Raw genomic sequence first — 115,343 nt, 5'->3', positions numbered from 1 at the left:
ACGACGCTCCATCTCAGCCACACACCATGATAAGGCGCTGGCCGCTTCGGTCATATCAGTGACGACTGGCGTGAGCAAATGCGGTATGTCGTTATAATTAGCCAGCTCAAGCTGCTTAGGATCAATCAAGATCAGTCGTAGCTCATTTGGTGTGTATTTAAGCAACATCGATAGCAACATAGAGTTAACCAAGACTGATTTACCTGAGCCTGTCGTACCTGCGACTAGCATATGCGGCGCTCGTGCTAAATCGGTGATAATCGCTTTACCACCAATGTCTTTACCCATCGCCATACTGATCTGCGCTTTGGGATCTTTAAATTTATCGGTGTCGAGCAGCTCAATCAAGCGTACCATTTCACGCTGTTTATTAGGCACCTCAATACCGATATAAGGTTTGCCTGGGATGACTTCGACCACCCGCAATGACGCCATCGATAGGGAACGTGCTAAATCACGCGAGATACCCGTGACTTTGCTGGCTTTTATCCCAGCAGCCAGTTCTACTTCAAAACGGGTAACGACTGGACCTGGAATGGCGTTCACAACACTGGCTTTGACATTAAACTCTTGCAATTTAATCTCAAGCAACTCTGATAATTGCTCAAGCTCAGCAACAGTATAGCTTGGCTCACGATTAGGATCAGGCTTATCCAACATTGACACTTCAGGTATCGGCGTCAGTTGTGCTCGATATTGAGCAGTTTGCATCGATCTTGATTTACTACTGAACGCCGCATCATCATGGATTTCTGGCATCGTTGGCGCTGGCGAATCATCTTCCTCAGGTATCATATCTTCGATATGATTGCTAGAGTCGCCATCAGGTACCGCGAAGCTCATTGTTGGCTTAGCAGTAGCAGTCGGTGCAGCCTTTGGATCGGCAGGTGGCGTATTAGTCGGGGTCATATCAGTGACGAGCGCCTGCTCTTTAGTGACCGAAGCAGGTTGCTGTGAAGTTGGCTCAGGCTTAGTATCCAGTTCAGGCGCTTCTTGTATTTGCGATGTGGCTACTGGTGCTACGCTCTCAGCTGCTACAGTCTCAGATTTAGTAGGCTGCTCTATCGTCTGCCCAGCGCTTGTCTCAGCTGCATTATCAATAGCAGTAGGCTCTATCTCTACTAGGTTCGATTCATGCTCTGCTAACCATGAGTCTGCCAGCTTATCAACAGTCGTCGCTTGAGATTGTTCGCTTTGAGGCTGTGGTTCGTCAGTATCGGCGCTGATATTGGTTTCAGCACTGGTTTCGGTTTCGATTCCAATATGAGCTGGCACTGGAGCTGACTCACTATAGGCGCTTTCATTATTGTTGGGCTGATCGTAGTGATTAGCTTGATCAACCCGATGACTAGGCGCTACTAATGCTTTATTAATAGACTCAGTAGCAGGAGTAGTAGAGTCAGGCATAGGCGACTGAGGTGCAAACTCATTATTAGCTAATAAGTCATCGACCATACCTGAATCATTCCAAGCAAAACTTGGCTCAACTTTACGGATAGAAGCGTTAGGCTCAGTTATTGTAGTTACTTTTGTTACTTTCGTTACTGGGACATCTAATTGGTAAGTATTGTTTGCTCCGTTATTACTTGGCATAGCAGTAGCAGGTCGTAGATTATCACTTATCAGTTTGCTGGTCGCCGCCGCCTCTGTAGCCGCAAGCATCGAAGCTTTGACACTAGCACCCAGCCCTGATTTACTTAAAAAGTCTGTTAACACATGACCGAAGCGAGAATGACTATCGTCAGCTTCTAGAGCTGTATCAGATGGTTGCGGTTGCAATTCAAGCGGTAGCTGACCGAGATCCGTTTTATTTCGAGCAAGCGTACTGGTTACTAGGTCTTTATCATCTGTACGTCGTGGCAATGAGTCATCTTGCAGCTGCTCGTCGCTATCTTCTATTGTCTTTTGAGTGCTGAGCTGCTCTTGAGCTTGCACGCCAGAGCCAAATTTGGTCAAACGAGTCAGCTTATGATATAGCGCCTGCCAATGGATATTAAAGGCAAAAGTTGCAGTAATAATGACAAATACCGTCAAGAATGCCACATTGCCCCATTTAGTCAGTAGCTGCGCCAAGCGCGCTTGTAGCTCTAGACCGACGATACCACCTGCCACCCCATGCAAGCCGACTGTTAAAGGATCGGTGACGTGCTGAATGAGTGCGACCACTTGCGCAAATAAGGCGCTGGCACTCAATAGCAAAAACACATAAGCCACCAGACGTAAAACCCAAAACGTCGGCTTACTATCCCACCAAATCAGTATAGATTCATAAATCAAAAATGCCAGTAACCACCAAGCGCCAAAGCCAAAAAAGCTATACAATAAGTCAGATAACCAAGCGCCCATAGCGCCGCCCATATTATTTATGGTCGTCATATCGCTACTAATATGCGACCAGCTAGGATCGTTACCTGTAAAGGTGAGCAAAATGACAAACAGATAGGTAGCTACTATAATCCCCAAAATAGTAAAAATACCTTTTTTTAAATAGTCGATAGTCGCTGCTGATATCACGTAAGGTCTGCCTCTATATAATCAATACTAAATATAATCGATACTGATGAGTAATTAGTTTTAAAATTTTGAATCCGAACTTAGACTGGGCTTAACTGCCTATAATAACAAATACCTACGCTAAGTGGCGACTGTGTTTGCGATATAATTAGTGTTGTTTTTAAGAACTAGATTAAGTTATAACAATACCCACGTTTATTTTAGCAAACTTGCACTTTTGGCTCTCAGCCCTTATGTTAGTGCTGGCCTATAATAATTCAAAATATAAGTAGAAACCATAAATAACCAGTACAAAAATACATAGTAAAAAAGTGACAATGAACCTCTATAACTGTTAAAAATTCTAATCTAAATAAGGAATCTCTATGAGCACTGATAAAACCTCCGACAACCAAGACCCACGTCACGAAAAACTCATCATCTTAGGCTCAGGCCCAGCAGGTTATGCTGCTGCTGTCTACGCGGCGCGCGCGAATCTAAAGCCCGTTATGGTGACAGGTTTAGAAGTCGGTGGACAGCTAACCACCACCACTGAGGTCGATAACTGGCCGGGCGATGCTTATGACTTGACGGGCCCTGCGCTTATGGAGCGTATGAAATCCCATGCCGAGCGTTTTGGTACGGTGCTGGTTTATGACCATATCAACGCGGTTGATTTTAGCTCTCGTCCTTTTAAGTTAACCGGTGAAAATGGTCGCTATACTTGTGATGCACTGATTATCTCAACGGGTGCTTCTGCACAGTACTTAGGTCTTGAGTCTGAAGAAAAATTCAAAGGTCTAGGCGTATCGGCTTGTGCAACTTGTGATGGCTTCTTTTATAAAGATCAAAAAGTCGCGGTCATCGGTGGCGGTAATACAGCTGTCGAAGAAGCGCTTTATTTATCCAATATCGCAGCTGAGGTGACACTAGTCCATCGCCGTGACAGCTTACGCTCAGAGAAAATACTACAAGATAAACTGTTCGAAAAAGCCAAAAATGGTAATGTCAAAATTGAATGGAACCATAGCGTCGAAGAAGTGGTCGGCGATGATATGGGCGTTAATGGGGTGATAATTAAATCTACCGTTGATGGCAGCACTAAGCAATTAGATGTGTTTGGCATGTTTGTCGCCATTGGTCACAAGCCAAATACTGATCTTTTTAAAGACCAATTAAAAATGAAAGATGGCTATATCATCGTCAATAGTGGTCTTAACGGTAATGCCACTCAGACTAGTGTCGAAGGCGTATTTGCCGCCGGAGACGTGGCCGATCATGTCTATCGTCAAGCCATTACTTCCTCAGGTACAGGATGTATGGCTGCCCTTGATGCCGAAAAATATTTAGACGCTATAGGCGAAACCGTTGCTCGCGATCATACTTATGCCTCCACTTTGACTGCTGATAACCAAGCGACTGATAAAGCGTCAGAGGTCTAATCAGTGAGTGACTCTGCATTTGGTAAGATGACTGATGCTAGCTATGCTGATGATACTGCTAATGATATAACGCCTGAGATTTATGGTCGAACCATTCGCAGTCTTGGGCATTATGACTTTCCCGATCCTATAAACGTTGATCCTGATGGTATGGGACTAGTCGCTATGGGCGCTGACTTGGCGTCTGAGACTATCTTATCTGCCTATGCGCAAGGGCTATTTCCGTGGTTCAATGAAGACGAACCTATCGCTTGGTGGTGTCCTGATCCACGTTGTATCATTATGCCAACAAACTATAAGCCTAGTAAATCGCTACGCAAACAAGCCAAAAACTCACGCTGGCAGCTGACGCTCAATCAAGCTTTTGATGAGGTAATAACGGCTTGTAGTTTACCGCGTTGTGATGGCCTTGATGAGGGCGCGCACACTTGGATTCACGATGAGATGATTGACGCCTATACTGAGCTACACCGCTACGGTTTTGCTCATAGTGTTGAGGTCTGGGATGAAGACGGTCCTGAGCATGGACAGCTTATCGGTGGCTTATATGGTCTCAAGATAGGCAGTATCTACTTTGGTGAGTCGATGTTTCATACCGCTTCTAACGCCTCCAAACTAGCCTTTTGGGGACTGATGCGCTTATGTGAACAAAGCAATGTCGAGCTAGTAGATTGCCAATTACCTAATGACCATCTAATGAGCTTAGGCGCTACGACTTTGGCTCGTCCTGAGTTTTTGACGCAACTAGAGACTCTTATCAATAGCCGTTCTGTCCGATGGCAAGCCAATTCCCATAGACCCTTAGCCGTGTCTCAATTAGCGACTGTCACACCTTGGCAGCTCGCGCTATAAATAGGTGAGCTATGAGTAAAGATAGTACATTTCTACTAATCGGTACATTAGCTGCTCAAGCCAATACCACCAAAGATACAGTCCGCCATTATGATGAGCTAGGGCTGCTCAAATCACGTAAGCGCCAAGCAGGATCACGTCTGTATACTGAGTTTCATCCTGAATGTATTGAGCGTATTGAGCTAATAAAAAGTGCGCAAGCGATTGGCTTTACCTTGATAGAAATCAAAGATAGCCTGAATGACTATTATGACGGCAATCTTGATCTAGATGAACAGCTAATACTTACTGAGCAAAAGCTTGAGCAAGTCAAAAAACAACAAGCCAATATCAATCTAATGGTCGAGCTATTAGCTCAGCGCATTGCTACGCTTGAGCAGATGAAGAGTGATGACGGCTTAAATAATAAAAAAGATTTTAGAACTTCTACCCTGCCCTAGTTTCCATCCTCATAACCCTTAGCTTTTACAAGGTGAGCTGCATAATTAAAGCATCAATCGCAGACTGGTTTGGTTGGCTATAATACCCTTTACGCTGATGAATAACTTTAAACCCTTGGCGCTCGTACAAAGCTATCGCTGGTATGTTATCCGCTCTAACTTCCAATAATAAACTCTCTACCTTGTTATCTTGCAGCTCTTTATTTAATACCTTAAATAATCGCGAAGCGATGCCTTGCCTCTGATAATCAGGATGAGTACCTATGCGCAAGATTTCCGCTTGCTCAAATAGGGCTTGATATAAGCAATAGCCGACGATTTTATCGTTTTGATAGACTATTAAAAGATTAATACTATCTTGTACAAGTAACTCACTCAATGTTTTATAAGACCAAGTATCTTGTAGCTGTATCAAAGCTTCAATATTAGCAACAGCTTGGATAGTAGTTTGAGCGTTAGATGATTTTTTATTGAGTAATTCGATAGTTTGCATTATTTCTCATGGTATCTACGGGCTATTATTATCTTACTAAACTATTTGTATGTGCTGCTTGCGCTCTATATGCTCTTTGGTGGATGCTCGAAAGCAGACTCTGATTAACATAAATACCTAAAATAGTCTGTCATACGTGGTTCAATTACACCAGTCTATTTTAAGTGGTCTGTTAATAGATTTAAAGGTTAAAATAAGTGGTTCCTTTGGGATATATTCGGCAGTCTTTCTAATTTTTGGAAATGATATAGAATGGTTGAATAATTTTTTTAATTGAGAGAGATATTGTCTTGTATAAACGTCTATTTTTGATTGTCACTACACTTTCGCTGTTTGCATGTTCAAACGACAGTACAGTAGAAACTGATTTAAACACTACTTCTACTAAGCCCAGTGAAGCAATAGAAGCTAAACCCATAATGTTATCTAAGCCAGTAATGGCAGCTAAGCCAAAAACAACAGCTGAAGAAGTTCTAAGTGAAAATCAAATAAAGAAGCTAAAACAAGAAGCTCCTACTTTAGCTTCTGCTATTGCTCTCTACAATAACGAAGATTCAGTAGGTGTAGATTTCAACGACGACAACCCACCTGAATTATTAAGGAACTTATTACTTTGGGAGGGGATAGTTGGCATGACTTGGAAAGGTCTGAATAGTATTCCTGAAACTAACTACGACAAGATAGAAAAAGACGTTGTTGCTGAAGCTGGTAAACGCTTTTGTTTTGAAGGAACAGTACACAAAATTCAAGTTGATCGTTCTATAAAGCCACTAATAACTAATGCAGTGATGTATGTTCCATATCGTAGCTATGCATACGCGATAGCAGTAAGGTCTTCTGGTGATATTCTGCCTAACTCAGTTGCGAGGTTCTGTGGCATAGTAGTTGGAATGAATTCTGCTCCTTATCTAATTGGTATGTTTGACTTGCCAGAGAATAAGGGAGAATAAGGATACTATTTTTTAGACCTTTAATCTTTTAGAAAATATTGCTCTATATAAGAGACCATCCCGAATTCTGTGTAATTGCCCTTTAGCTTGTAGCAGTACTTACACGAAATTTAGGATGGTCTCGAAGCGTCCAATTAGAGATTATTTAAAGTATTAAGGCTAGCGGTCTATTTTAAGTGGTCTATTAATATGTTTAAAAAGTGAAATAACTGATTCCCTTGGAGTATAGCTGTTTTACGATTTTACAGTAGGTTGAGGATTATTCACTATAGGGCTAACATCTGTTTGCATCTGCCATACGAACCACACCCAAAGAACTATAACAGCTAGAAAGCAAAGTAGACTAAGATTTTTAGAGGTTTCAGTGAACCATAACTTTCTAGAATATATCGCATTTGCTTCGTATCTTTTTTTACCTTTTAATAGCAAATGGTTTCTTTGCACCTGTAGTTGATAGCCCAAATCTTTAGCATTGATTACGTCTGTATATAGATAAATAGCACCAAACACGATACCCAGTGCGTTTGCGGATATAGCGATTTTTAATAAAAGTAGCTGATCTAATGATAGTGACGACATTTTAGCTACTTGAGTAACAATAACCGAAAAAACACCAGCTGCTATCACAATAAGCCATTTCATCCACTCATTGTCTTTCTCTTTTGCCAAATTACTTTGCTTAACAATTTCGCGTTCGAGTACGTCAATTTGAGGCTTTAACTCTTGACATTGATCATAAAACTCCTCGCCAGGATCACTGTAAAGTTTACGGCATAACGCATCTTGCAAAACCTTTGATTCTTGCTTACTCGTTAACTGTTTTTGACTCATAACTCTTTCTCATCAGCTGCTGAATTTACATAGCTATTAGTCTCTGAAGTTGTCTCTTTTTTCTTTGGTTCGCTACCCGAGCTCACTATGAAATCCTTCATTAAATCTTTATCTGCCTGTCTATTCAAAAAACCTAATAAACTATCAGCCGTGTATTCCTTTAAACCATCTACCAGAACAGCACCATCATAACCCATAAAAAAGCCGCCCTCAATAAAGAGAGCGGCTTTTGACTAGCGGTTTAGCTTAAGCTACAGATTGCTCTGTGAATTAAAACTTAAACATTAACACTAGCAACAACACCAGCGCCTACAGTACGGCCGCCTTCACGAATAGCGAAGCGAAGACCTTTGTCCATAGCGATTGGGTGGATAAGCTCTACGCCCATCTCAACGTTATCACCAGGCATAACCATTTCAGTACCGTCTTGTAATTGGATTGCGCCAGTGACGTCAGTAGTACGGAAGTAGAACTGTGGACGATAGCCGTTTAGGAATGGTGTGTGACGACCACCCTCTTCTTTTGATAGTACGTATACTTCAGCGTCAAACTTGGTGTGAGGAGTGATTGAACCTGGCTTAGCTAGTACTTGGCCACGTTGAACGTCTTCACGCTTAGTACCACGTAGTAGTACGCCACAGTTTTCGCCTGCACGACCTTCGTCAAGCAGTTTACGGAACATCTCAACACCGGTACAGGTGGTTTTTTGAGTGTCACGGATACCGACGATTTCGATCTCGTCACCAACTTTTACGATACCAGATTCAACACGGCCGGTTACTACGGTACCACGACCTGAGATTGAGAAGACGTCTTCGATTGGCATTAGGAATGCTTTGTCGATGTCACGCTCAGGCTCTGGGATGTAGGTGTCAAGAATGTTTAGTAGTTCAACTACGGCTGGTTGGCCATATTTTTCTTGTGAGCCTTTTAGGGCTTCAGTCGCAGAACCATGGATGATTGGGGTGTCATCACCTGGGAAGTCGTAATCAGAAAGTAATTCACGTACTTCCATTTCGACTAGCTCAAGTAGTTCTTCGTCATCTACTACGTCACATTTGTTCATGAATACGACGATGTACGGTACGCCAACCTGACGTGATAACAAGATGTGTTCACGAGTCTGTGGCATTGGGCCATCAGTCGCTGATACGACTAAGATAGCGCCATCCATCTGTGCAGCACCGGTGATCATGTTTTTAACATAATCGGCGTGACCTGGGCAATCAACATGAGCGTAATGACGAGCGTCAGTGTCATACTCTACGTGTGAGGTGTTGATGGTGATGCCACGTGCTTTTTCTTCTGGGGCTGAGTCAATAGACGCGTAGTCTTTGGCTTCGCCACCTGAGGTAATAGCAGCAACCGTTGCAATAGCTGCTGTCAATGTGGTTTTACCGTGATCAACGTGTCCGATAGTTCCGACGTTGACGTGTGGCTTTTTGCGTTCAAACTTGGCCTTTGCCATGGGTGTTTCCTCTTTTATTGGTGAATCTTTATGCTTAAAAAATAATAAACAGTAAGATTAATAAATAGCGGTTTGACGGCTTATGACACAATGAAAACATCGCACCGTTGACGCTATGGCTTATCTACTAAATACAGTATATTAACTTAGCTACTATATATGGGTATTAGACTGAATTTTTCAATCTTAATATTAATTCTGGTAACGATTTTTATTTACTAATGACCGTATTATTAATATAGTACGGTCAACAGATATTATTTAATCAGCTGTAGACAGCGCAAAAAGGCAACACCTCAGTGTCGCCTTCAATCTATCACTACCGAGTTAACTTTATCATTTTCAATATTAGCATAAAACTTTATATAGTGATTGTAGCCGCTTTAAAAAATGGAGCTCATATTGAGAATTGAACTCAAGACCTCTCCCTTACCAAGGGAGTGCTCTACCGCTGAGCTATATGAGCATGCTTTTTATAACTAAGCTATAACTGATAACTTATCGTATCACTTATAAAAAAATATCACGAAACAGCCAAAATAACTGATTGTCGTGATTGATCGTACATTGTCTAAGACTAGTGCTGTATATGGAGCGGGTGGCGGGAATCGAACCCGCGTCATTAGCTTGGAAGGCTAAGGTGTTACCATTATACCACACCCGCAATACTCTAATTTAAATCAAACGATGTTGCTTAGAGTGTGCTTGGCGCTATGATGTCTTACAATACTTTTTGCAAAAACGATTGCAAAACTAAAAAAATATGGTGGTGGGAGAAGGATTCGAACCTTCGAAGCTTTCGCGACAGATTTACAGTCTGTTGGGTTTGACCGCTCCCCAATCCCACCTTAGTTTGCTTTTATAAAATGACTTTGAATAATATTCAACTGCCTTTAATAAAAGCGTCTTTGAAAGAGATGGTGCCGACTGCCGGGATCGAACTGGCGACCTACTGATTACAAGTCAGTTGCTCTACCAACTGAGCTAAGTCGGCTTGTTCTCTCAAAGAGGGGTGTATTCTATCAAATATTTGCTGGAACGCAAGCCCTTTTTCTTCTTTTTTATTAACTTTTTAAAATTAAATTTTAATACTTTGATTATATTACTAATTTTCGCATGCAAATATTTCTACTCTAGTTTTTATACATGGAAATATTATTAATATGTCAGTTCTAGCGAATACGCAAACCATCACAAGCCATCTTTACCGCTTTAACCAACGCCAAGGCCTTTTTGTTAGTTTCATCCCATTCTGCCTCTGGCACGGAATCCGCTACTACCCCAGCACCTGCTTGAATATGAATCTTACCTCGGCGCATTACCGCTGTGCGAATAGCAATAGCCGTGTCCATATTGCCATGCCAGCCTAAATAGCCCACTGAGCCACCAAAGACAGTGCGGCGTACTGGCTCAACCTCATCGATAATTTGCATCGCGCGGATCTTAGGCGCACCTGATAACGTACCTGCTGGAAAAGTCGCACAAAACACATCTAATGCGTCTTTGTCAGGCAATACGGTGCCCTCGACATTAGAGGCGATATGCATCACTTGTGAGTAACGCTCAATAAACATCTTTTCGGTGACTTTAACGCTACCATATTCACAAACACGACCAATATCATTACGACCTAAGTCAATCAGCATTAGATGTTCGGCAATTTCTTTGGTATCTGAGAGCAGCTCTTGCTCAAGCGCTAAATCCTCCGCTTCATCGCGACCACGCATCCGTGTGCCTGCTAATGGACGCACGGTTACCTTACCATCCTCAACCCGCGATAGAATTTCAGGCGATGCACCAATAATATCGAAGCGTTTATGATCATCCAAAGTATAACCATGCACCAAAAACAGATAAGGCGATGGATTTAAGAATCGTAGCGCTCGATAAACAGCTAAAGAGTCACCGCTATAGTCAGCGGTTAAGCGTTGCGCTGGCACTACCTGCATCACATCCCCTGCCATGATGTAATCTTTTATCTTATTCACGTCGGCGCAGTATTTCTCTTTACCTGTTTGCGAGATAAACTTGGGCGTCGGCATAATAGGCGCATGCAGATCTGGCATCTCCGCCAGCTTATCTTCGATTTTCTCAAGCTCACGGATAGCAGTACCATAGCCATCCTCATTACTGCAATCTGCATAGACGATAATCGATAAGGTGTTTTCTAGGTTATCAAAGACAATGACACTCATCGACAGCATCAACCACATATCAGGTAGCGACATCGTATTTGGCGCATCAGACTCACCAACGCTTGGCTCAATGACACGTACCATATCGTAGCCAAAATAACCGACCAGCCCACCACTAAAGCTAGGTAAGCCTGCTACATCATCCGCAGTTGGCATTTTGTACTGCGCCATCAGCTTACGAATATAATTGAACGGCTCATCTACCGCATCGCTATCTATTTGATCATCTTTTTTTACAGTCATTATACCGTTGGCGTATTGCAAAATTAAATCGCTACCTAAGCCAATCATCGAATACCGTGCCCAACGCTCGCCGCCTACTACTGACTCAAACAGATAAGCAGAACCGCTTAAATCGCGTACTTTAGAGAACACCGAAACGGGAGTCTGCGCATCCATAAGACGCTTTTTGACTAAAGGGACATGGCTAAAACCTTCGTCTTTAAGGGCTTGATACTCTTTAAAGGTCATCATAATAAACGATCTCTTAATGCTAAAGTAATTAATGCTAAAGTAATTAGGTATGAATTGGCAAATCTTAAGGTAATAAAGAGTAAGACTCTAATACGCAATATAAAAAATGCAGATTAAAAGATGGGAATAAGCGTAGTAATAATTGAATGCTATATAGATAAGACAAAATAGCGTTAAAGTATAAATACTAACTATAGCTTAGCCCGCCAGTATAGCAAAACTGGCAAGCTTTATAGGCCTAAATGACGGTCTTAGAACTAAACTGTTAGCCAATACGTAAATAGTAGCCGCTCATAAATGAACGACTACTTTGTATTAATTAATAAAGACTATTCACTTAATAGCTATTTAACTGACCGCTATGCACCGCCCATATTGAATAGCCACATCGCTATAGCGATAATAACAATGGCTAAAAACACCCAAATAAACCAGCCGCCACTAGGCTTTTTATCAGGGTGTCCCGCATTGGCAGGATTATCGATAGCCTGATCCATTGCGTTGTTACCTTCAGTGCCCAAGTCACGACCTGCACCTAAGTTTGCCGTTCCTGAGAACTGTGACGTTGCTGCTTGTTTGGCGCGCAATACATCAGGATCTGCTTCCTCTTGAAGCTCAGTAGTCGTCGTTTTGTCGTGTTCAGGACTGACTACTGACTCCTGATGACTGGCGTTATTATGCATTAATGGCTCGTCGGTTACTGGCGCTGTGGTCAATGGCTCTGGCGAGACTGGCTCTTTGGTTGGCAGCTCTTCAACTAAAGGCTGTGTAGGTATCTCATTGGAGGTCGCTGTCTCTTTCTCAGCTACTGTCTCAGTTACCGTATTTGGCTTAGATGTTGTTGATTCTGTCGCTAGAGCTGCAGCTATAGGCATCGCCGCTGCAATGTTATTATTTGTGCTGTCACTGACCGAGCTTTCATTATTAATAGCGTCACTAGACTGCAAAACATCTTCTATAATTGTTTTTTTCACAACAGGCGGCTCGGCTTCATTACTAACCAGTTCAGAGACATCGTTCTGCACTAATTCTGCTACTGGATCAGCTGAGGTATTAGGGCTAAAGTCGGATGCAGGATCTGTCGTTATGTCGCTTTCAACGCCAGCTGACAGCGCTTCGATCTCACTCTGTGTGTCAATACTAGCATCAGCATCAGCATCCGTCACAGGAGCTGCGGTTATATCATTTGCAACGCTAGTATCAATATCAATATCAGCATTAGCATCAGCATCAGCATCAGTAATGACGTCAGGCTGGAGCACGGTAAAGTTAAAGCTGGCAAAACCCAAAGTATCATTTAGCTCTAATAGCTTTGACTGATTGCTCTCAATACGTTCATTATTGACGAAAGTACCATTCGATGAGGTCAAGTCTTTGACGTATAGCTGACCATTTAATACGCTAAGTAACGCATGATTACGCGAAACCTCTTTGCTGCCTAACACCACGTCATTGTCACTACCGCGACCTATCGATAAGCTATCACTGACGGTCACTTTTAAATCACCTAACGCCTCTGTCAGTGCATTTAGCTGCCAGCTCGCTTGCTTATCTGTATTATCCACATCCAATTCGCTCAAATGATCGCTCATACCCTACTCCTTGTTTTAATTTATTTAATCATTAATTTATTTGATACTTAACTGAGTGGTTACTTAATCGCTCTAACTACCCTGTTATTAATTAATCTAAGACTGATAACTTTTTGACGGTTCTATTGTTTTAGCAAAAACTATTTTGGCAAAAAATTTGGTTTGATAATACCGTTTAACTTGTTATAAGAAATACTCAATACTGGCATTCCATAAGCATAAGGACCGATAGCATAATGCTGGTAGCGAATATCAATGCCTTTATCGGTCAAAGTAATATTATCACTTAACATGAATGGCCAACTTTCCTCATAGCTGCTAATGTCGTCGTCAACTGTCTTGACCCACTCTTTATAGGCGTTATAAGCCAAAGCTTCAAAGTAAGGCTTTTTATCTTCTTGTAGCATATCAGCAAGCTTGATTTGCGTCTTAGTATTAGGATCAAATATTAAGTATTCGCTAGTAGGCATGCCATGAGCACCGCCAGTAAATACGTAAGAGTTAATCTCAAATAACTCTAAGTCCTCGCTCTGTCTTAACTTCACATGACCAAGGTAATCAGGCTTTATGATCAATTCATAAGACCACGGCACATCATCTGGTAAATCAGCAAATTGCGACTTGGCAAAGTCATCGATAGCCATCTTGACCAAACTGCTATTCGTAGTCATATCAATAGGCGCTTGTCTTGATTGATCATACACAATTATATTGTTGATACGCGCATTGACGATGCTATTTATCCAATCGTGATTAGTATTAAGATATTTGACTTCAATCTTTGGACAGTTGCTGCGCTCGTAACACTCATCTTGAATACTCTGTGGTAACTCATACTCTAGATAATCGGTACTGCTAATCAGAGTGCTGGCGCTTGCATGAATCGTAAACGCGCTACTGACCATAACGGCTAAAAAAGGTTTTATTAATATTTTAGTGTTGATTTTTACTGGATTGAGTAGCATAACAAATCCTAGTTTTTAATAATGTAAACGACAGCTTGCTGTAATTTTTATAATCATAGCTTATCTCTCGATAAATCATTGTTTAAGATGTGTTGGTAGTAATCAAATATAGCTAGGGTGTTGAGCTATTTAAGTAATTATAAATAAAATTAAAAAGAAGATAGATATAGTCAATAAAAAAGACACGGCGGGCGTGTCTTTTGATGCTGTTTTCAGTAGTCTAATAATAATGTTTCCTTTATATTAGTCTACTTTAAGTGGTCTACTTACACTATTGAGCACCTGATTCACTACCTTTTTTGAGGTATACCTTTTTTTAATATGTCAGTGTAGATTCTAAAGCAGCGCAACGATTACTATAGAGTAGTAGAACGCAAATAAAAGAACGATACTGATATTACTGATGAATGAGTTTGTATGACTTTTTTTATTTCTTTCGTTTTTATCATAGTAATACTAAATTTAATTTTCGATAGGGATGCAAGTTATGGTTGTCTAGGATTTGTAGTCATTATTCTAATTGGTGTAATGGTTATAAGTTGTAGCCAAAAAAAAGCACAGGAAAGGCACGAGGAATGGCGAGATGAAGTATACATGGATGGAGTAACTAATGGAGAGTACGCCGATTGTGTAGCCAAAGAAAAGAGAATTAGAGCACATTTATATTGTGATCCATAACGTTATTGAGCAGGCTAAAGCTTGAGCTTACTTTCAGTTGAAACTTCAAATGTTTAACAGACTCTAGTAATTAAGAGTTTTCTGGTAACCATAACCTTTGTCATCAAACATACGAATTACAGGTTTTTATTTTTTTAGGCTCCCTGTAAGGGCAAGGGCAAAATAACGATTCTAACTGTTCCTATAAACCCTGCTTATTAGGTAAGTTCAGCTATATTCACATAAAAGTAATTGTGATAGATATTAACCCAAAAAAAGACACGCCAAGCGTGTCTTTTCTAGTTACAGCAGGATAAGCAAATTAGCTATTAATGCTCACGCGTATTGCTAAAAGTCACTTCAGGATAGCGCTCTTGCATCAGTTGTAGATTGACTCTAGACGGTGCTAGATAAGTTAAATAACCACCGCCATCAAGCGATAACTGGTCATGGGCTTTTTTCTTAAATTTTGCTAAGGCTACTTCATCATCACAATGAATCCAGCGCACGGTGGCAATCGATACAGGTTCAAAGGTACACTGAACTTTATATTCTTCTTTTAAGCGATGGGCAACTACTTCAAACTGAAGCACCCCAACCGCGCCTAGCACTAAATCATTATTAATCTGCGGCATAAAGACCTGTGTTGCGCCCTCTTCACTTAGCTGCTGTAGACCTTTTTGCAGTGCTTTAGACTTAAGTGGATCACGTAAGACTACCCGACGAAATAATTCAGGAGCAAAATGTGGAATACCCGTAAAATTGAGCATCTCGCCTTCGGTAAAGCTATCACCAATGGAGATAGTGCCGTGATTATGTAGACCGATAATATCACCTGGATAAGCTTCTTCTAACGCTTCACGATCACCCGCTAAAAAGGTTAGCGCATCAGCAATACGCACGTCTTTACCCAGACGCACATGCTTCATTTTCATGCCTTTTTCGTATTTGCCAGAGCAGACACGCATAAAGGCAATACGGTCACGATGGCGCGGATCCATATTGGCCTGAATTTTGAACACAAAGCCACTAAATTCCGTCTCAGTCGCCGCAACTTCACGTTCTTCTGTTGGATGCGCTTTGGGCGGCGGGGCGTACTTGACTAGCGTATCGAGCACCATGTTGACGCCAAAGTTACCTAGCGCTGTACCGAATAACACAGGCGTCATCTCACCTGCCAAAAACTCTTCGACTGTAAAGTCCTCAAGCGCCATCTGTACTAGCTCTAGCGACTCCTCAAACGAGGCAAACATCAGTGCACCTAAGCGCTCACGGATGTCAGGATAGTCATAACCGTCACGAGTTTCGATCGCTACAATTTCGGTACCGTGACCTTTTTGATAAAGATAGGTTTTGTTTTCGGTCAAATGATACACCCCAACGAAATCCTGCCCCATACCGATAGGCCAAGTCAGCGGAATGCATTTGATCTTAAGTACCGCTTCGATTTCACTGAGCAATTCTAATGGCTCACGAATCTGCCGATCGAGCTTATTGACAAAAGAGATAATCGGCGTATCACGCATCCGACACACTTCCATCAGTTTGATGGTACGCTCTTCGACGCCTTTTGCGCCATCGACCATCATTAGCGCACTGTCGACAGCGGTGAGAGTACGATAGGTATCTTCACTGAAATCAGCATGACCTGGGGTGTCGAGCAGATTGACGATGCTGTCGCTATAAGGGAATTGCATAACCGAGGTGGTGATAGAGATACCGCGCTCTTGCTCCATGCTCATCCAGTCGGAGGTGGCATGGCGATCGGTTTTACGGCCTTTGACCTCACCTGCTTTTTGAATGGCTTGACCCCACAATAATAGCTTTTCGGTCATCGTGGTTTTACCCGCATCAGGATGCGAGATAATGGCAAAGGTGCGGCGTTTGGCGACTTCTTTATTTAGAGTTTTTGAATCTACGCTCATAGTTTTTAGCTTCGATAATAATAATTTAGGGTATGCTTCGTATAAATAATTATATAAACATAATAGTGCGCGTATTGTAGCTGATTTCGCTGCAAGGTGCAGAACTCACGCAAAAAAACACTCCCTATTAAAAATAGAAAGTGTTCATGGTTTTTACTATTAATAGGCTGTTCTGATTTCTCTTTCTAAAAAGTCTGCTGCTGTATCGTTAACTAAAGTGCAATCAATTACACCACGAAAACTATCTTCATTAGGACTCGTTTTATCTTTGGCTACAAAATCGGCATCAAATATATTCCGCTCAAACTCAGTCCCATAGTAGTTGTATTCGATGCGCTGATTAGTAGTAAAAAACTTCACTTGTGCAGCGCGATCGTTATTATTTACACCAATATTTACTATGTCTGTACGCGATGATTGATTGCTGCCAAAGCGCTTTTCATTCGCCTCAATCCAATCATTAAGGGTTGAATAGCCTGTTTTATTTTTATCGTTAAAGACAAAAAACGAGAGATCACTGTCAGTCACAGGGACATAGCACACCGAGCCACTAGGAAAGCTAATATTACTAGGAATATTGCTATAGTTATTTAGGTCCGTTTTGATGCCGCGATCATCAATAGGACGATTACCCTTCTGATAACTACTTGCATCTTTGTTTGATAAATCGAGCGTTCGATAAGTAACCTGATAGTCAAAACGCTCATTGCTATTTTTAGCATAAATAGGTCGCGTGACTGTCCGATTATTGACCTCAATGTAGCGATCTTCGAGCGTACCTTCGAAGTTATTGGCTAACACCGTTGAGACAGATAAGTTATTGATACTTGCAAGATCAAAACTGCCTATAATGCTAGTCACATCAATATCGCGCTCGCCATCGCTGTACTCAGTTTCAATACGCGCAATATTATTATTTACGCGCTCAAAACTATTGATTTCAAGCTCATTATTACTAGAGCCAAAAATAGCATCCTCGCCCTCGCCGCAACCGATCAAAGCCGTTGCTAGCGCAGTCAACACAAAGGGTATCAATAATTTATTATTCATCACAAAACATCCTATTTAAAATATCTTATTCTTTTATAGATACTGATATAGATACTGATATAGATACTGATTTTACCTTACTAGGTCTAAGGTTTATATAGACAGCTTGTACTTATGATATCTTCCGTCCTAATTGATTCAAAGCCAATGCGACACTTACAAATCACTAGCATAGATTTACTCCGCTTATATAAAGTCAGCACCAAGATTTGTTATGCTGACTGAGTCATTTAATTATTCATTCATTAATATATTTACGTTCATCCAAAAAAGGACATTTTATGAAATCATTATATTCAACCAAAGCTACCGTTACTGGCGGTCGTACAGGTAATGCTTCACTAAGCGACAGTGATTTAACAGTAAAAATGGCACCTCCAGGCGGTAATGTAGAGGGTAACAATCCCGAGCAATTATTAGCGATGGGTTATGCCGCTTGTTTTGACAGTGCCTTAGGTGTGGTCAAAAAGATGGAAAGCGCAAGTTTTGGTTCGACCACAGAGACTACCGTTGACTTGATGCAAGGCGGCGATCATGAGTACAAACTAGCAGTAAAAATCCATGTGACTGCCGACAGTACTGATATCTCGAGCGATGACTTCCAAAAGCTAGTCGAAAAAGCTAACGATGTCTGTCCTTATTCAAAAGCCACTAAAGGCAATATCGACATCGAAGTGACTTCTGAGGTCAAGTAACAAGACAGTTCTACAATTATAGTGTCACAATTGCTATTATAATTATGAGAATCCAGTCAGCACTGGGTTCTTTTTTTATGTCTGTATCCTTTAGCTAGTCTATTCAATATAAACTATATAGTGAGACTGGTATAAATTTTGCGTAGCATCGAGCTGCGCAGGCACAGCAAGCAAGTAAAAACTATATCAGTCTCACGCTCTAACTATGAAAATCTTGTTTAGTATTGACTATCATATCGAATTAACGACGCGTACACATCGTAACGCACAAGCCGTTCGGCAAGCACTTATTTTATCGTTATAATAGAAGTAATTTTTGCCCATATTGCTCTTACATAAACCAGATTTTTGCCTAAACTATAAGTGACCTTTTATGAGTGACCCTATTAAAGACAGTGACCATAACTCACACTCACCTGTTGATCCGAATACTTTGCCAAGCTTTGCGACGATGCCCAATGTGGCGACTATGGATACCAGTCAAGTGGATAAAGACAAGCCGCCATTTATCTTAGTCGACGGCTCTTATTATCTATTTCGTACCTTTCACGCGCTGCCTGAAATGACTACCACTCAAGGCCAGCATACCAATGCTATTCGCGGTACTCTAAACGCTTTGCTAAAGCTGATGCGCCGCTATCACCCGACTCATATGGCCGTGACTTTTGATACTAAGTCTCCTACTTTTCGTCATCAATTATCGACAGATTATAAGGCAGCGCGTCCGCCGATGGATATCGAGCTGGTGCAGCAGATCCCTTTTATTCATCGCTTAGTGACGGCTTTAGGTATTCCGCTACTCCGTATTGAAGGCGCTGAGGCCGATGATATTATCGGTACTCTCGCCCATCGCGCGGTGTTCGAGGGCCATCACGTTGTCATCTCGACAGGTGATAAAGACATGATGCAGCTGGTCAATGACGCGGTGATACTCGAAGATAGCTTTACCGGTAAGATCACCGATACTCAAGGGGTGATAGATAAGCTGGGTATCGAACCTAAGCAAATGATCGACTATCTAACCCTGATGGGTGACTCCTCTGATGGTATCAAAGGCGTGCCTGGTATCGGTAAAAAGACCGCTAAAGACTTGCTCAATGAGTATGGCGATATCGATAACATGCTCAAAAACATCGGCTATATAAAAGGGCGCGGTGCAAAAGGCTTAATCGAACACGCGGATGAGATTCCACTTAACGCGCAGCTGGCAACTATCGTGACGGACTTGGATATTGGGCAGGACTGGGAAGACCTGCGTATCAATACCGACCCGAGCGCTCATATCGACGAATTACGCGCTTTGTACACTGAGCTTGAGTTCAAAAACGAGCTGGCCTCGTTAGATCATCCCAACCACCCCGCCAATAATGGTGCGGGTAGTGTTGCCAATAGCCAAGCCAGCACTGAATCGCAAGCGCAAATCGCCAAAGCGATGCAATCGACTAAGATTGAAAATATTAAAAGTAGCAAATCTCAAGATAAAGCTTGGCACACCGTATTGGACATGCCAGCTTTTGATAGCTTAGTGGCACAATTAGCGGCCGCGACGCATTTCGTCATCGACACTGAGACTACGAGCATCTATTGGCGTCAAGCTGAAATCGTCGGCTTATCTTTTGCCCTACAAGCACACGAAGCTTATTATATCCCGTTGACCCATAGCTTAGAAGGTGATGAATTAATAGCTAAGCAGCTGGATCGTGATACGGTACTTGCGCGATTAAAGCCGATTTTGGAAAATGCCGATATCGGCAAGATCGGTCAACATCTAAAGTATGACGCGCATATCTTAAGTCATTATGATATTGATCTGATTGGTAGCATTCATAGCAATGCCGAGCATTCAAAAAACAACTGGGCGATGGATACTATGCTCGCCAGCTATGTCATCAATGCAGCTATTACCCGCCACGGTATGGATGATCTAGCGCGGCACTATCTGCAAACCCAAACCATCAGCTATGAAGACGTCGCTGGCAAAGGCGCGAAACAAGTGACCTTCGATCAAGTCGCCATTGATATCGCCAGCGACTACGCTTGTGAGGATGCCGATATTACTTATCAGCTATTTGACGTCTTTAATGAAAAGCTCATTGATGACGCTAATAACATTAAATTGCTACACGAGTTAGAGATTCCAGTCGCCCAAATCCTCTGCCAGATGGAGGCGCACGGCATTTTAATTAAGCGCCCCTTCTTAAACGAGCTATCCAAGCGTTTTGATGAAGAGATTATTGCACTTGAAGCGCAAGCTTATGAAGTCGCTGGCGAAGAATTTAATCTCGGTTCGCCCAAACAATTAGGCGAGATGTTATTTGATAAGCTCGGTGTCCCTGGTGGCAAAAAGACTAAATCGGGGCAGTACTCAACAGGTGAAGCCGTATTATCAAAGGTTGATCATCCGCTGGTTGATATCGTGCTGGAGTATCGTAGCTTATCTAAGCTTAAGAGCACCTATACCGATGCGCTAGATGCGGTTGCCGATAGTGAAACGGATCGCGTACATACTAGCTATCATCAAGCCTTAACGAGTACAGGTCGCTTGTCATCCACTGATCCTAACTTACAAAATATCCCTATCCGTACGGCGACAGGTCGTCTGATTCGTCAAGCTTTTATCGCGCCAGAAGGCCGTGTGCTATTAGCAGCGGATTATTCACAAATTGAGCTACGACTGATGGCGCATTTTTCAGGGGATGCCAACTTAACCCGTGCCTTTAATGAAGGACTAGATATTCATAGCGCAACCGCTGCTGAAGTATTAGGCAAAGCGGTAACTGAGGTCAGTGCAACCGAGCGCCGTAATGCAAAAGCCATTAACTTTGGTCTGCTCTACGGTATGAGCGCTTTTGGACTGGCTAAGCAGTTACAGATGAGTCGCGGTGAGGCACAAGACTATATCGATATGTATTTTGAGCGCTATCCTAGCGTCAAGCAATACATGATAGATACTCGCGCCAGCGCTCATGAGCGTGGCTATATTGAGACCATATTAGGCCGCAAACTCTACACCCCTGATATCACTCATAGCAATCAGATGGTACGCCGAGGCGCTGAACGCGCGGCTATCAACGCACCACTGCAAGGCTCAGCGGCTGATCTAATCAAGCTGGCGATGGTGGCGGTGGATAAAGTATTGCCTAAAGAGCAAGCCAAAATGCTACTGCAAGTCCATGATGAGCTAGTGTTCGAAGTTGATAGCGACAAAGTGGCTGAGATCAGTCAGTTGATCAAAGACGCGATGCAGAATGTATTGTCAGAGACCGCAAAAGATATGGGCTGGGAGGTAGACTTTGTCGTGCCGTTATTGGTTGAGACCGATAGTGGTGCTAATTGGGATGAGGCGCATTAAAAACAGTCGTATTAAAAATAGACGCGTCAGTAGAAAAAATCGTTCAATCTACAAGTTTCCATGCTAGCCAACGATTAAATCTAGTACTATAATATATCATTATCAAAACATCCTTTTTGCATAGGATATTTTGACCTTTAAAGTGAGCCTTCGGGTTCACTTTTTTGTTTTATAGCTTTATTTCTCATACTTTAGGAGCTAACTATCTTTATTGAAAGTGGCATCGTTGAAATTATTAGCATCTTTATCTTACTAGCCTGTTTGCTACGTTGTGCGCAATATATGGTAAAGAGCAGTATCAAACGCGGCCATCATTTTTGGCTTGCCTCAGTATTGGTGTTCTTTACTGTTATTCGGCGTGAATTGAACTATCTACCCGACTTACTTATTGCGCCAGACTTTTCCTTATTAGGATATGTTTACGACTGGTGGGAAGACTTAGTCCTTACTATTATTTATATCATTACTATTGGCCTGTTAATTTATTCATGGCGTTATTGCTGGGCACTATTGAAGCACACCGCTGTAGCCTTATATATAGCAGTAGCCGTATTAGCACTGTTTCAATATATGGGAGAGCATGCCATTGTCTTCCCTACTACTTTTGGCATGATAGTTGAGGAGCTGTCTGAGTTGATTATCTACAGTATTGCTCTAGTTTATTTGTGGCACCTCAAATTAGCTGGCTTTGAAGGACAATCAACGAGTAAACTGCGCTTTGAGGTGGCAAATCAATGATAGCTAGTCGTTTGCTTAGTTATATTCAGTGGCAGTTTGCTATACTAAAGTAATGGTTGAAGACAACTAACTTTTTATTAATTACTATTGAGTAAACTACTATGAACATTCTAATCACAGGTGCATCACGCGGTATCGGTCTAGCAACTGCCAAACGTCTAGCTGCCAAAGGGCATAGCGTCGGTCTATTCGATATCGATACTGCTGAGCTAAAACGCGTCGTTACCGACAAAGCCTTTAAAAAAGCCAATAAAAAACAGCGTATTATCACAGGTAATCTAGATGTGACTAAGCCTGAAGATTGGGATAAAGCGATTGAGCAAATGACCGATAACTTCGGTGGTATCGATACGCTTATTAATAATGCTGGCGTACTGGTCAGTGGCGTATTGCCGACGACTGATTTGGACAAGCAACTATCATTAATCGATATTAACTGTAAAGGCGTGTTGATCGGCTGTCATAAGCTAGCGCCGCATTTAGCAGAGAGTAAAGAAGGTAAAATCATTAATCTATCTTCTGCTTCTGCTATTTATGGGCAGTCAGAAGTTGCGCCTTATGCGGCCAGTAAGTTCTTTGTACGTGGTCTGACCGAAGGGCTAAACATCGAATATAGCGAGATGGGCGTTAAGGTTATCGATGTCATGCCGTTATGGGTCAAGTCTGATATGACCAAAGACATCACCGTCACTAGTATTGACCGTTTAGGCATCAATCTAACCGTTGATGATGTCGCCAAAAAGCTCGCTAAGCTAAGCACTTGCCCTAACCGTAAACTGACTGCTACTCACTACCCTATTGGCTTGCCAGCGAAAGTATTGCAAAAGGCCTCACAAGTAGCACCCGATCCAATCATGCGCTTTGTAAATAGTAGAATCGGTACTAAGTAGATTATCTAGCAGATACTATTAATGATTATAATCTTGAACAAACAAAACGGCTATCAAATATTGGTAGCCGTTTTGCTTTTTAGGTTTACTTCTTAAAAGCATCGTTAAATTTGTCATTAAAAATAATAGCTGCCTTACATTTTTTGCACATCTTTTCACAGCTTACTACTAGCGGTGAGCGGCATATCCTTGCACACTAGTAAACGGATAATTACTAATATCAAATAAGAACTAAGGAATAAATTATGGATAATTCAAAACAGCCACTACCTGATGAGATGAATGAAATTGCTAGTCACAAGAGCACCGATATGGATCGCGATGATCAGCTGGTCGATCTAGACAATGACATGCTGCACACTATCAATGATGACGAGGTGATTGATAACAGCGCAGGGTTTGACAACTCACAAGCAGGCAGCGGCGCTACTCAAGGTCTCACACCAATGCACCGTCAAAATATAGACGAATCGACTATCGACAATGTCTTGGTACAAGATAATCTAGATGATAGCGACTATCCTGATATTGTCGATATCGCCGATAGAGAAGCCGCTGAACATAGCAATAATGATAATGATCTATAGATAAGTTTTTAACTTAAAGCCGTTATTTTAAATAAAAAGCACGCCCAACTTTATTGAGCGTGCTTTTTGTGATTTATGACCTATTACTTTTTATAATTTAACTAAAGCCGTTATACCCAACCGTCCAGCGTGCCCGCCCAGCCTTTCACTAGGGGCGCACTCATCGCCTCTAATAGATCGATATGCGCCTCATCGAAGTTAAGGGCAGGAATGTAATGATACTCCTCACCGCCCGCCTCTAAAAAGTTCTCACGGTTCTCAATCGCTAATTCTTCTAGAGTCTCAAGACAATCGGCTGAGAATGCTGGGCTAAGAATCTGTACCGACTTCACTCCTGACTTCGCCCATTCATCTAGCACGACATCAGTATAAGGCTTGACCCATTCTTGCTTACCAAAGCGTGATTGGAAACTGATAATCCATTCATCATCAGAGAGTCCTAGCTCATGAGCAACCTGCGCGGCAGTACATTTGCAACGGCGCGGATAAGGATCGCCTTTATCCATATACGGCTGCGGAATACCATGGAAGCTAAACATCAACTTTTCAGGCTTACCATGCTCAGCTTGAAAGCGACGAATGCTATCGGCTAAAGCTTTGATATAAAGCGGATGGGCAAAGTAGTCTTTGACTATAGTAATATTGGGCAAGTTACGCTGTTTGAGTGACCATTTGGTGATCGCATCGTAGACCGCACCTGTTGAGGTCGCTGAATACTGCGGAAATACGGGCAACATCACAAAATGATCGACACCCTCAAGACGCAATTTATCCATAACATCAGGTAAGCCTGGATTACCATAGCTCATCGCTGCATGAGTAGTCACTCGAAAAGGAGCGACAGTATCGACCAAACGCGATTCAAGCTTCTCTACTTGCGTATTCAAAATATTACGCATCGGTGAGTCCCCATCCCAAATACTGGCATAAGCTTCGGCCACGCGCTTTGGTCGGCTCGGCAATACAAATAAGTTTAGGATAATCGCCCACAAAAACTTAGGAATTTCGATGACTCTAGGGTCTGACAAAAACTGCTTTAAGTAGCGTCTAACCGCAGGAGCAGTCGGCTCATCAGGCGTCCCTAGATTGATCAATAACACAGCAATACGCGGGGGTAGTTCAGGTTTCATAGCGGTATATCTTGTAATGAGTTAAAGGGTCTGTTGAACATTCACAAATGAGCACTGCTGATAGCTAAAATTGGTCTAGTCTAAATGAAAATCGCAGGTAATGCAGATGCCTTGGCTAGATTTTTACAACGAATAGAGCAGTTTTAGCATCAGCTCGTAGAGACAGGACTCTTTTTTGCCGATTCGTCATTAAAAAGATCCGCTTAGAATAACTAAACTAGATATTTTTAATCTAGAATCGCCTAAAAAATAGTCTCTGTCAGTGCCACGGTTGAATGTTCAATAGACCCTATAGAATATAAGAGTAAAACAGACCCGACAATAATAGCAAAAAGGTATTCCCCATAGCATGGTAAAATAGCTGCAAGTCATAGCGGATAGTTTAGCATTTTATGGCACGGATAAACGCCAAATAATAGCGACTATACAATTCGATACGCAATAGCGGTCTAATCTTTGAGAATCAGCCGCTAGCATGGTTGTACTCATAACCGCATCGCCCTACAATAGCTATACTTGCTCTTTTGATCGCAATTGCATTGCCGCACTGCCATATTATCAAATAGCACCACATCACTATTAACTGTCGTCTGCGAGGTAGCTTTGATAGCCCGTCCTAATCTTGTTAATGAGTCCAAGCCCAATGATCGCTCTACTGACTATCCTGAGTTTTTTGCAGGTATGCAAGGCTCAGTCGGTATAGTGACTCCGCAGACCCTACACTTCGCTGAGCCACTCACCTTAGAGTGCAATCGCACCTTGCCTTATTTTGACTTGGTCTATGAAACCTATGGCGTCCTCAATGAGGATAAGTCCAACGCAGTTTTGATTTGTCATGCCCTATCTAGCAATCATCATGCGGCAGGGGTGCATAGCCCTGATGATAAAAAAAGCGGCTGGTGGGACAATATGATTGGCCCTGGCAAAGCTATCGATACTGACAAGTTTTTTGTGCTATGTGTCAATAATATCGGTAGTTGCTTTGGCTCAACGGGTCCAACTTCGATCAACCCTGACAGTATTCATGGTGATAACGCTAATAACAATGACGTCAATAATAATAAGAATAACGCTCAGGTCTATGGCCCCGACTTCCCACTGATCACCATAAAGGACTGGGTCAAGACCCAAGCGATGCTCTCGGATCGCTTGCAAATCGACTGCTGGCATGCCATCGTTGGCGGATCTATGGGTGGCATGCAAGCGCTACAGTGGTCTGTCGACTATCCTGAACGTCTCAAGCGCTGCGTGGTGATTGCTAGTACGCCTAAGCTATCGGCACAGAATATCGGCTTTAATGAGGTCGCTCGCCAGTCGATACTCTCAGACCCTGACTTTAAAGACGGCCACTATCTACAAGCGGGTACTTACCCGCGGCGCGGACTTATCTTGGCGCGCATGGTCGGACATATCACTTATCTGACTGAAGACGCGATGAAAGCTAAATTCGGTCGTGACCTCAAAGCGGGCAAATTCACTTACGGCTACGATGTCGAGTTTCAGGTAGAGAGCTATCTGCGTTATCAAGGCGAGCGCTTTAGCGAAAACTTCGATGCCAATACCTACCTATTGATGACCAAAGCGCTCGATTATTTTGACCCGACTCGTGGACGGGTCAGAAGAGCCACAGCGCCAGTAGCAGAGCCGTCGCTGAAAACGACTATAGAAGAGGACACGCTCGATAGCGCTGACGTTTATCAAGAACATCAGCATGAGCACGATGATCTAAAAGTTGCCCTTGCCCATACCCAATGCCAGTATCTCGTTGTGTCGTTCACTAGTGATTGGCGCTTTGCTCCTGAGCGCTCGCAGGAGATCGTCAATGCGCTGATGGCGACAGGTAAACCCGTCAGTTATGTCGATATCGACGCGCCACACGGTCACGATTCATTCCTTTTTGATATTCCGCGCTATATGGATGCTGTTAAAGGATTTTTGACAGCGCCTTTTATTACGACACCGTCTAACACTGATGCTAATAGCAATGAATACGATGCGCAAAATACAGCCACTATAGGAGCGCGTACATGAGAATGGATCATCAATTAGCTGAGCGCTGGATTGCACCGCGCTCGCATGTATTAGACTTGGGCTGCGGTAATGGCGAGCTACTCGCACACTTACAACATAAGCTGAGCGTTAGCGGTTATGGTCTTGAGATTGACGAAGAAAAAATCAACGAAGCGATCGCCAAAGGCCTATCTATCGTTGAGCAAGATCTTAATGACGGCTTAGCACGCTTCGCTGACAATAGCTTTGATACCGTGGTTATGGCACGAGCCCTACAAGCGGTCAAAGCGCCTGATACCCTGCTACTTGATATGCTACGGGTTGGGCGCGAAGCCATTATCACCTTTCCTAACTTTGCTCATTGGCAAAACCGTATTCATTTGGGACTCAAGGGCATGATGCCTGTCTCAGAGGCGCTGCCCTATGAGTGGTATGACACCCCTAACATTCATCTTTGTACTTTTAAGGACTTTGAGCAGCTATGTGCTCAGCATGATATTCATATTATCAACCGCTTTGCAGTCAGTGATTCGGATAAAGGCCATTCGCCACTTATGAGTGCACTTATTCGTCAAGCGCCAAACTTACTTGCCGATGTGGCTATCTATAGAGTCACTAAACGCTGATATAAAATTTTGTTTGTAGGGCGAAACACCTTGTCTATTTTATGGCCATAGCCTTGATATTTTGTAACCAATTGATTTTATTGAGTACTAATACTCTAAAACGAGCTTGATGTACATAATTAGTATTTGAGTTTGGTAACTTTGGGTGTTAAGCTAGTTAATTATTGTCAACAACCTCATATTGACTGCTACTTATTTTTTTACGACTAGTTCGTTTTTTAGCGACTACTACTAGTCCACTCATAAAATGATAAGTCCAAATTATAAAGAGTAATCAGTTATCACCATATCTATTTATGGTATAGCTTTATTTTTTTCTGATTTTAATTTATGACTCACTTTCGGAGCCGCTATGAAACTATTAAAAGCCGCCTTGTTCACTGCTCTATTCTCTTGTGCAGGTCTTGCTAATGCTGAACTAATCTCAAACGTACCGCTTGATACTTCACGTTTTGAGCTGATGAGCATGGCCGATCTCTCTGCTCGTGCCGCACAAGGTAACGATCATGCGCAGTTTTATTTAGCCAAGCGTCTACAAAAAGGTGAAGGCATAGCACAAAACACCCAGCAAGCGATTCAATGGTATACGCGCGCGGCCGAACAAGGCGTTGCTCCTGCTCAGCTTAATCTAGCGATTATGTATCTACGCGGTGAAGGGGTACAGCCTAATCTACAACAAGCCAAAGTATGGTTAGAAAAAGCCGCTATGCGTGGCGATAACCGTGCCAGCTATACGCTAGCCTTACTCGATGAGAAGCAAAAGAATTTAGTTGATGCCTATAAATGGTATGATTTAGCGGCTCGTGATGGAATGCTTGATGAGAAGGTACGTACTAAAGCCCGTGGCAAAATCGGTCAATTAGCTTTGAACCTTTCAAGCTCAGATATCGCTAGTGCTCGCAGCAAAGCCGATACTTGGTTTCAAAGTAAATAAATAGCTAAGCAAGTCTTTAATAGTTTAGAGCATAAAAAATCCAGCCTTTGCGCTGGATTTTTTGTTTGTGGGGTTTTAACAGTTGATTAGCTTTTGTAGGGTGAGTTTGACTTTGTGAACAACATAAAAGCAAATTAACTGGCTTCGATAATGGCAATCTCATCGTCAGTTAACTCGTATAGTTTATAGACCATTTGGTCTATCTCACTATCGGTAGTTTCTATCTGTAGCATGAGCTGTTGGGCTTTGCTATGTTCGGCTAAAAAGTACTCTTCCCATTCGGCCTCATCACTCAAGCCCATTTTTATTTTCTTTTTTGCCAGCTCTTTGATAAATTCTGCATAAGTTAGCTCATACCAGTTTTCTAACTTTTTACTTAGCTTATCTATCTCAAATTTACGCTGCAGAGTACGAATAAATTTACTGGTTAGCGTTTGCAACTGCTCATTTAGCGATAACATAAGATCGGCTTTTTCAGCTAGATTCTTGTCTAAAGTTACACTAGGTATTGGCAATACTTTGATTTCTCCAGATTTAATCTTAGGGAACAAAGTATCAAACTCGTTATTCTGATTTCTATAGTACCAAAAAATTAATTTAGAGTTCAGAATACACTCTAAAGAACGAAAGTTTTCTAAATCATCCGATTTTGGTTTAATAATATAAGCCGATTGATCGACAATATAATCATCTTCTGTATACGCACAATATAAATTTTCTTTCCCTGGAATTTGTCTTATAAATATTCTAGGCCCTGTAAAAAACTTAGGATTTCTAGGTTCTGCCAACCATGAGCCGTATGAGACATATTCATTTTCCCATTTTAAAATAAATGGAAAAACATGCTTACCTCGTACTTCTTTTACGAAAGTATCGTCTTTCTTCATATCAGAGTTAAAAACTCTATCTTCCTTCATTGAAATATTTTGGGGTGGCTTGCCCTTTCCAACCTGATACTCTTTGATTCCGCCCATCACATCAACGAAACCATTTAATTCATCTGAGTTATCACGAACCTTTTGGAAGATACTTAACTGTTCTGGCGAAAGGGTTACCGTAAAATTATAGCCTTCATTTTCATAAAAAGAGTTTTGATCAAAAAAGTTTTTAAAAACTATTTCACGATTGGCAAGTCGATAAAACTGACTGACCTCTTTTTCAGTATCGGATATGTAAATCAAGACATCAACAGACGCATCGCTAAACACTGAATCGCCGCATTCAATAATTTTACTAAAATGGACATTATCTAATAAAAACTTTCTTAACATCATAGAATTTTTATTAGCTAAAAATGCATTTGGTAGAATGAATGAAACAGTACCTTTTGAGTTTCTTATTTCCTCAGCTTTTTCAATAAACAAATGATACAAATCAAACTGATTTTCAGCACCTTTGAATCTATCTAAAAGCCACATAATTTCTTTCTCTGATTGAAATCTTGGTCGTACATAAGGCGGATTACCAATAACGACATCAAATCCACCTTTAGCAAAGACTTGTGGGAAGGCCGTTTGCCAATTGAATGCTTTATCTCCTGCGACCTCTATATCATCAATCAGTGAATTGCCACATTGGATATTATCATTTAGATTATTGAGCTTACGTCTAGGCTGCGCGGTACGTAGCCATAATGACAGCTTGGCAATCTCAACGCTCTCCTCATTAATATCAACGCCAAATAGATTATTCTCAAGAATACTGTTTTCGATATCAGGAAATATCATACTATCGCCGTACAGCTTGGCGTGTAGCTCATCGATATAACTGTGCTCAGCGATTAAGAAATTCAGCGCCTCATTTAAGAACGCCCCACTGCCGCAGGCAGGATCACACACCGTAATTTGTAATAGCCAGTTGCGATAGCTCTCAAGAGCTGAGTCTTGAGATTGCAGCGTCTCTTTAGCTTTACCAGTCAGCTTTTTGGGCTTAATAAAATCCTCATCAATAATAGCCAACTCAGACTTTTTATCTGCACATAACTTACCAATCGTGTTTTCGACAATATATTTGGTGATGTATTTGGGCGTATAAAACACCCCATCTTTTTTGCGCTTAGTCTGCGACTTATCGACCACCTCGCCTGCCAGCTGCGCCTTGACCTCATCCAGCTCCGATAGTGAATTCTCAAAGATATGGCCTAAAATATTGACATCAACCTCACTGGCAAAGTCGTATTCAGACAAAATGAGAATATGAGTGCGTAGTAGCTCATCACTAATCACCATGCTATCGAGCAACGTATCAGGACGGAATAGCCCACCATTATAGGCAAATATCTCGCTATGCTCGTCTTTATGCCCTTGATCCAAATAGCCAAAATAGGCTTTGACCCTATCGTACAAAGGCACTGTCATTTTTAGCGCTTTGAGCTGCTGCCACTCATTAATCATACCTTTGGCAAAGTTAGCAGGGAGTAGATGACTGTCCTCAGCGAAGAAAATAAATAGCAATCTATCCAGTAGCTTTTGTGACTTTTGAAATAATAGTAATGCATCGATATCAGCATTATTAGCGGTTAAGTCAGCGAATAGCTCACGCTTGAATACTGAGTAATCCTTGTACAGCTGCTTGGTGATCGCCTCCTCTTGTGATATCGACTCCGACTTAATCTTAGCTGGCAAATCCGCTATCATGCTGGTCTGACGTAATAGTAAATACAATAGCGCAAACCTATCTTGCGTCATCGCAAATAGATCAAACTCTTCATACTCAACGGCATTATCGATATACAGCCGTAGCTTTTGGAAGTTAGACGTAATGACATAACGACATTTTGGCTGGTTATTCTTATAACCAAACGCTTGCGCCTCGATTTTTCCCATATCGGTAGTATTCATGCCTTTTAGCTCAATGACTCCGATAGCATCGCCATCTTTGAGTATCGCCCCATCGGCCTTTTTACTACTGGTTTGATTTTTAAACTCAGTGGTCAGGTCATAATTAGGATTAGGATTGAGCGTATAGTCAAAGACATCAACGAACAGATCACGCAAAAAGCCTTCTTGATATTGCTCCTCTTTACTTAAGCGAATATTGTCTTGCTTGATCGGATCCAAAAAGCAATCAGCGTAACTTTGCCATGCTTTACTCAGTAGCTGAGCATCTAGTTCTTTGACATATCTATTGACTACTACTGACTGAAACAGAGACATACGAGCGCCTTAAAGTAAATTCGGTAAACCGCAAAGTGAAACAAGAGTGTCGTGCAAGAGAGAATAAAACTAGCCTGCATGAGTTTACTATAATCGAGCGCTAACAGGGAAGAGATGGCCATTAATGATTGCTTAATAACTTGTAGAACAAATATCAATAACCTCCCAAAATCCAGCCAAAATTTGCTACACTACGCCCGCATTTATCAATTCCACAATCTGATAGATGCTATCACTTTTTTTAATAAAAATTTAATCCATCATTGCACTAGGTTTACGACTTAGCCAGCAGGAGAATCATATGAGCACTACCCTAAACAACACCCCTGATAATTCTAAAAAAGCCCCTAAATACGATAGCGAAGTAAATAATATCGTCGTCGCCGCGCTTTATAAGTTCACTCGCTTTACTGACTTCGAGAATTATCGCCAGCCTATTTTAGATATGATGTTAGATAATGACGTCAAAGGCACCTTGCTCATCGCAAGCGAAGGCATTAACGGCACGATATCAGGCAGTCGTCAGGGCATCGATAATGTCTTAGAATACTTACGTAGCATCGACGCTATCGGTAGCTTTACTTTTAAAGAGTCTTATACCAGCGAGCAGCCGTTTTATCGCACCAAGGTCAAACTCAAAAAAGAAATCGTTACCATGGGCGTAGAAGATATCGATCCATTACAGTCCGTCGGCCGCTACGTCAAGCCTAAAGATTGGAACGCGCTGATATCTGACCCTGACGTTGTCTTAATCGACACTCGTAACGATTATGAAGTGCAAATCGGTACTTTTCAAAATGCGCTAAACCCCAATACTGAGACTTTTCGTGATTTCCCAGAATACGTCGCTAAAGAGATGGATCCTGCTAAACATAAAAAAGTCGCGATGTTCTGCACGGGCGGTATCCGCTGTGAGAAATCGACCGCTTATATGCGTCAACAAGGCTTTGATGAGGTCTATCACTTAGAAGGCGGTATCTTAAAATATCTGGAAGAAGTGCCGCAAGATCAGTCGATGTGGCAAGGCGACTGCTTTGTGTTTGATAACCGCGTCTCGGTCAATCATAATCTTGAAAAGGGCGATTATGAGCAGTGTTTTGCTTGCCGTATGCCGATCACCGCAGCTGATATGCAATCTAGCGCTTATATCAAAGGCGAATCTTGCCCGCATTGTATCGATAAGGCTACTGACGAGCAAAAAGTACGCTTTCGTGAGCGTGAACATCAGATGCAATTGGCATTAAAGCGCGGAGAAGTCCATATCGGTAGCGATGTAATTGACGTTATAGAAAAGCGCAAGGCAGCTAAGATTGAAGCTCGCCGTAAAGCTGACGCGGCGAATAAAGCCAAATAGTTTTCGCTTAAAACATAGGCAAAAGAGTCGCGTAGGGTGCTCTCCATCGCACCATCTATGATTTACAACTTCATTAATGGTGCTTAAAAAGCACCCTACGACAAAACATCATTTTAATTAAGTCGTTAAGTTTTCCATAAAAAAGAGAGGCGCTATAAATAATAGCGCCTCTCTTTTTTTATATCTCTTCTATGAGGACTATGAATCTAGTCCGCTCACGATTTAGCTACCACGGTAAGTGCTAAATCCATAAGCAGATAAAGTAATAGGTACATGATAATGATTGTCGTCATCGATGTTGAAGTTCACTTCGACATAAGGATAAAAAGACTCTAAACCTTTATTTCGAAAGTACGGTGAAGTCTCAAAAATTAATTTATAAGTACCATCGTGGTCAGCATTATCTGCATTCGATAAAAAAGTACCGATACGGCCATTACTATCCGTTTTTTGCTCGTTAAGCAGTTTCCACTCACCGTTTTCTTGCATCATCAATTTTACATTAACATCTGGCGCAGGCATACCCGTGCTTATGTCTAAAATGTGGCTTGATAACTGATAATCGTCTTGACTAGCGGCTTGGCTGGCAGTTGCAGTCATAGCTAATACGCCACCCAAAGCAGCAGCTTTTAATATATTCATTTTCATAAAAATCCTATTAATCGTTCAAATTATTTTATTATTGATCACTTATTGTTCTAACGCTAATTTCTGATACTAATTTTTTTGAAATTAACTTTGTGAAGCTCATAAAAATAGTAAACACTAGAGCTCATCAGTTGTGTAGTATAAGTTGTCAAAATTAATTCATCGTCAAGAAAATGTTAATTAATATAATAATGAGTAAGCTAATCTTAATCTCTGAGAAACATAAGCTATAGCATAAAAAATGGCAGACAATCTCATAGATTATCTGCCATTAGTTAAAAGTGCATTAACTTTAGAACAAGATACGTACGCGAATGGTTTCTTCAACGTCTTTTAATTGATCAAGCGCGGCATCAGAGTCTTGATAATCGACATCCATGATCAGATAACCGACATCGCCTTCAGTCATGAGGCTTTGCGCTAAGATATTGATATGCGCTTCGGCGAACAGACGGTTGATTTGTGACAACACACCTGGGACGTTTTTGTGGATATGTAATAGACGATGAGTGCCTTCTTTGAACGGAATAGAAACCTCTGGGAAGTTCACTGCTGTTACCGTATCACCTTTGTCTGAATAGCTGACAAACTTCTCAGCGACTTCAAGGCCGATATTCGCCTGTGCTTCTTGCGTTGAGCCACCGATATGCGGCGTCAAGATCACGTTATCGAACTTACGCAGTGGCGATTCAAACTCTTGATCCGCAGACTTTGGCTCTTTTGGGAACACATCGATTGCCGCGCCCAATATCTTGCCAGATTCTAATGCCGCTGCCAAATCATCAATCTCAACACAAGTACCGCGAGCAGCATTAATAAAATGACTACCGTCTTTCATCTGCGCAAATTGCTTAGCGCCCATCATATAGCGTGTGCTTGGTAGATCAGGCACATGCAAGGTAACGATATCCGCCTTGCCTAATAATTCCTCCAAGCTGGCTACTTGCTCAGCATTACCGAGTGGCAGTTTGGTCACCACATCTTGGTAGATAACTTTCATACCGAAGCTCTCTGCCAGTACAGACAGCTGCGAGCCGATAGAACCATAACCGACGATACCGATAGTCTTGCCGCGCACTTCATGCGAATTAGTAGCTGACTTACCCCAGCCGCCGCGATGGACGGTCGCATTCTTTTCAGGTATGCCACGATAGAGCATAATAGCTTCAGCTAATACCAATTCTGCAACTGAGCGGGTGTTAGAGTATGGCGCGTTAAAGACAGGAATACCTAGCTCGCGAGCCGCTTCCAAGTCAACTTGGTTCGTACCGATACAAAAGCAACCAATACCGATAAGCTTTTCGGCATGCTCAAGTACTTCACGAGTTAACTGAGTACGCGAACGAATACCAACAAAATGGGCGTCTTTTATTTTTTCGATCAGCTCATCTTGATCAAGCGCATGGCTTAGATATTCGATATTGCTATAACCAGCGCCTTCTAATACCTTTAAGGCGTTCTCGTGCAGGCCTTCGAGTAATAAAAAACGGATCTTATCTTTTTGTAGTGATAGCGCCATATGAAAACTGTCCTATAATTAACTAAGGTGAGTTGCACGAATGCAAAGAAAAATGATGCAATCATCTTACACAAATTAACCCCATGATGTTAGAGACAAGCTTAAATAAATAGTTACTATTTTTTACCTGAGTTTTTACTTAAGTTTTTTCCTGAATTTATACGTAAATTTATCCAATCAAGTTAATGAGCTTTTGTGTTCTCTCTATATAGGCTAGCGGTCTGTTATTATTCACGGTAAACTACAACACGCTCTATAATATACAAAATAATGCTAGCTCAAACTTGGTAACTATACATTGAGACCCTTATGACTGTATCACCGACCATGCACAACCGCCCTGCTCACGAACGTACTCATGCCGCAGATCAAGCTGATAATCAAGACAATAGCAATGAGACGATAATCAGTACGTCTGCTGCGAATACTATTGCTGTACAGGCTATCCTAGATACACTCGTTTATAACCATCAATTTGATGAGAGTCAGATCAAAACCGATAGCGAGAGTTTAGAGCATTGGGGTAAAGACTGGACCAAGCATTTCGCGCCAGCGGCCGCTGCAATTGTGTTTCCAAAGTCGACCGAGCAAGTGCAGGCTATCGTTTTATTGGCTAATGAGCATCAAGTCGTATTGACGCCAAGTGGCGGTCGCACGGGGCTATCCGCAGGCGCAGTCGCAGCTAATGGTGAGATTGTCGTCAGCATGGATAAGATGAATAGAATCGGTCAGTTTTATGCCGCCGATCGCTTAGTTGAGATTGAAGCAGGCGTGGTCACTCAGCAATTGCAACAGTTTGCGGAGTCAAAGGACTTATACTATCCTGTCGATTTTGCCTCCGCAGGTTCGAGCCAAATGGGCGGTAATATCGGCACCAATGCAGGCGGCATCAAGGTGATTCGTTATGGTATGACCCGTCAGTGGATTATGGGTCTGACCGTAGTCACAGGTAAAGGCGATATCTTAGAGTTGAATCGCGGTATGGTCAAAAACGCTACAGGTTACGATTTGCGCCAATTGTTTATCGGTAGTGAAGGCACGCTAGGCTTGGTCACTCATGCGCAGATTAAGCTTGAGCGCTTGCCACAAGACTTGAGCGTCATGGTGCTCGGCATGGATAACTTTACTGACGTGATGAATGTGCTCTCCGCTTTTCAAGCCAAAATTGATCTGACTGCTTTTGAGTTCTTTGATGATACGGCTATCGATAAGCTGATGGCGCATGGGCAAGTCCAAGAGCCGTTTGAGTCGCGGACTAAGTTTTATACTTTGCTTGAGTTTGAAGCGCCTTATGAGCCAATTATGGATAAGGCTATGGCGATATTTGAGCACTGTATGGAGCAAGGCTGGGTCGTTGATGGCGTGATGAGTCAGAGTATGGCGCAAGCTGAGGAGCTGTGGAAGTTGCGTGAATATATCTCTGAGACTATCTCAGTATTTACCCCTTACAAGAATGATGTCTCCGTACTTATTAGCCATGTGCCCAACTTTATTGCCGATATCGATCATATCGTCAGTAGTAATTATCCTGACTTTGAAGTCTGCTGGTTCGGTCATATTGGCGATGGTAATCTGCATTTAAACATCCTCAAGCCCGACGCTATGAGTAAAGATGAATTCTTTGAGGAATGTCAAATCGTCAATAAATACGTCTTTGAGACGGTACAAAAATATGGCGGCTCAGTGTCTGCGGAGCATGGTGTCGGCATGACCAAAAAGCCTTATCTACAATACAGTCGTAGCGCAACAGAGATTGAATATTTAAGAGAAGTCAAAAAAGTATTCGACCCTAATAATATTATGAACCGTGGTAAGATTTTTGATATGTAGTTCGTATTAAGCCACAAAAAAGACGCTAAACCCTGAAGGCTAGCGTCTTTTTTATGGCTTAAATATTCTATCTTGCAACGAGTCGTTCAGAGGAGAAGATGACTACGCTAAATCAAAAGTTTATTAGATATAAAGCTAGAATGAGTAGTATGGCCAAAAACCCTTGGACCACTAAAAAGGCTTGATGTGGGCTAGCAATATGGCGGAACATATTGACTAAAGCATTATAAGTAATACCTGCAGCATGGATACTTGGTGAAGCCGCAAAAGTTTTAATCGTTTCTAAAAACTGCTCATGACGCTCAGCTGACCAATTGTGAGGTGTGAATGGTAAATAGGGTGATAAACTGTTGGCTTGACTCTTAGTACTTGCCGACCATGACCAGCGCTCTAGAAACAATAAGCGCATTCGCCAGTCATCGAACATACGCTGATCTATAGGCTGTAATAGAGGTATTTCGATATCGTCGTGGCGTTTGTCAGCACGAATCTTTTGCATCAGCGCTACTATCTCAACTTTACTGCCTTCTATACATTGCAAAAATTGGCCATTGCCATAACATAAAATACCAGTAATACCGTGCTGCTTATTATAAACAACGGCATGGCTTTCTATATGTTCCGCTATATACCTATCTAGACGAGTTTTTAGAGTAGCACTACTCACGTAGACTAGACGAACTAGCGCCGTATCTGATAATTTTTGTAGTGTTTTTTCTATATTATTCTTATCTGAATCATTCTTATCTAAGTTACTGCTGTCTAAGTCACTGCTATCTAAATTCATGATGAATAATCCCAAAATTAGCTTTTTAATAGAGATAATAAGCTTATGATTATTATCTGCGATTACCGTTAAGCAAATTAGAATTCATAATGAGGGTAGATTATAAATCTTAACAATTAGCTATAATAAATAATATAGCTAATACAAAGCAATTACAATAGATGAGCCGTCCATAATATACATGTTAAACGCTTGATAAATTCTCTGAACTAAAAGTAAGGTTTATTTAGAAGACGCTTTTAACCTTGGGGTTTGTTACATACTTTATAAAAATAGAATAAATATGCCTATCATAAGCAGCAAGGTTAAAAACCCTTGAACGACCAAAAAAGCCTGATGAGGCGCTGCTATATGACGAACCATATTACCCAAGGCATTATAAGTTATACCAGCAGCATTGATATGTGGTGGTTTTTCAAACGTTCTTATAATTTGTAAAAACTGCTCTGTATGTATAGATGTCCAGCTATACGGAGCAAAAGGCAAAAAAGGTGCTAATTGTACAGCCTGTCTTTTGGTGGCAGGTGACCATAACCAACGCTCTAAAAACAGCAAACGCATACGCCAATCAATGAAGATACGCTGATCGATGGCTTGTACTAGCAATATCTCTATATCTTTATGCCGCTTGTCAGAGAATATACGTTGCTGCAATGCCAATACCTTGGTCTTTTCGCCTTCTAAACATTGTAAAAAGTGTCCGTTGCCATAACATAAAGTACCAGTGATACCTTGTTGCTCATTATAATTACGAGCATGCGCTTCTACTTCATCAAATATTGAGGCTCTTAGTCGTGAGCTTAGCGTCAGACTACTGACATAGACCAACTGAATCAACGCTGAATCTGCTATATGATCCAAAGTATTCAGCTTGCTACTGTTATCCAAAGACATAAAAATAATTCCAAAATTCGCCCTATCCATTGAGCGATAAATAAAAGCCAGCAAATGTACTAACAACGACTACAAGTCATAGACTCACAAGAAGGCAGCAAATGATTACTACGTTAAACTATCCTATATTTTTAGACTTGTTATGATAGCAGCTTGGCGAAAAGCAATGACGAATAGCCGTTGTAAAATAAAAATCTTGAGTGCTTATGTTATCTTTACAGCACAGCAATGACTAATGTAGCAGTGAGTTAGCAATGAGCGGCGGCTTGAGTTAAATCTTATAACTCATTGTAATTGCATGGATAATTTATTGTAACGATTCTAACTATTTATTGGTATGTTTTTATCTATACGGTTACAAGAAACTTTGAGCATAATCCTTTGAGAACAGTCCTTTGAGCATGATCAAAAACAAAGACAAATATGACGGCCCCAATGACAACAAAAGCGACAACAAGAGCAACGAAAGGAACATTATGAGTAAAATAGAAAAGTTAGACGATCTGCACTTAACCATTGCTGAGATTAAAAAGAAAGATTATCCGCAACTAAAAGCCCTAATGGATCGAGTCTATGCCAATTTAGGTGGCTCTTGGTCAAAGACTACGATTAATAGCTTGATTGATGCTTTTCCTGAGGGTCAAATTGCTTTATTCGATCATGATCAACTGATCGGTATCGTTTTATCAGTAAGGGTTGACTACGCTAGATTTTCAAACCCGCATACTTATGAGGACTTGATCGGTCTCAAAGAGATTATCAAAGACGATCCTACTGGCGATGCTATCTATGGCTTGGACGCGCTTATCGATCCTGACTATCGGGGCTATCGCTTAGGTCGCAGGCTCTATGATGCCCGTAAAGAGCTATGTCGTCAGCTCAATCTGCGCTCTATTCTCGCAGGGGGCCGTATTCCTAATTATCACAATCATCAAGATTTGACCCCAGGCGAATATATAGATGCCGTCGAGTCACGTGAGATTCATGACTCAGCGCTATCGTTTCAGCTATCCAATGGCTTTATTGTTAAGCGTATTTTGACCGGCTATTTACCTGATGATAAGCAGTCAAAAGGCTTTGCGACCTTGCTTGAGTGGGCAAATATTTATTATGAGCCGCGAGACTATAAGCCTAATACTCGCAAGTCTGAGGTGCGTATCGGCGGCATTCAATGGCAGATGCGCGAGGTTGAGTCACCTGAAGAATTGCTACAACAAGTTGAGTTCTTTGTCGATATTATGGCCGACTATAACTCTGACTTTGCCTGTCTGCCTGAGTTCTTTAATGCGCCACTTATGGGTCTGTGTGAATCGACCGATCAAAATGTCGCGATACGGTTCTTAGCAGGATATACCGAATGGTTTAAGAATGAAATATCTCATCTAGCGGTCAGCTATAACGTCAACGTTATTTGCGGGTCAATGCCGCTACTCGATGAAAACGATGTGCTGTATAACGTCAGCTATCTGTGTCGCCGCGATGGAACGGTTGAGGAACAACGCAAGATCCATATTACTCCGCATGAGCGTAGTGCATGGGTGATCGAAGGTGGTGATAAAGTCCAAGTGTTCGACACAGATTCTGGTCGCATTGGTATTTTAGTTTGCTACGATGTTGAGTTCCCAGAGCTGGCACGACTGATGGCGCTTGATGATATGGACATCTTGTTTGTGCCTTTTTGGACCGACACCAAAAACGGCTATTTGCGTGTACGTATCTGTGCCCAAGCTCGTGCGGTCGAAAATGAGTGCTATGTGATGATCTGTGGCTCAGTGGGTAACTTACCGCAGGTTGAGAGTCTCGATATTCAGTATGCGCAGTCGTCTATCTTTTCGCCATCGGACTTTGCCTTTACCCATGATGCTATTATGGCCGAGACTACACCTAATACTGAAATGGTATTCTTCTCCGATGTCAATTTGGACAAGCTCATTCATGTCCGTAATGAGGGCTCAGTCCATAACTTGCTGGATCGCCGTGATGATTTGTTTAGCCTAAAGTGGAAACGTAAAGTAGCGGTTTCTGCCAGCAAATTGAGCGATGAGGAACGTCGTGAGAACTCAGGTAGCGTACTGTTAGGTGACCCACTGCAAGGTCGTGCACAAAAATTTTAGCGTCTTGAATATATTTAAACTTTAAACAAACGGCTGACGATTCAGCCGTTTATTTTTATCTACTTGATGCCTCATTTAAAAGGGTACTGTTATGTCTACCGACACTATAGAATCTAATCCAAAGCCTGTTAAAAGCCCAAAGCAAAAGGCATGGTCAATAGTCAAAAACGTGCTCTTATATGGCTTTATATTTTTGTTTATTTATACTGCTGTTAACTGGTGGCGCCAGCCTATCATGCCAGCTGATCCACAATTGCAGTTGACGGACTATCAAGGCCAAGCTGTCGATTTGGCAATTCTAAGTGCCGACGAACCAACACTGATATACTTTTGGGGAACTTGGTGTTCGATCTGTAGTGTAACTTCCCCAACTATCAATAAGCTGGCTATAGCAGATAACTATCCCGTAGTGACAGTGGCCATACAATCTGGTAGTGATCGAGATCTGCAAGCTTACCTAAATGAGCATAACTATAGCTTTACGACTATTAACGATGCAGAAGGTGAAATATTTGATGATTGGCAAGGACAAGTGACGCCCTCTTATGTGATCTTAAAAGATGGCAAAATGACACAAGGATTGACGGGTATTCAGCCGTTATGGTCGCTTAAACTGCGGCTGTGGTTAAGCTCATTTTAAAAGATAAAAGACCTACCAATTTAATAAACTAGCAGGTCTTTATTGTCGATATTATGATGGCACAAGTTATTAGCTATTAACCAAGCAACTCATCCAACGCTTTATACTCGTACTCTAACGCCTCAGCTACCGCCTGATAAGTGACATGACCTTGCAGTGTATTAACGCCTTTGGCAAACGCTGGATTATCGAGACAAGCTTGCTTCACGCCTTTTTTGGCCAGTGCTAGTATATACGGCAATGTCACATTGGATAGCGCGAGAGTCGATGTTCGCGGCACTGCACCTGGCATATTAGCCACCGCATAATGAATGATGCCGTGCTTGGTGTAAGTCGGATTATCATGAGTCGTAATCCGATCAGTAGTCGCAAACAATCCGCCTTGGTCAATAGCGATATCGACAACGACGCCGCCATCATTCATCGATTCAATCATCTCTTCACTGACGAGCTTAGGTGCTGCTGCCCCTGGTATCAGTACGGCTCCGATAACTAAATCGCTATTTTTGACAGCCTTAGCAATGTTCAGCTTAGTTGACATCAATGTCTGCACGTCATTGCCGAACAGCTCAGATAGCTGTTTGAGACGTTTCGGATCAAGATCTAAGATCGTCACATCAGCGCCAAGACCGATCGCCATTTTGGCCGCTTCAGTACCTGAGACGCCGCCACCAATGATCGCCACCTTACCTTTTTGTACACCTGGAACGCCGCCGAGCAATATGCCCTTGCCGCCATAAAACGACTGCAAAAATTGTGCGCCGATCTGCGTACTCATACGCCCTGCGATCTCACTCATAGGCGTAAGCAGCGGCAGTGAATTATCCGCTAACTGTACAGTTTCATAGGCAATACCCGTAACTTTTTTATCGACTAATGCTTTAGTCAGCTCAGATTCTGCTGCTAGGTGTAGATAAGTAAAAAGCGTTAAATCTTCTCTAAAATATTGGTACTCTGATGACTGTGGCTCTTTAACCTTAATAACCAGTTCAGCCTGCCAAGCTTCTGCCGCACTATCAACGATAGTAGCACCGACATTCTTATAATCTTCATCTGTGAATTGCGAGCCCATTCCCGCATTGGTCTCAACATAGACATCATGACCACTATCAACTAAGGCACTAACGCCATTCGGTGGTAGGCCGACACGGTTCTCATTGTTTTTGACTTCTCTTGGAATTCCTATCTTCATGGTTGCTCCTTGCAGTATTGTTTTGAGAGTTATTTGTGTATCAATTCATTTATCTTAATCGTAACACTTATTTTAACTTGCGAATGCTTTTCTTATTGTTTGTCTAAAATATGCTTAAGCTCTGCTATTACTACTGTAGAATCGAAGCACTCTAGAAGTAGTGTGATACTACTGAAATGCAGCACACTCCAAACAAAAAATCCTCACAATAGCATGGGCTGTCATAAGGACTTTTTACTAATTAGCGTTTATTAAGTCAAAAACTTATGGCATAAAGCGCTGTGCAGAAGGCATCTTTTTCATCAGTATCCAGTAGATAGCACCGGCTGGAACTAAGCTGGCATACCAAGAGATGCTCGAGAAAATTAAGGCAACCACGATACCGACAACCATGGCGATAATCGCTGCCATATTGACGCCTTTATAGGGGCCATTCTCGTCATATAACTTATCAATATCGAGTTTTTGCTTGCGAATGATGTAGTAATCGACTACTAAAATAGCAAAGATAGGCCCTAAGAATGCTGAGTAGGTCTGAATAAATAAGTTCAAACCTGCCGCTGACTCATCTTTGACTAGCTCCCATGGGAAGGTACAAAAAGCAAGCAAACCAACCAATATGGCCGCGGTCTTGAACTTAATTTTGAAGATATCCATTAACGCATAAGCAGGTGGTACCACGTTATTTAGAATGTTGGTTGTGACCTGTGCGAAGGCAATGAACAGCATGGTGATAATCAACAGAGGCTTATTGTCAACGGCGCTTGAGAACACTTTGATAGGATCGACTTCTCCAGTAGCACTCGTGACCATCAGACCGATCAAACCCATAAATAAAGTTGCTGGTAGGATTGAGTTGGCATAGATGGCGACTTGACGAAACAGCCCAACCTCTTTTTTTAATTCACGCGAGTAGTCTGAAACGTTGAGCATCATGGTGCTATAGACACCTAGGAATAACATGGTCGCACCCCAAAACGGCGCACCCCATGTCCCCTCAACATTGACTAGGTTGGTCGATATCGCATCTCCATACTTATTAATAACACTAATAAACATGTAGATCAGTGAACCGATAATAAAAACGGAACCAATATTTTCCAGCCATTTGATACCGTGAAAGCCTAATACGGATAGTGCAATCTGCAAAAACTGAAAGCCAATAAAGAAAACAACGATATTGTTATAATCGAATAAGGCATCAGAGACCAAGTTCAGCGCGCCAGCGCCAATCCAACTTTGGAAACCGTACCAGACGATTGCCGGTATCGAACGCACTAACGCTGGAATACGGTTACCTGTAAAGCCGAATGACGATCGGCACTGCACCATAAATGGAATACCATACTTATGGCCTGCACGACCATTAATCATTAGGGCTGCGCCGATGACACTACAACCAATGGCAATCGCCAGTACAACCTGTAGTAGATTTAGAGTCCCGACCAAACCAGAGCCCACAGTGAAGGTTGCGATAGAGACACAGCCACCGAGCCATGCGAAAAGATACGACCAAGGATCCATGATACGTGTGGTTTGTGGAGCTAGACTCTCCTCTCCGATAGTTTTATGATCAATTATCTCTACCCCTGCTGTGGTGGCAGCTTTTGAATTTTCCATTTTGCTCTCCTTCCTTGAGAAAGTACTAGGGTCCGTCAGTGACTGTATTTAGTCATCAAACACCCTAAATATCTTTGGATGACTTCTTATTTAATAGGTGCCGCATAAGCGCCTATTTTGCTGGTTTTGAGACCGCAACCGACTAAGGCTTCGACCATACGTGTTGCGACTGTAACCCCATCAATAACGGGAACGCCCGTCTCCTCGGTCAACCATTCAGTCAAATCTGCCATGCCAGCACAGCCTAGTACTACGGCTTCGCAATTATCTTCTTTTACAGCGCGCAATATCTCATCACGTACCTTTTCCCGAGCGCCTGACCCTTCTTCCTCTAACGCTAATACCGGTATTTCAGCTGAGCGCACACGACGACAGCGATGCGATAAGCCATAGCCATGAATGAGCTCTTCAATCACAGGCACTGAACGTGGCAAGGTTGTGACGACACTAAAAGAAGTCGAAATCATGCTAGCCGCTTTAACCGCCGCTTCACAAATACCTAGCACTGGTCCTGAAAATACTTCACGACATGCACCAATACCTGGATCATCGAAGCAGGCGACAACCACGCCATCAACGCCATCAGCTTCCGCTTGTTTTAAGCGCGCCAGTAAGCCTGGTACTGACATTGCTTCATCATAATGACCTTGTATAGATGCAGGAGCGTCTATGCCTGATGCGCCAATAATTTGGGTTCCTGCACTGGCTCTTTGACGGGCGCTCTCTACAATTTTATCGGTCATCGAAACAGTTGAATTTGGATTCATGACTAAAATTTTCATACAGATTCCCTGCCTTGTATCATCATTAACTTTAAAAAAATAGTTGTATTGTTAACAATCATTGTTAACTATTATTGTTAACAATACAACTATTTTTTTATTTTTGTTGTATGCGTAGATACAGCGCACTATAATCGCTGCTATGACTAAACCAAAAATCAAAAAACAGATCCTTGAAGATGAAGCCATCCCAGAGCAAATCATCATCAACTCAATAGTAGCCGCTGTTTCAGAACAACGGTTACCTGCTGGTACCAAGCTAGGTGAGCAGGTATTGAGTGACTTATTTCAGTGCAATAGAGCTAATGTAAGACGTGCGCTCTCAACTCTTGCTACTATGCATGTCGTACAATTACAGCCCAATCGAGGGGCTTTTATTTCGACACCATCGCCGAAAGAAGCCGAAGATGTCTTTTCAGCTCGTCGTATCATAGAACGTACGCTAGCGTGTCAAGTAATAAATAATGCTACTGTACAAGATATGGTCGACATGCGAGCGATTATCAAATCTGAAGCTGAAGCACGGGCGCAAGGTAATAAGCCTGCCGAACTACGGTTGTCGCGCGAGTTTCACATGCATCTAGCGACTATCGCTGATAACCGAGTACTTGAACACTTTTTGAATGAGCTGACGTTACGTACGACACTGATCATAGGGCTATATAATGAAGCTGGCTCCTCTAACTGTGCTGAAGATGAGCATTTGAGCATCGTACAGGCTATCGAAGCCAAAGATGAGACGCTTCTTATAACCTTGATTGATGAGCATTTGCAGCATCTAGAGTCTGGGCTTAATTTTAAAAGCACGACAAAATCATTATTCGACTTAGCGGAGCAGCTTGTTATTTCTCCAAATTAAAACGCGCCTATAATAAAGCTTCTGATCAGCCACTACTTTCTTTGTCTATATAATCTGTGCCACTTCTTTTTCTAAACCCTTTCCTTATATATTAATTCGCAACATTGGCAGGCTTATCAGAGTTTTATCTCCCCTATTTTTAGTCACTTATTTATCCTATAATAGGTGGCTTTACTTTTGCTGATCATAACTGTTTACCTGTGAATGATCTGTTAAGCTATTAGCTGCACTGCTCTAAATTATCAGCCCCAAATTGCCACCCCTCCACTATATGAATAGAGATAAACACTAAGACTATGACTGAATCTATCGACTATAAAGACACTTTAAACCTAGCGGACACACCCTTTGCTATGCGCGCGAATTTGGCTAAACGCGAGCCTGATTGGTTGGCTGCGTGGGAGGCCGACGATGTCTACGGTAAAATTCGTCAAGCGCGTATAGGTGCACCTAAGTATATTTTGCATGATGGCCCTCCCTATGCGAATGGTCAGATTCACTTAGGTCATGCAGTCAATAAGGTACTCAAAGACATTATTGTTAAGTCAAAGACGCTTTCAGGATTCGATGCGCCTTATGTGCCAGGCTGGGATTGTCATGGTTTACCTATCGAACAAAAAGTCGAGGCAAAAGTAGGTAAAGTCGGCAAAAAGGTATCAGCGACTGAGTTTCGTGGTCTGTGCCGTGAGTATGCGACTACCCAGATTGAGCTGCAAAAGATAGATTTTAAGCGCCTAGGTATCTTTGGTGATTGGGACAATCCTTATCTCACCATGAACTTTACGCAAGAGGCTAATATCGTCCGTGCATTGGCTAAAATCCATCAGAACGGTCATGTGACGCGCGGTATGAAGCCAGTTAATTGGTGCTTGGACTGTACCTCTGCATTGGCTGAAGCAGAAGTGGAATATCAAGATAAAGCCTCTGATGCTATTTATGTCAGTTTTGATGTATTGGGGACGGACAAGGTTGCTGCGTTTGCTGATATTGAAGACACTATTGAAGCGGTTATTTGGACGACTACACCTTGGACGTTGCCTGCTAACCAAGCTATCTCGGTACATCCTGAGCATGAATATAGTGTCGTGGCTACCCAAAAGAGTAATCTGCTATTAGCCACCGAGCTTATCGACACCGCGATGGAAGCGCTGAAATTGACCAATCAAGGTTTGCTTGCTACCGTTGCTGGTCGTGAGCTTGAAGGCTTGCTCGCCCAACATCCGCTTATCAAAGATCGTCAAGTGCCAGTTATCTTAGGGGATCATGTGACCGTCGATAGTGGTACGGGTCTAGTGCATACTGCGCCCGGTCATGGTCTTGACGATTATAATGTCGGTCTAAAATATGGTCTGCCCGTCGAAAACCCCGTCGGTGGTAATGGTGTCTATTTAGAGAGCGCAGCGGTATTTGCCGGCGAGCATATCTATAAAGCCAATCCAAAGATTATCGCCACTTTACAAGAAAACGGTCATTTGGTTAGCCATACCAAGATTGAGCACAGCTATCCGCATTGCTGGCGTCATAAGTCGCCGATTATCTTTCGCGCAACACCGCAGTGGTTTATAAGCATGGAGGCTAAAGGTTTGCGTGAGCAAGCGCTTGCTGATATTCCAACGGTAAATTGGACCCCAGCTTGGGGTCAGAATCGCATTGAGTCGATGATGAATGGTCGTCCAGACTGGTGTATCTCACGCCAGCGTACGTGGGGCGTGCCGATTGCTTTTTTTACTCATAAAGAGACGGGTGAGCTGCATCCTAATACGCTAGAGCTGATGGAAGTTGCGGCGCAAAAAATTGCTGCTGGTGGCGTCGAAGCATGGTTCGATGCCAGCTGTGAGGATTTCTTAGGTAGTGAGGCTGCTGATTATGATAAAGCGACTGATACTTTAGACGTTTGGTTTGACTCAGGAACCACCCATTTTGCTGTCCTTGAGCAGCGCGATGAACTAACCAATCCTGCAGACATGTATTTAGAAGGCTCAGATCAGCATCGCGGCTGGTTTCAGACCTCACTGCTTACATCAGAAGCCATGTATCAGCGCCCGCCATTCAAACAAGTATTAACCCATGGCTTTGTGGTCGACGAAAATGGCCGCAAGATGAGTAAGTCTTTGGGTAATATCATCACCCCGCAAGAAGAGATCAACAAAACGGGCGCGGATATGCTACGGCTTTGGATTGCCTCTAGCGACTATCGTTATGAGATGTCTGCGGGTAAAGCCTCATTTAAAGGCGCAATCGACATGTATCGTCGCATCCGTAACACCCTGCGCTTCTTACTTGCCAATACTGATGATTTTGATGTTGCAACCAATAGCATAGATATCAATGAGTTAGTCAGTCTCGATAAGTTTATGATTGAGCGTACACAAACGGTACAAGCGCAGATTATCAGCGCTTATGATGCGATGGACTTTCACCAAGTCACTCAGCATATCACTGCATTTTGCTCGCAGGATTTGGGCAGCTTTTATCTTGATATTATCAAGGATCGTCAGTACACCACCCAAACCGATGGTCAACCGCGCAGATCAGCACAGACGGCGATTTATCATATCGCCCAAGCCTTAATCCGTTGGATTACCCCTATCTTGTCGTTTACCGCACAAGAAGCATGGGAAGTACTAAACGGTACAGCTGTCAATGCAGAAAGCTCAGATAGCTATGTGTTCACTCAAGCTTGGTATGAGTTCCCAGCGCTTGAGTTAAGCGCTATCAGCACAGATGATTGGCACAACATTATGCGCGCCAAAGATATGGTCAACAAGAACATCGAAACTGCGCGTGGCAATAAGATTATCAATGCTAACTTATCAGCTGACGCTACTCTCTACGCTGATGGCGCGATGTATGACAGCTTAGCCAAGCTTGGCGCGGAGCTACGCTTTGTATTGATTACCAGTAGTGCGGACTTGCAACCAATAGATAAAGCACCTGCTGATATTAGTACGTTAAGCGCTGATGACAGCAACGAAGCTTCTGCTGATTTAAGAGTCGTTATCACTGCCGCTAAGGGCACCAAATGCGTACGCTGCTGGCACATCCGTGATGATATCGGCGTCGATAGCGCACATCCTGAGCTATGCGCGCGCTGCGTCACCAACGTAGCAGGCTCAGGCGAGGTGCGTCACTATGCATAATAGGCCTAACTCATCTGAGCACGATAGGACTAACGATGATCTAGATAGTGTCAAACTAGACAGTGACATTGACATTGATAGTGTTGAGCTTGATAGCACGCCATTGGATGACACGTCAGCGCTTAGTACGAGTCATCTCAGTGATGATACGGCTGATCGCGTTACTAATGACGGACAGCCTTTCGCTACCCCTGAACCCGCTATTGCATCCGCCGGTCATGCACCCAAAGCGGCTCATGTGACTACGGGCAATTCGATGACGCCTATCAGTCGGCTCACAAAAACGCCAAAGATGATTGCCAACGGCAGCCGCGCTTTTGCTTGGTATGCGCTATCGCTATTGGTGCTCGCACTTGACCAATTCACTAAGTGGCTTGCCGAAACCAATTTGACCTTTAATGAGCCTATACCAATCATTGAGCCGTTCCTTAACTGGACACTAGCTTATAACTATGGTGCAGCGTTTAGTTTCCTGGCGGATGCTGGCGGCTGGCAAAAGTGGTTTTTTTCGGGATTAGCGCTCGTCATGTCTATCTTTTTGACCGTGTATTTAACCCGAGCGCCACGACAAGCTAAGCTATTATCATTAGGGTTGGCTCTAGTGCTTGGCGGTGCCGTTGGGAATTTAATAGATCGCTTACGCCTTGGTAAAGTCGTTGATTTTATTCATGTGCATTACGCCGATGTTTGGCATTATCCTATCTTTAATATCGCGGATATGGCTATTATGATCGGTGTGGCGATGATTGTGATTGATATGATATTTTTGGAAAAGAAGCGTCAAAGCTAATTTGAGTTGATACAGTTGCTTTAAATAAACCCTGTTATAGTTTGCTATAGCAGGGTTTGTTTTTCTGTAGGCTGATGCTTTTAGCCCAGCACAGTCTCTGCTCGACTTGGATGAGTATATTTATATAGAGTAACCATACGGGTACACCTGTTATATTCAATGAGGAGTTTGAACAAATTAAAATGAATTAACCTTTTGCAATACACTATAACCAATCTAGTTTTAGATGAAGAAATGATCTAAATACAAGAACAAAAGATTTACGGTAATTTATCCCAATCACCACCCGTCATAATAAATAACAGCCCTGCCAAATTAATCACTACAGTCAGATAATAAGCCACACGAAATTCTGGCTTTTGCGACTTATGTCTTAAGTAAGTCTGCGCCACCAGTGCCCCGACCCAACCGCCAAGCGCACTTAGGATATGCAAAGTCATCTCAGGGGTACGCCATTCGTTATTTTGCGCAGCGGCTTTGTCTTTGGCATACATAATATAAGTGATAATCCCTATCGCGACATACCAGCCAACGACTAGCCAGCTAAGCTCCTCTGTAAATGCGAGTAATATCAGCACGCCATAAAAGCCTATACCAAGAAAGGCACGTTTTTTCTGCCCATCTGCAAACTCTGCTTGCTGGCTTTTTTGTGAATTACGCTTACGAATCTGCTTATTCTTTTGTGCCATTTGTTGTTGTACAAAGCTCAGCTCTTGAACGTGTCTAGCTTGCAAACGCCCTTGATTATCTTGTCCAACCGTATATATCACGCTATCGCCGATGCTAGGTCTGCGCGGCGCTTTGAACTCACTAATGTGAAAAAACACCGACTCGCCCGCATCGGTTTTAATAAAACCAAAACCTTTGTCCTCTTGCCATTTTTCAACTTGGCCTTGATGTCTTTGCTGTTGTCTGTCCGCCATACTTACTCACTTATCTCATCAACCTTTAATTCTGACGGTCATTATATACTTTTCAGTAGCTCATAAAAAAAGCTAAGAGTCATCTCTTAGCTTTTTTGTACGTTAACACATTAACTATATGTCGCTATCTTATTAAGATTAGCTGCATTTTTTCTGTCCGTACAAATTAGTTAGATTAGTACGACGTTCTTTTGCAGCATTAATAGCTTCTTCTGTATTAGAGTAAGTGCCAATTAGTGCAGGCCAGAATAGTAATGCTGCTGCTACGTTTTTACCAGTAGCTTTACGCTCAGCGCGTGCTTCACTCTCAAATCTTTCAGCTTCTTCTATCTCGCTTAAGATTTGTTGGCAAGATAAATTAACATCGCTTACCTTTTTAGTTTGTACCACATGTGGTGTCGCACAACCTTGTACTAACAATGCCAATACGCCAACCACTACAAGAGCTTTCTTCATAATCATTCCAAAAGTAATTTAAGTTTAACAACTAAATAATAAATTGAATGCTTAACAATTCGATAACATTTATATAGATTTATGAAACATAAGTCAACTTAAATTTACTTATTGCATAAAAAAATATTTACATTTATCTAATTCATAATCTAATGAGCAGCAAATATTACTCAACATAGTGTAATGGGTATAGTGTGCTAAAATATTTGAGACTATTCATTCCACCAGCTAACGGCATCCTAATTATGACTAAAGAAACCAAACCCGACTTTGAGAACTCGCCACAGTTTATTAACCCTAATGAAGACACTCGTATCGCTTATGGCAGCTTAGTTAAGCTGCATTTTGAAGTGTCACTTGAAAATGGCACAATGATTGACTCGACCTTTAGCCGTGATGCGCCTGTAACTTTGACTATCGGTGATGAGAGTCTGTTACCTGGCTTTGAGCAAGTACTGATGAACTTGCGAGCGGGCGATACTCGTAGCGCTCACCTCGATCCTGAACAAGCTTTTGGTGAGTGGAATCCTGATAATATCCAAACCTTTAGCCGTACTCAGTTCGCTCTAGTCGCTGACAACCCAGAGATTGGCATGATGATTGAGTTTGAGGATAAAGGTAAAAATACTTTGCCCGGCACCATTAGCGCTATGAATGAGGACGAAATTGAGGTTGATTTCAATCACCCATTAGCGGGTCAAGCGGTACTGTTCAAAGTTAAAGTCTTTAAAGTCACTCCAGCTGGGGTCACTGGTATTAAACTAATGTAATCACTATTCAAAAATCTACAACAATTTCTATATTAAAAGATAAAAGGAATGTTTATGCAGTACGAAATATTGCCGCAAATCGATGAAAAGGTCTCTAAGATCTGTCTTGGCACGATGACTTGGGGTCAACAGAATGATGAGCACCAAGCACATGAACAGATGGATTTTGCCTTGAGCGAAGGGGTGAATTTTTGGGATACCGCTGAGATGTACCCTTCTCCGCCTGATAAAGATAAGCAAGGCGATACTGAACGGCACATGGGCACTTGGTTTGCCAAAACGGGACAGCGTGACAAAGTCATACTCGCCAGTAAAATATCCCCAATGAGCTTTTTACGTGATGGTGAAACGCGCTTTAGGGCGCAGCATATTAGTAGCGCCATCGATGGCAATCTTGAGCGTCTGCAAACGGATTATATCGATGTCTATCAGCTGCATTGGCCTGAGCGTCAAGCCAACTTTTTTGGTCAGCGCGGTTACTCTGAGGAGATGGCAGCGCAGTCGTTGGAGGATTTAACGCCATTTCTGGAAACGATTCAAGCGCTCAATGATGAGATTAAAAAAGGTCGTATTCGCGCTTATGGACTGTCTAACGACACTGCTTGGGGACTGATGCGATATTTATGGGAAGCGGATAAAAACGGCTTGATTGCGCCTATTACTGTGCAAAATCCGTATAGTCTATTAAACCGTCTTTATGAGGTCAATATGGCAGAGGTTGCCCATCGTGAAAACGTCGGCTTATTGGCTTACTCGCCCCTTGGCTTTGGCGTATTATCAGGTAAATATCTCAATGGCCAACGCCCTGCTGGTGCGAGGCTGACTAAGTATGATCGCTTTGAGCGTTATACTAACGAGCAGGCGATATCGGCAACGGAGCAGTATGCCAAAATCGCAAGCGACGCAGGTTTGGACATGGCGCAGATGGCCTTAGCTTTTGTCAATACGCGCTCGTTTGTGACTAGCAATATCATTGGCGCGACTAGTATAGAGCAGCTCAAGTCCAATATCGATAGCGTCGATGTGCATTTAAGCGATGAGGTATTAGCAGCTATCGAAGCGGTGCATACGCGTCAGCCAAATCCATCGCCATAGTTTATTTGTATAGAAGCTTGTGCATAGTAAAAAGCGCAAATCATTATCAATAATGATTTGCGCTTTTTTAATAACTTCTAAGTTAGCTGAAATTTTGTACTTTTTTACTTTAAAGCACAGATGCAGCAGTATTATTAGCATCCGTCAATACTCGCGCATGTAGCTCTTTTAGACCTTCATTCATGCGCTGCTGCAATAGATTGGTCAATTGGCTCTTATTATGGCCATTTGGATCTAGAGGCTCAAGCGGCAGCACGTATGCAGTAACCTGCCGGCTATCAAGCACTTTTTTTATGCTATCTTTCATCGTCAGCTTGCCATAGTACGGTAGCTCTTTGCTCAGCGCCCCGTCTTTATCAACATAAGCGATCACTATAGGCTGTACAGGTACATCAGAATCTATGGCCGCCTGCAAAAGTGTGCCATGGATACGTTTGACCTTAGTACCATCGGTGGTGGTCGCCTCCGGGAAAAAAATAACCGAATAGCCTTTGCTCAAAAAGCTAGCCATTTGTGTGGCGACTGATCCAACATCACCAGAGCCACGCTCAATAAAGACCGTACCGGCTGCTTGTGCAAGTTTGCCGAATACGGGCCATTCGCCAATCTCAGCTTTGGATAAAAAGAACGCTGGACTCACGCTACCAACTACGGGAATATCCATCCAAGACACGTGGTTGGATACCCACAATCCATGATGCTGTGGTACTGGCTCAACTTGGACGATCTTAACACCAAAAGAGCTTGCCATCTTACGACAGAATACTTGAATATAACGTGGCAGAGTCTCGCGTGGTGGCTCTCGAAAGGCACCAATACGCTGTGCTGTGCGCAAACCACCAGCGATCGTCGTCGTCATGCCCGCTATTTGCTTACCACGACCCAACTGTTTTCTGAGCGAAAACTTTGACTTAGATTGACCCATCTGTGCCTCTCATTATTAGATGATTTTATTCTATATAGATCATTCGATAGCAGCAATTTAGATGCTACTGATCTAAAGCACTGCGAAAACCGAAATTAGTATAACAAACTTTTATAAGTCAGTGATGATTTGTTCACTCAAATACGCACCGCTGTTTAACAGTTTTTATCAGCGGTCTAGGGTTAGAATAGCTGCAACAAAATGACAGATAATTAACCTTATAACCTTTAATATCAATTGATAAGACCCTATATAGTAGGATATCAAAACGCTAGTTGTCGTGAATCTTTTTATTATAAAAATTTACAATAATAATAGCGACTCATTTTAAATTAATCATATAGGTGATATTTTTTGGAATATTTTGGAAGATATGAAGGTGGCGAGCGTGCCATTTTAGTTCATTTAGACATCCGTCAAATTCAAGATCCTGATGACTTGGGTGAGTTTGAGCTGCTCGTAGACTCCGCTGGTGCACAGCGCGTAGAGCTAGTAACGGGTACACGCCAACGTCCCGACGCCAAATACTTTGTGGGTTCAGGTAAGGCGCAAGAAATTGCGGAATTGGTTAGCCAGCACGATGCTGACATCGTCATATTCAATCATAGTCTTTCGCCCTCACAAGAGCGTAACCTTGAGGCGATCGCTAAGTGCCGAGTGCTCGATCGTACTGGCTTAATTCTCGATATCTTTGCCCAGCGCGCGCGTACTTACGAAGGTAAGCTACAAGTTGAGCTGGCGCAGCTGAATCATCTATCGACGCGCTTAGTACGAGGTTGGACGCATTTGGAGCGTCAAAAAGGCGGTATCGGTCTACGTGGACCAGGTGAAACTCAGCTTGAGACCGATCGTCGTCTATTGCAAACGCGAGTGACTCAGCTCAAAACCAAGCTCGATAAGGTCCGTCAAACTCGGGCACAAGGGCGTGCGCGTCGACAAAAATCTGATGTCCCTACTATTTCACTGGTGGGTTATACCAATGCGGGCAAGTCAACGCTGTTCAATCGTTTGGTCGATGAGAATATTTATGCCGCTGATAAGCTGTTTGCCACGCTTGATCCCACGCTACGCCGCTTAGATTGGCAAGGAGTTGGTCGCGTCGTATTGGTCGATACCGTCGGTTTTGTACGCCATCTGCCACATGAGTTGGTTGAATCTTTCCATGCCACTTTAGAAGAAACGTTAGAGGCTGATTTACTATTGCATGTGATTGACTCTTCTAGCGAAGATATGCATGAGCAAATTCAAGCAGTCAAAGCGGTATTGGCTGAGATTGATAATGATGTACCTGTGCTCAATGTTTATAACAAGATCGACCTAACGGGTGAGTCTGCACATATCGGCTATGCGAATGAGGACGAGCCAAACCGCGTTTATGTCTCATCCAAAAACAACTTAGGCATGGAAGAGTTATCGCTAGCTGTACAACAGCTGATGATAGGTACCCTGACAACTTTTGACTTAACTTTACCTTATGATGCAGGTCATTTCAAAAACACCCTGTATGAGCTTGGTGTTATTCTGGAGGAGAGCTATGACGATAGCGGTCATGAATGCTTGACGGTGCGCTTGCCAAGCGAGCGCCTAACTCAGCTGCTAGGTCAGGCTAATATATTACCTAAAGATGTATTGCCTCTTGCGCAAGCCACTTTACTGATGCCCGTGCTCGAACCCTTTGAGATAGAGGATAACGAGGATGACGTCGAGCTAGATATCGGTGAAGATCTGACTTATGAGCAAATATTTGAGAGTGACTATGACTCAAATAGTAGTGTTAATGACGATGCTAATAACAATGTCGATGCTGACCTTAAAAGTCAGTAGCTTAGCTTATAGCAATATTAATAGCGCATAGGGTATATTGATTGGTTCAATATACCCATTTTTTATAGCTCAAAAAGTAAGCAAAAATGTAGCGGCATTTATTAATAATCCTTTTGGGTATATAATCAACCGCGTTAAAATTGCAAAACCAGTCGATTATTATTGGCGGATAACGCCAACTGATTGCACGCCATCTCACCTTCTATGGTCAAGGAATTTTAAAATTGCTACAAGACGACCGACCGCAGATAGTACAACCAGTACATTTAGGGTGGGCAACACCGTAGCGGTTTAAAAGTGCTCCGACTATATAACTCTTGCTATCGCAAGGATTTATTATGCCTTCCTCCTTTAAGCTACCTCCATGGTTAGCGATATTAGTGACATTGATCATGGTCGTTGCTGTGCGCGAATCGGCCGTTATCATCTGTCGCTCGTTCGGTATTGAGCAGGCGTCTAATGTCGTGGCTATGGTGGCGATGTTCTTGATATTAGTTATTTGGAGAATGACAAAAGGCTTACCTAAATGGTTGACCCGTGCCAGCAACGTGCTATTAGTCGATAGTGGCTTTGCCTTTTTGCCTGTATCAGCAGGGGCTGGCATTTTATTATTTGGGCTTGGTGATGAGCTGTGGGGCGTCATGCTAACGATGGCAATAAGTACTTTGATTCCCTTATGGGGACTTGCCATACTCGCCAATCGCTGGCTCAATAATGCAAAAAAAGGCAGCAATAAGCATGGATAATATTGTTGTAGCAACGGTTGCCGCTATTTTATTGACTTTGATAGCTCATGCTAGCTCGCGCATACTCGCCAGAAAACTAGCATGGATACCGATGGTCGTCACTGCCATGGGATTGGTCATTATATTTCTCTATATCGTGCGCTGGGATTATAATGATTACTATGACGTTGCAAAACCTGTGTTCGACCATCTACTAGGTTATGTCACGGTACTCCTCGCCATACCGCTTGCCGCGATGAGCTTTAAGGGCTTGCCTGTTAAAAAGCTCACCCTTATCGTACTGATGGCCAGCGTAATTGGTGCCCTACTGCCTATGGGCTTAGCTTATCTATTCTCTCTTAGCCATGATACGCTACTTGCTTTTGCTACGCGCTCAGTGACTACACCAATTGGCTTGAGCGTTGCCGACTTAATCAAAGCGCCACCAATTATGGTGAACTTAATCATTGTGGTTTCAGGTATTATGGGTGCCACTATGGCGCGCTTCTTATTTCGCGGTATCGAAGATGATCGCGCTAAAGGCCTAGCTTTAGGACTGGCGGCACACGCTTTTGGTACAGTAGAAGCTTGGCAGATTAGTCATACCGCAGGACGCTATGCTGCTTTTGGCCTAGCAGTAAATGGTTTAGTGACTGCTGTTTGGGTACCCCTGTTTATCAGTGCGCTCACTATTTCATAACCAGCAGTTATTAAATAGTTGATTATGGTTTGTGACAAATGGTTATAAATCATAAGGATAAGTCTGTAATCGAATGTAGCTAAAAGTAAATTTATGTTATAGTAACTATTGTCCACGTACGTTCAATATTTATAATTTTATTAAAAGTGACTTTTTATGACAAAAATTAAGCGTTCATTTAGCCGCTCTTTGTTATCAATATTAACTGCCAGCATAGTAATAGTTACTTTGAGTGCTAGCGCTCATGCAGGCGAGATGTATATCTATAAAAGCAAAACGGGACAAGCGCTGCTCACCAACGTTAGTAAGCCGAGCGGCAGCTTTGAGCAGTTTAATAAAAAAGTTAAAACGACTTATTATAAAAGCAGCAACGACTACGATACTAATAGCAACAGCAACTATGGCAGCAATAACTACGGTAGTAGCGCTGCTAGTAAGAGTGGTACTCGCAACGCCTATGATAGCTATATTACTGCCTCAGCAGCACGTCACGGTGTTGATCCTGCCCTTATGAAAGCGATGATGCACACTGAATCCGCGTTCAATCCCAATGCCCGTTCGCCCGTTGGCGCCCAAGGATTAATGCAGCTTATGCCAGCTACGGCTAGACGATTTAAAGTCAGTAATGCTTGGAATCCAGCAGAAAACATCGAAGGCTCTGCAAAATACATCGCCTGGCTTATGAAACGCTTTAATAATAATGTTGAGTTTGCTATTGCAGGTTACAATGCGGGTGAAGGTAACGTTGATAAATACAACGGTATCCCTCCCTTTAAAGAAACACGCAACTACGTCAAAAGTGTCATGAGTCGTTACCACAGTCTCTATAAAAATGATTCTGGACTATTCGCGAGCAATACCAGCTCAAATAACAGCTTCAACAATGCCAGCATGCAAAACATCAGTTATGGTACTAGTAATAATAGCAATAGTGCCAGCTATATCAATTCAGCTTACGACGCGCTACGCTAGAACGCTTTTAACTTGAAATAAATCTTACAGACAAAAAAAGCCCGTTAGTTAACTAACGGGCTTTTCATTGACTAAAATTAATGCAAAATTCGAACTTACTTATTAGCTAACGCTTGCGTTGCAGCAACTTCAGCAGCAAAATCTTCTTGCTTTTTCTCAATGCCTTCGCCAACTTCTAAACGTTTAAAGCCAAGCACTTTTACGCCTTCAGCTTTTAGTACGTCGCCGACTTTTTTGTCATTGTCCATAACGTATGGCTGACGTAATAAAGTCACTTCGTCTAGGTATTTGCGCAAGCCACCTTCGATCATTTTTTCAACGATATTATCAGGCTTGCCAGACTCTTTTGCTTTCGCTTCGATGATGTCTTTTTCACGCGCTAATACGTCAGCGGCGACATCTTCATCATCTACCGCTACAGGGTTGAACGCTGCGATATGCATGGCAAGGTTTTTGCCAGTATCTGCACTGCCGCCTTCAAAAGATACGACTACACCGATACGTAAACCATGACGGTATGCAGCAATGTTGTCACCTTCTAGAGTTTCAACACGGCGGATCTGAATGTTTTCACCGATTTTTTGTACCAAAGATACACGAGCTTCTTCAACGCTTTGACCATCGCCATAAGCCAATGCAGAGATAGCCGCAACATCAGTGGTGTTATTCTCTAGCGCTATGTTAGCTACTTTCTCAGCAAAAGCGGTAAAGCTATCGTCTTTGGCTACAAAGTCAGTTTGGCAATTAATTTCTACTAAGAATGCTTTTTTGTCGCCTTGAGCGATAATGATAGCGCCATCAGCTGCGATATTACCTGCTTTTTTAGCGGCTTTCGCTTGACCTGATTTACGTAGATTATCAATGGCCGTTTCGACATCGCCATTTGACTCTTCTAAAGCTTTTTTACATTCCATCATGCCAAGACCAGTACGGTCACGCAATTCTTTTACCATTTTGGCGGATACTTTTACTTCTGTCATAAGAGATACCTTATTAGTTGGTGTGAGGTACTACAAATTCTTTTAAGCTTAGCAGCAACAAGGCATGACGAGTAAAACTACATCATGCCTTTTATACTTATCATTAATAATATAGGGATGACAGTGAATAATTATCAAAGCATCCCTTTATAGCGCTAAATATTATTCAGCTTTTGCTTCTGGTGCTGCTACAACTGGCGTTTCTACCGCTGAGGTGTCAACTTGAGCTGGTGCTTCTTCAGTAGCAGGTGCTTCTTGCTCAGCTGCTTGATCTGCTTTATTACCAGCTTGAGTCTGTGCGTACTCTTTACCTGCAATGATAGCATCAGCCATAGCCGTTACGTATAAAGTCACTGCGCGAATAGCATCATCGTTTGCTGGGATAACATAATCAACGTTATCAGGGTTTGAGTTAGTATCAACGATACCGATAACTGGAATACCAAGGTTTTTGGCTTCTTTAATAGCGATAGCTTCGTGATCAACGTCAACAACAAAGATTGCGTCTGGTAAACCGCCCATATCCTTGATACCGCCTAACGAGCGTTCAAGTTTTTCCATATCGCGAGTACGCTCTAGCGCTTCACGTTTGGTAAGCTTAGCAAAGGTGCCGTCTTCTGCTTGTTTTTCAAGCTCTTTTAGACGAGTGATCGACTGGCGTAGTGTTTTCCAGTTAGTCAACATACCACCTAACCAGCGATGGTCAACATATGGCATGCCAGCACGAGCTGCTTGCTCACGAATGACGCCACTTGCCGCGCGCTTAGTACCAACAAATAATACTTTGTTTTTCTTAGCGGCTAAGCCGTTTACATAGTTGAGCGCTTCGTTAAAAGCTTTTACAGTGTGCTCTAAGTTAATGATGTGAATTTTGTTACGCGCACCAAAGATGTAAGGACCCATTTTTGGGTTCCAAAAGCGAGTTTGGTGACCAAAGTGAGCGCCAGCTTGTAATAAGTCGCGCATTGGCATTTTGGTTGGGTTTTCTGTAGCCATGATAAATATCCTAGTGGTTGGGTTATGCCTCCACATCACAAAAACTGCCTATCTAGCAACACGCATTTGCTGACAGTGTGAGCATAAATTATGCCAGACTGTACCGCTGCAAATTAATCAAGTCGCCAAACACCCAGCAATTTTTTGCCATGATGTGTGTGTCATTGGTTGGTTTATAAAAATGAGTCATTATTTATGCTAATAACTCAAAGTAATAGCGCTAAAAATTAGCTGCGCTGTATTTTATCATAAAACATGCTTGCACTACTAGCCTTATTACCATGCTTGTAAGCCGCTATTCGATGCTGAGCTTTTGTGCTTAGTATTCATTTTTGCGCTAATTTTACTCATTATCATTTGAGTTATTCGGCATCATCCAAATTTAAGTTACGATCAATCTGCCAGATCAGATAGCAGCCAAGGCTCATTAAGACAAACATCGCAGTGCCAATCTTGAGTACGGGATTCACTGGGAATATATTCAACAACAGCCCACCAAATATACCTACTGAGAACATCAGTGAGCCTTGCAAGGCGCTTGCCATACCCGCTCGACGCTTTTGAAAAGCTAGTGCAATAGCCGATGCATTCGGCTGAGTAAGGCCAAGACCTGCAATACAGAAGAAAATACAGGCTAATACTACGGGTAGCCAAGCATCTACCCCAAAGATAAGCCCAATGGTAAAAAGTGCCCCAGCAGAGATAACCTGCATCATCGCACCAAAACGCAAAATACTAAGAATGCGAAAACGGTTGGTCAGCCATTGATTAAGCTGAGTCAAACCCACAAATCCCGCCGCATTCAGACCAAATATCCAGCCAAAATGGGTTGCCGATATGCCATAGGTATCCATGATCAGCTCAGAGGCGGCGCTAATATAAACGAACATCGCACCCATCAATAAACCGCCACCGATCGCAGGATAATTAAAGGTTGGGTCTTTAAGTAGATCCCAGTATTGGCTCAATACTTCTTTGGCAGGGCGAATATTGCGATTTTCTTCTGTTAGCGTTTCAAAGAAAAAGAACTTAGTCAGTAATAGATTAAGGGCGCCAAAAGCGGCTAAGAACCAAAAGATAGAGTGCCAATCAAAGAAACGTAAAAATACTGCGCCAAGCGAGGGCGCGAGTATCGGCGCTAAACCCATCACTAAAATCATAATAGAAAAGGCTTTAGCGGTTTGCCGAGCGGTTAAACGATCTCGGATCGCCGCTCGAGTCACGACGGCACCAACACAAGCCCCTAACGCTTGCACTGTACGTCCTGCAAATAACACATACTCATTGTTGGTAGTGGCGCATACTATCGAGGCGATGATATATAAAGTCATGCCAAAATATAAAGGCTTAACGCGACCTACCCGATCACTAAACGGGCCATAAAACAGCTGACCAAACACTAGCCCGATGAAGTAGGCAGGTACTGAGTTTGCCATAAAAGCGGTTGAGACCCCAAAGCTATCCGCCATTGCAGGAAGTGCAGGCAGATACATATCAATGGATAATGGCCCGACGGCGACAATCAGCCCGAGCATCATAATCCAAGCAACAGGCAGCTCCGCTGAGCGTACTCTGGTTGGTGTAGCCGTTTGAGAAGATAGATTGAATTTTGGAGCAGACATAACAGAACCGTTTAATATAAGAATATTATTTGGGCGCAAACCAGTAAGTTTTGCGCATAAACAACTAGACTCTGTTATATCGTACTGTCTATCGTTATTTCAATAGGTTTAAGAGATTAAAGAAACAACCCCTCAACAATAATAAGTTTTAAGACCTTATTTTGAGAACCTATTTTAAGACTCTATTTTAAGAAATTATCATAAAACTTACACTTAGCGAAATTGACGCTTCGCAAATTCAGTTGTAGCGATTTTGGCTTTTTTAAGCGCCAGCTTGCGATTGCGCCCTAGCATCAGCTTCATCTGCCATACCTTCTCTCTATAGAGCGTCAGTGCTGACTGCTGGTACATAGCGTTGACGATACGTTTACTAGCTAATACCGCATCAGGTGAGCGCTGCACTAATTCTTGCGCTAAGGCTTGCGCTTGAATCAGTGGCGTATCATGACAATGGCTGACTAATCCTAACGCACAAGCTTGCTCCCCATCAAGCATACGTGCCGTCATTGCCAATTCTTTTAATACATCGGCAGGTACGACGCCCAATGCCGATTGAGTCAACCCCATATCGGGCACCAGTCCCCACTTAGCCTCCATAATAGACAGCTGACAATCAGGATGACTGATACGGATATCACAAGCCAGCGCCAGCTGCATCCCTGCGCCAATACAATGCCCTTCTAGTACGGCAATGACAGGAATGGGTAGCTCACGCCAGACTAGGCACACGCGCTGAAACGAGCTTTGCCAAGGTTTTATAAGCTCCCATAACGCGTAAGCTTGGTTCGATGGATTATTCAAATCACCCAAATCTATTCCTGCACAAAAAGTGCCTCCAACGCCATTGAGGATAACGGCGCGTAAGGTTTTATCTTTGCTGATATGTCCAGCTACCGCGATAAGCTCTTTGACGACTTCAAAGCTCATGGCGTTTTTTTTGTGCGGACGATTTAGGGTAACCGTCAAGATGTTTGCGCTTACAGCGACTTGTAGAGTCCGATATTCATAAGAGGCGACTGCGTGCATAGTAATCCTTAGCTTTATAATAAATAATTAACAACACTTTCAAAGTGCTACAAAAACTGTCGTCAATCATAACAGGCAGTCGGCTCATCAGTCCTAGCAATAACTGACCCTGCATTCAACTTTCAAAAATGATTTTGGTACCAGTTATCAATTATAGATACTAAATCATTTTCCAATTCATATCATTCTCATTTAATCGGTGATAATTCAGCTGTTCATAAGAAGATAAATCTAAGGTTTGCAGAGTTATCAGCGCTTGTAGTAACACTTCATAATAGGGTTTTAGCATGGCAAACTGAGCGGGTGTCGTATGTTGTAAATTAAGCAAGCACTTATCCTCTAAGTCTTGGCTGGTCTGCCGTAGCTGTGGCACACCTGTATAACGACTAGCACCTAAAATACGATGCGCAATTTGTGCCAGCTCCTGACGATCACGCATCTGCCATGCTTGCGATAAAGCCTCTTTTTCATCAGCGATAGTATCAAGCATCATAATAATCAGTTTAGCCGCAAGATCAGGCTTATTTGCGGCACGGACTAACGCATCATCCCAATTCAAAATATCTAATTGGTTCTCTAGTCCTGCTTCTGTACTATCGAAGGTATTAGCTATTACTTCATCTTCTAGCCCATCTATTGAATCAATATTTTGTAATAGTGGTTCCTGATTTTCCACTATTTGCATGTCTAACGAATGGTCTTGATTGTCATACAACTGACTATTGTTAGACTGGCTATTCTTTAATTGGCTATCTTTTAACTGATTGTCCTTTGAGCTGTCTTTTAAGTTGCTTTTTAAATAGTCATCACGTATTTTTTTTAATGATAGTGGCCGAACCATTCGTTTATTAGCCTGTATTACCGTATCTTTGGCACTGGTCGCCATGCTGGTATCGCTACTTTTTTTATCGACAATCCTTCTACTGAGCCCACTCCTATTGGCATAAGCATCATCACCCCTAGAATCACTATCAGTATCACTATCTATAGCTAAGCTGTGCTCAAGTGCTTGAGCAGGTGGTGCGATATCAGTAGCATTTATTATTGTCGAAGGTGTATTATCAGCACGACCCAGCCACTTTTGCAGCACTTGTAGCAACTGCGGCTGACTAATAGGCTTGCCTACGTAATCATCAATACCACTGGCAAGGAGCTTGTCACGTTCATCAGCGAGCCCGTGCGCTGTCAAAGCGATGATAGGAACATGGTCATCAGCATGCTCTATTTTGCGGATTTGCTCGGCTGCTGCGCGACCTGACATACGTGGCATTTGGATATCCATAAATATTAGCTTAATCTGCGCTTTATCTTCTGTATCAATTGCTTGCGTATTTAGCTTGTCTTTATTCACTTTGGCACGCGTTTCGGCTTTGGCTATTTGCGTTTTGTTGGATAAGCTTTGTGGCTTAGGTTGCAATTGAGACTGGGATTTTGCGCTCTTCTCTCTTTTACTTTGCTGCTGAGTGATGATTTCAATCGCTTCAAAACCACTACTGGCAGTGATTACAGTGATACCCAGCTCACTTAGTAGCGCATCTAATACAAGTAGATTCGGCAGGTGGTCATCCACTGCTAGCACTGTGACACCCTGCCATATAGGCAGCTGCTCTTTGACAGATACTGTCTTTTTCTGAGTATCTAGCATCGCGTAAAGCTGGCGTTTATCGAGTGGCTCATACAATATATTGGCGTGATAGCGATTCAACAAAGCTTGATCGGCGGCGACTTGATAGCCAAATACGGCCAATTTGCCTTGATAATGCAAGCGAATCTGTTTGAGGAGCGCCATCATGTCATCTTGGGTATCATTATCGACGATCACCCAATCCCAATGGTTGCCATGCTCTTTTAGTGATTCGAGCACCCCTGGCAATGAATTGGCTTGAGTCAGCTTGATAGGTAGATTTTGCAAACTGGCTTTGAGCACTTGTCTAGAGGCATTATGATTGATCCAAACCAATACATGGAACTCATCTTTTGCGCCCGCTAAGGGTTGCAAGATAGGTGGCGCAATTGTCTGCCCTGTTATTGCAGTCGATACCTCAATATGAGCTGGCATCCGAAACCAAAACGTCGCGCCCTGCTTAGCGATATTCTCTTGGGCGTTATCATAAAAACCTATGTCACCGCCCATCAATCGGGTTAACTGCTTGGAGATGACTAACCCTAGACCCGTACCGCCATACTGCCGAGTAATCGAAGGGTCGCCCTGACTAAAGCTTTGAAATAGCATTTTTTGATCGGCAAGCGAGATACCTTTACCGCTATCTTGTACGCTTATCATCAGGTAATTATCCTGATGGTCATCTAAGCTTACTCTTACCACCACGCCACCACTATCTGTGAACTTGATTGCGTTACCGACGATATTGGTCAGAATTTGTTTGAGCCGTAATGCATCACCATTAATTCGCATGGGCACATCGTTGTAAAATAATACTGCGGTACGCAAACCCTTCTCGGCAGAAACTGGTGAGAGCATATCGACCACATCATAAATAGTGTCATATAGATCGAACTCATGACGATCAAGGAGCAGTTTCCCCGCTTCAATTTTGGAAAAATCTAACACATCATTGACGAGCGCTAATAGATGCGCTGAAGATTTACGGATGGTTTGGACGTATAAGTCTTGCTCGGAGCTCAGCTCACCATGACGCGCCAGCAAATTAATAAAGCCATCGATACTGTTCAAAGGTGTACGTAGCTCATGACTGATATTGGCTAAGAATGCTGACTTGGCTTGACTGGTTGAGATTGCGGCATCGCGTGCATTACGAATAGAGATGTTCTGCATCTCCATTTCATCAAAAGCTAAGCGCAAGTCATCTTCGGTCTGCTCAGCGTGATTTTGAAGCTCTTGAAAGCTTGAGTGCAAGCGGCGAAGGGTTTTGACGAGATCTTGTTGTAATAGATTGAGCTCACCATTAGACTCAACAGGGATAGGCTTGTATAAATTATCAACATGGGTACGCTGTAGCTGCAAGCGCAGCTCATAAATAGGGGCAATCCAGCGTTTGGCATATATATTAAGGCTGAGCAACAAAATCAAAATAGTAAACAAGCCAGTAATCGCGAGCGCCATAGCGATACGGTAGCGAGCGATATATAGCGGCTCATTATCCATGTCGATCAGCAGCCATAGTCGCTGACCGTCAAACTCGCCTAATATACTGCCATAAGCACTACCGATAGGCGTCGGCTGTTTGGATAAAAACCCTTGCGTAGTATCTATGATAGGCCAGCTCTCATCAACGCCAAAACCGACCGTTGCTAGCACCTGATTATTTTCATTAATGATCGCGATACGCTGAATATGCTGCTCAGACTGCATTCGGCTAAGTTTATCGCGAATGGTAACTAAAGTAGTCATCGCGCCTTGAGTCGCTGCCTCATTATCGCTCCCAGAAGCAGCGCTTGTAATACTTGATTGTAGCGATGGCGAGTCAATTACCTCTAAATTTTTCTCTGAGAGTATAGGAGACTTAGAAAAGCTACTTTGCTTAACAGGTGCTAATAGGCTTGGCTGTTGATTAACAGGAATACTAGACTCAAGCGCCGCTCTTTTTGCTGATTCAATAGCATTAATCATACTTTGAACGTTTTGAGTGTTATCGATTGACTGATGGCTTTCTTGCTCAAGTAGCGTTGGTATCAGCTCTGTTACCATAGGCTTATAACGTATCAATACCGCCTCTGCTAACGCCTTTTGCTCAGAATTACTGGCACGCATAGTCTCATAGAAGACTAAGATACCGCCTACTGCTGCCAGCAGACATATCGGCACAAACACCAATATAATCAGTTGACCATAAGCACTACTGGTATCAAAACGTTTTTTATATGCCATGCTAAGCTGAATCCTTATTCACAATGGAGCTATTAGCGTTAGAAAATGAACGCTGGAGTTATTTTACCAGTAAGCTGGTGCTGGAGGGTGTCGAATAAGTATTATATATCTCAATACATGTCACTCATTATGGTTACGAATCGTTGCTGTAGAGCTGGGCGCAGCCAAAAACAAGATGATATAATAAATCTTTATGTTTTAGGCTCTACTAGCTTAAGCTCTACAACCTTGAGCTTGTATTTGCTACTTATCTTTTAATATTCGCTATTCTATAATAATTAAGGATGCCTTATGTCGTCTACGGCTATATCAAACGCTAACTTTATCACCCAAACCACAAGCCTTGCCGACGTTATTGGTCAGACGCCTTTAGTCAAGCTACATCGTTTACCTGAGCAGGAAAATGTCAATAATGGCGCGCAGCTGTTAGCTAAGCTTGAAGGCAATAATCCCGCAGGATCAGTCAAAGATCGCCCTGCTTTTAATATGATCTATCAGGCCGAGCAGCGCGGTGATATCGCCCCTGGTGATACTTTGATTGAAGCGACTAGTGGTAATACGGGTATTGCTTTGGCGATGGTTGCCGCGATGCGTGGTTATCCGATAATACTGCTGATGCCGACCAACTCCACTCAAGAGCGTAAAGATGCCATGCTAGCTTACGGCGCCACTTTGATTGAAGTTGATGAAGGCATGGAAGTGGCGCGCGATATGGCACTACAGATGCAGGCGGACGGCAAAGGTATCGTGCTCGATCAGTTCAATAACCCTGATAACAGCCAAGCGCATTATCTCACCACAGGTCCTGAGCTGTGGCAACAAACGGACGGTAAAATCACTCACTTCATCAGCTCTATGGGCACCACAGGTACGATCACTGGGGTCTCGCGATATCTTAAAGAGCAAAACCCAGCGGTGCAGATTATTGGTCTACAACCCGATGAAGAGGCTTCTATCGCGGGCATTCGTCGCTGGCCTGCCGCTTATATGCCTGGCATTTTTGAGGCAGATTTAGTTGATGAGACCATGGATATTGATCAAACTATTGCAGAGGTCTATATGCGTAAACTGGCAAAGTCTGAAGGTATCTTTGCAGGAGTCTCCTCAGGCGCAGCGACTTGGGCAGCTATTGAGATTGCTAAAGCTAACCCTGACGCGGTTATTGCCTTTATTGTCTGTGATCGTGGTGATCGTTATCTATCGACAGGGCTTTATAATATCGATGACGACAATGTCAGCTAGACAATAGAGTCTGTTGAAAAGTTAAAAGTGTTTCAGTCATCATAATGAGAGCTACTTATGCCCCATGCACTACCTACTAGTCCTGTTTTAGTTTTTGATATAGAAACCATTGCCGATATCGATGGCGCGCGGCGTATTTATCCGCAATTGGCCAAGCTCAATGATGCCGATACGTTGAGCGCTTTGACTGCTATTCGTACGCAAGAGGCAGGCCATGACTTCATGCGTTTGCCGCTACAGCGTATCGTCTGTATATCAGCGCTCTACATCAAAGATGGTCAGTTTTCACTGTTTTCTTTGACCGCTGATAAATTTAGTGAGAAAGAAATTCTAGCTAAATTTTTCCGTGCCTTTAGCGATGTCGAAAAACTACCACAATTGGTCAGCTGGAACGGTTCAGGTTTTGATATTCCCGTGTTGATCTATCGGGCTATGCAGTATGATTTAGCCGCGCCATGGCTATTCGAAGAAGGCGAGCGTATAAAAAACATGCGTTTTGATAATTATGTCAATCGTTTTCAGACTCGTCATCTTGATCTAATGGATAGGTTTAGCCAATACGGTGCCAGTCGCCGTGAGGCGATGGATGTCGTCGCTAGCCTCTATGGCTTACCTGGCAAAACGGATGTCGATGGTAGTATGGTCGGTGCCTTGGTTGCCGATGATGATTGGCAAACGCTATCGATATATTGTGAATCTGATGTGATGAATACTTGGCTGATCTATCTGCGCTGGCTGCGTCTGACTGGTAAGTTATCCTCACCTTCGTTTGATCATTGGCAACAGCAAAGTATAGATTATCTAAAGAGCTTTACCCAAGCCGATGGTAATGTCCGTCATCAAGACTTTTTAGCGGATTGGTCATCAAAACCAGCGCTGTAAGTGCAGATAAAACTATAGCCGACATTTCAATGGCAACTATACTTACTATGGTTGCCATTTTTTAGTTGATAGCAACTCATACGTTACTAGCTTTATATGTTAAAATTGCACTCATTCTAATTCCTTTATATTATTCATTTTATAGGCAGGTTTATGCAACCCACCGACTCAGACTCTAACGTGACTATTAACGCAACGACTGATGCTATTGCGCAAACCAATAGTAGCCAAATTACCGTAGCACCTAGTAAGAAAAAGTCAAAACCTTCATCTAAAGTACGCCGTCGCCTCAAGGATGCTGAGCCACTACCCTTCAAAATTGACAAGCTATCTCATGATGGTCGAGGGGTGGCAAATTATGGTGACGGCTTTGGTATTGATGATGGTCATGCTGAGGACAAACACGGTAAAAAAGTATTCGTTAGCTTTGCACTACCAGGTGAGAGCGTCGAAGTAAAAATTACCAATAGCCGTGCCAGCTTTGAAGAAGGCGATGCGATAAAAATCATGGCCGACCCCAACCCCGAACGCACCACACCGCCTTGCCCACACTTTGGCATTTGTGGCGGCTGTAACTTACAGCATTGGCAACCAGAGGCGCAAATCAGCTTTAAGCAGTCAGTGCTCGCTGAAATGTTGTTACATCAAGCCAATATCGCACCTGAGACTTGGCTTACTCCTGTAGTCGGTGATCGTCTCGGCTATCGCACTAAGGCTCGACTGGGTGTCCGTTATGTCGCCAAGAAGCAGACAGCGTTAGTTGGCTTTCGTGAGCGTTCAAGTAACTTTTTGGCAGCGCTTAACGAGTGTCATATTTTAGATCCGCGCATAGGTTTTGAGATTGAAAACCTAAAAGCATTAATTAGCACGCTCGATGCTCGTGATAAAATCGCTCAACTTGAGCTGGCGATGGGTGAATATATCCCAGAGTTGCCCGATGGCGATCAGCCTGTGGCATTGATTGTGCGTAACTTAGAACCTTTATCTGATGCTGACTTAGATAAACTCAAAGTCTTTTTTGCCGCGCGTCATTGGCAGTTGTATCTACAATCAAAAGGTGTCGATAGTATTGAGCGCATTGCTCTACAGCCTAATGACGATATGAGCCAACAATTTGGTCGTCTATATTATCAGCTGCCAGAGTACGACTTAACCTTTGAATTTATCCCAACTGACTTCACCCAAGTCAATTTATCGGTAAATCGACAAATGACCAAGTTGGCTTGTGACTTATTAGACCTAAAGCCAGGTGAGCGAGTTCTAGATTTATTCAGTGGACTAGGTAACTTTAGTTTGCCATTAGCACGGTTGGTTGGCGCAACAGGAAAAGTTATTGGGGTTGAAGGTAGCGAAGCGATGACGCTGAGAGCGGCTGACAATGCCCGCCGTAATGGCATTCACAATACTGAATTTTATAGCCAAGATTTAACGCAAGATTGCACAGATAAGCCATGGGCTAATCAAGGCTTTGATGCGCTATTAATTGATCCGCCGCGCTCTGGTGCTTGGGATATTATGCAGTATCTACCAAAATTTAATGCCCAGCGCATTGTTTATGTCTCTTGTAATCCAGCAACCCTAGCCCGCGATACTAAAGCTCTACTTGAGCAAGGCTATCGCTTAACGCATGCAGGGGTTATGGATATGTTCTGTCATACAGGCCATGTGGAGTCTATAGCTCGCTTTGAAAAAGTATAAGCTCAAAAATAGCAGAAAATAGATAATCCGTGTTCTAAGTCATACCTTCAATTTAATCATGAGCATAAAAAGCCAGCTACTTGCTAATTAAAGTGAATTTTACAGGTAATAGATTCCTATTGTCTGTAAAACTCACAACAGTAATAAAGTGTAGCTGTTTTAACATTAAGAATTATCAGGACTGTTGGACGATTTCGAAATACTGTTAAAGATTATAATAAAGATCTATTAAAAACGATTAATGTTTATTAATATTTTTAAAGTTACTATTATAACGCCAATTATTACAGATCCTTGCTTGTACTGAGATTATGAGATGACATAATGTTAGAGATAAGAATTATTAAATTAAACTGTATATCTTGATACTAATAGTTTTGGTAAATACAATATTGATAAACGCTTTGCGAGTTGTTGGGTTTATATAGCTATAAATATTTAATAGGAGTCAACTATGGTAAAGATCCGTGAGGGATTGCCATTAATGGATGGGCAAACCACTGAGACTGATAGCGCCTCACTAGCAGCGCAGCTGGTTGCCAGTCAACGTTCTCACAAGTCCGCCAATAGTTATGCCCAAATCCCACTAGATATCAAAAAGCAACTGACCACTCATAAGTTGCATACCACTTTTGATCGCTCAGAGCGTCATGCTTATCATAGTCATAACCCTAAACTTAACGAGAAATATGTCAATAATAATCTAGATAACCTAGCCTCGCCTACAGATATTTTCGAAGATATTGACTTAGATCATGCCAATATTGATGTGCCGATGTGGCTGGATAATGTGGCTAGACGCATTGGACAAGAGTCGGTTCCTAACTTGACAATCGCTTGTGAATTTATTCGCAATCGTATGAACACTAGTGAATCTGAGCGCTCTGGTGCTTATGTCACAGGTATCGGTATGACTGACATTTTGACATATCTGTATCAAGACGAAGATGCGCTAGTCGCCGCTATGATCTATCGTAGCGCTCGTGAGTCGCTCATTAGCTTAGCCGATATCCAAAAAAACTTTGGCACTGATATAAGCAACTTGGTCAAAGACGCTTTGGCTATGGGTAAGTTGTCCGCTATTATAGAGAGCAATAAGCGCTTAGAGGATCACTTTGCCAATAATCAACGTGATCAGTTATCAAATATTTATAGCATGCTTATATCTGTCACTAACGATGTCCGTGTGGTATTGATCAAGATGGCTGATCGTACCTTTGCCATGCGTGAGCTGTCGTTTTCTAATGAAGAGCGCCAGCAGCGCGTAGCCCGTGAAGTGATGACGATTTATGCGCCCCTTGCTCATCGCTTGGGTATTGCACAACTCAAATGGGAACTAGAGGATTTAGCCTTTCGCCACTTGGCTCCTGATCGCTATAAGGAAATAGCCAAATTACTATCAGAAAAGCGTAGCGAGCGTGAGGACTATATTCAGCGCGTCGAGCATCAGCTGAGTACAGCTTTGGCGGCTGCTGACATTGTCGCTGAAGTCTCTGGACGTGTTAAACATATTTATTCTATCTATCGCAAGATGAAGCTAAAAGGTCTATCTTTTGATCAGCTTTACGATATTAGGGCGCTACGCGTATTAGTGGACGATCCTTCAGAGTGCTATCACGCATTAGGGTTAGTACATGGTCTATGGCGTTATATTCCTGAGCAGTTCGATGATTATATTACTAACCCTAAAGCCAATGGTTACCGCTCACTACATACCGCTGTTATCGCTGAAAAAAAGTCGCTTGAGGTGCAAATACGTACTCATACAATGCACTTTGAGGCTGAGCTCGGTATGTGTGCTCATGTCAACTATAAAGAGGGCTTGAAAAATAAAAAAGATAACTATCTCAATCAACGCATCAGCTCATTGCGTCAACTGCTATCTATTAATAATCAAACTCGTACTGCTTTAGCCAGTGGTAATGACCTTGATAACAGCGATATATTAGAGCTTGATGAAGAAGAACAAACCGTTGACTTTGATGAGCTTGAGCGAATTTATATCTTCAGTCGTGATGGCGATATTACTGAGCTGCCAAAGGGTGCAACAGTACTTGATTTTGCCTATTACGTGCATACACAGGTGGGCAATAGCGCGCAAGCGGCACGGGTGAACCAGCGCTACGTGCCACTGACCTACCAGCTCAAAACGGGCGAACAAGTAGAGATCATCACCAAATCTTCACGCGAGCCTAATCGGGACTGGCTGGTGGCATCCCTAGGCTATATTCATACCAATAGAGCCCGCTCAAAGCTACGCCAATGGTTTAATAAACAAGATCGCGATAAAAATATCGAGATTGGACGACAGATGCTTGGCCGTGAGTTGGAGCGCTTGTCTGTACACCCTAACAGTATCGATCTAAATGACTACTTGCAGTTTTTTAATGTCAATAGCACTGAAGATATTGTCGTCGGTCTGGTCACAGGTGAGATTGGGATTAATCAACTCACCAATCATATCTCTCGACAGCTGCATTTAGAGCCTGAAAAGGAGATTGATGACTATACGCCGAGTGTTGATCCCAAGGCTACTGGCAAGCTTGACGCTTATAAAATCTGTATCGACGGGCTGGATAATATAGAGATTAATTTGGCAGGCTGTTGTCACCCTGTGCATGGTGAGCCGATATCAGGCTATATTACTCTATCGCGTGGTGTGAGCATTCATAATCGCGGCTGTGCTGAATATGTACGCTTAATTGAGCGTGACCCAGAGCGCGAGATTAGTGCCGCTTGGAAGTCAAAGTCTGGTCGCTATCAGCCTGTCGATATCCATGTAGAAGCTTATGATCGGCGCGGTCTATTGCGGGATTTGACCCAAGTAATCGATAAAGAAAACGTCAATATTCGCCAAGTACAAACCTCGAGTACTGATGATAATATTGCCTTTTTAAAGTTTCATATTGAAGTTTCAGGATTGGCGCATTTATCTAAGTTATTGGCGAAGCTTGAGCAGCAACCTGGCATTCTGCATGCGCGCCGTGCTGTGGTTTAATAAGCTCATAAGCTAGACATTATTATATCAACCGTTTACTTCTATCTGTACAATATTAAATTTTACTATTATAAAGCTTTAAGATTATGCCTGAGCTACCCGAAGTTGAAACCACTAAAGCCAGTCTTGCGCCTATATTAGGACAGCAAGTCAATAAAGTACAAGTATTCCAGCCAAAACTGCGCTGGCGAATGCCTGACGATTTGTCAGAACTGGTTGGTTATGCTTTACATAGCGTTAAGCGCCGTGCTAAGTATTTAATCCTAACTTTTTTACCTACTACACAGCTTACTGGTAAAAAAGACGGTGCCATTAAAGAAAACGAGCCAATTGAGCAAAATACTGTATCATTACAGCGTCAGTTGATAATGCATTTGGGAATGTCAGGGAGCCTGCAACAATATCCTATCGATACCGATAAGCGCAAACATGACCATCTTATTATCACTTTTAACGATATCACAGGCAAACAGACTCAACTACACTACCATGATCCAAGACGTTTTGGCGCCGTGCTATGGCATGCCGACTATAGTGCTAAATTACTGGATCATCTAGGGCCTGAGCCTTTATCAAATAAGTTTGATGCTGATTATTTGTATCACTTGATACAACGTACAGCCGATAATATTCAGCCCTTAAAGAGTGAAGCTATTTCCGATACCTCTACCAATAAAATGCAAGATAAAAAGATAGCCAAACGTCCTATTGCCCGAGCGATCAAGTCAGTCATTATGGAGCAGCAGGTGGTGGTTGGTGTCGGTAATATTTATGCCACTGAGAGTCTTTATTTGGCAGGTATCCATCCAGCGACGCCAGCTCATCAATTAAATTATAAGCAAATCGTTATATTAATTGATCATGTTAAGACAATTCTAAGCAAAGCCATTGAGCTTGGCGGCTCAACCTTGCGTGACTTTACCGTTGCTAGCGGTCAGACAGGCTATTTTCAACAAACCTTAAATGTCTATGGTAAGCAGGGCGAGTGTTGTCCAAGCTGTAAATCTGAGCTTGAGAACCTTAAAATTAACGGTAGAGCTAGCGTTTACTGCCCACTATGTCAGCCGTTATAAACTTCCTAATAGCAGAATACTATTTAAATACCGGTTAAGTACTAGTAACGTCATCGTAGTGATGTTATTTATATTGCTTATCAGCGCTCATCTTGCTTTAATAGAAGATACTATTAAAATCTGTTCAACAGATTCTAAACCCGTTTTTTGCTACTTTTTTTAATAAGCCTTGGAATATTGTCATGACTACTAACGTTAGCCTGCGCTCTATTAAGCGTAACCTTCTCACCACTATTATTAGTGTCAGTTGCGTCATGGCTATAATACAGCCTGCTAGCGCTGCCATAGAAATTGATGAGAGCGACTTTGGTCCCTCTTATGGCACTATGGTAGCGGACACAGTTGTTGGCAAGCCGTTGCAACTGGTGACGGCTATTGCTGGCACTGCAGCATATGTAGTCAGCTTGCCTTTTTCATTAATAGGAGGTAACGCAGATCAGGCACAACAAAAGCTATTCGTAGAGCCTTGGGATGCCATGTCACGCTGCTTAGGGTGCACCGTTGCTGAGGATAACTATTATAAGTCGCAAGTAGTCAACGATAACGTAGTACGTATCGTGGTCGATCAGCCCTCAGAGATTTTTATCAATACTAATGACTATGTGGTAGTAAATCCACAATAGCTATTGCCAGTAATAATTGCTGATGATAAGCGTTTTAAAGCAAAAAGCTGATTTATTAAATCAGCTTTTTTCATACTTGGTTCATAATGAAAATGTTTTATTTAGTTAGCTGATTTTTACCAAGCTTGTCACTAATTTCACGCAGCAAGACGATTTCTTCAGCTATGGCATCGGGTACGGCTGGTTGCTGTCGGCGTAAGCGATTGACAGACTTGACCATCATAAAGATAATAAACGCTAAGATGATAAAATTAATGAGTACGGTGATAAAGTTACCGTAAGCCAGTACTGGGATACCAGCAGCCTTTAAGCTGGCATAGTTTCTTACCATGCCCTCTGGTATGTCTCCTAATACAACAAACATATTAGTGAAGTTCAGCTCACCACCGAATATCATCGCCACAATTGGCATAATGATGTCTTCTACTAATGACGTGGTAATCGTAGCAAAAGCGCCACCGATAATGACACCCACTGCCAAGTCCATCACGTTGCCTTTTAAAGCAAACTCTTTAAACTCATCTATCATGCTCATTTCATATACTCGTTATTGTAAACACTCATTATATGAAATTTTGGTAGCTGTGCCATTATAAAACTGACAGCACGCGATTTTAAAAGGATATAAGGCAAATTAATTTATATCCCTATCTAAACGCAGTGCTCTAAATTCCCAACACTATAAGCAATCAAGCGTGAAAATATCAACAGACATAAAAAAGGCTAACATAACGTTAGCCTTTTTTGTGGTTAGAACTCAATCAAATGTAGCGATTAAGCGCCTTTTTTGCGACCATGACGCTTGCGCTCACTCTCAGTCAAGTAACGCTTACGCAAACGAATCGCTTTTGGCGTGACTTCAACTAACTCATCATCTTGAATATATTCAAGCGCTTGCTCAAGCGTAAACTTAATAGCAGGCGTTAGAGTCAATGCTTCATCAGTACCACTAGCACGGACGTTAGTTAATTGCTTAGCAGTTGTTGGGTTCACAGCCATATCATCACTGCGTGAATTTTGCCCCACAATCATACCCTCATATACTTCAAGCTGAGGCTCAGCAAAGAGCTTACCGCGTTTTTGTAGGTTAAATAGAGCAAAACCTAAGCAAACCCCTTTAGCCATTGATACTAATACACCATTAGTACGACCACCTACATCACCAATTTTCTGTGGTCCATAATGTGAGAAGCTTGACGTCATGATGCCCGAACCTGAAGTCAGTGTCAAAAACTCAGAGCGAAAGCCAATCAGACCACGAGCAGGAACGGTTGCTTCAATACGCATACGACCTTTACCATCGAGCTCCATATTGGTCATCTCGCCTTTGCGAAGACCGACCTGCTCCATAATACTACCTTGATGCTGATCTTCAATATCGAAGACTACATTTTCGTAAGGCTCTTGTAGCTTGCCATCAACTTCTTTTACGATAACTTCTGGACCCGATACGCCCATTTCAAAACCTTCACGGCGCATATTTTCAATCAATACTGACAAATGTAGCTCACCACGACCTGATACCTTAAACTTATCAGGAGATTCTGTATCTTGCACACGCAATGCTACGTTATGAATCAACTCACGCTCTAAACGCTCACGAATATTACGTGAGGTCACAAATTTACCTTCGCGGCCTGCAAATGGTGAGTTGTTCACCTGAAAGTTCATTGATACAGTAGGTTCATCAACGGTTAACGGCTTTAGCGCTTCAACATTGCTTGGATCACAAATAGTATCTGAGATATTCAACGCATCGATACCAGTAATACAAATAATATCACCCGCTTGAGCATCTTCTACTTCGATACGATCAAGACCATGATAGCCCATGATTTTTAAAATACGACCATTACGAGTCTCACCTTGTTTATCGATGATCGTTACTGGCGTATTAGTCTTGATTCTACCGCGTTGAACACGGCCGATACCGATAACACCAACGAAGCTATTGTAATCAAGGCTAGATATCTGCATACGGAACGGTGCGTCTGCATCAACTTGTGGTGGTTGAACCACATCAACAATAGTCTTAAACAAAGGAGTCATGTCGTCAGCAAGATCATCTGCTTCTAAACCAGCAATACCATTCAATGCTGAAGCATAAACAATTGGAAAATCTAACTGCTCATCTGTAGCGCCCAAATTATCGAACAAATCAAAAATTTGATCCATTACCCAGTCAGGACGTGCACCAGGACGATCGATTTTGTTAATAACTAAGATAGGTTTCAAGCCCTGCTCAAAAGCTTTTTGAGTGACGAATCTAGTTTGAGGCATAGGGCCATCAACAGCGTCAACGACTAAAAGTACGCAATCAACCATAGACATAACGCGCTCAACTTCACCACCAAAATCGGCGTGACCTGGAGTATCTACAATATTGATACGATACTCAGTGTCATCAGACTTATCTGTCCATTTGATAGCTGTATTTTTAGCCAAGATGGTAATACCACGTTCTTGCTCAATGTCACCAGAATCCATCGCGCGTTCGGCAATATTGGCTCGGTCACCAAAAGTACCTGACTGATGTAATAGTTTATCAACCAAAGTAGTTTTACCGTGATCAACGTGGGCAATAATTGCAATATTACGCAAATGTTTGATGTCGTTCGCCATATGAAATGCTCGTTTTGTCTTAATAAAATGTGATATCAGTAGACACTATGTCAATGCACAAAGTGTTTGGGCGGCTAGTATAACATTATTCATTGTCAAATTTATAATTTAACTTGTTTTTATAAGTATTTATAAGTCATCTCAATGTATGAATAATAAATACAGGCAACAAAAAAGCCACCCTACAGGTGACTTTTTCTTCTAACACTTAACTATTAATAGTAGCTTTCAATAAGAATAATCTTAGTTAATTACCATATCTTTAGTTTGTTCAACAGTCATAGATTTGTCACCAGTGATGATGGCATATACACGACGGTTCATAGCACGACCTTCTTCAGTGTCATTTGAAGCGATTGGTTGATCATAACCATAGCCAACAGTTGATACACGGTTTGGTGCAATACCGAACTCATTAGTCAACATAGACTTGACCGCTACAGCGCGAGCTTCAGACAGACGTTGGTTATAACGTGCTGATGGGCCAGTTTTAGAAGCATGACCTTCTACACGTGCGCCAGAGTTTGGATACTCACGCATTTTTTCAGCAACTTTAGCGATTTCTGACTGGTACTGTGCTTTGATGTTTGATTTATCGTTATCAAAGAATACACGTAATTCCATTTTTAGCTCATCGCTAACGACTACGTCTACTGGGCAACCACGAGCATCAACTACCAAGTTCATTGGTGTGCCTGGGCACTGATCAACGCTATCAAATACGCCATCACCATCAGAATCAACATCAGGAGTAACAACGACTACTGGAGTCTCTACTACTGGTACTACTGGTACTAAAGTAGGTTCTAATTGTGGTGGAACTGCTACTGTAGGTGCTAAATGACCGCCAAGTACGACTTCTAGACCAGCTAGAGCCATGCCTTCCCACCAGTTTTCATCAAAGTTATGAATCGCACGAGCTTCACCACGTAGGCTTAAAGCGTCATTGATACGATACATAGCACCTAGACCTAGGTTACCAATAGTATCAGTACTTTCTGATACTTGATTACCAGAATTGTCTTCAAACTCAAGTTTTGAGCGACCAGCACCAACTAATACGTATGGCTTGAATGAGCTATCTGTATAACCAGTGAACTGCTCAGTACCGATCAAGAAGTTACCAGAGATCATTTCTTGTTCACCATCAAAACCCTCTACACCGTCTCTACGAGTAGCATCATTGTTTGCTACACCGTACTCTACTTGAAACTGAGTAGAAGGAGTAAGCTCGATACCTAGTGCCGCACCAGTATACAAACCATCTTCTTTGTAATAACCGAGTTGATCACTTTGCTCATCTTCAGCGCCTTCGCTGTAATGATAGCCTAACAATACTGGACTGATAGTAACACCAGCGTTAGCCGCTAGTGGAGCAGCTGTTACAGCGAACAGTGCTAAAGCAATTTTATTCAATTTCATGGACTTCCCCCAAAGGATAATTTAATTAATATGCAAGCTAAGCCAATCTTTAAAAAGGCTTTTTAAGCACATTACTACATAACAAAACTAATTACGGAGTAGCTTAGCGACAATCAATACACTTTACAACTTTTTTCGTCAAGGAGCTACACATTATTACACTATTGTGTTGTAAGAAAAACACAATAGCAGCTGTATATTACTGATAACAAACACAAATAAAGATTTTTCCGAATATGTACCATCTCATTCGTAACAAAAATTTTACTATGTTTTTGATTACTTACTGCATTTTAATACATGTAGTTTTTTTTCTCTATTATAAAAACTTTTACTCACTAAATGAAACATTTTTTGACATTTGAACTATATTAGGTATATATTCATATTATCAAATATATTTTTATTTAGAGTATGTATTGATAGTTACAAGTATTGATAATTACAGTTTTAGGGATCGATCAATAGTAAATGATATATCAGATAGGCTTACAAGTGGGAGACAACGATGAATCAGTTAACTCAACCCCCTGCTGCTACTTCGGCATATCGCTATCATAAATTTACTAATACTGGCGTTGGTATCGATATCTTGATTACAAATCATCCTGGCGTTAGCTGTTCGCTTAAGTTAAAACAACAAAAAGCTTTTACTTTAATAGAGTTGATTATAACGATAGCTATCATAGCTATTATTATTACTGTCGCTACACCCTATGTGCTGACTCAGCTGGCAGCCACAGAAGCCAAACGCATTCGCTATGATATTTCAAACACCTTATCTATCGCTAAAGCCGAGAGCTTGATTCATCGTCAAAATTTGATAGTCTGCCTCTCTGATGATAATAGTACCTGCAATAAGAATAGCAACTCAGCCTTGTTGTTGTTTGCAGACAACAACGATAATAAAAGTTTCGATGCAGGGGTTGATTTATTGCTGACTGTGCAACGACTAGATCCTAAGTATGCCACACTGCATTTACGTGCTTCTGCTGGACGTCATCACATTAAGTTTTTTGGCGATACAGGTACGCCTCGTGGGCACTTTGGTCATATTAAGTACTGCCCAAACACAAGCTATAACACTAATAAATATCAAGTCTCTTTTAATAATATTGGTATTATTAGGTACAAACCAAATAGCAGCCACCCTACTGACTGCGATTAAAGCATGATTAAAATACAGATATCTACTAACGTTAGTATAATTAAAGCAATGCACTTGTTCTAAGCTTAAAAAAACTTATTGATAACGCTGTTGCTGCTGCCACAATAATCGACTTTGCAGAGGTTGATAGTCTACAAGATGATCGATAAGGTGTTTATATAGTCTTGACCAAGAATTAAGCGTCTCTATAGTAATACCAGAATGCTCCATCGCAAGGATTTCACTACCTTTAAATATGGCTTGCAAATTAGTGTTTTCTACTTGATCCGTATTTTGGATATCATTATGTTGGATATTAGGGTACTGAATAATAGGCATTAAGCCGATGTCTGGTAAAAACCTATAATCGTTATCAGCCTCGATATTATCTAGCATACTATCTTGAGTTAAATTCAAAGCAAAACCCAGCTCTTGAAACAAATTCTGTTCAAATTGACGTAAGCATAGACGTAGTTCATCAGCACTTAGCGACTGTTTAAGGGTTAACAGACTATGCTGATAGTGATGCCACAACGCAGGGGCTGGGTCTTCTACGGGCAGGAGTTTTAATAATATCTCATTCAAGTAGAGAGCCGCATATTGCTGTTGACCCGTAATCTGCTGATAGCGCTGCGGCTGAGGAGTCAATACTTGAGGCGTGCTACTGGCCGCTTGAGTTTTTTTTGAAACACTGTTGTTTGAAATATCGCTGCTTAGACCCTTATCTAGCTGACTGACCTCGATAGGGCTAATAGTGATTTGGCTAAAGGTTTTTAGGTCGCGCTTACCCGTTGCAAATAGTTGCAGCGGCTCAAACAACGGCGCACCTTTTTTACCTATGCCATGCACAATACCTAAGTGCTCTGAAAATAAATAATATAAGGCACGCTTTTCTTGATAAGGGCGCTGATGCAATAAGTAACCATTTAACGCTTCATTACGCATGGCTTGACCCCCTTATTTATTCTATTATTTATCTCAGCAAAACTTAGCTATCAACAAGTTATACTACTCAGTGCGTCAGCTTAATATTAACTTCTCAAAATCTGCTCAATACCCTAAGCTAGTCAGCGCACGCTCGTCATCAGACCAGCCTCGTTTGACTTTGACCCATAGCGTTAGCATAATTTTTTTATCAAGCAGCTGTTCTATATCTTTGCGTGCATCAATGCCTACTTGCTTGATACGCTGACCTTTGTCACCAATAATAATGGCTTTTTGTCCATTACGCTCGACATAGATAGTGGCATCGATAAAGGTACAAGCTTTACGCGGACGCCCTGTTTTTGGATCAGTATGCGCAGGCTCATCTTTAAAGCCGTCGATTTGTACGGTCAAATCATAAGGCACTTCGTCCCCTGCGCTACGCATAATCTTTTCACGAATAATCTCGCTGGCTAAGAAGCGCTCTGAGCGATCAGTGATTTGTTCGGTGTCATAGATAGGATCGGCAATAGGTAAATGCGAGGCAATGACTTCCTGCAAACGATCAAGGTTTTGATTTCTAAGAGCAGAAACAGGGACGATATCAGCAAAGTCAAAGCTATCACTAAAGGTCTCAATCAAAGGTAGTAATGTGCCTTTGTCTTTTAAGGTATCTGCTTTATTAATAACCAATACAACGGTAAGATTAGTGTCACCAAGCTTTTGTAATACCAATAAATCATCATCACGCCACTGATCTGAATCCACCACAAATAGCACTAGATCAACATCGACTAAGGCTGAGGTTGCCGCCTTATTCATGCGCTCATTAATAGCTCGTACTTCGTTACGGTGAATACCTGGCGTATCAACAAACACCGCCTGCATCTCATGGTTTGATAGAATGCCATGAATACGATGGCGGGTGGTTTGCGGTTTGCGTGAGGTGATAGAGAGCTTTTGACCTAGCATATGATTCATCAGTGTTGACTTACCCACATTAGGGCGACCAACAATCGCGACATATCCTGTCTTAAAGCTATCACTATTAATAGTGTTATCTTGACGCTTATCAGCGCTTTGAGCCGTATTAGTTGTGGCAAAAAACTCTTCAATAGCACTATCGTTTGCGGTATTATCAGTGCCATTAGTATCTATGACGTTGGCAGCAGCAGCTTCGCTACCATTAACGTCCGCTACATCAGTATCGGTCGTTGTGCTCTTCAAGCCAGCTTCTTTAAGTCGACTTGTGCTATTGTCGTCAACGACAGCGTTAGTAATAACAGCGCTCTCAGTTGATGGTAGATCAGTATTATTACTCATAGGTTCATCTCATAGGCTTATAACCAGCGGTTTAATAATAATTTATTAAACTACTGGTTATTAATATTTATTTTTACTTATCTTAGGGTGTATAGGTAAACCTAAGCTTATCCATCACCGCTATCTTTTGGTAGAATTTGGTAGTTTATGTAATTGATTAATCATCAGCTCAGCAGCTTTTTGTTCAGCGATTCGACGGCTTTCACCTGATTCAGTAATATCAGGACAGCCTATAATGTTGACTTGACAGCGCACCACAAAGATCTGGTAAGGTGCATTGCCTTGGATTTCCACTAGTTCATAATGAGGTAAGTCGAACTGTTTTGACTGTAGCCATTCCTGCAAACGGCTTTTGGCGTCTTTGAGAACTTTTTGCTCACTTACATTGTTAATTAAGTCGCCGTACCAAGACAAAACGCAATTTCGAGTAATGGTCAAATCTTGGCTATCTAAATAGATGGCACCGAGTAATGACTCTACAGCATCCGCTAGGATTGAGGCACGATTGCGTCCGCCGCCTTTACGCTCGCCAATACCCAAAATTAGGTGATTGGATAAATCTAACTTTTGCGCAATGATGACTAGAGTTTCTTGACGTACCAAAGTGGCACGCATCCGCGTTAATCGACCTTCATTTTGAGTGGGGTATCGATAATACAGAGCCTCGCCCACGATCATACCCAATAACGCATCCCCCAAAAACTCTAAGCGCTCGTAGTTCTTTTTGCTATCGAATGAGCGATGCGTTAGCGCCAGTTTGGGCAAGCTTAGATCCTTGAACTCATAACCTAATTGACGCGTTAATATTGCCAAACGCTTTATGAAGTCAGCATTAATAGGGTGATGGTTTACAGGATGATGCTGTTGTAGGTCTGATTTCATGCGCGGCTATTACTATCCTATTAAATGAATTATAGTGAAAAAGAAGCTTTGATGCTTGTCCCTACTCTGTGCCAACTACTCTACAGACTTAGAGTCAATATCACCTTCAAAATGATTAATAATGTCTACATTAGCAAAAAAATTATTGGTTGTATCATAGTCCTTGCGGATAGCCAATTGTCCTAATTTTTCATTAGTAAACGTAAAAGTCTCTTCAGCCTTGGTATCATAGCTGGCATTAATAGCGAGCTGCCGATCAACTCGCGCCATGAACTGTGCAGGCGTCTCTCTATTATTATTGGCTTCTTTTAGCTGCTCACCTAACATTTGCGTCATTTGATAATCACTAATTTGAGCAGGAACAATAGCGATCATAAGTTTTGCAGCGATAACGACTACAATCAATATCAAAATGACGCTAGTAACACTAGCACCGCGCTGTGAAGATAAACTCGCTAATCGCTGCGACATAACGCCTCCAAATGACTGCTAAATAGTTAAGAGCTTATACTTCTTTATTGCTTATACTCTGCTAGCAAAGTAAGTTTTAGTCAATGCTACCGTTACGCGCAAAAGTAGGTAAGGTTATACCTGGTGGCTTGTGCATCCAGATATAAACCGCTTTACCAGCGAGATTTTCATCAGGTACAAACCCCCAAAACCTGCCATCAGCGCTGCTGTCTCGGTTATCGCCCATCACGAAATATTTTCCTTCAGGAACCGTTATACGCCATTGAGTCCCTTTGGAAGTGATTACTTCTGGTGCTTGCTGCTGTAAAAACGGCCCCGCTTGCGAACTATTAGCACCTGGCAAATACCGTACTAAATGCTCATGCTCACCTTGAGTTTCCTGAAAGTATTGCGCATAAAACTCTTCTTCTTGACTTCTAGCTAGTGCCTGCTCTTTATTAAGATAGGTATTAGGCCCTACTTGCTGACCTTCTAAATAGAGACGCGCAGTAAGCTCAGCATCAGCTGTAAAGTCTTCAGGCTTAGTAGCGATCGGTACATCGTTGATAGATAACTGACCGTTGTTATAGCTGACGCTGTCGCCTGGCAGACCAATAACCCGCTTAATATAGTATATTTTAGGGTTTTCTGGAAAACGAAACACCATCACATCGCCATGTTCAGGCGAGCCTGTATCTATGACTTTATTATAAGTCAATGGCAGACGCACCCCATAAGCGTATTTATTAACGGCAATAAAATCGCCTGTATACAACGTTGGTACCATAGAGGATGACGGTATGTTAAACGGCTCAAGCAAAAACGAGCGTACAATTAATACCACTGCCAATACGGGGAAAAAGTCATAAGCCCAGCGTACAGGCCAGCTCTCTTTGCCACGGCCTTGAGTTTGGCGCTGCTTAAACACAAACTTGTCTAATAGCCAAAGGGCACCAAAAACTAAAGTTAAAGGTACTAAAACCAAATTAAAATCAAAATCCATACTGAATGGCCTATTAGCGAGCTAGCTCTGTAACCGTTATCAATTAAAGTCGCGATAAAAAGTAAATACCTAGTCTACTTGCAGCTTAGTCTACTTGTAGCACTGCTAAGAAAGCTTCTTGTGGAATCTCTACGTTGCCGACTTGCTTCATACGTTTTTTACCGGCTTTTTGCTTGGACAGTAGCTTTTTCTTACGCGACACATCGCCGCCATAGCATTTGGCAAGTACATCTTTACGCATGGCTTTGACCGTACTGCGACCAATAATTTGACCACCAATAGCCGCTTGGATTGCCACATCAAACATCTGCCGTGGGATCAGCTCTTTCATCTTACCAACCAGCGCATTACCACGGTAACGAGACTGAGTTTCATGCACGATCATTGCTAAAGCATCAACTTTATCGCCATTGATGAGCACATCGACTTTGACCAGTTTATCAACTTGATAACGTTCAAAATTATAATCTAAAGAGGCAAATCCGCGCGACACTGACTTCAATCGATCAAAGAAGTCCATGACCACTTCACCCATTGGAATATCAAATACCAGCTGCACTTGACGGCCCATAAAGCGCATATCGACTTGGACACCACGACGCTCCATGCACAAGGTCATCACATTACCTAAATACTCTTGCGGTACTAGGATCTGACAACGAGCGATCGGCTCACGGAACTCTTCGATATTATTCGATTCAGGCAAATGTGATGGATTATCGACATGAATGATGCTGCCATCTTTTTTGACAATCTCATAAATAACTGATGGTGCAGTGGTGATTAGATCCAAGTCGTACTCACGCTCTAAGCGCTCTTGGATAATCTCCATGTGCAGCATACCCAAAAAGCCACAGCGAAAACCAAAGCCTAGCGCATCTGAGGTGTCTGGTTCGAAGAACAAGGACGCATCGTTAATTTGCAGCTTTTGTAGCGCTTCACGAAACTTTTCAAAGTCAGTAGACTCGACAGGGAACATCCCTGCATAGACTTGCGGCGTCACTTGCTTAAAGCCTGGAATACGATCGACATCAGGCGTTTTGGCATGGGTAATCGTATCACCTACAGGTGCGCCTGCAATGTCTTTGATACCCGCGATAATAAAACCTACTTCACCTGCTTCTAAAATACCAGTATCTAATGGCTTCGGTGTAAAGACACCTATAGAGCCTGCTAAATGAGCATCTTGGGTCGATTTGATGTAGATTTTATCGCCTGATTTTACAGTACCTTGACGTACCCGAACTAAAGAGACTACGCCTAAATAGTTATCAAACCAAGAGTCAATAATCAAAGCTTGCAATGGCGCATCACGATCGCCTGTTGGCGCTGGGATAAACTCAACCAAAGCCTCAAGCAACTTGTCGACACCTAGACCTGACTTGGCAGAAACGCGTGGCGCATCCACCGCATCGATACCGATGATATCTTCAATCTCTTGAATCACGCGCTCAGGCTCAACTTGTGGCAAGTCAATCTTGTTCAGCACCGCCATCACCTCAAGCCCTTGATCGACCGCGGTATAGCAATTGGCCACAGATTGAGCTTCAACACCCTGTGCCGCGTCAACGACCAATAGCGCGCCTTCACAAGCCGCTAGTGAGCGCGAGACTTCATAAGAAAAGTCAACGTGACCTGGGGTATCAATAAAGTTAAGCTGGTAACGCTCACCGTTAGGATGATCATAATAGAGCGTCACCGATTGCGCTTTGATGGTAATGCCGCGCTCACGCTCAATATCCATCGAGTCAAGCACTTGCGCTTGCATTTCACGGTCTTGTAGCGCGCCGCACATCTGAATAAAGCGATCGGCAAGGGTCGATTTGCCATGATCAATATGGGCAATAATAGAAAAGTTACGAATATTGGCTAATGCAGTCACAAAGCGCCTACTAAATAAAGGAATGGGATAGAGATATCAAAAAACAATAATTAACAATGCCTGTCAGCAAATCATCAGAATAAGCGCAAATAAAGCTTACCGATACGCGCAGGCATGTGCTGGTATTCTAGCAGTTTTTGGCTATAAAGTATGGCGATTTTGTCAGTAAGTATTTTAGAGCTTGCAAGAGCTAGTTATAGTAATTAACACCATGACCAAATCATCCAACCAAAAATTTTAGGCAAAAAAAAACCAATCACAGTGGATTGGTATTTTAATTACTGTTTTACCAGTAAACGAGCAATAAATGGTGGCGATGAAGAGACTTGAACTCTTGACCTCACGATTATGAGTCATGCGCTCTAACCAGCTGAGCTACATCGCCATTTTAGGCTGCATATTATGCCCAAGCTGTTGACTGCCGTCAACCCCTAAAAGGCATTTTTTGCAAAAGATATGCATATTTTTCAAATTAACTGCAACTACTAGCTACTACTCGTAATAAAAAACGAGCACTAAAAAAGATTTGGCAGACCGATAAGCCGGGTTCTGTCGTGGACAATCATTCCTCTAGGCGTACAATCGCTCGTACGCTCAAGCAACCTACCCGCATCGAACGCGGGCCGCGCCATGCCGATGCCTATTTGGTCTTGCTACGCGTGGAGTTTACCATGCCGTGAGATGTTGCCATCCACGCGGTGCGCTCTTACCGCACCCTTTCACCCTTACCGATGACATGAAAATCTTGCGATTCTCACTTAAGCCAAAGGCGGTCTACTCTCTGCTGCACTGGTCGTCAAGTTACCCTGCCCAGCCGTTAGCTGGCACGCTGCCCTATGTAGCCCGGACTTTCCTCCCCTGCGCATCTGTTGCCAGTGTGCAGCGGCGATTGCCTAGTCTACCAAGCGCGCTAGTATAGCAAAGCTGAGAGTTAATAGGAGAAAAATTTTAGTTTATTTGCCCGTGATACGTTTGTATTTAGCCATCAAATCGCTCTGGGTCTCAACATGATCGGGATCATGGGGAATACAGTCAATCGGACAAATCACCACGCATTGTGGCTCATCAAAGTGACCAACACATTCGGTGCATAGATCGGGATTAATCTCATAGATATCCTCGCCCTCATAGATGGCATCATTAGGGCAAGCAGGCTCACAGACATCACAATTGATGCATTCATCAGTGATTAGTAGTGCCATGAGCTGCTCCTTATAATAGTATTAATAAATAGATGAAGGGTTAGATTACTTATTAAACTTTTGCGCAAATGCCTGTGTGACACAGGTTGGGACAAATTTTGTAACATCACCGCCAAGTTTGGCAACTTCACGAATCATCGTTGAGGAGATAAAAGAGTAATTCTGTGATGGCGTCAAAAATACTGCCTCAAAGTTTTCATCCAGCTCGCGATTCATATTAGCCAATTGGAACTCATACTCAAAATCTGACATAGCACGCAGGCCACGTAGTACCGCTGTAGCGTTTCGCTCACGCATAAATTCAACCAGCAAGCCTTCAAAGCCTACCACTGATACTTGTGGCAAATCAGCAAAGACGCTCTCGACCATATCGACACGCTCTTCAAAATCGAATATTGGCTTTTTATGATGACCTAAGGCTACAGCAATGACCACTTCATCGAATAGCTTGGTCGCTCGGGTAACTAAGTCCACATGCCCATTGGTAATAGGATCAAAGGTACCAGGGTATAAAATCTTGGTGTGCAGTTTTGAAGATTTGGAGGAAGTTGCGGCAAGGCTCATAGCAGGGCTAATGTAATCATTAATATTGCTCTATATGCTAACAAATTTTTGCCGAATTTAACACTTATCTATCGCTAAAAAGAGCATACATGAGCTTTTAGATAACTATTGAGTAATTATTAAATAGCTATCACTATAGATATTGATTGTTTTTCTCAACATGCCCTAGCAACGCAGTCACTACATTTGTTATAACAGCTACATACACTTGCACCTATAGCTTTGCTACAATAGCGGCTCGACTCATTTATAGTTATAAGATTAGCCATAAGATGAGGAATAAGTCAGAGAAAGATAGTGACTCTGACCTGAAAGTCCTTAAGAGGAAATTATGTCAAAAAAATCAAAAAAGCCAGATAATCAAATATGCGCTAATAAAAAAGCGCGGCACGAGTACTTTATTGAAGAGAACTTTGAGGCAGGGTTGTCTCTGCAAGGGTGGGAAGTTAAGTCTATTCGTGCAGGCAAGATGACTATTACCGAAGCCTATGTGATCTTTCGCAATAACGAAGCGTTTTTGTTTGGCGCGCATATTCAGCCACTAATAAGTAGCTCGACGCACGTCAGTCCAGATACGACTCGTACGCGTAAGCTGCTACTCAATCGCCGTGAAATCGAAAAACTATTTGGTGCGGTGAATCAAAAAGGCTATGCTTGCGTGCCGTTATCTTGCTACTGGAAGCGCTCGATGGTTAAGTGTCAAATCGGGCTTGCCATCGGTAAAAAGCAGCATGATAAACGTAAAACGCTAAAGGATCGCGATTGGGAACGTGATAAGCAGCGAGGCTTTAAGCAGCATTTGGACTAGAAGATTGCTATCACTCTAGTAATAAGAAAAGCGGACAATCTATCAAGTTGTCCGCTTTTTTAGGTTCATTACAATCATTATTATCAAGCAGTAAGCGTATTTAATCTTTGCTTACGAGCACTACGTAATTGGCGCACACCATGCGCGATTAAAAAGACAATACCTAACCAAATCAAGCCGTAGCTGTATATCATCGCTGACTCAAACGGATTACCTAGTACCGTTACCGCTAAGATAAATAACAATGCAGGCTCTAAGTAGCTCATCATGCCATAGACATTAACAGGTAGCATCTGACTGGCATCAACGTTGGTTTTCATTGCCAACACACTTAGAACCCCTAAACCTGCCAGCATCGCGATAAAAAAACCAGAGCCACTAACTAAGCTTAAACTACTAGGTGCAATAAAGAATAAGTAAGCTAAGGCAAAAGGCGCAAAGATAGTCAAATCAACCAGCAGTCCTGTAACCGCGCCGATACCTTGCAAGCGACGCAGGATATAATACAGTGGATAAGTACCACAAACCCATAATGTTGCCCATGAAACGCTTTGTGTACGTACAATTTCACTACTCACACCCAATGCTGCAAAGCCCACCGCTAACCATTGTAATCGGCTTAACTTCTCACCAAATAGCACACAGCCAAACACCACCATCATCAATGGGAATAAGAAATAACCCATCGCAGTTTGTACGCCTTGACCGTTGACAGGTGCCCACATAAATAGCCAAAACTGGCTCAAAAATATCGGTGTCGGCAATAACAACCATGCCCACTGCTTAAGCGAACGCAGCGTCTTTAACTTATCAAGGTGCGAAGTCAGACGACCACTAATCACCAGATAGCCTATCAATGCCGCCCACATCGCGAGCATGCGCCAAATAAAAACTTGCGTGCCAGATAAAGGTGCTAAAAAGCTACCATAAGCGTAGAGCACACCGAATAGCAGATTGGATAATACAGCCAAAGACACGCCCATCATTAAGGTGCGCTGCTGCGCGGTACCAGTCGTCCACATCGCTGGCATCGGCAAGCGTGATAGCGTTGAGGCTAGAGTAGTAGATAAGGTTGAAGTAGACATAAGACCCTCTGATTTGCGCGTTATAAAAGAAAATACTTAACTATCATTATTTTTATTTTGAATAAGTTAAGTTATAGTTGATAAGTCTTATTTTACCTTTGTGCTTTGATACATTATTTCTATTTTTAGATATATTTGATAATATTTATTATAATAATATCTATATTGCTTATAATTTATTGTCTCAGCATTTATAATGATAATAGTTACATTAATTGGAAAGCTAATATTATGAATCAGCAATTAGATAACACTGATAAGGCTATTTTAAATCTACTGCAAGACGACGCCACTCTGCCGTTAAAAACGGTTGCAGAGCACGTGCATGTGTCTATTGCTACTGCTCAAAGGCGAATACAAGCTTTAGTAGATAATGAAGTGATTACTAAGCAAGTCGCTATTGTTGATCCCAATAAGGTAGGCTATAGCTTGACAGCGGTCGTCATGGTAGAGATGGCAAAATCAAATAACTCAATGCAGCACCGATTTGAGCGCCTAATGAATGCGCAGCCGCAAGTGATGAGCTGTTATGAGGTATCAGGCGATGCGGATTTTATGCTGATGGTTAGCGCTAAGAATATGAGTGATTATCATCAATTTACGCGCAATCTACTCACTTATGAGAATAATGTGCGTCATTTCAAAAGTCAGTTTGTGATGAATTTCACGAAGAGTGGGACGAAGATTTATATAGAGTAATGGCTGTGAAGTAAGGTTTATAAACAGATAAATTGCTTTGCTACTTATGCTTTGTCGTAAGATGAATGAGATAAGAAATAGCAAAGCAGATATAAGCATTACTAGACGATTCGACATAGTTAACCTTAGTTTATTAGAGTACATCCTGCGCCAGTTTTAATTGGCTAGATAAAGCGTTAGAAATCTTATTTATTTTACCTCCTATTAATCCTCAGATTACCCAAAACTATCAATAACTTATCATTAATCTTACCGATATAATGAGTCGCATCATGAGTGTGATTCATGTTAAAATGAGCGCCTTTAAATTAGCCTCTATCTATAACGGTCATTATTGACATCTATTATAGTCATTAAATAGTCGCTGAATTTTACCTGTATTTTTATTAAGGTTGTCCCATGTCTGCTGATACCATCGCCCGCACCGCCTTTAAACAAGGCACTAAGCCACTCTACGATTATGATAAGCATTGGGCGAGCTGCTACGAGCCTGCGCCCTATCTACCGATGAGCCGCGCTGAGATGGATGCGCTGGGCTGGGATGCTTGCGACGTCATTATTATATCAGGCGACGCTTATGTCGATCATCCCAGCTTCGGTATGGCGATTATCGGTCGTCTATTAGAAGCGCAGGGCTTTCGAGTGGGGATCATTGCTCAGCCAGATTGGAAGAGTAAAGATGCCTTCATGGAACTGGGCAAGCCCGTCTATGCTTATGGTGTGACTGCTGGCAATATGGACAGCATGATCAATCGCTACACGGCTGATCGCAAAATCCGTAGTGATGATGCGTACTCACCTGGCAACGTCGCAGATAAGCGCCCTGATCGCGCGGCTATTGTCTACAGTCAACGCTGCCGTGAAGCTTATCCTGATGTGCCAATTATCTTAGGCGGTATCGAGGGTAGCCTGCGCCGTATCGCTCATTATGACTATTGGTCGGATAAAGTGCGCCGCAGTATTTTACTCGATGCGCGTGCGGATGTTTTATTATACGGTAATGCCGAGCGTGCCATCGTTGATGTGGTACATGGTTTATCCAAAGGCTATAGTTTTGAGCAAATGAGTAAAATGCGTGGTACGGCGTACCTTTTGACACCGACACGTCGCCACTGGCAGGCGGATATGACAGAGGTCGCTAGTAACGATGTCGATACTGTCGGTCGCGTTGATCCGATTATCAATCCTTATGTGATGACCGAAGATCTGGATCAGTGCTCAATTGAACAAGATAAACCGAGCTCATCTCCAATTGGGCCTGTTGGACAAGCGATGACAGGTATGTCCGCGCAGTATCAAGGGTTTGTATCTGAGCCTGTGGCTAATAAAATCATTAACGCTGATCAAGTCGATGAAGACACCCAAGTAGTACAAATGCGCGGTATGGATACGCAAGAGAGTAAAGAATACCGACCTAAAACCGCTCGTAAATATAAGCTAAAAATGCCTGCGCGCGAGCAAACGGTTATCCGTCTGCCAGATTATGAGCATGTTAAATCTGATCCTGTGCTCTACGCTCATGCCAGCCGTATCTTGCATCTTGAGACCAATCCAGGTAATGCCCGCGCTTTGGTTCAACGCCATAGTAGCGGCGCTGGTAACTCGCATACCTCTATCGATGTCTGGCTCAACCCACCGCCGATTCCGCTATCGACAGAAGAGATGGATTATGTGTTTGACCTGCCTTATGCCCGTCTGCCACATCCTAGTTATGGCGATGCGCGCATCCCTGCTTATGACATGATCAAATTCTCTGTTAATATTATGCGCGGCTGTTTTGGCGGTTGTACTTTTTGCTCTATTACCGAGCACGAAGGGCGTATCATTCAGAACCGATCAGAAGAGTCTATCCTACGTGAAGTAGAAGCTATCCGTGATGTAGCACCGAACTTCACTGGCGTCATCTCTGATTTGGGTGGCCCAACCGCGAATATGTATCGCTTGAGCTGTAAAGATGAGACGATCGAGAAAAACTGCCGTAAGCCCTCTTGTGTCTACCCTGATGTCTGCGAAAACCTAATTACCGATCACAGCAACCTAACTAAGCTATATCGTAAAGCGCGTGATATCAAAGGCGTGAAAAAAATCCTTATTGCCTCAGGTCTACGTTACGACTTAGCAGTAAAAGATCCTGAATACGTCAAGGAATTAGTTAGCCATCATGTCGGTGGCTACCTAAAGATTGCCCCTGAACACTCAGAAGAAGCGGTACTGACGAAGATGATGAAGCCGGGCATGGGCAGCTATGATAAGTTCAAAGCCATGTTCGAGCAATACAGTCAAGAAGCGGGTAAAGAGCAGTATCTAATCCCCTACTTTATCGCCGCGCATCCTGGTACTAAAGATGAAGATATGATGAATCTTGCGCTGTGGCTCAAAAGCTATGGCTACCGTGCTGATCAAGTACAAGCCTTTTATCCAAGTCCAATGGCGACTGCAACGACGATGTATCACACCCACAAAGACCCGCTACATAAAGTGAGTCGCGAAGGCGGTGATATGGATATCGTCAAGTCAGGTAAGCAGCGCAAATTGCACAAGGCATTCTTGCGTTATCATGATCCGAAAAACTGGGTAATGTTGCGTAAAGCATTGCAAGATATGGGTCGTAGCGATCTGATTGGCAAGAATAGAGGCTGTCTCATACCACCATTCAATGCTAGTCTAGAAGGGCGTGATGCTGAACAAAATGGCTATCAGTCTGCTCGTAAAAAGAACAGCCGCGTCGGTAACGACTCTGTAAAACGTCGTGATAATAATACGGCTGCTAATACAACAGGTAACCCTACTAAAAAAAGAGTAAGTAAGGGTAATTTCCAAACTCAACATACTGGTCTGCCACCGCGTAAAACTAAATAAATTGACACCAAAACAGTATAAGCTCGCCAGCTAGATATATCAGATATAGATTAAAACAGCGCACATTATTTTATAAAGTAATGTGCGTTTTTTAGTGCTTATCTTCTATTATTTAGCTTAGCTGAATAATTACATTAGAAAATATTTAGGTAAGATAACTCACATGTTAGGAACAATTCCTAACATTGCAAAGTATAAGTTTTAGTTACTATGAACGTCATGCGCTGGGCGCATCAATAATATTAATTTTTACCCTAAGACCTTAACCTCTTAATTTATATTTTTTGGAGATTTCTATGAATAATTTAGCTAAATTAGCTGCCACTTTGCCTGCTGTTGCTTTATTGGGTGCTTGTTCAACGATGAGCCCTAAGCCTAACATGCCAGTAACGACGCCATCAGAAAGTGTGACCACGCTTGCTTATGATCGCATGGCACCAGCACCATACACTTGCACTGATGATAGCCAAGTTATGGTCAAGCAGTCTATCAATAAAGAGCAAGTTATGGTTAATGCTACTGTACCAAAAATCAACTGGTCACAGCAGCCTATAATCTTAAATGGTGGACCTAACGGTAAAGTATCAAGCTATATTAATGAGTCGAATCCAGAAGTTATTTATGCATGGCATATGCAAGCTGACGAAGGGGTATTGGCCATGAAATGGGCTGATGGCAAGACCTATCAAGTTAATTGCAAAATAGGCAGATAATAAGGTTAGTTTAGTCGTTGAGTAATAATGATAAAATTATAATCAAGTAGCTCAATATTTGAATAAACAGTCATCCTATGATGGCTGTTTTTTTATGTGTTTTCCAATAAGTAAACGTGGCAAAATAACGATATTCGGTGTCAATTATGCGACAATAATAGCAACGGTACTTTTTAAGAGGGTAAGATTCATGGTCAAGCGTTTAGCACCTATGCTGATAATCACTATAGCTGGCATGGCAACTACATTAACAGTGTCAGGCTGTGATAATAATAGTGACACTACTATAGAGAGCGTCGCTACTGAGCAAACAGCTACCTCTCTAGCAGATACTGAAAACTCTGATAGTGCCGAAACTGATGCCAAAGTTACTGCTATTGATTGGTCAAAAGTAGACAGTGGCGAGCCAGCCGCTACTGTCGCTGACTACGAATACCCCTTTGCAATCGATAGTCAAAACGTCAAGAATTACGCTGATTATTTTAAGGTAGACAATGCTACTGCCCAGCATAATCTGACGATAAGTACGGCGAGTAATGAAGCTCTATCTAAGGTGCTCGATCAGCTGGATACGAGCTATACCTCACACCAAGTTATCGATGGTAAAGACGCTAAGCTAGTGATACATACCACTGCTGACATCGATGCCAGCAGCTATGATTATGTCTTCGCTGAGCCTTTTGCGAAAGGGCTAATATTACCGATTGAGATTGTGCCTGATGGGGTGAAGAGTGATATTGATGTGCACGGAGATTATCAAGAGCAAGAAGCGAGTCTATAAAATAGAAACCTTAATCCAAATATGTTACTTGTAGGGTGCGCCTCGCGCACCGATGATATTCAAAATAAACCTGCACATTGATACCGAGATACCGATTAAAAATATTCCTCTCAAGGAAAAGTGAAAATGCCGCAATATATCCGCTCATATACGGAAGGCGCTACTTACTTTTTTACATTGGTATCGTATAACCGAAGAAAAATACTTTGCAATGAGGACTTTTTGCAAGCTCTTAGAAACAGTATCAGACAAATTCAGCAGCAGTATCCTTTTGAAATCATTGCATGGATACAATTACCTGAACATCTGCATTGCATTTGGCAGATGCCTGAGAACGATGCAAATTATAGTATGCGTTGGTCGCAGATAAAACGACTGACGACTCAAGCTTGTCCGCAGTATCATCTGACAGCGCATGAGTTGAGCCATTCAAAAGTTAGTAGGAATGAGAGAGGAATATGGCAACGACGATTTTCTGAGCATCAAATAAATAGTGAAGCTGATTTTATTAAGCATATGGATTACATTCATTACAATCCTGTTAAGCATGGATTGGTCAAGAGAGTTATAGATTGGCAGTATTCAAGCTTTCATCGCTATGTTAAAGCTGGTGTTTATTCAGCAAATTGGGGTGACAATTTGATTGAGTTTTCAGAGAGTTTTTCGGCTAGGTCAGAGTAGTTTATGATGATAGTGAGCAGTTGTAGGGTGCGCCCTGCGCACCGATGTATGAGTATTAAACAACCAAACCTACCTCTCTGCGTAAATTATTTCTTATATAATTATTTATCAAATAATGCTTTTGTGTTTTAAAATTCGATTCTTAAATAGTGCGCGAGGCGCACCCTACTCGACCAATATAATCATATCAAATATGTGTGATATTTCTCTTTTAGCGAATGCGTAACAAGAATAGCAAAGCGCTACTTTGTCCAAGCACAATTTCACGCGAGGGACGAGCGCCGAGGCGAACCATTAAAGTAAGAATAACCATGACCCGCATATTTACCGACCTCTAAAGAACGCGATGCTGAGGCCATGCTTTTAAATCTTTGTCTTTTTAAAAGTAGTTAGAATAAAAATCACTTTAATAGAATAGTGTGTTTTATAGTTCATGGTGCGCTGGGCGCACCCTACACTAAACGCTATGAATCAAGCTAAATTCAAAATATCCTACTCCCCAACCATCCCCAAAAACTCATCCTCACCCACCACTTTCACGCCTAACTTCTCAGCCTTCGCCATTTTAGAGCCTGCTTTTTCACCTGCCAGCAGCGCTGTAGTCTTCGCAGAGATGCTACCCGATACTTTTGCGCCTAAGGCTTGCAGTTTAGCCTTGGCCTCATCACGCGCCATACTAGATAATGCACCAGTAATGACCCACGTTTGCCCATCAAGAGGTAAATGACTTGATGACTTTTTCTCAACTTTATCCCAATACACACCAGCTGCTAGCAAAGCATTGATGACTTCGATATTGTGCGGCGCGCGAAAGAATTCGTAGGCCAGCTCAGCGGTAATCGTACCGACATCAGGGGTTTGGATTAGCGTCTCGATATCGGCTGTCATTAAGCGCTCTAAATCACCAAACTGCTGGGTGAAATTCTGCGCGGTGCCTTCACCAACACCGCGAATACCAAGCGCGTAGATAAAGCGAGATAGCGTGGTATGTTTGCTAGCCTCTATTGCTTTGATAATATTTTGTACCGACTTCTCGCCCATCTTCTCGAAAGTAATCATTTGCTCTTGATGGTTATGCAGCTGATAAATATCAGCGACGGTCTTGACCAGTCCTTGCTCAAAGAAGCTAATCAGCCAGCGCTCGCCTAGCCCATCGATATCCATGGCTCGGCGCGAGACAAAATGAATCAGCGCCTCTTGCTGCTGGGCAGGACAAAATAGTCCACCAGTACAACGTGCTAGCGCTTCATCTTCAGGTAGTATTACTGGGGAGTCGCATACGGGACAGTTTTCAGGTAGGACGGCTGGCTGGCTATCGGCTGGACGCTGATCATGCCAAACGCGTGAAATTTTAGGGATGACGTCCCCTGCGCGATGCACACTGACCATGTCGCCTGCGCGAACATCTAAGCGTTGAATCTCACCAAAATTATGCAAAGTGACATTACTGACGGTGACGCCACCGACTTTTACAGGTTCTAGCTTGCCTACTGGAGTGATGGCTCCCGTACGACCGACTTGCCATTCAATAGAATGTAGGCGCGTCATCACGGTCTCGGCAGGGAATTTATAAGCCGTTGCCCAACGCGGTTCACGCGAGAGATAGCCTAATTGCTGCTGCAATGCCAAGTTATTGACTTTGATGACCGTACCGTCAATCTCAAACGGCAGCTTGGCGCGCTTTTCGATCACCGACTCATAGTACTCTTGGGTTTCTCGTGGGTTCTTTACCACTCGCACGGCGCTGACACTAAAGCCGATGTCACCTAACCAAGCCAATGCGTCTGACTGCGTGTCGATACGTTCAGGTAAGCCTTGATTGACCGAGTACGCATAAAACGCGAGTGGACGACTGGCAGCTACCGCTGGATCAAGTTGGCGTAAGCTACCCGCAGCGGCATTGCGTGGATTGGCAAAGGTCTTTTCTTCCTTCTCCTCTGCTAGACGATTTAGTCGCTCAAAACCAGCCTTTGGCATCAGCACCTCACCGCGCACTTCTAATAGCTCGATATCAGCAGCATCGATAAGATATAACGGCAGATTGCGAATAGTTTTGGTGTTTTGAGTGATATCCTCACCAGTTTGCCCATCGCCGCGCGTCACCGCTTGTATAAATTTGCCATGCTGATATTTTAATGAAACGGCTAAGCCATCGAGTTTTAGCTCGACTTCATATTCAGGGTTTTTCTGAGCATCACTTAGACGGTCATTGACGCGGCGCATAAAGTCACGTAAGTCATCATATTCAAAGACATTGCCTAGCGATAGCATAGGAATATCATGAGTCACTTGCGTAAAGGCTGATAATGGTATATCGCCCACTGTATTAATCGGGCTATCTGGCTGTACTAAATCAGGGTACTGTTCTTCAATCTTGATTAACGACAGGCGCAATTGATCGTACTCACTGTCTTCAAGTATAGGATTATCAAGGACGTAATAAGCGTTATTATGAGTTTTTAGGGCAGCTATTAACGTCCGCATTTTATTGATAATGGTTTTATCGTGAACGGAGGGCGTTTCTTGAGGGCTAGTTTCAGCATTGGTATTTTTTGAATCGGTCATAGTCGGTATCTATCGATTTATAATAACGACTATCATAACAATTTGAGGATACATTTACACGAGCGACTGAGACAAAAACGCAGCCCGATAAAATCAAAAGCTGCGTTTATTAAAACTAGGGTGTGGCTCTATTCGCCATAATCACGCACTTGGTTGCGCAGTTGCTGCTTGTATTCAGCAGTGATGGATTCGTTATTCTCATCGAGAATCATAGCGTCCAAATCATTAGCCATCATATAGGCGATGCTCATCATACTATCAAAGCTACGCAGCGCTTGCGGATGTGGCAGTGACAAAAACACCACTATGCCATTATAGCTATCCGTCGCCACACTATGTGGATCAAAAGGTGCAATGCCGTTATCAGTGATACCCATCATACTGAACCACAACATGCCTGTGCCATCTTTTTGCTCATAGCGATGGAACATATTCATCGCTCCAAAGCGCAAACCGTATTTGTCAATCAAAGTCAATAAGTCACGACCACGAATGATAGCAGGCGAACGGTCACGATACTGGTGCGGCAAGATGGTGATATTAATATTGTCTTTGGCGTTAATCAACGGACCATTTTGCGCCTCATTCACAGGTGCGAGCAGGTGCTGATCAAGAACAGGACTATTATCATCAAACTCAGGCTCATCGGCAGTGTCGATCACGGGCATCAGACTATCAGTCGCTGACATTAGACTTGAAAAGGCATCTGGCTCTTGGACGCCAGCTTGATAGTCGCTATCCCTATCGCTCAGCTCTTGTGAAAAATGAGTAAACTCAGCATCATCAGCGTGCCGCTGCTCTGCTTGCCAGCGCTGATAGTCCTCATCCTCATCGAAGCTGTCTGTCTCGCTATGACTTTGCGCCGCCGCTTCATTGGGATAGCTATACTCTGGAGTCAGCGGCTCATCATCTATCACTGCCTGTAAATAATTACGATCAGGGCCAATGGTCGTCTCACCTGCTACGGTATCTTGCAAGTCGGGCTGATCCACGACATTACGCTCATGACGCGGGATAATAGGAATACCGTTTTTATCATAGCTCACAGCATTTATTTCAGCGCTTTGGCGACGCTTAAAGCTACGAGTGACCATAAACAGTCCTGCAAGGACAATAAGCGCAGCAATAGCAATCAACATAAACTGAATAGCGGTCATGAGAGACACATCCTAATAACGACGATAAATGAGAATAAACAACAAGATATAAATGGCAATAGTTTAGCATGGCTACCCTATGGCGTCATCAATTTGTATCGGATCTGCGCTGGGTTTAATTTTAGCTATCAGCAGTCTCTATTAATAAGTATTCAATATGTTCTAGCGGATTCAATCATTCTCACCTCGCTGAGCCATACTTTTAACTTAACTAGCCATACTCTTAACTTAACTAATAATACCTAGCTATCGATATAGCGAGCCGCTTCATCGAGTGACACGCTCACTAGCATTGAGATGCCTGCGCTGGGCATCGTGATACCTTTGAGCTCATCAGCGATCTGCATGGTCAGCTTATTATGGCTAATAAAGATAAACTGCACCTCATCGGCAAGATCTGTGATTAAGCTAGTAAAGCGCGCGACATTAGCATCATCAAGTGGCGCATCGACTTCATCGAGCACACAAAACGGCGCTGGATGCTGCTTAAATATCGCAAAGATCAAGCTTAGCGCAGTTAATGTTTTTTCACCGCCGGATAGGACCGCTAAGCGACTATTACGCTTGCCTTTGGGCTGTGCCATTAAGGTAAGTCCTGCGCGCCATTGCTCCGCTTTTGACTCTTCTACCGGTATATCATCAGTATTTAGCGTGAGGCTGGCTTGACCACCGCCGAATACTTTGGCAAACAGCTTGGCAAGCTCTGTGTTGACACTATCCAGCGTCTGCATAAATAGCGTCTTAGTGGTCTCATCAATAGCGGCAATCGCCTCAGTTAGCGTCGCCATGCTAGCGGCAATATCTTGGGTTTGCTGGGCAAGCGGCTCTAGACGTTCGTTGACGTCATCAAGCTCGCTAATAGCCGCTAAATTAACAGGGCCGATTTTACTCAGTTGCTGCTCAAGTTTGGCAGACTCAGCTTGTAGCTCGCTGATTTTGTCAGGGCGCACACGGCGCTCATGGGTAATAAAGTCTGTCAGTAAGCTTGAGACACTGATCACGGGTTGCGACGCGGGCTCTTTATTAGCGTCATTTATCTGTTGATACTTATCTAGAGCCTCTTGAGTGCGCAAAATGCGCTCTTGCAATTTTGCCTCACTAAGCGCTAGTTGAGTCGATAGGCTTGCCAGCTCCGCTTGCTGATTTTGCAAATTAGTTTGCGCCAGTTCTAGCTCCTCTTCTTGCTGGCTATAGTCTTGTTTGAGCGCCGCTAAAGCGCTATTACGCTCTGCTAATAACAGCTGCTGATCGTCACGCTTTAGCTGAACGGTTTGTAACTTTGTTTGTAAACTAGGTAATTGCTGCTGAAAGTTAGCAAGCTTTGAGCGCAGTGCTTTTTCGCTTTGTAGCGCTTGCTCGTAGACCGCGTTGACACGCGTAAGGCTGGTTGTAGTGTTCTCTAGAGACATCTCAACTTTTTGTAGGGTCAATTGTAGAGCCTGCCACGCCTTATCATCTAACTGACGGTTATGGCCGAGCTCATTGCGCTCAGCTTGCAGTTGCTGGTAGGCCGCCCGTGCCGCCTTTAGCTTAGGTATAAGCGCTGCTATGTTTTGCTCAATAGTCTGCTGATCACTACTCAGTGATTGCTGCTCTTCTACTAATTCTTGCCGTTCAGACTCTAATAATAATTTGTCAGCTTGCAATCGCTGTTTATCGGCTTGCAGTTGTTCTTGAGCCACTTGCAGGCGCTCATTCGCGGCTTGCTCGTCACTGAGTTGCTGCTGATAGCGATACTTATCTTGCGTTAAGCGCTCTGCTTGCGCACGGGTTTCTTCTAGGCTGATATTTAAGGTATCGAAGCTGGTTTGGGTGCGTTTTACAGCTTGCTGTTGGCTATCGATATGTACTTCAAGCTCATCAAGCTGAGTTTCTAATTCTTCTAAACGCGTGCGCTGCTGTAAACGTTGACTTAAAAACTGGCTATTTTGATTATTGTTTTTAGGGTCTTGCGCACTGGCAAACTTTGCGACATTGATCATCCCTAGGCTATGAACTATCCAGCCATCCGTAGTCAATAATAGCGCTGCTGCTGGCAAAGCTTGTAGGATAGTAGCAAGCTCATCGGTGATTTCATTGTCAGTAGCATCGTCAGTAACTTTGTTATCAGCGAGATATAAATAACACTGCTGCCATAATGCTAAAGCAGGCTGCGCTATTAGCTCAGATAAAGGCAAAACTTTAGCGCTAACCTCATCTGCTAGCTCATTGATAAAAGAGATTTGCTGGCTATTTTTTTGGTTATTCTGGCTAGCAGGCAACCATAAGCTATGATTTAACGGGTTTTTGATACTGCCCTGCCGCTGATGACTTATTAATGATGTTAAAAAAGGCGTCAGTGTTTGCGCTAAATTGGCTGATTGATTGCTTGAATAATCAACTGAGTCTGCAGCGGCATCGTTTAACTCACTCTCTATAAAGACCTGACTATCCAGCCACAGAGCTAATAAACTATCGAGTAAATCAGCGTACTGCTGACCTTGAGTGCTCAATTCAATCTGCTCACGTAAAGTGCTGATAGGTAGCTTGGGTAGATGAGCTACATGCTGAGCGCTTACTATTCCATCCTGAACCACAGCTTTGCCCTCTACAGTTTTATTGTCTGTAGTTTTGATAAGCTTTGGATGCAAAATCTTATGGAGAGTATCGTATTCACCAGCTAACGCGGCGCGTGATTTTTCCTGCTCGATCAGCTCGCGCTGCTGCACCGTTAGCTGCTGCTGCACACCATGCAATTGTGGTTGTAGCTCGCTCAAACGCTCCGCTACGCTGTCTTGTTGCCGCGCGTTTTGCTGCAAATGTTCTTTAAGCGTCTCTATCTGTACAAGAGGCGACTTATCATTATTAGTATCACTGCCGCTATCAGCACTACTGTCACTTTCGGTATTGCTCTTAGACTGTGATAATTGCGCCCATAACGCTTGCCAACTCTGCTCGCGGCGTGACCACTTATCTTCACTACCTTGCAAGCGCTGCTGTGATTGAGTATTTAGCGCTTGTTGTTGAAGAAGGCTGCGCTCACTGTGTTGCAGCTGCGTCTGTAGGTCTTGCGCCTGATACAAAGCGCGTTTTAGTGACGGCTCATCAGCGTCATAACGGGCGCGCCTCAACTTTAACTCATCGATCTGCGGGTGTAAATCAGCTAGCTCGGCTTGTTGCTCGGCTTGTCGGCTTTGTAGACTGACACTTTCAGCGTCGGCTTGCTGGCGTTGAATGTCTAAATTAATGAGCTGCTGATTGGCTTGCTCAAGTTGCGCTTGTACGCTTTGCAATTGCTGCTCGGCTTGTTGGAGCTCAAGCTGCTGCTGATAGTAAGTGCTCTGTGCCTCGTCTTTGAGCCACTGCTCCTGATTGATATGTGCGCTAAGCTTATCTAGCTTGGCTTTGATACGCTCATAATCCGTTTGCAACGTCGAGACGGTAGCGGTGCTATTATTATAAGCTTGTCTTTGCTGCTGCTGAGTATGCTTGGCTTGGTATAACTGCTGGATGGCCAGTTGCTGCTGCACATCGGCAATCGATAGAGTCAGCGCCTCATAACGCTCAGCGCTAGTCGCTTGCCTTGCTAAGCTCTTTTGTTGACGTACTAGCTCGCTTTGCATATCGTGCAGGCGCGCTAAATTATCTTGGGTGGTCTCTAACTTTTTTTGAGTTTCCTCACGGCGGGCTTGATAGCGTGAGACGCCTGCTGCCTCTTCAATAAATTCGCGTAATTGCATGGGGTTGGAGTCAACAATGCGTCCAATCATCCCCTGCTCAATCACCGCATAACTGCGTGCACCAAGTCCCGTCCCTAAAAAGACATCAACCACATCTCGGCGACGGCAGCGCGTGCCATTGATAAAGTAATCGGAGCGCCCCTCAAGATTGACTTGCCGACGCACCGACAGCTCTTGATAGAGGTTAAACTGATGGCGAATACCCGTCTGCTCATCTTGGGTATGCTCAAAGGTCAGCTCGACGCTAGCCACGCTCTTTGCCGCTTTATCTTGCGTACCAGCAAATATCACATCACTCATCGCGCCGCCACGTAATTGCTTGGCAGAGGTCTCGCCCAATACCCAACGGATAGCGTCTATGACATTGGATTTGCCACAGCCATTTGGCCCGACAATAGCGGTGATGCCACGAGGAAAGGTAAAAGTGGTTGCGTTAGCAAAGGATTTAAACCCTGCTAATTTTAGAGATTTAAGGCGCATGAATGAGTAATATACTTATAAAAACAGGCGGCCATTGTACCTGAAAATGTGGGAGATTTTGGAGGTTGTAGTAGCTAGTATTGTAGATAAAAACATTTAACCTAAAGCTTCATCTGCTTTGATTAAAAATACAATGGTAGATGCTGTCATATGAAGTATATAGCTAACTAAATACTCAGGTATCTCTCTAACTTCATTACCTGCACCATGACCAGCTACTTTATTACGAGCAACTTGAGAGCTTGCTATCAATACTTTTTTGTCTTTTAAAATATAACTCATCTATCATTAATCTTTATCCTTACTGTATTAGAAATTTAAATAGTAGTTGTTTGCTTGAAAACAGAACCCACCAAAAACAAAAAGGGCCACAATAAATAACTATTGCAGCCCTTGCTACTTATACCTTAAAAAACTAAATATCGATCGCTTTTTGACCCGCGAGCACTCTTAGCGTTCTTCCAACTTCACTGCTATAAGTTCGCTGCAAAATATCACTGACGAATATCCATTCCGACTGACAAGCTTCAGGTGTGATGGTGACCACCATATAGCCTCTTTGGCTAGAATTTGTATATTTTAATCCAGGTATCAATTGTAGCAATACCCCTTGCAAAGTTGCTGGTGGAATATTAGGCACATTCACCTCAAAGCCTGGCGAGCTGACAGAGCTTGTCGCAAACTCAACACCGATTGCCTCACCAGCGTCGTTAGTGAGGTTGTTTGCCCACGCATTATGCGAATCACCAGCGAGGACGACTAGGTTTTTATTTAGACTTTTGACAGTGCTTAACACTCGCTCACGTGCTGCGCCATAACCATCCCAAGCATCAATATTATAAGGGATAGGGGGCTCTTGCAAATTGGCTATATCTTGAGCGGTTAAGGTTTGCGGGCTAGTTTGTGATTTATCAACTAAAGCTAGATAAGCGGTGATACTTAGCCCTAATCTAGGATCGGCGAGGTTTAAAATAACGGGCGCAGGTATCGCCATACGTCCCATAAGAACTTGCTGACCTAAAACTTGCCAAGTCGCGGTTGATTGCTGTAGTTGACTGACTAGCCAATTATTCTGTTTGAGTCCTAACATCTGTCTTTCAGGATTATTGGTAGCCGTTTTAAAGGCGGCAGCGTCAATAAAGCGCTTTCCTGTGCTATCTACCTTAATAAAATTAACATAATTGAGCTGCACATCACGTCCGACAACTCGGGTGTCTAACATGTTTAGACTTAATAAATTACCGAAATCGAAGCGACGATATATTTCACTTTTGATCTCAGTACGTATCGGCATCCACTCATGATAAGCGGTAAATGCCGCTACCTTACGCTCATCCCAATCCCCTTCAGTAGCAGGTTGATGGTTTTCAGCACCATCGATATGAGCATTATTCGCGAACTCATGATCATCCCATACAGCAATCATAGGAAGAGCGGCATGCAAATCTTGTAAATCTGGATCTGACCTATACTGAGCATAACGCAGGCGATACTCGTTGATTTTAACGATTTCCTGCTCGGGTAGCACTTCACGATCAATAGATGCCGCATCCGCTGAAGCATAGGCTGGTACGGTATTTCCTTGGGCATTAGTAATAGTGCGCGCATACTCGTAAATATAATCGCCTAAATGGATGCAAACATCTAAATCATTGCGCTTGGCGGCATCTGCATAGACATGAAAGAACCCTGCTGGATAATTGGCACAGCTAAACACTGCCATTTTAACTTGGTTGATGTTGCCGACGGGTAAAGTTTTGGTTTTACCGATACGACTCACTGTATTGCCCACGACAAATTGATAATAGTAAATGGTATTAGGCTGTAAACCATTGACATCTACCTTGACGGTGTAATCCTTGACCGCGCTTGTAGTTACCTCACCTTGCTTAACGATGTCGCGCATTTGTGGATCACGACCCAGCACCCACTTAACAACAGGCTGAAAAGAACCTGCTCTTTGCAGTGTCACTCGTGTCCACAAAATGACTTTATCAGATAAAGGGTCACCACTGGCAACGCCATGATCAAAGCTAACAACGCCACTGGTGTTTGCATTGGAGTCATCATCGTCATCGCTACATCCTACTAGACCCAAACTACTAGCTCCGACAGCCGTGACCCCTACGGAACCAAAAGCTTTCATAAAACGACGTCTATTAAAGCCTGCTACATTTTGAGTACTGGATGGGATCTCATCTTCAGCATTGCTATCAGCACGTCCAGACGAGATACCATCGGTAAAAACATTGTGAATAACTCTTTCTGTTATAGAATTATCTTCATTGGCATCTATTTTTGCGCTTTTATCATCTTGTTGGCTCATAATCAGTGCTTCCTTATACTGTAGGTGATGACCTATCATCAACAGGCCGTTTGACTATCTTCCATGATAATCTATTGATTTAAATGAATAGAGATAAGCAAAATATTAGCATAAAGATTTGGGTAGCAGTATTCTATTATTCATAAAGCAACTTATTATTTTTTATACTAATATTCTAGATTAAATCACCCCAACCCCACTTAATAACAACTGCCCGCCTGCAAATAATAACAATATGCCAAAGGCGCGTTTGAGAGTTTGTGCAGGTAGTTTATAAGCTAGCTTGGCACCGACCTTTGCCATAATAAAGCTAATGACTGATATACATAAAAATCCGCTGATATGCACAAAACCAATCGTGCCCTCTGGTAAGTCGACCGTGTTTTGACCAAACCAAGCAAAGCCTAATGCCCCAGCAATCGCAATCGGTAAGCCGCAAGCGGCGGAAGTGCCCACAGACTGCTTCATCGTTAGCCCCGCCCAATTAAGGAACGGCACGGTTAAACTACCACCGCCAATACCGAAGATAGATGAGGCAAGACCAATGCCTGTACCCGCGCCAAACTGTGTACCAGCAGACGGCAGAGGCTTGTCCAATTGCTCTCTATTCGATAAAAACAGCATCTTTAAGGCGACTAGTAGTGCACCAACACCGATGATCGCTTGCAGCGCTTTACCATCGATCATATCGGCGACACCTGCACCGACTAAGCTACCGATGACTAAGCCTAGCGCCATCTTGCGCCAAATATCCCAGCGTACACCGCTACGCTTATTATGCGCGGTCAATGAGCTGATAGAAGTGACGACGATAGTCGCAAGCGAAGTACCAACGGCGAGATGGGTGACCACCTCAGGTGGGAAGCTGTAAGCGGTAAAAATCCAGACCAGTGCAGGCACGATAATCATCCCACCACCAACCCCAAATAGGCCTGCACAGACTCCTGCAAATGCACCTGCAATCACAAACCATACATATAACATTGTTAAAATCCTTTTTTGCTTATTTTTCGATACTTGGCTTACAGGGTAGCAAGCTCTTAGAGTACTTAGCTTCTATTGAGAGTGTTTTTAGATCATAATAGCGTCAGCATACAGCGCCGTACCAATCGGCACAGTATAGCAAGATTCCACCTAATCACAGCATCACAGCGACCAAACCTATGCCACACGCTAATAACTCCAAGTATCTTGAGACGCTAAAAATGGTGAATCATCGCCATGTGCCTAGCAGCCTCTCGACCAATAGTGAATTAATTGAGGCTATAAAAGATCAAAGTTTAAGTGCCGATCAGCCACATTTGCTAACTGCCGATACGCAAACGGCTGGACGCGGCCAACGAGGACGCTCTTGGCAGTCACCAGCAGGCAACGTTTATCTTTCGCTCTATCATCCTGTACGTATACCAATCAGTGGTTTGCTATCTTTAATTATCGGTGTTGAGCTGGCAAAGATGCCGGTTATTGCAGCTTTTAATAAGCAATTAATGGCGCAAGGATTAACTGCTATTGGCGTAAAATGGGCTAATGATTTAGGCTTTTACAAACCTTTAGAAGTAAACGTAAGCAATCATTCTAATACTAATAAGAATGGCAACAAAAGCTCAGAACCAACTGTCATTTACTTTAATAAGCTAGCAGGTATCTTGATTGAACCTGTATGGCAGGCAAATAAGTTGATTGGGATAGTCATGGGTGTTGGTCTTAATGTCCAAGCCACACCAAAATTAACGACTCATACTCTAGAAGGTATGAGCTATCAAGCGCTGAGTTTACAGGATATAAAACAGACGCTAGCATTAAATATGCCTGCTGATAGTCAAAACAATCTAGTTGATTCATTGCCTAGCCTAAAAGAGCTGTACGCACAAATTAGTCAGGCATTAATTGATGCATTAAGAGGCTTTGAGAGTATAGCTAAAGAGCAACTAGCTGAGCAAACAAAACCTATGCAAAAAAGCGCTAGCGAAAGCTTTATTGCAGAGTTTGATCAGTTAGATGCGCTAGCAGGCCTACGTACTCAAGTGAGCCAAAACCATGATGGTAATATACAGATCATAACGGGTTGTGCTGATGGCATTGATACAAACGGCTGTTTGCAATTACGTCAAGATAACGGTAAGCTTGCCACGCTTTTCACTGGTCGTATTGACGTCATTAATAATAGCTAAGCTATTGATATATTTTATAATTTACAGTCAAAGCGATATCAATTCAAAGTCAAATTTTACACTTATAGCTGCTAATTAAACCGCCCCTAAGAGGATAGTTATGCTTTGGCTAGATCTTGGCAATACCCGACTCAAATATTGGCTGACTGATGATGTCGGTCAAATCGTCTCGCATGATGCCAGACAGCATCTGCAATCGCCCGCTGAGCTACTTATGGGTCTCACCGATCGTTTTGAGCACTATGCGCCCGACTTTATCGGTATCTCATCGGTATTGGGAGATGAGCTCAACGGTCAAGTATCCAAGACGCTAAGCCGCTTAGACATTCCATTTGATTTCGTCACTGTCGATGCCGAGCACCCGCTCATGCATAGCGCTTATGACTCTAATCAGCTCGGCTGTGATCGTTGGTTACAGATGCTAGGCGCTGTTGATAAGAAAAAGCGCCAGTGCGTTATAGGCTGTGGTACAGCGGTTACGATCGATCTGATTGACCATGCCCAGCATTTAGGCGGCTATATCTTTCCTAGTATCTATCTGCAACGTGAATCGCTGTTTTCAGGAACTAAGCAAATTACCATCTCTAACGGTACTTTTGATAGTATTACCCAAGGTATAAATACTCAAGATGCGGTACATCGCGGTATTTTATTATCCATCGTTGGGTCAATCAATGAGATCAGCCGTCGTCATCCTAACTTTGAGCTGATCATGACAGGTGGCGACGCTAGAATGATCGCCCAACACGTCAGCCGATCAGTACGCCTGCGCGATGATTTATTATTAAATGGACTAGCGCGTTATTTTGATCATCGTCAGCAGTTGGCTGATTAGCGTTTTATAATGAAAATAATGGCAATAAAAGAGCAGCTCGTCACAGACGAGCTGCTCTTTTATTATATAAAGGCGTTATTAAAACTTTATGCGCCAGGTTACGCTTTGCTAACCGCACCCTACATTGATTCTCTGGTTTGAAGAAATAGCAGTAACGACTATTTTGTCTCGTTAAATAACTCACGACCAATGAGCATACGGCGAATCTCGCTGGTGCCAGCGCCAATCTCATATAGCTTGGCATCACGCCATAAGCGACCTAACGGATACTCATTAGTATAGCCATTACCACCAAAGATTTGAATACCCTCGCCTGCCATCCATGTGGCTTTTTCAGCGCACCAAAGTATGACACTAGCACAGTCTTTGCGAACCTGACGAGTGTGACCAGCGCCTTGCGCATCTAACATATCGAGATTCTTACCGACAGTATATAAAAAACTACGACCCGCTTGCAATATGGTGTACATATCGGCAACCTTACCTTGAATCAATTGAAATTCACCGATAGCTTGACCAAACTGTTTACGATCGTGAATATAAGGCACGACATTATCCATAACCGATTGCATGATACCAATAGGCCCTGCGGCCAATACCGCGCGCTCGTAATCAAGCCCACTCATCAGCACCTTAACGCCCTCATTTAAATTGCCCAAAATATTATCTTTAGGTACTTCAACATTATTAAAGACCATCTCACCTGTATGACTACCACGCATACCTAGTTTATCTAGCTTCTGCGCGGTACCGAAACCTTCCATACCTTTCTCAATGATAAAGGCAGTGATACCTTGCGCGCCAAGCTCAGGATTGGTCTTAGCATAGACCACCATTACATCAGCATCGGGACCATTAGTAATCCACATTTTGCTACCGTTTAGCACATAAGCATCCCCTTTTTCTTCAGCTTTTAGCTTCATGCTAGTCACATCAGAACCTGCGCCCGTCTCACTCATAGCCAAAGCGCCGATGAACTCACCAGTGATAAGCTTCGGTAAGAATTTCTGCTTTTGTGCCTCGGAGCCGTTGCGCTTAATCTGATTAACACATAAGTTTGAATGAGCACCGTAGCTCAAACCAATAGAGGCTGACGCGCGGCTAATCTCTTCCATCGCCACCATGTGCGCAACATAGCCCATATTAGCGCCACCGTATTCTTCAGGCACAGTGATACCATGCAAGCCTAAATCACCCATTTTTTGCCAAAGATCCATCGGAAACTCATCACTGCTATCAATCTCGCCAGCGCGCGGAGCAATCTCTTTGGCAGCGAACTGTGCCACGACATCGCGCAAAGCATCAATATCTTCGCCAAGCTGAAAATTTAAACCAGGTAAACTCATTATCTATCCTTAATTATTTGATGTTTTAAATTTTGATATTTTTTAAAATTTATTTTTAGAACTTAGTCTTAAAAGGTCGTCTTCAAGAATTACGCTTATTAATCAAAGCACGCGCGACGTTAGAGTCGTTACGGCGTCCTAAAAATGCGCTAATGCGCTCGCCTGCGACAACTAATTTATCTAAATCAATACCAGTATGGATACCCATGCCATGCAGCATATACACCACATCTTCGGTTGCGACATTACCCGTAGCGCCTTTGGCATAGGGACAACCGCCGAGGCCCGCTACTGAGGTATCAAATTCGCTAACACCCATCTCAAGCGCCGCTAAAGTATTGCTTAGCGCTTGCCCATAAGTATCATGGAAATGCCCTGAGATATGCTCAATATCTATATATTCTAATGCGGCTTGCAAAGCCTTTTTTACCTTTATAGGTGTGCCTACCCCAATGGTATCAGCGATGCCGATCTGCTCCGCACCGATTGCTACTAAGCGTTTGGTGACATAAGCGACTTGGCTGGGGTCAATCTCGCCCTCATAAGGACAGCCGACCGTGCAAGAGATAACGCCTCGAACTTTGATGCCTTGCGCCTTGGCAGCAGCGGCTACTGGCGCAAAACGCGCAATGCTCTCATCGATACTACAATTGATATTTTTTTGACTAAAGGTTTCGCTAGCGGAAGCAAAGATAACCACCTCATCAGGGCGATGCACAGTAGCATTCTCAAAGCCGCGCATATTGGGCACAAGCACGGAATAGATAACGTCATTCGATCTGCTAGGCATAAGCGCAGTCATCAAGTCACTATTATCGCCCATCTGTGGCATCCATTTAGGGGAGACAAAGCTAGTGGTTTCAATCTTCTTAACTCCTGCCGCGATTAAATCTTCGATTAGCGCTTGCTTGACCGCTGTCGGCACTGTCTTTGACTCGTTTTGTAGTCCATCACGCGGACTGACGTCAACGATAGAAACGTGCTTTGGATAAGCGTTATTCATAGTTATTATCCTTAAACTTCGCTGGTCTCACTATCAATACGTAATAGCTCATCACCATCAGCGACCAAGTCACCCGCTGCAAACAACAGTTCAGCTACTACCCCATCCGTTGGTGCAGTGATGGTATGCTCAATTTTCATCGCTTCAATCACAGCGAGCGCATCACCTTGATTGACACTATCCCCAACCGCTACTTTAAAGGCAATCACTTGTCCTGGCATCGGCGACTTTAGACTGCCTACTGCGGCAGACTCTTCACCGACATGCGCCATGACGTCGATGAGTTTAATCTGATCACGACCAGCATCGGTGAAAACATGTATCGTATCGTTGTAGATCCAGCTTTGGGCACTAATACGTGCGCCATTTAGCCATAGAGTATGATTGTGCGCGTCATCACTACTATAGCTGACTTGTGCTTCAAAGACAGGTGCAACTGATGCCTCAGCTTGCTCGTCGCCAACTGGGTCATGTTTGATTACTAGCTTAAAGTGACTTAGATTCTCTGCGCTTTTCTTATCTGCATTATTATTAATATTCTGCCATTCCCTAATATTTGCAACATAGGGCTGCTGATCATAAGACAAACTAAACTTGCGCGTATAATTCGTATAAGCACGGAATCCTGAAGGCCGATTAAAGGGATCATACTTATAATGACTATTAGCATTAGCAGCTTTAAACTCATTCGCCAACTGCTGTACAATCGCAGTAGTAGCCAGCGTTGATAGCTCAAGTGGCTGCTGATTAAACAGCTCATCCGCTTCACGTTCAATCAAAGCGGTATCAAGATTTGGCTGACTAAAAGAGTCAGTGTTAATAACATAACGCAAAAACGCTACGTTATTGGGCAGTCCAACAATGCGGGTTAAAGCTAAAGAGCGATCCAGCTTCGCTAAAGCTTGCGCGCGAGTTGGCGCATGGACGATGAGCTTGGCAATCATAGAGTCGTAAAATGGACTAATCACATCGCCTTCGCGTACGCCATCATCGATACGGACATCTTTGCCATTTTCATCAATAATAAAAGTACTGTGTGCTGGCTTTTGATAACTAAACAGCGTGCCCGTCGCAGGCAAGAAATCATTATCTGGATTTTCAGCACAAATTCGCGCCTCAACCGCATGACCGTTTATCTTCAGATCCTCTTGAGATTTAGGTAATTTCTGACCAGCAGCCACCAGTAATTGCCATTCAACCAAATCCACGCCCGTAATCGCTTCAGTAACGGGATGCTCGACTTGCAGGCGAGTATTCATCTCCATGAAATAAAAACTCATACCCTCGGGACGCTGCTCAACGATAAACTCCACCGTACCCGCACCGACATATTCAACCGCGCGCGCCGCTTCTATCGCAGCTTTACCCATAGCGCTACGCATGGACTCATCGACGTCAGGCGCAGGCGCTTCCTCAAGCACCTTTTGATGACGACGTTGCACAGAGCAATCACGCTCGAACAGATGCACGTAATTACCGTGACTATCACCGAAGACTTGGATTTCGATATGGCGCGGTTTGAGGGCGTACTTTTCGATGAGGACTTGGTCATTACCAAAGCTAGTAATGGCTTCACGGCGACAAGAGTCTAATAAGTCGCTAAACGCTTTACTGTTTTCAACAATACGCATGCCTTTACCGCCGCCACCTGCACTGGCTTTAATCAGCACGGGATAGCCAATCTCATCCGCTTGCGTTTGCAGGAATTTAGCATCTTGATTATCACCATGATAGCCCGGAATCAGCGGTACGTTTGCCGCTTCCATCAAGCGCTTAGACTCTGATTTGCCGCCCATCGCTCGAATAGCATCAGCAGATGGTCCAATAAACACTAAGCTTGCGTCTATACATGCCTGCGCGAAGTCGGCGTTCTCACTCAAAAACCCATAGCCTGGGTGAATGGCCTGTGCGCCGCGCTCCTTGGCAATATCAATGATAGCATCACCTTTAAGATAGCTGTCTTTTGGTGCAGAGCCGCCAAGGTAGACGGCTTCATCACAGACTGCTACGTGCTTGGCATGGCGGTCCGCGTCAGAGTAGACAGCAACGGTGCGAACGCCTAAACGCTTGGCAGTAGCCGCTACTCGGCAAGCAATTTCACCACGGTTGGCAATTAGTATTTTGGAGAACATAGTGAGTCCCATGCTTAGTATTTATTTGTTTACTGTTTTATTGAAGATTGTTTAATTGCTTATCGTTATTACTGTACGAACCAATCAGGCTTACGCTTTTGCAAAAACGCTTGCACGCCTTCCTTACCTTGCTTTGACGAGCGAATATCGGCAATCTCTTTTACCGTGTCAGCGATTAACCCATCCGTAATAGTTTCGCCTGCAATATCATGCAAAAGTCGCTTGCACGTCTTAACCGCTTCAGGACTATTATTGACAATCTTGGCACCTATTACAGCCACGCTATCTTGCAACTCGTCTGCATTAACTCGCTCGTGAATAAAGCCAAGTTGACGCGCTTTTTTGGCATCGAATACTTCAGCGGTTAAAAAGTAACGTTGTGAGGCACGCGCGCCCAAGGCCTTTATGACATAAGGGCTAATCGTCGCTGGAGCGAGACCTAAACGTACTTCGCTAAGACAAAAGTTAGCGTTTTTAACCGCGATGGCCACATCACAGACAGCGACTAGACCCATGCCACCGGCATAAACATCACCTTGAATAGCAGCAACTGTTGGCTTAGGACACTCATAAATAGTCTTAAGCATCTGTGCTAATTTATCTGCGTCTGCTAAGTTTTCTTCATAGTCATAATCTGCCATCGCGCGCATCCAGTTTAGATCGGCTCCTGCACAAAAAGCTTTGCCCGCCGCTGCTAACACAATCACCCGAACATCATCAGTTTGACCTAATCGCTCGAAAACGGATGTCAACTCGCTAATCATCTCATCATTAAAAGCATTGCGAATCTCAGGACGATTTAAAGTTACTGTTGCAACGTGATTTTCTATCGTTACTAGTAAGTTTTTATAGTTAGTCATATTCAGTTATTCCTGTTTTTCGTGCTACTCATCAAGGTCATTTTGGCTTAGCACTTTATAAAATGGCGGGTTACGTTTTATCTGCATTCTCTATAAGAATTTGGGGAAATAACCCACCTTACCTCTCTTTTCAGACTATTACCTAATCTACATCCTAAAAATACCAAAAGTAGTCTCTTCAATAGGCGCATTATGAGCAGCGCTCAATC

General features: G+C 42.8%; 90 protein-coding genes, 5 tRNA genes and 1 other RNA gene (2 of these 96 running past the window's edge). 40 read left to right on the top strand and 56 right to left on the bottom strand.

Going from position 1 to position 115,343, the window contains the following annotated elements; genetic code table 11:
• A protein-coding gene (locus Q9G97_RS02470) for a DNA translocase FtsK 4TM domain-containing protein (protein WP_305899589.1) crosses the window boundary here: on the bottom strand, positions 1–2,514 show its 5' portion. The gene continues 795 nt to the left of window position 1, outside the view; 2,514 of the gene's 3,309 nt are visible here — the first part of the coding sequence; its start codon is at positions 2,512–2,514; the stop codon falls past the left edge of the window.
• A 365-nt stretch (positions 2,515–2,879) separates the two neighbouring features.
• Here Q9G97_RS02470 and trxB point away from each other — a divergent pair, with 365 nt between their 5' ends.
• The 3 genes from trxB to Q9G97_RS02455 are packed head-to-tail and all read left to right on the top strand — an operon-like array spanning position 2,880 to position 5,227.
• Positions 2,880–3,935 carry a thioredoxin-disulfide reductase gene (trxB, locus tag Q9G97_RS02465; RefSeq protein WP_305899588.1) on the top strand — a complete coding sequence of 352 codons (1,056 nt, stop codon included), beginning with the start codon at positions 2,880–2,882 and terminating at the stop codon, positions 3,933–3,935.
• A gap of 27 nt (positions 3,936–3,962) precedes the next feature.
• On the top strand, positions 3,963–4,787 hold the full coding sequence (gene aat, locus Q9G97_RS02460) for a leucyl/phenylalanyl-tRNA--protein transferase (RefSeq protein WP_305900253.1): 825 nt from the start codon (positions 3,963–3,965) through the stop codon (positions 4,785–4,787).
• Positions 4,788–4,798: 11 nt separating this feature from the next.
• Complete coding sequence (locus Q9G97_RS02455; protein WP_305899587.1) at positions 4,799–5,227, top strand: MerR family transcriptional regulator; 429 nt, start codon at positions 4,799–4,801, stop codon at positions 5,225–5,227.
• Positions 5,228–5,252: 25 nt separating this feature from the next.
• On the opposite strand, the gene rimI is transcribed toward Q9G97_RS02455, so the two are convergent.
• The gene (gene rimI / locus Q9G97_RS02450; protein WP_305899586.1) at positions 5,253–5,720 is read right to left on the bottom strand and encodes a ribosomal protein S18-alanine N-acetyltransferase; all 468 of its coding nucleotides are present in this window, start codon (positions 5,718–5,720) and stop codon (positions 5,253–5,255) included.
• A 290-nt stretch (positions 5,721–6,010) separates the two neighbouring features.
• On the opposite strand from rimI, the gene Q9G97_RS02445 reads away from it, so the two are divergent.
• Positions 6,011–6,670 carry a hypothetical protein gene (locus Q9G97_RS02445; protein ID WP_305899585.1) on the top strand — a complete coding sequence of 220 codons (660 nt, stop codon included), beginning with the start codon at positions 6,011–6,013 and terminating at the stop codon, positions 6,668–6,670.
• Between the two features lie 234 nt (positions 6,671–6,904).
• On the opposite strand, the gene Q9G97_RS02440 is transcribed toward Q9G97_RS02445, so the two are convergent.
• From Q9G97_RS02440 to Q9G97_RS02385, 12 genes are all read right to left on the bottom strand, one after another.
• A complete protein-coding gene (locus tag Q9G97_RS02440) occupies positions 6,905–7,501 on the bottom strand; it encodes a hypothetical protein (protein WP_305899584.1) in 597 nt (198 codons plus the stop codon).
• The gene (locus tag Q9G97_RS02435; RefSeq protein ID WP_305899583.1) at positions 7,498–7,698 is read right to left on the bottom strand and encodes a hypothetical protein; all 201 of its coding nucleotides are present in this window, start codon (positions 7,696–7,698) and stop codon (positions 7,498–7,500) included. Before Q9G97_RS02435 ends, Q9G97_RS02440 begins: the two co-directional genes overlap by 4 nt.
• A gap of 80 nt (positions 7,699–7,778) precedes the next feature.
• Positions 7,779–8,969: an elongation factor Tu gene (gene tuf, locus Q9G97_RS02430; protein ID WP_305899582.1), complete on the bottom strand. Its 1,191-nt coding sequence runs from the start codon at positions 8,967–8,969 to the stop codon at positions 7,779–7,781.
• Positions 8,970–9,360: 391 nt separating this feature from the next.
• Positions 9,361–9,435: transfer RNA gene (locus Q9G97_RS02425), tRNA-Thr, on the bottom strand.
• Between the two features lie 124 nt (positions 9,436–9,559).
• Positions 9,560–9,633 (bottom strand) — tRNA-Gly (locus Q9G97_RS02420).
• 100 nt (positions 9,634–9,733) lie between these two features.
• Positions 9,734–9,817 (bottom strand) — tRNA-Tyr (locus tag Q9G97_RS02415).
• A gap of 70 nt (positions 9,818–9,887) precedes the next feature.
• A tRNA-Thr gene (locus Q9G97_RS02410) sits at positions 9,888–9,963 on the bottom strand.
• A 178-nt stretch (positions 9,964–10,141) separates the two neighbouring features.
• Positions 10,142–11,638, bottom strand: coding sequence for an anthranilate synthase component I family protein (locus tag Q9G97_RS02405; RefSeq protein WP_201571696.1), 1,497 nt, complete (start codon positions 11,636–11,638; stop codon positions 10,142–10,144).
• A 359-nt stretch (positions 11,639–11,997) separates the two neighbouring features.
• On the bottom strand, positions 11,998–13,230 hold the full coding sequence (locus tag Q9G97_RS02400) for an FHA domain-containing protein (RefSeq protein ID WP_305899581.1): 1,233 nt from the start codon (positions 13,228–13,230) through the stop codon (positions 11,998–12,000).
• 140 nt (positions 13,231–13,370) lie between these two features.
• Positions 13,371–14,195 carry an RsiV family protein gene (locus Q9G97_RS02395; RefSeq protein WP_305899580.1) on the bottom strand — a complete coding sequence of 275 codons (825 nt, stop codon included), beginning with the start codon at positions 14,193–14,195 and terminating at the stop codon, positions 13,371–13,373.
• Positions 14,196–15,181: 986 nt separating this feature from the next.
• Positions 15,182–16,777, bottom strand: coding sequence for a peptide chain release factor 3 (locus tag Q9G97_RS02390; protein WP_305899579.1), 1,596 nt, complete (start codon positions 16,775–16,777; stop codon positions 15,182–15,184).
• Between the two features lie 159 nt (positions 16,778–16,936).
• Positions 16,937–17,827 (bottom strand): hypothetical protein, encoded by an 891-nt coding sequence (locus Q9G97_RS02385; RefSeq protein ID WP_305899578.1) that lies wholly within the window; start codon positions 17,825–17,827, stop codon positions 16,937–16,939.
• A 281-nt stretch (positions 17,828–18,108) separates the two neighbouring features.
• Between Q9G97_RS02385 and Q9G97_RS02380 the strand changes: the two genes are divergently transcribed.
• The 5 genes from Q9G97_RS02380 (at position 18,109) to Q9G97_RS02360 (ending at position 24,089) form a co-directional block, all read left to right on the top strand.
• Entirely contained in the window at positions 18,109–18,522 is a 414-nt protein-coding gene (locus Q9G97_RS02380) for an Ohr family peroxiredoxin (protein WP_201571671.1), read from the top strand.
• A gap of 451 nt (positions 18,523–18,973) precedes the next feature.
• Positions 18,974–21,874, top strand: a complete 2,901-nt coding sequence (gene polA, locus Q9G97_RS02375; RefSeq protein ID WP_371747922.1) for a DNA polymerase I — start codon at positions 18,974–18,976, stop codon at positions 21,872–21,874.
• A 282-nt stretch (positions 21,875–22,156) separates the two neighbouring features.
• Positions 22,157–22,612, top strand: a complete 456-nt coding sequence (locus Q9G97_RS02370; RefSeq protein WP_305899576.1) for a hypothetical protein — start codon at positions 22,157–22,159, stop codon at positions 22,610–22,612.
• A 101-nt stretch (positions 22,613–22,713) separates the two neighbouring features.
• Positions 22,714–23,502 carry an SDR family NAD(P)-dependent oxidoreductase gene (locus Q9G97_RS02365; protein ID WP_305899575.1) on the top strand — a complete coding sequence of 263 codons (789 nt, stop codon included), beginning with the start codon at positions 22,714–22,716 and terminating at the stop codon, positions 23,500–23,502.
• A 245-nt stretch (positions 23,503–23,747) separates the two neighbouring features.
• On the top strand, positions 23,748–24,089 hold the full coding sequence (locus Q9G97_RS02360; RefSeq protein ID WP_201571639.1) for a hypothetical protein: 342 nt from the start codon (positions 23,748–23,750) through the stop codon (positions 24,087–24,089).
• Positions 24,090–24,199: 110 nt separating this feature from the next.
• Here the strand turns inward: Q9G97_RS02360 and hemH are convergent, their stop codons facing one another.
• On the bottom strand, positions 24,200–25,219 hold the full coding sequence (gene hemH, locus Q9G97_RS02355) for a ferrochelatase (RefSeq protein WP_305899574.1): 1,020 nt from the start codon (positions 25,217–25,219) through the stop codon (positions 24,200–24,202).
• A gap of 681 nt (positions 25,220–25,900) precedes the next feature.
• Here hemH and Q9G97_RS02350 point away from each other — a divergent pair.
• The 3 genes from Q9G97_RS02350 to Q9G97_RS02340 all read left to right on the top strand — a co-directional run bounded on the left by Q9G97_RS02350 (position 25,901) and on the right by Q9G97_RS02340 (position 28,789).
• Positions 25,901–27,250 carry a homoserine O-acetyltransferase gene (locus tag Q9G97_RS02350; protein WP_305900252.1) on the top strand — a complete coding sequence of 450 codons (1,350 nt, stop codon included), beginning with the start codon at positions 25,901–25,903 and terminating at the stop codon, positions 27,248–27,250.
• Entirely contained in the window at positions 27,247–27,855 is a 609-nt protein-coding gene (gene metW / locus Q9G97_RS02345; RefSeq protein ID WP_201571635.1) for a methionine biosynthesis protein MetW, read from the top strand. The genes Q9G97_RS02350 and metW overlap by 4 nt, the downstream gene beginning before the upstream one ends.
• Before the next feature lie 352 nt (positions 27,856–28,207).
• Positions 28,208–28,789, top strand: coding sequence for a tetratricopeptide repeat protein (locus Q9G97_RS02340; RefSeq protein ID WP_201571633.1), 582 nt, complete (start codon positions 28,208–28,210; stop codon positions 28,787–28,789).
• 134 nt (positions 28,790–28,923) lie between these two features.
• Here Q9G97_RS02340 and Q9G97_RS02335 read toward each other — a convergent pair whose 3' ends face one another.
• A complete protein-coding gene (locus Q9G97_RS02335) occupies positions 28,924–31,944 on the bottom strand; it encodes an Eco57I restriction-modification methylase domain-containing protein (RefSeq protein ID WP_305899573.1) in 3,021 nt (1,006 codons plus the stop codon).
• 301 nt (positions 31,945–32,245) lie between these two features.
• On the opposite strand from Q9G97_RS02335, the gene Q9G97_RS02330 reads away from it, so the two are divergent.
• Positions 32,246–33,298 carry a rhodanese-related sulfurtransferase gene (locus Q9G97_RS02330; protein ID WP_305899572.1) on the top strand — a complete coding sequence of 351 codons (1,053 nt, stop codon included), beginning with the start codon at positions 32,246–32,248 and terminating at the stop codon, positions 33,296–33,298.
• A 222-nt stretch (positions 33,299–33,520) separates the two neighbouring features.
• On the opposite strand, the gene uraH is transcribed toward Q9G97_RS02330, so the two are convergent.
• Both uraH and serA read right to left on the bottom strand, forming a co-directional pair.
• A complete protein-coding gene (gene uraH / locus Q9G97_RS02325; RefSeq protein WP_201571618.1) occupies positions 33,521–33,946 on the bottom strand; it encodes a hydroxyisourate hydrolase in 426 nt (141 codons plus the stop codon).
• Between the two features lie 292 nt (positions 33,947–34,238).
• A complete protein-coding gene (gene serA / locus Q9G97_RS02320) occupies positions 34,239–35,465 on the bottom strand; it encodes a phosphoglycerate dehydrogenase (RefSeq protein WP_305899571.1) in 1,227 nt (408 codons plus the stop codon).
• Between the two features lie 309 nt (positions 35,466–35,774).
• Here serA and Q9G97_RS02315 point away from each other — a divergent pair, with 309 nt between their 5' ends.
• The gene (locus Q9G97_RS02315) at positions 35,775–37,295 is read left to right on the top strand and encodes an FAD-binding oxidoreductase (protein WP_305899570.1); all 1,521 of its coding nucleotides are present in this window, start codon (positions 35,775–35,777) and stop codon (positions 37,293–37,295) included.
• Between the two features lie 112 nt (positions 37,296–37,407).
• Here Q9G97_RS02315 and Q9G97_RS02310 read toward each other — a convergent pair whose 3' ends face one another.
• Both Q9G97_RS02310 and Q9G97_RS02305 read right to left on the bottom strand, forming a co-directional pair.
• Positions 37,408–38,082: a BLUF domain-containing protein gene (locus Q9G97_RS02310; protein ID WP_201571608.1), complete on the bottom strand. Its 675-nt coding sequence runs from the start codon at positions 38,080–38,082 to the stop codon at positions 37,408–37,410.
• Between the two features lie 264 nt (positions 38,083–38,346).
• Entirely contained in the window at positions 38,347–38,976 is a 630-nt protein-coding gene (locus tag Q9G97_RS02305) for a BLUF domain-containing protein (protein ID WP_305899569.1), read from the bottom strand.
• Between the two features lie 476 nt (positions 38,977–39,452).
• Here Q9G97_RS02305 and Q9G97_RS02300 point away from each other — a divergent pair, with 476 nt between their 5' ends.
• Both Q9G97_RS02300 and Q9G97_RS02295 read left to right on the top strand, forming a co-directional pair.
• Positions 39,453–41,090 carry a carbon-nitrogen hydrolase family protein gene (locus Q9G97_RS02300; protein WP_305899568.1) on the top strand — a complete coding sequence of 546 codons (1,638 nt, stop codon included), beginning with the start codon at positions 39,453–39,455 and terminating at the stop codon, positions 41,088–41,090.
• Between the two features lie 91 nt (positions 41,091–41,181).
• On the top strand, positions 41,182–41,730 hold the full coding sequence (locus tag Q9G97_RS02295) for a protein disulfide oxidoreductase (RefSeq protein WP_305899567.1): 549 nt from the start codon (positions 41,182–41,184) through the stop codon (positions 41,728–41,730).
• Positions 41,731–41,806: 76 nt separating this feature from the next.
• Here the strand turns inward: Q9G97_RS02295 and ald are convergent, their stop codons facing one another.
• The 3 genes from ald to Q9G97_RS02280 all read right to left on the bottom strand — a co-directional run bounded on the left by ald (position 41,807) and on the right by Q9G97_RS02280 (position 45,324).
• Complete coding sequence (ald, locus tag Q9G97_RS02290) at positions 41,807–42,922, bottom strand: alanine dehydrogenase (RefSeq protein ID WP_305899566.1); 1,116 nt, start codon at positions 42,920–42,922, stop codon at positions 41,807–41,809.
• Between the two features lie 264 nt (positions 42,923–43,186).
• Positions 43,187–44,542 (bottom strand): NCS1 family transporter, encoded by a 1,356-nt coding sequence (locus tag Q9G97_RS02285; RefSeq protein ID WP_305899565.1) that lies wholly within the window; start codon positions 44,540–44,542, stop codon positions 43,187–43,189.
• 86 nt (positions 44,543–44,628) lie between these two features.
• Positions 44,629–45,324, bottom strand: a complete 696-nt coding sequence (locus Q9G97_RS02280) for an aspartate/glutamate racemase family protein (RefSeq protein WP_305899564.1) — start codon at positions 45,322–45,324, stop codon at positions 44,629–44,631.
• Positions 45,325–45,466: 142 nt separating this feature from the next.
• On the opposite strand from Q9G97_RS02280, the gene Q9G97_RS02275 reads away from it, so the two are divergent.
• The 3 genes from Q9G97_RS02275 (at position 45,467) to lspA (ending at position 50,113) form a co-directional block, all read left to right on the top strand.
• The gene (locus Q9G97_RS02275; protein WP_305899563.1) at positions 45,467–46,183 is read left to right on the top strand and encodes a GntR family transcriptional regulator; all 717 of its coding nucleotides are present in this window, start codon (positions 45,467–45,469) and stop codon (positions 46,181–46,183) included.
• 296 nt (positions 46,184–46,479) lie between these two features.
• Positions 46,480–49,323, top strand: a complete 2,844-nt coding sequence (ileS, locus tag Q9G97_RS02270; protein ID WP_305899562.1) for an isoleucine--tRNA ligase — start codon at positions 46,480–46,482, stop codon at positions 49,321–49,323.
• 238 nt (positions 49,324–49,561) lie between these two features.
• A complete protein-coding gene (gene lspA / locus Q9G97_RS02265) occupies positions 49,562–50,113 on the top strand; it encodes a signal peptidase II (RefSeq protein WP_371747921.1) in 552 nt (183 codons plus the stop codon).
• 260 nt (positions 50,114–50,373) lie between these two features.
• On the opposite strand, the gene Q9G97_RS02260 is transcribed toward lspA, so the two are convergent.
• Positions 50,374–51,036, bottom strand: a complete 663-nt coding sequence (locus Q9G97_RS02260; RefSeq protein WP_305899561.1) for a cold shock and DUF1294 domain-containing protein — start codon at positions 51,034–51,036, stop codon at positions 50,374–50,376.
• Between the two features lie 138 nt (positions 51,037–51,174).
• Positions 51,175–51,492, bottom strand: a complete 318-nt coding sequence (locus Q9G97_RS02255; protein WP_201571573.1) for a hypothetical protein — start codon at positions 51,490–51,492, stop codon at positions 51,175–51,177.
• Between the two features lie 245 nt (positions 51,493–51,737).
• On the opposite strand from Q9G97_RS02255, the gene Q9G97_RS02250 reads away from it, so the two are divergent.
• On the top strand, positions 51,738–52,262 hold the full coding sequence (locus Q9G97_RS02250) for a peptidylprolyl isomerase (protein ID WP_201571571.1): 525 nt from the start codon (positions 51,738–51,740) through the stop codon (positions 52,260–52,262).
• Between the two features lie 54 nt (positions 52,263–52,316).
• The gene (locus Q9G97_RS02245; protein ID WP_305899560.1) at positions 52,317–53,357 is read left to right on the top strand and encodes an aldo/keto reductase; all 1,041 of its coding nucleotides are present in this window, start codon (positions 52,317–52,319) and stop codon (positions 53,355–53,357) included.
• Positions 53,358–53,466: 109 nt separating this feature from the next.
• Here Q9G97_RS02245 and Q9G97_RS02240 read toward each other — a convergent pair whose 3' ends face one another.
• A complete protein-coding gene (locus Q9G97_RS02240; protein ID WP_305899559.1) occupies positions 53,467–54,282 on the bottom strand; it encodes a 1-acyl-sn-glycerol-3-phosphate acyltransferase in 816 nt (271 codons plus the stop codon).
• 354 nt (positions 54,283–54,636) lie between these two features.
• Between Q9G97_RS02240 and hflX the strand changes: the two genes are divergently transcribed.
• The 4 genes from hflX (at position 54,637) to Q9G97_RS02220 (ending at position 58,503) form a co-directional block, all read left to right on the top strand.
• Positions 54,637–56,106 (top strand): ribosome rescue GTPase HflX, encoded by a 1,470-nt coding sequence (gene hflX, locus Q9G97_RS02235; protein WP_305899558.1) that lies wholly within the window; start codon positions 54,637–54,639, stop codon positions 56,104–56,106.
• Between the two features lie 338 nt (positions 56,107–56,444).
• Entirely contained in the window at positions 56,445–56,852 is a 408-nt protein-coding gene (locus Q9G97_RS02230; protein WP_305899557.1) for a CidA/LrgA family protein, read from the top strand.
• Positions 56,845–57,531, top strand: coding sequence for an LrgB family protein (locus Q9G97_RS02225; protein WP_227680336.1), 687 nt, complete (start codon positions 56,845–56,847; stop codon positions 57,529–57,531). Before Q9G97_RS02230 ends, Q9G97_RS02225 begins: the two co-directional genes overlap by 8 nt.
• A gap of 156 nt (positions 57,532–57,687) precedes the next feature.
• The gene (locus Q9G97_RS02220; RefSeq protein WP_305899556.1) at positions 57,688–58,503 is read left to right on the top strand and encodes a lytic transglycosylase domain-containing protein; all 816 of its coding nucleotides are present in this window, start codon (positions 57,688–57,690) and stop codon (positions 58,501–58,503) included.
• A 95-nt stretch (positions 58,504–58,598) separates the two neighbouring features.
• On the opposite strand, the gene tsf is transcribed toward Q9G97_RS02220, so the two are convergent.
• The 5 genes from tsf to Q9G97_RS02195 all read right to left on the bottom strand — a co-directional run bounded on the left by tsf (position 58,599) and on the right by Q9G97_RS02195 (position 66,977).
• Positions 58,599–59,483, bottom strand: a complete 885-nt coding sequence (gene tsf / locus Q9G97_RS02215) for a translation elongation factor Ts (protein ID WP_305899555.1) — start codon at positions 59,481–59,483, stop codon at positions 58,599–58,601.
• Between the two features lie 162 nt (positions 59,484–59,645).
• Positions 59,646–60,479 carry a 30S ribosomal protein S2 gene (gene rpsB / locus Q9G97_RS02210; RefSeq protein ID WP_201571550.1) on the bottom strand — a complete coding sequence of 278 codons (834 nt, stop codon included), beginning with the start codon at positions 60,477–60,479 and terminating at the stop codon, positions 59,646–59,648.
• Positions 60,480–60,841: 362 nt separating this feature from the next.
• The gene (locus tag Q9G97_RS02205) at positions 60,842–62,101 is read right to left on the bottom strand and encodes a multidrug effflux MFS transporter (RefSeq protein ID WP_371747901.1); all 1,260 of its coding nucleotides are present in this window, start codon (positions 62,099–62,101) and stop codon (positions 60,842–60,844) included.
• 213 nt (positions 62,102–62,314) lie between these two features.
• On the bottom strand, positions 62,315–63,127 hold the full coding sequence (locus Q9G97_RS02200) for a crotonase/enoyl-CoA hydratase family protein (protein ID WP_305899554.1): 813 nt from the start codon (positions 63,125–63,127) through the stop codon (positions 62,315–62,317).
• A 160-nt stretch (positions 63,128–63,287) separates the two neighbouring features.
• Complete coding sequence (locus Q9G97_RS02195) at positions 63,288–66,977, bottom strand: ATP-binding protein (protein ID WP_371747900.1); 3,690 nt, start codon at positions 66,975–66,977, stop codon at positions 63,288–63,290.
• Positions 66,978–67,268: 291 nt separating this feature from the next.
• On the opposite strand from Q9G97_RS02195, the gene cysM reads away from it, so the two are divergent.
• The 6 genes from cysM (at position 67,269) to Q9G97_RS02165 (ending at position 75,493) form a co-directional block, all read left to right on the top strand.
• A complete protein-coding gene (gene cysM, locus Q9G97_RS02190; RefSeq protein ID WP_305899553.1) occupies positions 67,269–68,219 on the top strand; it encodes a cysteine synthase CysM in 951 nt (316 codons plus the stop codon).
• Positions 68,220–68,276: 57 nt separating this feature from the next.
• A complete protein-coding gene (locus Q9G97_RS02185; RefSeq protein ID WP_305899552.1) occupies positions 68,277–69,101 on the top strand; it encodes a 3'-5' exonuclease in 825 nt (274 codons plus the stop codon).
• A gap of 153 nt (positions 69,102–69,254) precedes the next feature.
• Positions 69,255–70,799, top strand: a complete 1,545-nt coding sequence (gene rlmD, locus Q9G97_RS02180) for a 23S rRNA (uracil(1939)-C(5))-methyltransferase RlmD (protein ID WP_201571540.1) — start codon at positions 69,255–69,257, stop codon at positions 70,797–70,799.
• A 454-nt stretch (positions 70,800–71,253) separates the two neighbouring features.
• Positions 71,254–73,797 carry a bifunctional (p)ppGpp synthetase/guanosine-3',5'-bis(diphosphate) 3'-pyrophosphohydrolase gene (locus Q9G97_RS02175; RefSeq protein WP_305899551.1) on the top strand — a complete coding sequence of 848 codons (2,544 nt, stop codon included), beginning with the start codon at positions 71,254–71,256 and terminating at the stop codon, positions 73,795–73,797.
• Positions 73,798–73,883: 86 nt separating this feature from the next.
• Positions 73,884–74,870, top strand: a complete 987-nt coding sequence (gene mutM, locus Q9G97_RS02170; protein WP_305899550.1) for a bifunctional DNA-formamidopyrimidine glycosylase/DNA-(apurinic or apyrimidinic site) lyase — start codon at positions 73,884–73,886, stop codon at positions 74,868–74,870.
• 182 nt (positions 74,871–75,052) lie between these two features.
• Positions 75,053–75,493: a hypothetical protein gene (locus Q9G97_RS02165; RefSeq protein ID WP_305899549.1), complete on the top strand. Its 441-nt coding sequence runs from the start codon at positions 75,053–75,055 to the stop codon at positions 75,491–75,493.
• Positions 75,494–75,590: 97 nt separating this feature from the next.
• Here the strand turns inward: Q9G97_RS02165 and mscL are convergent, their stop codons facing one another.
• The 3 genes from mscL to Q9G97_RS02150 form a co-directional block, all read right to left on the bottom strand.
• Entirely contained in the window at positions 75,591–76,028 is a 438-nt protein-coding gene (gene mscL / locus Q9G97_RS02160) for a large conductance mechanosensitive channel protein MscL (protein ID WP_201571518.1), read from the bottom strand.
• Between the two features lie 239 nt (positions 76,029–76,267).
• Positions 76,268–78,115 carry a translational GTPase TypA gene (gene typA, locus Q9G97_RS02155; protein ID WP_305899548.1) on the bottom strand — a complete coding sequence of 616 codons (1,848 nt, stop codon included), beginning with the start codon at positions 78,113–78,115 and terminating at the stop codon, positions 76,268–76,270.
• 243 nt (positions 78,116–78,358) lie between these two features.
• Complete coding sequence (locus tag Q9G97_RS02150; RefSeq protein WP_305899547.1) at positions 78,359–79,537, bottom strand: OmpA family protein; 1,179 nt, start codon at positions 79,535–79,537, stop codon at positions 78,359–78,361.
• Positions 79,538–80,045: 508 nt separating this feature from the next.
• Between Q9G97_RS02150 and Q9G97_RS02145 the strand changes: the two genes are divergently transcribed.
• Positions 80,046–80,705 carry a GspH/FimT family pseudopilin gene (locus Q9G97_RS02145; RefSeq protein ID WP_305899546.1) on the top strand — a complete coding sequence of 220 codons (660 nt, stop codon included), beginning with the start codon at positions 80,046–80,048 and terminating at the stop codon, positions 80,703–80,705.
• Between the two features lie 75 nt (positions 80,706–80,780).
• On the opposite strand, the gene Q9G97_RS02140 is transcribed toward Q9G97_RS02145, so the two are convergent.
• The 10 genes from Q9G97_RS02140 to coaD all read right to left on the bottom strand — a co-directional run bounded on the left by Q9G97_RS02140 (position 80,781) and on the right by coaD (position 88,914).
• Entirely contained in the window at positions 80,781–81,629 is an 849-nt protein-coding gene (locus tag Q9G97_RS02140) for a DNA repair protein RecO (protein ID WP_305899545.1), read from the bottom strand.
• 105 nt (positions 81,630–81,734) lie between these two features.
• Positions 81,735–82,931, bottom strand: a complete 1,197-nt coding sequence (gene era, locus Q9G97_RS02135) for a GTPase Era (protein WP_227680335.1) — start codon at positions 82,929–82,931, stop codon at positions 81,735–81,737.
• Between the two features lie 120 nt (positions 82,932–83,051).
• On the bottom strand, positions 83,052–83,813 hold the full coding sequence (gene rnc, locus Q9G97_RS02130) for a ribonuclease III (RefSeq protein WP_305899544.1): 762 nt from the start codon (positions 83,811–83,813) through the stop codon (positions 83,052–83,054).
• Positions 83,814–83,888: 75 nt separating this feature from the next.
• Entirely contained in the window at positions 83,889–84,284 is a 396-nt protein-coding gene (locus tag Q9G97_RS02125; RefSeq protein WP_201571501.1) for a DUF4845 domain-containing protein, read from the bottom strand.
• 76 nt (positions 84,285–84,360) lie between these two features.
• On the bottom strand, positions 84,361–85,266 hold the full coding sequence (gene lepB / locus Q9G97_RS02120) for a signal peptidase I (protein WP_305899543.1): 906 nt from the start codon (positions 85,264–85,266) through the stop codon (positions 84,361–84,363).
• A gap of 85 nt (positions 85,267–85,351) precedes the next feature.
• On the bottom strand, positions 85,352–87,148 hold the full coding sequence (gene lepA, locus Q9G97_RS02115) for a translation elongation factor 4 (RefSeq protein WP_201571499.1): 1,797 nt from the start codon (positions 87,146–87,148) through the stop codon (positions 85,352–85,354).
• A 308-nt stretch (positions 87,149–87,456) separates the two neighbouring features.
• Positions 87,457–87,533: transfer RNA gene (locus tag Q9G97_RS02110), tRNA-Met, on the bottom strand.
• Between the two features lie 137 nt (positions 87,534–87,670).
• An RNA gene (gene rnpB, locus Q9G97_RS02105) (RNase P RNA component class A) lies at positions 87,671–88,053 on the bottom strand.
• Positions 88,054–88,101: 48 nt separating this feature from the next.
• Complete coding sequence (locus tag Q9G97_RS02100) at positions 88,102–88,350, bottom strand: YfhL family 4Fe-4S dicluster ferredoxin (protein ID WP_201571498.1); 249 nt, start codon at positions 88,348–88,350, stop codon at positions 88,102–88,104.
• 45 nt (positions 88,351–88,395) lie between these two features.
• Complete coding sequence (gene coaD / locus Q9G97_RS02095) at positions 88,396–88,914, bottom strand: pantetheine-phosphate adenylyltransferase (RefSeq protein ID WP_305899542.1); 519 nt, start codon at positions 88,912–88,914, stop codon at positions 88,396–88,398.
• A 331-nt stretch (positions 88,915–89,245) separates the two neighbouring features.
• On the opposite strand from coaD, the gene smpB reads away from it, so the two are divergent.
• Positions 89,246–89,722: an SsrA-binding protein SmpB gene (smpB, locus tag Q9G97_RS02090; protein ID WP_201571489.1), complete on the top strand. Its 477-nt coding sequence runs from the start codon at positions 89,246–89,248 to the stop codon at positions 89,720–89,722.
• Positions 89,723–89,805: 83 nt separating this feature from the next.
• Here smpB and rarD read toward each other — a convergent pair whose 3' ends face one another.
• Positions 89,806–90,807, bottom strand: coding sequence for an EamA family transporter RarD (gene rarD / locus Q9G97_RS02085; RefSeq protein ID WP_305899541.1), 1,002 nt, complete (start codon positions 90,805–90,807; stop codon positions 89,806–89,808).
• A 231-nt stretch (positions 90,808–91,038) separates the two neighbouring features.
• Here rarD and Q9G97_RS02080 point away from each other — a divergent pair, with 231 nt between their 5' ends.
• The 5 genes from Q9G97_RS02080 (at position 91,039) to Q9G97_RS02060 (ending at position 96,540) form a co-directional block, all read left to right on the top strand.
• Positions 91,039–91,506 carry an Lrp/AsnC family transcriptional regulator gene (locus Q9G97_RS02080; RefSeq protein WP_305899540.1) on the top strand — a complete coding sequence of 156 codons (468 nt, stop codon included), beginning with the start codon at positions 91,039–91,041 and terminating at the stop codon, positions 91,504–91,506.
• Between the two features lie 399 nt (positions 91,507–91,905).
• On the top strand, positions 91,906–94,365 hold the full coding sequence (locus Q9G97_RS02075; protein ID WP_305899539.1) for a YgiQ family radical SAM protein: 2,460 nt from the start codon (positions 91,906–91,908) through the stop codon (positions 94,363–94,365).
• 296 nt (positions 94,366–94,661) lie between these two features.
• A complete protein-coding gene (locus tag Q9G97_RS02070) occupies positions 94,662–95,078 on the top strand; it encodes a hypothetical protein (protein WP_305899538.1) in 417 nt (138 codons plus the stop codon).
• A 190-nt stretch (positions 95,079–95,268) separates the two neighbouring features.
• Positions 95,269–95,859 carry a hypothetical protein gene (locus Q9G97_RS02065; RefSeq protein WP_305899537.1) on the top strand — a complete coding sequence of 197 codons (591 nt, stop codon included), beginning with the start codon at positions 95,269–95,271 and terminating at the stop codon, positions 95,857–95,859.
• Positions 95,860–95,985: 126 nt separating this feature from the next.
• Complete coding sequence (locus Q9G97_RS02060) at positions 95,986–96,540, top strand: transposase (protein WP_305899536.1); 555 nt, start codon at positions 95,986–95,988, stop codon at positions 96,538–96,540.
• Between the two features lie 492 nt (positions 96,541–97,032).
• Here the strand turns inward: Q9G97_RS02060 and ligA are convergent, their stop codons facing one another.
• The 6 genes from ligA to Q9G97_RS02030 all read right to left on the bottom strand — a co-directional run bounded on the left by ligA (position 97,033) and on the right by Q9G97_RS02030 (position 107,771).
• The gene (gene ligA / locus Q9G97_RS02055) at positions 97,033–99,105 is read right to left on the bottom strand and encodes an NAD-dependent DNA ligase LigA (protein ID WP_305899535.1); all 2,073 of its coding nucleotides are present in this window, start codon (positions 99,103–99,105) and stop codon (positions 97,033–97,035) included.
• Between the two features lie 128 nt (positions 99,106–99,233).
• Positions 99,234–100,262 carry a cell division protein ZipA C-terminal FtsZ-binding domain-containing protein gene (locus Q9G97_RS02050; protein WP_305899534.1) on the bottom strand — a complete coding sequence of 343 codons (1,029 nt, stop codon included), beginning with the start codon at positions 100,260–100,262 and terminating at the stop codon, positions 99,234–99,236.
• A 242-nt stretch (positions 100,263–100,504) separates the two neighbouring features.
• Positions 100,505–104,461, bottom strand: coding sequence for an AAA family ATPase (locus Q9G97_RS02045; RefSeq protein ID WP_305899533.1), 3,957 nt, complete (start codon positions 104,459–104,461; stop codon positions 100,505–100,507).
• 96 nt (positions 104,462–104,557) lie between these two features.
• Positions 104,558–104,743 (bottom strand): hypothetical protein, encoded by a 186-nt coding sequence (locus tag Q9G97_RS02040; protein WP_305899532.1) that lies wholly within the window; start codon positions 104,741–104,743, stop codon positions 104,558–104,560.
• 133 nt (positions 104,744–104,876) lie between these two features.
• Positions 104,877–106,787 (bottom strand): alkaline phosphatase, encoded by a 1,911-nt coding sequence (locus Q9G97_RS02035; protein ID WP_305899531.1) that lies wholly within the window; start codon positions 106,785–106,787, stop codon positions 104,877–104,879.
• Positions 106,788–106,967: 180 nt separating this feature from the next.
• Positions 106,968–107,771, bottom strand: a complete 804-nt coding sequence (locus Q9G97_RS02030; RefSeq protein WP_305899530.1) for a sulfite exporter TauE/SafE family protein — start codon at positions 107,769–107,771, stop codon at positions 106,968–106,970.
• Positions 107,772–107,950: 179 nt separating this feature from the next.
• Between Q9G97_RS02030 and Q9G97_RS02025 the strand changes: the two genes are divergently transcribed.
• Both Q9G97_RS02025 and Q9G97_RS02020 read left to right on the top strand, forming a co-directional pair.
• Positions 107,951–108,958 carry a biotin--[acetyl-CoA-carboxylase] ligase gene (locus Q9G97_RS02025; protein ID WP_305899529.1) on the top strand — a complete coding sequence of 336 codons (1,008 nt, stop codon included), beginning with the start codon at positions 107,951–107,953 and terminating at the stop codon, positions 108,956–108,958.
• 100 nt (positions 108,959–109,058) lie between these two features.
• Positions 109,059–109,793 (top strand): pantothenate kinase, encoded by a 735-nt coding sequence (locus Q9G97_RS02020; RefSeq protein ID WP_305899528.1) that lies wholly within the window; start codon positions 109,059–109,061, stop codon positions 109,791–109,793.
• A 158-nt stretch (positions 109,794–109,951) separates the two neighbouring features.
• On the opposite strand, the gene Q9G97_RS02015 is transcribed toward Q9G97_RS02020, so the two are convergent.
• The 5 genes from Q9G97_RS02015 to Q9G97_RS01995 form a co-directional block, all read right to left on the bottom strand.
• Positions 109,952–111,139: an isovaleryl-CoA dehydrogenase gene (locus tag Q9G97_RS02015; RefSeq protein ID WP_305899527.1), complete on the bottom strand. Its 1,188-nt coding sequence runs from the start codon at positions 111,137–111,139 to the stop codon at positions 109,952–109,954.
• 82 nt (positions 111,140–111,221) lie between these two features.
• Entirely contained in the window at positions 111,222–112,142 is a 921-nt protein-coding gene (locus Q9G97_RS02010; protein WP_305899526.1) for a hydroxymethylglutaryl-CoA lyase, read from the bottom strand.
• Positions 112,143–112,153: 11 nt separating this feature from the next.
• A complete protein-coding gene (locus Q9G97_RS02005; protein ID WP_305899525.1) occupies positions 112,154–114,274 on the bottom strand; it encodes an acetyl/propionyl/methylcrotonyl-CoA carboxylase subunit alpha in 2,121 nt (706 codons plus the stop codon).
• 68 nt (positions 114,275–114,342) lie between these two features.
• Positions 114,343–115,134: an enoyl-CoA hydratase/isomerase family protein gene (locus tag Q9G97_RS02000; RefSeq protein ID WP_305899524.1), complete on the bottom strand. Its 792-nt coding sequence runs from the start codon at positions 115,132–115,134 to the stop codon at positions 114,343–114,345.
• 147 nt (positions 115,135–115,281) lie between these two features.
• On the bottom strand, positions 115,282–115,343 hold the 3' portion of the coding sequence (locus Q9G97_RS01995; RefSeq protein WP_305899523.1) for a carboxyl transferase domain-containing protein. Its footprint extends 1,549 nt past the window's final position; 62 of the gene's 1,611 nt are visible here — the last part of the coding sequence; the start codon falls outside the window, past its right edge — the gene reads right to left on this strand; it ends in the stop codon at positions 115,282–115,284.

The sequence above is a fragment of the Psychrobacter sp. M13 genome, from assembly GCF_030718935.1.
Classification (GTDB): domain Bacteria; phylum Pseudomonadota; class Gammaproteobacteria; order Pseudomonadales; family Moraxellaceae; genus Psychrobacter; species Psychrobacter immobilis_G.
The sequence above is the reverse complement of the archived record's forward strand: the minus strand, read 5'-3'. Positions and strand labels throughout refer to the sequence as shown.

Bases quoted from the DNA above. Each gene is read 5' to 3' on its own strand.
- trxB (WP_305899588.1), top strand. From the start codon at position 2,880: ATGAGCACTGATAAAACCTCCGACAACCAAGACCCACGTCACGAAAAA.
- aat (WP_305900253.1), top strand. From the start codon at position 3,963: ATGACTGATGCTAGCTATGCTGATGATACTGCTAATGATATAACGCCT.
- Q9G97_RS02455 (WP_305899587.1), top strand. From the start codon at position 4,799: ATGAGTAAAGATAGTACATTTCTACTAATCGGTACATTAGCTGCTCAA.
- rimI (WP_305899586.1), bottom strand. From the start codon at position 5,720: ATGCAAACTATCGAATTACTCAATAAAAAATCATCTAACGCTCAAACT.
- Q9G97_RS02440 (WP_305899584.1), bottom strand. From the start codon at position 7,501: ATGAGTCAAAAACAGTTAACGAGTAAGCAAGAATCAAAGGTTTTGCAA.
- Q9G97_RS02435 (WP_305899583.1), bottom strand. From the start codon at position 7,698: ATGGGTTATGATGGTGCTGTTCTGGTAGATGGTTTAAAGGAATACACG.
- tuf (WP_305899582.1), bottom strand. From the start codon at position 8,969: ATGGCAAAGGCCAAGTTTGAACGCAAAAAGCCACACGTCAACGTCGGA.
- Q9G97_RS02405 (WP_201571696.1), bottom strand. From the start codon at position 11,638: ATGATGACCTTTAAAGAGTATCAAGCCCTTAAAGACGAAGGTTTTAGC.
- Q9G97_RS02400 (WP_305899581.1), bottom strand. From the start codon at position 13,230: ATGAGCGATCATTTGAGCGAATTGGATGTGGATAATACAGATAAGCAA.
- Q9G97_RS02395 (WP_305899580.1), bottom strand. From the start codon at position 14,195: ATGCTACTCAATCCAGTAAAAATCAACACTAAAATATTAATAAAACCT.
- Q9G97_RS02390 (WP_305899579.1), bottom strand. From the start codon at position 16,777: ATGAGCGTAGATTCAAAAACTCTAAATAAAGAAGTCGCCAAACGCCGC.
- Q9G97_RS02385 (WP_305899578.1), bottom strand. From the start codon at position 17,827: ATGAATAATAAATTATTGATACCCTTTGTGTTGACTGCGCTAGCAACG.
- Q9G97_RS02380 (WP_201571671.1), top strand. From the start codon at position 18,109: ATGAAATCATTATATTCAACCAAAGCTACCGTTACTGGCGGTCGTACA.
- polA (WP_371747922.1), top strand. From the start codon at position 18,974: ATGCCCAATGTGGCGACTATGGATACCAGTCAAGTGGATAAAGACAAG.
- Q9G97_RS02370 (WP_305899576.1), top strand. From the start codon at position 22,157: ATGGTAAAGAGCAGTATCAAACGCGGCCATCATTTTTGGCTTGCCTCA.
- Q9G97_RS02365 (WP_305899575.1), top strand. From the start codon at position 22,714: ATGAACATTCTAATCACAGGTGCATCACGCGGTATCGGTCTAGCAACT.
- Q9G97_RS02360 (WP_201571639.1), top strand. From the start codon at position 23,748: ATGGATAATTCAAAACAGCCACTACCTGATGAGATGAATGAAATTGCT.
- hemH (WP_305899574.1), bottom strand. From the start codon at position 25,219: ATGAAACCTGAACTACCCCCGCGTATTGCTGTGTTATTGATCAATCTA.
- Q9G97_RS02350 (WP_305900252.1), top strand. From the start codon at position 25,901: ATGCAAGGCTCAGTCGGTATAGTGACTCCGCAGACCCTACACTTCGCT.
- metW (WP_201571635.1), top strand. From the start codon at position 27,247: ATGAGAATGGATCATCAATTAGCTGAGCGCTGGATTGCACCGCGCTCG.
- Q9G97_RS02340 (WP_201571633.1), top strand. From the start codon at position 28,208: ATGAAACTATTAAAAGCCGCCTTGTTCACTGCTCTATTCTCTTGTGCA.
- Q9G97_RS02335 (WP_305899573.1), bottom strand. From the start codon at position 31,944: ATGTCTCTGTTTCAGTCAGTAGTAGTCAATAGATATGTCAAAGAACTA.
- Q9G97_RS02330 (WP_305899572.1), top strand. From the start codon at position 32,246: ATGAGCACTACCCTAAACAACACCCCTGATAATTCTAAAAAAGCCCCT.
- uraH (WP_201571618.1), bottom strand. From the start codon at position 33,946: ATGAAAATGAATATATTAAAAGCTGCTGCTTTGGGTGGCGTATTAGCT.
- serA (WP_305899571.1), bottom strand. From the start codon at position 35,465: ATGGCGCTATCACTACAAAAAGATAAGATCCGTTTTTTATTACTCGAA.
- Q9G97_RS02315 (WP_305899570.1), top strand. From the start codon at position 35,775: ATGACTGTATCACCGACCATGCACAACCGCCCTGCTCACGAACGTACT.
- Q9G97_RS02310 (WP_201571608.1), bottom strand. From the start codon at position 38,082: ATGAATTTAGATAGCAGTGACTTAGACAGCAGTAACTTAGATAAGAAT.
- Q9G97_RS02305 (WP_305899569.1), bottom strand. From the start codon at position 38,976: ATGTCTTTGGATAACAGTAGCAAGCTGAATACTTTGGATCATATAGCA.
- Q9G97_RS02300 (WP_305899568.1), top strand. From the start codon at position 39,453: ATGAGTAAAATAGAAAAGTTAGACGATCTGCACTTAACCATTGCTGAG.
- Q9G97_RS02295 (WP_305899567.1), top strand. From the start codon at position 41,182: ATGTCTACCGACACTATAGAATCTAATCCAAAGCCTGTTAAAAGCCCA.
- ald (WP_305899566.1), bottom strand. From the start codon at position 42,922: ATGAAGATAGGAATTCCAAGAGAAGTCAAAAACAATGAGAACCGTGTC.
- Q9G97_RS02285 (WP_305899565.1), bottom strand. From the start codon at position 44,542: ATGGAAAATTCAAAAGCTGCCACCACAGCAGGGGTAGAGATAATTGAT.
- Q9G97_RS02280 (WP_305899564.1), bottom strand. From the start codon at position 45,324: ATGAAAATTTTAGTCATGAATCCAAATTCAACTGTTTCGATGACCGAT.
- Q9G97_RS02275 (WP_305899563.1), top strand. From the start codon at position 45,467: ATGACTAAACCAAAAATCAAAAAACAGATCCTTGAAGATGAAGCCATC.
- ileS (WP_305899562.1), top strand. From the start codon at position 46,480: ATGACTGAATCTATCGACTATAAAGACACTTTAAACCTAGCGGACACA.
- Q9G97_RS02260 (WP_305899561.1), bottom strand. From the start codon at position 51,036: ATGGCGGACAGACAACAGCAAAGACATCAAGGCCAAGTTGAAAAATGG.
- Q9G97_RS02255 (WP_201571573.1), bottom strand. From the start codon at position 51,492: ATGAAGAAAGCTCTTGTAGTGGTTGGCGTATTGGCATTGTTAGTACAA.
- Q9G97_RS02250 (WP_201571571.1), top strand. From the start codon at position 51,738: ATGACTAAAGAAACCAAACCCGACTTTGAGAACTCGCCACAGTTTATT.
- Q9G97_RS02245 (WP_305899560.1), top strand. From the start codon at position 52,317: ATGCAGTACGAAATATTGCCGCAAATCGATGAAAAGGTCTCTAAGATC.
- Q9G97_RS02240 (WP_305899559.1), bottom strand. From the start codon at position 54,282: ATGGGTCAATCTAAGTCAAAGTTTTCGCTCAGAAAACAGTTGGGTCGT.
- Q9G97_RS02230 (WP_305899557.1), top strand. From the start codon at position 56,445: ATGCCTTCCTCCTTTAAGCTACCTCCATGGTTAGCGATATTAGTGACA.
- Q9G97_RS02225 (WP_227680336.1), top strand. From the start codon at position 56,845: ATGGATAATATTGTTGTAGCAACGGTTGCCGCTATTTTATTGACTTTG.
- Q9G97_RS02220 (WP_305899556.1), top strand. From the start codon at position 57,688: ATGACAAAAATTAAGCGTTCATTTAGCCGCTCTTTGTTATCAATATTA.
- tsf (WP_305899555.1), bottom strand. From the start codon at position 59,483: ATGACAGAAGTAAAAGTATCCGCCAAAATGGTAAAAGAATTGCGTGAC.
- rpsB (WP_201571550.1), bottom strand. From the start codon at position 60,479: ATGGCTACAGAAAACCCAACCAAAATGCCAATGCGCGACTTATTACAA.
- Q9G97_RS02205 (WP_371747901.1), bottom strand. From the start codon at position 62,101: ATGTCTGCTCCAAAATTCAATCTATCTTCTCAAACGGCTACACCAACC.
- Q9G97_RS02200 (WP_305899554.1), bottom strand. From the start codon at position 63,127: ATGCACGCAGTCGCCTCTTATGAATATCGGACTCTACAAGTCGCTGTA.
- Q9G97_RS02195 (WP_371747900.1), bottom strand. From the start codon at position 66,977: ATGGCATATAAAAAACGTTTTGATACCAGTAGTGCTTATGGTCAACTG.
- cysM (WP_305899553.1), top strand. From the start codon at position 67,269: ATGTCGTCTACGGCTATATCAAACGCTAACTTTATCACCCAAACCACA.
- Q9G97_RS02185 (WP_305899552.1), top strand. From the start codon at position 68,277: ATGCCCCATGCACTACCTACTAGTCCTGTTTTAGTTTTTGATATAGAA.
- rlmD (WP_201571540.1), top strand. From the start codon at position 69,255: ATGCAACCCACCGACTCAGACTCTAACGTGACTATTAACGCAACGACT.
- Q9G97_RS02175 (WP_305899551.1), top strand. From the start codon at position 71,254: ATGGTAAAGATCCGTGAGGGATTGCCATTAATGGATGGGCAAACCACT.
- mutM (WP_305899550.1), top strand. From the start codon at position 73,884: ATGCCTGAGCTACCCGAAGTTGAAACCACTAAAGCCAGTCTTGCGCCT.
- Q9G97_RS02165 (WP_305899549.1), top strand. From the start codon at position 75,053: ATGACTACTAACGTTAGCCTGCGCTCTATTAAGCGTAACCTTCTCACC.
- mscL (WP_201571518.1), bottom strand. From the start codon at position 76,028: ATGAGCATGATAGATGAGTTTAAAGAGTTTGCTTTAAAAGGCAACGTG.
- typA (WP_305899548.1), bottom strand. From the start codon at position 78,115: ATGGCGAACGACATCAAACATTTGCGTAATATTGCAATTATTGCCCAC.
- Q9G97_RS02150 (WP_305899547.1), bottom strand. From the start codon at position 79,537: ATGAAATTGAATAAAATTGCTTTAGCACTGTTCGCTGTAACAGCTGCT.
- Q9G97_RS02145 (WP_305899546.1), top strand. From the start codon at position 80,046: ATGAATCAGTTAACTCAACCCCCTGCTGCTACTTCGGCATATCGCTAT.
- Q9G97_RS02140 (WP_305899545.1), bottom strand. From the start codon at position 81,629: ATGCGTAATGAAGCGTTAAATGGTTACTTATTGCATCAGCGCCCTTAT.
- era (WP_227680335.1), bottom strand. From the start codon at position 82,931: ATGAGTAATAATACTGATCTACCATCAACTGAGAGCGCTGTTATTACT.
- rnc (WP_305899544.1), bottom strand. From the start codon at position 83,813: ATGAAATCAGACCTACAACAGCATCATCCTGTAAACCATCACCCTATT.
- Q9G97_RS02125 (WP_201571501.1), bottom strand. From the start codon at position 84,284: ATGTCGCAGCGATTAGCGAGTTTATCTTCACAGCGCGGTGCTAGTGTT.
- lepB (WP_305899543.1), bottom strand. From the start codon at position 85,266: ATGGATTTTGATTTTAATTTGGTTTTAGTACCTTTAACTTTAGTTTTT.
- Q9G97_RS02100 (WP_201571498.1), bottom strand. From the start codon at position 88,350: ATGGCACTACTAATCACTGATGAATGCATCAATTGTGATGTCTGTGAG.
- coaD (WP_305899542.1), bottom strand. From the start codon at position 88,914: ATGAGCCTTGCCGCAACTTCCTCCAAATCTTCAAAACTGCACACCAAG.
- smpB (WP_201571489.1), top strand. From the start codon at position 89,246: ATGTCAAAAAAATCAAAAAAGCCAGATAATCAAATATGCGCTAATAAA.
- rarD (WP_305899541.1), bottom strand. From the start codon at position 90,807: ATGTCTACTTCAACCTTATCTACTACTCTAGCCTCAACGCTATCACGC.
- Q9G97_RS02080 (WP_305899540.1), top strand. From the start codon at position 91,039: ATGAATCAGCAATTAGATAACACTGATAAGGCTATTTTAAATCTACTG.
- Q9G97_RS02075 (WP_305899539.1), top strand. From the start codon at position 91,906: ATGTCTGCTGATACCATCGCCCGCACCGCCTTTAAACAAGGCACTAAG.
- Q9G97_RS02070 (WP_305899538.1), top strand. From the start codon at position 94,662: ATGAATAATTTAGCTAAATTAGCTGCCACTTTGCCTGCTGTTGCTTTA.
- Q9G97_RS02065 (WP_305899537.1), top strand. From the start codon at position 95,269: ATGGTCAAGCGTTTAGCACCTATGCTGATAATCACTATAGCTGGCATG.
- Q9G97_RS02060 (WP_305899536.1), top strand. From the start codon at position 95,986: ATGCCGCAATATATCCGCTCATATACGGAAGGCGCTACTTACTTTTTT.
- ligA (WP_305899535.1), bottom strand. From the start codon at position 99,105: ATGACCGATTCAAAAAATACCAATGCTGAAACTAGCCCTCAAGAAACG.
- Q9G97_RS02050 (WP_305899534.1), bottom strand. From the start codon at position 100,262: ATGACCGCTATTCAGTTTATGTTGATTGCTATTGCTGCGCTTATTGTC.
- Q9G97_RS02045 (WP_305899533.1), bottom strand. From the start codon at position 104,461: ATGCGCCTTAAATCTCTAAAATTAGCAGGGTTTAAATCCTTTGCTAAC.
- Q9G97_RS02040 (WP_305899532.1), bottom strand. From the start codon at position 104,743: ATGAGTTATATTTTAAAAGACAAAAAAGTATTGATAGCAAGCTCTCAA.
- Q9G97_RS02035 (WP_305899531.1), bottom strand. From the start codon at position 106,787: ATGAGCCAACAAGATGATAAAAGCGCAAAAATAGATGCCAATGAAGAT.
- Q9G97_RS02030 (WP_305899530.1), bottom strand. From the start codon at position 107,771: ATGTTATATGTATGGTTTGTGATTGCAGGTGCATTTGCAGGAGTCTGT.
- Q9G97_RS02025 (WP_305899529.1), top strand. From the start codon at position 107,951: ATGCCACACGCTAATAACTCCAAGTATCTTGAGACGCTAAAAATGGTG.
- Q9G97_RS02020 (WP_305899528.1), top strand. From the start codon at position 109,059: ATGCTTTGGCTAGATCTTGGCAATACCCGACTCAAATATTGGCTGACT.
- Q9G97_RS02015 (WP_305899527.1), bottom strand. From the start codon at position 111,139: ATGAGTTTACCTGGTTTAAATTTTCAGCTTGGCGAAGATATTGATGCT.
- Q9G97_RS02010 (WP_305899526.1), bottom strand. From the start codon at position 112,142: ATGAATAACGCTTATCCAAAGCACGTTTCTATCGTTGACGTCAGTCCG.
- Q9G97_RS02005 (WP_305899525.1), bottom strand. From the start codon at position 114,274: ATGTTCTCCAAAATACTAATTGCCAACCGTGGTGAAATTGCTTGCCGA.
- Q9G97_RS02000 (WP_305899524.1), bottom strand. From the start codon at position 115,134: ATGACTAACTATAAAAACTTACTAGTAACGATAGAAAATCACGTTGCA.